Annotated in this window: 110 protein-coding genes, 1 tRNA gene, 1 pseudogene and 1 riboswitch (1 of these 113 cut by a window edge); of the genes and pseudogenes, 64 read left to right on the forward strand and 48 right to left on the reverse strand. The window is 76.9% G+C overall.

Annotation, left to right across the window (positions count from 1 at the left end; all coding sequences use genetic code 11):
* Nucleotides 1-66: 66 nt before the first annotated feature.
* The 7 genes from pknB to ACI8AB_RS09415 form a co-directional block, all read right to left on the reverse strand.
* A complete protein-coding gene (pknB, locus tag ACI8AB_RS09385; RefSeq protein WP_456949914.1) occupies nt 67-2019 on the reverse strand; it encodes a Stk1 family PASTA domain-containing Ser/Thr kinase in 1953 nt (650 codons plus the stop codon).
* Nucleotides 2020-2155: 136 nt separating this feature from the next.
* Nucleotides 2156-3979, reverse strand: coding sequence for a protein kinase domain-containing protein (locus ACI8AB_RS09390; RefSeq protein ID WP_456949915.1), 1824 nt, complete (start codon nt 3977-3979; stop codon nt 2156-2158).
* The gene (locus ACI8AB_RS09395; protein ID WP_456949916.1) at nt 3979-5421 is read right to left on the reverse strand and encodes a peptidoglycan D,D-transpeptidase FtsI family protein; all 1443 of its coding nucleotides are present in this window, start codon (nt 5419-5421) and stop codon (nt 3979-3981) included. Before ACI8AB_RS09395 ends, ACI8AB_RS09390 begins: the two co-directional genes overlap by 1 nt.
* A complete protein-coding gene (locus ACI8AB_RS09400) occupies nt 5418-6830 on the reverse strand; it encodes an FtsW/RodA/SpoVE family cell cycle protein (protein ID WP_387988656.1) in 1413 nt (470 codons plus the stop codon). The genes ACI8AB_RS09395 and ACI8AB_RS09400 overlap by 4 nt, the downstream gene beginning before the upstream one ends.
* A complete protein-coding gene (locus ACI8AB_RS09405) occupies nt 6830-8251 on the reverse strand; it encodes a PP2C family protein-serine/threonine phosphatase (protein ID WP_456902132.1) in 1422 nt (473 codons plus the stop codon). The genes ACI8AB_RS09400 and ACI8AB_RS09405 overlap by 1 nt, the downstream gene beginning before the upstream one ends.
* A gap of 67 nt (nt 8252-8318) precedes the next feature.
* Nucleotides 8319-8780, reverse strand: a complete 462-nt coding sequence (locus tag ACI8AB_RS09410; RefSeq protein WP_387988658.1) for an FHA domain-containing protein FhaB/FipA — start codon at nt 8778-8780, stop codon at nt 8319-8321.
* Between the two features lie 13 nt (nt 8781-8793).
* Complete coding sequence (locus ACI8AB_RS09415; RefSeq protein WP_456949917.1) at nt 8794-9615, reverse strand: FhaA domain-containing protein; 822 nt, start codon at nt 9613-9615, stop codon at nt 8794-8796.
* A gap of 176 nt (nt 9616-9791) precedes the next feature.
* Between ACI8AB_RS09415 and ACI8AB_RS09420 the strand changes: the two genes are divergently transcribed.
* A tRNA-Leu gene (locus ACI8AB_RS09420) sits at nt 9792-9874 on the forward strand.
* Between the two features lie 308 nt (nt 9875-10182).
* Nucleotides 10183-10518: pseudogene (locus ACI8AB_RS09425) on the forward strand (PAS domain-containing protein); the annotation flags it as partial.
* Nucleotides 10519-10709: 191 nt separating this feature from the next.
* On the opposite strand, the gene ACI8AB_RS09430 reads toward ACI8AB_RS09425, so the two are convergent.
* From ACI8AB_RS09430 to ACI8AB_RS09440, 3 genes are all read right to left on the reverse strand, one after another.
* Nucleotides 10710-11105, reverse strand: coding sequence for a nuclear transport factor 2 family protein (locus ACI8AB_RS09430; protein WP_456949918.1), 396 nt, complete (start codon nt 11103-11105; stop codon nt 10710-10712).
* A gap of 73 nt (nt 11106-11178) precedes the next feature.
* Nucleotides 11179-11607, reverse strand: a complete 429-nt coding sequence (locus ACI8AB_RS09435; protein ID WP_456949919.1) for a DUF1707 SHOCT-like domain-containing protein — start codon at nt 11605-11607, stop codon at nt 11179-11181.
* A gap of 96 nt (nt 11608-11703) precedes the next feature.
* On the reverse strand, nt 11704-12867 hold the full coding sequence (locus tag ACI8AB_RS09440; RefSeq protein WP_456949920.1) for an acyl-CoA dehydrogenase family protein: 1164 nt from the start codon (nt 12865-12867) through the stop codon (nt 11704-11706).
* Between the two features lie 96 nt (nt 12868-12963).
* Between ACI8AB_RS09440 and ACI8AB_RS09445 the strand changes: the two genes are divergently transcribed.
* The 4 genes from ACI8AB_RS09445 to ACI8AB_RS09460 all read left to right on the forward strand — a co-directional run bounded on the left by ACI8AB_RS09445 (nt 12964) and on the right by ACI8AB_RS09460 (nt 15990).
* A complete protein-coding gene (locus ACI8AB_RS09445) occupies nt 12964-13551 on the forward strand; it encodes a TetR/AcrR family transcriptional regulator (RefSeq protein ID WP_456949921.1) in 588 nt (195 codons plus the stop codon).
* Nucleotides 13548-14018, forward strand: coding sequence for a GNAT family N-acetyltransferase (locus ACI8AB_RS09450; protein ID WP_456949922.1), 471 nt, complete (start codon nt 13548-13550; stop codon nt 14016-14018). The genes ACI8AB_RS09445 and ACI8AB_RS09450 overlap by 4 nt, the downstream gene beginning before the upstream one ends.
* Nucleotides 14019-14254: 236 nt before the next feature.
* Nucleotides 14255-14896, forward strand: a complete 642-nt coding sequence (locus tag ACI8AB_RS09455) for an RNA polymerase sigma factor (protein WP_456949923.1) — start codon at nt 14255-14257, stop codon at nt 14894-14896.
* Nucleotides 14893-15990 (forward strand): hypothetical protein, encoded by a 1098-nt coding sequence (locus ACI8AB_RS09460; RefSeq protein WP_456949924.1) that lies wholly within the window; start codon nt 14893-14895, stop codon nt 15988-15990. Before ACI8AB_RS09455 ends, ACI8AB_RS09460 begins: the two co-directional genes overlap by 4 nt.
* Before the next feature lie 65 nt (nt 15991-16055).
* On the opposite strand, the gene ACI8AB_RS09465 is transcribed toward ACI8AB_RS09460, so the two are convergent.
* Nucleotides 16056-17231: a DUF222 domain-containing protein gene (locus ACI8AB_RS09465; protein ID WP_456949925.1), complete on the reverse strand. Its 1176-nt coding sequence runs from the start codon at nt 17229-17231 to the stop codon at nt 16056-16058.
* Between the two features lie 249 nt (nt 17232-17480).
* Between ACI8AB_RS09465 and ACI8AB_RS09470 the strand changes: the two genes are divergently transcribed.
* The 6 genes from ACI8AB_RS09470 to ACI8AB_RS09495 are packed head-to-tail and all read left to right on the forward strand — an operon-like array spanning nt 17481 to nt 22827.
* Nucleotides 17481-18389 carry an aldose epimerase family protein gene (locus ACI8AB_RS09470; RefSeq protein ID WP_456949926.1) on the forward strand — a complete coding sequence of 303 codons (909 nt, stop codon included), beginning with the start codon at nt 17481-17483 and terminating at the stop codon, nt 18387-18389.
* Between the two features lie 7 nt (nt 18390-18396).
* Nucleotides 18397-19101 (forward strand): MOSC domain-containing protein, encoded by a 705-nt coding sequence (locus ACI8AB_RS09475; RefSeq protein ID WP_456949927.1) that lies wholly within the window; start codon nt 18397-18399, stop codon nt 19099-19101.
* Nucleotides 19102-19117: 16 nt separating this feature from the next.
* Nucleotides 19118-19333: an RNA-binding S4 domain-containing protein gene (locus ACI8AB_RS09480; protein ID WP_387988671.1), complete on the forward strand. Its 216-nt coding sequence runs from the start codon at nt 19118-19120 to the stop codon at nt 19331-19333.
* Nucleotides 19330-20826 (forward strand): RNB domain-containing ribonuclease, encoded by a 1497-nt coding sequence (locus ACI8AB_RS09485; RefSeq protein WP_456949928.1) that lies wholly within the window; start codon nt 19330-19332, stop codon nt 20824-20826. Before ACI8AB_RS09480 ends, ACI8AB_RS09485 begins: the two co-directional genes overlap by 4 nt.
* Complete coding sequence (locus tag ACI8AB_RS09490; protein WP_387988673.1) at nt 20823-22019, forward strand: pyridoxal phosphate-dependent aminotransferase; 1197 nt, start codon at nt 20823-20825, stop codon at nt 22017-22019. Before ACI8AB_RS09485 ends, ACI8AB_RS09490 begins: the two co-directional genes overlap by 4 nt.
* Nucleotides 22020-22041: 22 nt before the next feature.
* Nucleotides 22042-22827, forward strand: a complete 786-nt coding sequence (locus ACI8AB_RS09495) for a nitrilase-related carbon-nitrogen hydrolase (protein ID WP_456949929.1) — start codon at nt 22042-22044, stop codon at nt 22825-22827.
* On the opposite strand, the gene ACI8AB_RS09500 is transcribed toward ACI8AB_RS09495, so the two are convergent.
* Entirely contained in the window at nt 22824-23816 is a 993-nt protein-coding gene (locus ACI8AB_RS09500) for a PRC and DUF2382 domain-containing protein (protein WP_456949930.1), read from the reverse strand. The two genes, ACI8AB_RS09495 and ACI8AB_RS09500, sit on opposite strands and share 4 nt — an antisense overlap.
* A gap of 126 nt (nt 23817-23942) precedes the next feature.
* Between ACI8AB_RS09500 and ACI8AB_RS09505 the strand changes: the two genes are divergently transcribed.
* The 4 genes from ACI8AB_RS09505 to ACI8AB_RS09520 all read left to right on the forward strand — a co-directional run bounded on the left by ACI8AB_RS09505 (nt 23943) and on the right by ACI8AB_RS09520 (nt 28139).
* A complete protein-coding gene (locus ACI8AB_RS09505) occupies nt 23943-25547 on the forward strand; it encodes a CYTH and CHAD domain-containing protein (RefSeq protein WP_456949931.1) in 1605 nt (534 codons plus the stop codon).
* A 231-nt stretch (nt 25548-25778) separates the two neighbouring features.
* On the forward strand, nt 25779-26921 hold the full coding sequence (locus ACI8AB_RS09510) for a metallophosphoesterase (RefSeq protein ID WP_456949932.1): 1143 nt from the start codon (nt 25779-25781) through the stop codon (nt 26919-26921).
* A 79-nt stretch (nt 26922-27000) separates the two neighbouring features.
* On the forward strand, nt 27001-27741 hold the full coding sequence (locus ACI8AB_RS09515) for a GntR family transcriptional regulator (protein WP_456949933.1): 741 nt from the start codon (nt 27001-27003) through the stop codon (nt 27739-27741).
* A gap of 65 nt (nt 27742-27806) precedes the next feature.
* Nucleotides 27807-28139 (forward strand): hypothetical protein, encoded by a 333-nt coding sequence (locus ACI8AB_RS09520; protein WP_456949934.1) that lies wholly within the window; start codon nt 27807-27809, stop codon nt 28137-28139.
* Nucleotides 28140-28147: 8 nt separating this feature from the next.
* Here the strand turns inward: ACI8AB_RS09520 and ACI8AB_RS09525 are convergent, their stop codons facing one another.
* Entirely contained in the window at nt 28148-29281 is a 1134-nt protein-coding gene (locus ACI8AB_RS09525; RefSeq protein ID WP_456949935.1) for a hypothetical protein, read from the reverse strand.
* Between the two features lie 173 nt (nt 29282-29454).
* Here ACI8AB_RS09525 and ACI8AB_RS09530 point away from each other — a divergent pair, with 173 nt between their 5' ends.
* The 3 genes from ACI8AB_RS09530 (at nt 29455) to ACI8AB_RS09540 (ending at nt 30745) form a co-directional block, all read left to right on the forward strand.
* Entirely contained in the window at nt 29455-29919 is a 465-nt protein-coding gene (locus tag ACI8AB_RS09530; RefSeq protein WP_387988681.1) for a MarR family winged helix-turn-helix transcriptional regulator, read from the forward strand.
* Nucleotides 29916-30380 carry an SRPBCC family protein gene (locus tag ACI8AB_RS09535; RefSeq protein ID WP_456949936.1) on the forward strand — a complete coding sequence of 155 codons (465 nt, stop codon included), beginning with the start codon at nt 29916-29918 and terminating at the stop codon, nt 30378-30380. Before ACI8AB_RS09530 ends, ACI8AB_RS09535 begins: the two co-directional genes overlap by 4 nt.
* Nucleotides 30381-30478: 98 nt before the next feature.
* Nucleotides 30479-30745: a GlsB/YeaQ/YmgE family stress response membrane protein gene (locus tag ACI8AB_RS09540; RefSeq protein ID WP_387988683.1), complete on the forward strand. Its 267-nt coding sequence runs from the start codon at nt 30479-30481 to the stop codon at nt 30743-30745.
* Nucleotides 30746-30794: 49 nt separating this feature from the next.
* Here ACI8AB_RS09540 and ACI8AB_RS09545 read toward each other — a convergent pair whose 3' ends face one another.
* Nucleotides 30795-31433 carry an MBL fold metallo-hydrolase gene (locus ACI8AB_RS09545; RefSeq protein ID WP_456949937.1) on the reverse strand — a complete coding sequence of 213 codons (639 nt, stop codon included), beginning with the start codon at nt 31431-31433 and terminating at the stop codon, nt 30795-30797.
* Between the two features lie 105 nt (nt 31434-31538).
* Between ACI8AB_RS09545 and ACI8AB_RS09550 the strand changes: the two genes are divergently transcribed.
* Nucleotides 31539-31796: a hypothetical protein gene (locus tag ACI8AB_RS09550; protein ID WP_387988685.1), complete on the forward strand. Its 258-nt coding sequence runs from the start codon at nt 31539-31541 to the stop codon at nt 31794-31796.
* Here ACI8AB_RS09550 and ACI8AB_RS09555 read toward each other — a convergent pair.
* Together ACI8AB_RS09555 and ACI8AB_RS09560 are read right to left on the reverse strand one after the other, a co-directional pair.
* Nucleotides 31793-34384, reverse strand: coding sequence for a LuxR C-terminal-related transcriptional regulator (locus tag ACI8AB_RS09555; protein WP_456949938.1), 2592 nt, complete (start codon nt 34382-34384; stop codon nt 31793-31795). The genes ACI8AB_RS09550 and ACI8AB_RS09555 overlap by 4 nt on opposite strands.
* A complete protein-coding gene (locus ACI8AB_RS09560; RefSeq protein ID WP_456949939.1) occupies nt 34381-36408 on the reverse strand; it encodes an Hsp70 family protein in 2028 nt (675 codons plus the stop codon). The genes ACI8AB_RS09555 and ACI8AB_RS09560 overlap by 4 nt, the downstream gene beginning before the upstream one ends.
* Nucleotides 36409-36679: 271 nt before the next feature.
* Between ACI8AB_RS09560 and ACI8AB_RS09565 the strand changes: the two genes are divergently transcribed.
* The 3 genes from ACI8AB_RS09565 to ACI8AB_RS09575 all read left to right on the forward strand — a co-directional run bounded on the left by ACI8AB_RS09565 (nt 36680) and on the right by ACI8AB_RS09575 (nt 41506).
* On the forward strand, nt 36680-37954 hold the full coding sequence (locus ACI8AB_RS09565) for an IniB N-terminal domain-containing protein (protein ID WP_456949940.1): 1275 nt from the start codon (nt 36680-36682) through the stop codon (nt 37952-37954).
* Between the two features lie 103 nt (nt 37955-38057).
* A complete protein-coding gene (locus ACI8AB_RS09570) occupies nt 38058-39875 on the forward strand; it encodes a dynamin family protein (protein WP_387988689.1) in 1818 nt (605 codons plus the stop codon).
* On the forward strand, nt 39872-41506 hold the full coding sequence (locus ACI8AB_RS09575; RefSeq protein ID WP_456949941.1) for a dynamin family protein: 1635 nt from the start codon (nt 39872-39874) through the stop codon (nt 41504-41506). Before ACI8AB_RS09570 ends, ACI8AB_RS09575 begins: the two co-directional genes overlap by 4 nt.
* A gap of 618 nt (nt 41507-42124) precedes the next feature.
* Here ACI8AB_RS09575 and ACI8AB_RS09580 read toward each other — a convergent pair.
* Nucleotides 42125-42916 (reverse strand): enoyl-CoA hydratase-related protein, encoded by a 792-nt coding sequence (locus tag ACI8AB_RS09580; RefSeq protein ID WP_387988691.1) that lies wholly within the window; start codon nt 42914-42916, stop codon nt 42125-42127.
* 370 nt (nt 42917-43286) lie between these two features.
* On the opposite strand from ACI8AB_RS09580, the gene efeB reads away from it, so the two are divergent.
* From efeB to ACI8AB_RS09595, 3 genes are all read left to right on the forward strand, one after another.
* Nucleotides 43287-44621: an iron uptake transporter deferrochelatase/peroxidase subunit gene (gene efeB, locus ACI8AB_RS09585; RefSeq protein ID WP_456949942.1), complete on the forward strand. Its 1335-nt coding sequence runs from the start codon at nt 43287-43289 to the stop codon at nt 44619-44621.
* A 208-nt stretch (nt 44622-44829) separates the two neighbouring features.
* Nucleotides 44830-46608, forward strand: a complete 1779-nt coding sequence (locus ACI8AB_RS09590) for a serine/threonine protein kinase (protein WP_456949943.1) — start codon at nt 44830-44832, stop codon at nt 46606-46608.
* Between the two features lie 20 nt (nt 46609-46628).
* On the forward strand, nt 46629-48236 hold the full coding sequence (locus ACI8AB_RS09595; protein ID WP_456949944.1) for a serine/threonine protein kinase: 1608 nt from the start codon (nt 46629-46631) through the stop codon (nt 48234-48236).
* A 15-nt stretch (nt 48237-48251) separates the two neighbouring features.
* Here ACI8AB_RS09595 and ACI8AB_RS09600 read toward each other — a convergent pair whose 3' ends face one another.
* Nucleotides 48252-49091, reverse strand: a complete 840-nt coding sequence (locus ACI8AB_RS09600; protein ID WP_456949945.1) for a hypothetical protein — start codon at nt 49089-49091, stop codon at nt 48252-48254.
* Between the two features lie 168 nt (nt 49092-49259).
* Between ACI8AB_RS09600 and ACI8AB_RS09605 the strand changes: the two genes are divergently transcribed.
* The 7 genes from ACI8AB_RS09605 to ACI8AB_RS09635 all read left to right on the forward strand — a co-directional run bounded on the left by ACI8AB_RS09605 (nt 49260) and on the right by ACI8AB_RS09635 (nt 57735).
* The gene (locus tag ACI8AB_RS09605; RefSeq protein WP_456949946.1) at nt 49260-50543 is read left to right on the forward strand and encodes a competence/damage-inducible protein A; all 1284 of its coding nucleotides are present in this window, start codon (nt 49260-49262) and stop codon (nt 50541-50543) included.
* A 55-nt stretch (nt 50544-50598) separates the two neighbouring features.
* Nucleotides 50599-51018, forward strand: coding sequence for an SRPBCC family protein (locus tag ACI8AB_RS09610; protein WP_456949947.1), 420 nt, complete (start codon nt 50599-50601; stop codon nt 51016-51018).
* 40 nt (nt 51019-51058) lie between these two features.
* Entirely contained in the window at nt 51059-52594 is a 1536-nt protein-coding gene (locus ACI8AB_RS09615) for a DUF222 domain-containing protein (protein WP_456949948.1), read from the forward strand.
* Between the two features lie 87 nt (nt 52595-52681).
* Nucleotides 52682-54310, forward strand: coding sequence for an acyl-CoA dehydrogenase family protein (locus ACI8AB_RS09620; protein WP_456949949.1), 1629 nt, complete (start codon nt 52682-52684; stop codon nt 54308-54310).
* Between the two features lie 168 nt (nt 54311-54478).
* Nucleotides 54479-56533: a putative bifunctional diguanylate cyclase/phosphodiesterase gene (locus ACI8AB_RS09625; protein WP_456949950.1), complete on the forward strand. Its 2055-nt coding sequence runs from the start codon at nt 54479-54481 to the stop codon at nt 56531-56533.
* Nucleotides 56534-56572: 39 nt separating this feature from the next.
* Entirely contained in the window at nt 56573-57454 is an 882-nt protein-coding gene (locus ACI8AB_RS09630; protein WP_456949951.1) for an NYN domain-containing protein, read from the forward strand.
* 44 nt (nt 57455-57498) lie between these two features.
* Complete coding sequence (locus tag ACI8AB_RS09635) at nt 57499-57735, forward strand: hypothetical protein (protein ID WP_387988703.1); 237 nt, start codon at nt 57499-57501, stop codon at nt 57733-57735.
* Between the two features lie 10 nt (nt 57736-57745).
* Here the strand turns inward: ACI8AB_RS09635 and ACI8AB_RS09640 are convergent, their stop codons facing one another.
* Complete coding sequence (locus ACI8AB_RS09640) at nt 57746-58204, reverse strand: ATP-binding protein (RefSeq protein ID WP_387988704.1); 459 nt, start codon at nt 58202-58204, stop codon at nt 57746-57748.
* Nucleotides 58205-58377: 173 nt separating this feature from the next.
* Between ACI8AB_RS09640 and ACI8AB_RS09645 the strand changes: the two genes are divergently transcribed.
* Nucleotides 58378-59076, forward strand: a complete 699-nt coding sequence (locus ACI8AB_RS09645) for a GAF and ANTAR domain-containing protein (protein ID WP_456949952.1) — start codon at nt 58378-58380, stop codon at nt 59074-59076.
* A gap of 24 nt (nt 59077-59100) precedes the next feature.
* On the opposite strand, the gene ACI8AB_RS09650 is transcribed toward ACI8AB_RS09645, so the two are convergent.
* Together ACI8AB_RS09650 and ACI8AB_RS09655 are read right to left on the reverse strand one after the other, a co-directional pair.
* Nucleotides 59101-60060: a nucleoside hydrolase gene (locus ACI8AB_RS09650; protein WP_456949953.1), complete on the reverse strand. Its 960-nt coding sequence runs from the start codon at nt 60058-60060 to the stop codon at nt 59101-59103.
* A gap of 43 nt (nt 60061-60103) precedes the next feature.
* Nucleotides 60104-61456, reverse strand: coding sequence for an APC family permease (locus tag ACI8AB_RS09655; protein ID WP_456949954.1), 1353 nt, complete (start codon nt 61454-61456; stop codon nt 60104-60106).
* A gap of 348 nt (nt 61457-61804) precedes the next feature.
* Here ACI8AB_RS09655 and ACI8AB_RS09660 point away from each other — a divergent pair, with 348 nt between their 5' ends.
* Together ACI8AB_RS09660 and ACI8AB_RS09665 are read left to right on the forward strand one after the other, a co-directional pair.
* The gene (locus ACI8AB_RS09660; RefSeq protein WP_456949955.1) at nt 61805-62599 is read left to right on the forward strand and encodes a hypothetical protein; all 795 of its coding nucleotides are present in this window, start codon (nt 61805-61807) and stop codon (nt 62597-62599) included.
* An 880-nt stretch (nt 62600-63479) separates the two neighbouring features.
* Entirely contained in the window at nt 63480-65504 is a 2025-nt protein-coding gene (locus tag ACI8AB_RS09665; RefSeq protein ID WP_456949956.1) for a SpoIIE family protein phosphatase, read from the forward strand.
* A 69-nt stretch (nt 65505-65573) separates the two neighbouring features.
* Here ACI8AB_RS09665 and ACI8AB_RS09670 read toward each other — a convergent pair whose 3' ends face one another.
* Nucleotides 65574-65999, reverse strand: a complete 426-nt coding sequence (locus ACI8AB_RS09670; protein ID WP_456949957.1) for an ATP-binding protein — start codon at nt 65997-65999, stop codon at nt 65574-65576.
* Between the two features lie 207 nt (nt 66000-66206).
* Here ACI8AB_RS09670 and ACI8AB_RS09675 point away from each other — a divergent pair, with 207 nt between their 5' ends.
* Nucleotides 66207-66689, forward strand: a complete 483-nt coding sequence (locus ACI8AB_RS09675; RefSeq protein WP_456949958.1) for a solute carrier family 23 protein — start codon at nt 66207-66209, stop codon at nt 66687-66689.
* On the opposite strand, the gene ACI8AB_RS09680 is transcribed toward ACI8AB_RS09675, so the two are convergent.
* Genes ACI8AB_RS09680 through ACI8AB_RS09700 form a run of 5 tightly spaced genes read right to left on the reverse strand, consistent with a single transcriptional unit; the run spans nt 66662 to nt 70686 of the window.
* Nucleotides 66662-67243 carry a thiamine phosphate synthase gene (locus tag ACI8AB_RS09680; RefSeq protein WP_456949959.1) on the reverse strand — a complete coding sequence of 194 codons (582 nt, stop codon included), beginning with the start codon at nt 67241-67243 and terminating at the stop codon, nt 66662-66664. The two genes, ACI8AB_RS09675 and ACI8AB_RS09680, sit on opposite strands and share 28 nt — an antisense overlap.
* On the reverse strand, nt 67240-68034 hold the full coding sequence (locus ACI8AB_RS09685; RefSeq protein WP_456949960.1) for a thiazole synthase: 795 nt from the start codon (nt 68032-68034) through the stop codon (nt 67240-67242). The genes ACI8AB_RS09680 and ACI8AB_RS09685 overlap by 4 nt, the downstream gene beginning before the upstream one ends.
* Nucleotides 68031-68231, reverse strand: coding sequence for a sulfur carrier protein ThiS (gene thiS, locus ACI8AB_RS09690; protein WP_456949961.1), 201 nt, complete (start codon nt 68229-68231; stop codon nt 68031-68033). Before thiS ends, ACI8AB_RS09685 begins: the two co-directional genes overlap by 4 nt.
* Entirely contained in the window at nt 68222-69358 is a 1137-nt protein-coding gene (gene thiO / locus ACI8AB_RS09695; RefSeq protein WP_456949962.1) for a glycine oxidase ThiO, read from the reverse strand. Before thiO ends, thiS begins: the two co-directional genes overlap by 10 nt.
* Nucleotides 69355-70686, reverse strand: a complete 1332-nt coding sequence (locus tag ACI8AB_RS09700; RefSeq protein ID WP_456949963.1) for a purine-cytosine permease family protein — start codon at nt 70684-70686, stop codon at nt 69355-69357. Before ACI8AB_RS09700 ends, thiO begins: the two co-directional genes overlap by 4 nt.
* 134 nt (nt 70687-70820) lie before the next feature.
* Between ACI8AB_RS09700 and ACI8AB_RS09705 the strand changes: the two genes are divergently transcribed.
* From ACI8AB_RS09705 to ACI8AB_RS09740, 8 genes are all read left to right on the forward strand, one after another.
* A complete protein-coding gene (locus tag ACI8AB_RS09705; protein ID WP_387991335.1) occupies nt 70821-71402 on the forward strand; it encodes a thiaminase II/PqqC family protein in 582 nt (193 codons plus the stop codon).
* Nucleotides 71399-72034: a TenA family protein gene (locus ACI8AB_RS09710; RefSeq protein ID WP_456949964.1), complete on the forward strand. Its 636-nt coding sequence runs from the start codon at nt 71399-71401 to the stop codon at nt 72032-72034. Before ACI8AB_RS09705 ends, ACI8AB_RS09710 begins: the two co-directional genes overlap by 4 nt.
* Nucleotides 72027-72123: riboswitch (TPP riboswitch) on the forward strand. It overlaps the preceding gene by 8 nt.
* A complete protein-coding gene (gene thiM, locus ACI8AB_RS09715; RefSeq protein ID WP_456949965.1) occupies nt 72116-72901 on the forward strand; it encodes a hydroxyethylthiazole kinase in 786 nt (261 codons plus the stop codon). It overlaps the preceding riboswitch by 8 nt.
* On the forward strand, nt 72898-73533 hold the full coding sequence (gene thiE / locus ACI8AB_RS09720) for a thiamine phosphate synthase (protein WP_456949966.1): 636 nt from the start codon (nt 72898-72900) through the stop codon (nt 73531-73533). Before thiM ends, thiE begins: the two co-directional genes overlap by 4 nt.
* A gap of 20 nt (nt 73534-73553) precedes the next feature.
* Nucleotides 73554-74360 carry a bifunctional hydroxymethylpyrimidine kinase/phosphomethylpyrimidine kinase gene (gene thiD, locus ACI8AB_RS09725; protein WP_456902094.1) on the forward strand — a complete coding sequence of 269 codons (807 nt, stop codon included), beginning with the start codon at nt 73554-73556 and terminating at the stop codon, nt 74358-74360.
* A 49-nt stretch (nt 74361-74409) separates the two neighbouring features.
* On the forward strand, nt 74410-75411 hold the full coding sequence (locus tag ACI8AB_RS09730) for a GNAT family N-acetyltransferase (protein WP_456949967.1): 1002 nt from the start codon (nt 74410-74412) through the stop codon (nt 75409-75411).
* A gap of 31 nt (nt 75412-75442) precedes the next feature.
* Nucleotides 75443-76078, forward strand: a complete 636-nt coding sequence (locus ACI8AB_RS09735) for a class I SAM-dependent methyltransferase (RefSeq protein ID WP_456949968.1) — start codon at nt 75443-75445, stop codon at nt 76076-76078.
* 157 nt (nt 76079-76235) lie between these two features.
* Nucleotides 76236-76406, forward strand: a complete 171-nt coding sequence (locus tag ACI8AB_RS09740; protein ID WP_456949969.1) for a hypothetical protein — start codon at nt 76236-76238, stop codon at nt 76404-76406.
* Nucleotides 76407-76420: 14 nt separating this feature from the next.
* On the opposite strand, the gene ACI8AB_RS09745 is transcribed toward ACI8AB_RS09740, so the two are convergent.
* From ACI8AB_RS09745 to ACI8AB_RS09755, 3 genes are all read right to left on the reverse strand, one after another.
* On the reverse strand, nt 76421-77713 hold the full coding sequence (locus ACI8AB_RS09745) for an Nramp family divalent metal transporter (RefSeq protein WP_456949970.1): 1293 nt from the start codon (nt 77711-77713) through the stop codon (nt 76421-76423).
* 112 nt (nt 77714-77825) lie between these two features.
* Entirely contained in the window at nt 77826-78551 is a 726-nt protein-coding gene (locus ACI8AB_RS09750; protein WP_456949971.1) for a Mut7-C RNAse domain-containing protein, read from the reverse strand.
* Nucleotides 78552-78624: 73 nt separating this feature from the next.
* The gene (locus tag ACI8AB_RS09755) at nt 78625-80085 is read right to left on the reverse strand and encodes an aminotransferase class I/II-fold pyridoxal phosphate-dependent enzyme (protein ID WP_456949972.1); all 1461 of its coding nucleotides are present in this window, start codon (nt 80083-80085) and stop codon (nt 78625-78627) included.
* A 119-nt stretch (nt 80086-80204) separates the two neighbouring features.
* Here ACI8AB_RS09755 and ACI8AB_RS09760 point away from each other — a divergent pair, with 119 nt between their 5' ends.
* The 3 genes from ACI8AB_RS09760 (at nt 80205) to ACI8AB_RS09770 (ending at nt 82194) form a co-directional block, all read left to right on the forward strand.
* Nucleotides 80205-80717 carry a VOC family protein gene (locus tag ACI8AB_RS09760; protein ID WP_456949973.1) on the forward strand — a complete coding sequence of 171 codons (513 nt, stop codon included), beginning with the start codon at nt 80205-80207 and terminating at the stop codon, nt 80715-80717.
* Between the two features lie 75 nt (nt 80718-80792).
* Nucleotides 80793-81596, forward strand: coding sequence for an SDR family NAD(P)-dependent oxidoreductase (locus ACI8AB_RS09765; protein WP_456949974.1), 804 nt, complete (start codon nt 80793-80795; stop codon nt 81594-81596).
* A 22-nt stretch (nt 81597-81618) separates the two neighbouring features.
* On the forward strand, nt 81619-82194 hold the full coding sequence (locus ACI8AB_RS09770; protein WP_387991301.1) for a GNAT family N-acetyltransferase: 576 nt from the start codon (nt 81619-81621) through the stop codon (nt 82192-82194).
* Here ACI8AB_RS09770 and ACI8AB_RS09775 read toward each other — a convergent pair.
* Nucleotides 82178-82612, reverse strand: a complete 435-nt coding sequence (locus ACI8AB_RS09775) for a rhodanese-like domain-containing protein (RefSeq protein WP_456949975.1) — start codon at nt 82610-82612, stop codon at nt 82178-82180. The genes ACI8AB_RS09770 and ACI8AB_RS09775 overlap by 17 nt on opposite strands.
* Before the next feature lie 135 nt (nt 82613-82747).
* Between ACI8AB_RS09775 and ACI8AB_RS09780 the strand changes: the two genes are divergently transcribed.
* Entirely contained in the window at nt 82748-83413 is a 666-nt protein-coding gene (locus tag ACI8AB_RS09780; RefSeq protein ID WP_456949976.1) for a GntR family transcriptional regulator, read from the forward strand.
* Nucleotides 83397-84419: a 1-aminocyclopropane-1-carboxylate deaminase gene (locus tag ACI8AB_RS09785; protein ID WP_387991292.1), complete on the forward strand. Its 1023-nt coding sequence runs from the start codon at nt 83397-83399 to the stop codon at nt 84417-84419. Before ACI8AB_RS09780 ends, ACI8AB_RS09785 begins: the two co-directional genes overlap by 17 nt.
* Here the strand turns inward: ACI8AB_RS09785 and ACI8AB_RS09790 are convergent.
* From ACI8AB_RS09790 to ACI8AB_RS09815, 6 genes are all read right to left on the reverse strand, one after another.
* Nucleotides 84391-84588, reverse strand: a complete 198-nt coding sequence (locus ACI8AB_RS09790; protein WP_456902086.1) for a hypothetical protein — start codon at nt 84586-84588, stop codon at nt 84391-84393. The two genes, ACI8AB_RS09785 and ACI8AB_RS09790, sit on opposite strands and share 29 nt — an antisense overlap.
* A 72-nt stretch (nt 84589-84660) precedes the next feature.
* Nucleotides 84661-84957 (reverse strand): DUF1622 domain-containing protein, encoded by a 297-nt coding sequence (locus ACI8AB_RS09795; protein ID WP_387991287.1) that lies wholly within the window; start codon nt 84955-84957, stop codon nt 84661-84663.
* Entirely contained in the window at nt 84954-85352 is a 399-nt protein-coding gene (locus ACI8AB_RS09800) for a DUF1622 domain-containing protein (RefSeq protein WP_456949977.1), read from the reverse strand. Before ACI8AB_RS09800 ends, ACI8AB_RS09795 begins: the two co-directional genes overlap by 4 nt.
* 27 nt (nt 85353-85379) lie before the next feature.
* Nucleotides 85380-86078 (reverse strand): serine aminopeptidase domain-containing protein, encoded by a 699-nt coding sequence (locus ACI8AB_RS09805; protein ID WP_456949978.1) that lies wholly within the window; start codon nt 86076-86078, stop codon nt 85380-85382.
* Entirely contained in the window at nt 86075-86281 is a 207-nt protein-coding gene (locus ACI8AB_RS09810; RefSeq protein ID WP_387991279.1) for a hypothetical protein, read from the reverse strand. Before ACI8AB_RS09810 ends, ACI8AB_RS09805 begins: the two co-directional genes overlap by 4 nt.
* A gap of 29 nt (nt 86282-86310) precedes the next feature.
* Nucleotides 86311-87333, reverse strand: coding sequence for an NADP-dependent oxidoreductase (locus ACI8AB_RS09815; protein ID WP_456949979.1), 1023 nt, complete (start codon nt 87331-87333; stop codon nt 86311-86313).
* 99 nt (nt 87334-87432) lie between these two features.
* Here ACI8AB_RS09815 and msrA point away from each other — a divergent pair, with 99 nt between their 5' ends.
* From msrA to ACI8AB_RS09830, 3 genes are read left to right on the forward strand one after another with little or no spacing between them, the layout of a single operon-like run.
* The gene (msrA, locus tag ACI8AB_RS09820) at nt 87433-88086 is read left to right on the forward strand and encodes a peptide-methionine (S)-S-oxide reductase MsrA (protein WP_456949980.1); all 654 of its coding nucleotides are present in this window, start codon (nt 87433-87435) and stop codon (nt 88084-88086) included.
* 14 nt (nt 88087-88100) lie between these two features.
* A complete protein-coding gene (locus ACI8AB_RS09825) occupies nt 88101-89009 on the forward strand; it encodes a haloalkane dehalogenase (protein ID WP_456949981.1) in 909 nt (302 codons plus the stop codon).
* A complete protein-coding gene (locus ACI8AB_RS09830; RefSeq protein WP_456949982.1) occupies nt 89006-90115 on the forward strand; it encodes a class I SAM-dependent methyltransferase in 1110 nt (369 codons plus the stop codon). Before ACI8AB_RS09825 ends, ACI8AB_RS09830 begins: the two co-directional genes overlap by 4 nt.
* An 86-nt stretch (nt 90116-90201) precedes the next feature.
* Here ACI8AB_RS09830 and ACI8AB_RS09835 read toward each other — a convergent pair whose 3' ends face one another.
* The 4 genes from ACI8AB_RS09835 to uraD all read right to left on the reverse strand — a co-directional run bounded on the left by ACI8AB_RS09835 (nt 90202) and on the right by uraD (nt 92511).
* The gene (locus ACI8AB_RS09835; RefSeq protein ID WP_387991264.1) at nt 90202-90696 is read right to left on the reverse strand and encodes a phosphoribosyltransferase; all 495 of its coding nucleotides are present in this window, start codon (nt 90694-90696) and stop codon (nt 90202-90204) included.
* Between the two features lie 10 nt (nt 90697-90706).
* Nucleotides 90707-91627, reverse strand: coding sequence for a factor-independent urate hydroxylase (gene pucL / locus ACI8AB_RS09840; RefSeq protein WP_456949983.1), 921 nt, complete (start codon nt 91625-91627; stop codon nt 90707-90709).
* A gap of 72 nt (nt 91628-91699) precedes the next feature.
* Nucleotides 91700-92017 (reverse strand): hydroxyisourate hydrolase, encoded by a 318-nt coding sequence (uraH, locus tag ACI8AB_RS09845; RefSeq protein ID WP_456949984.1) that lies wholly within the window; start codon nt 92015-92017, stop codon nt 91700-91702.
* The gene (gene uraD, locus ACI8AB_RS09850) at nt 92014-92511 is read right to left on the reverse strand and encodes a 2-oxo-4-hydroxy-4-carboxy-5-ureidoimidazoline decarboxylase (RefSeq protein WP_456949985.1); all 498 of its coding nucleotides are present in this window, start codon (nt 92509-92511) and stop codon (nt 92014-92016) included. Before uraD ends, uraH begins: the two co-directional genes overlap by 4 nt.
* Before the next feature lie 45 nt (nt 92512-92556).
* Between uraD and aceB the strand changes: the two genes are divergently transcribed.
* From aceB to ACI8AB_RS09875, 5 genes are all read left to right on the forward strand, one after another.
* Complete coding sequence (aceB, locus tag ACI8AB_RS09855; RefSeq protein ID WP_456949986.1) at nt 92557-94140, forward strand: malate synthase A; 1584 nt, start codon at nt 92557-92559, stop codon at nt 94138-94140.
* A 77-nt stretch (nt 94141-94217) separates the two neighbouring features.
* Nucleotides 94218-95444: a DUF6986 family protein gene (locus tag ACI8AB_RS09860; RefSeq protein ID WP_456949987.1), complete on the forward strand. Its 1227-nt coding sequence runs from the start codon at nt 94218-94220 to the stop codon at nt 95442-95444.
* Nucleotides 95445-95465: 21 nt separating this feature from the next.
* Complete coding sequence (locus tag ACI8AB_RS09865; RefSeq protein ID WP_456949988.1) at nt 95466-100514, forward strand: SpoIIE family protein phosphatase; 5049 nt, start codon at nt 95466-95468, stop codon at nt 100512-100514.
* An 80-nt stretch (nt 100515-100594) separates the two neighbouring features.
* Nucleotides 100595-101686: an anti-sigma factor RsbA family regulatory protein gene (locus ACI8AB_RS09870; protein WP_456949989.1), complete on the forward strand. Its 1092-nt coding sequence runs from the start codon at nt 100595-100597 to the stop codon at nt 101684-101686.
* 32 nt (nt 101687-101718) lie between these two features.
* Nucleotides 101719-102222, forward strand: coding sequence for a MarR family winged helix-turn-helix transcriptional regulator (locus ACI8AB_RS09875; RefSeq protein WP_387991241.1), 504 nt, complete (start codon nt 101719-101721; stop codon nt 102220-102222).
* On the opposite strand, the gene ACI8AB_RS09880 is transcribed toward ACI8AB_RS09875, so the two are convergent.
* From ACI8AB_RS09880 to ACI8AB_RS09890, 3 genes are read right to left on the reverse strand one after another with little or no spacing between them, the layout of a single operon-like run.
* Nucleotides 102219-103232, reverse strand: a complete 1014-nt coding sequence (locus tag ACI8AB_RS09880) for an ATP-dependent DNA ligase (protein ID WP_456949990.1) — start codon at nt 103230-103232, stop codon at nt 102219-102221. The genes ACI8AB_RS09875 and ACI8AB_RS09880 overlap by 4 nt on opposite strands.
* 60 nt (nt 103233-103292) lie before the next feature.
* On the reverse strand, nt 103293-103757 hold the full coding sequence (locus tag ACI8AB_RS09885; protein WP_456949991.1) for a MerR family transcriptional regulator: 465 nt from the start codon (nt 103755-103757) through the stop codon (nt 103293-103295).
* Complete coding sequence (locus ACI8AB_RS09890; RefSeq protein WP_456949992.1) at nt 103757-105232, reverse strand: SulP family inorganic anion transporter; 1476 nt, start codon at nt 105230-105232, stop codon at nt 103757-103759. The genes ACI8AB_RS09885 and ACI8AB_RS09890 overlap by 1 nt, the downstream gene beginning before the upstream one ends.
* A gap of 205 nt (nt 105233-105437) precedes the next feature.
* On the opposite strand from ACI8AB_RS09890, the gene ACI8AB_RS09895 reads away from it, so the two are divergent.
* Nucleotides 105438-106010: an NADPH-dependent FMN reductase gene (locus ACI8AB_RS09895; protein ID WP_387991229.1), complete on the forward strand. Its 573-nt coding sequence runs from the start codon at nt 105438-105440 to the stop codon at nt 106008-106010.
* Nucleotides 106011-106075: 65 nt separating this feature from the next.
* Here ACI8AB_RS09895 and ACI8AB_RS09900 read toward each other — a convergent pair whose 3' ends face one another.
* Complete coding sequence (locus ACI8AB_RS09900; RefSeq protein ID WP_456949993.1) at nt 106076-106603, reverse strand: NUDIX domain-containing protein; 528 nt, start codon at nt 106601-106603, stop codon at nt 106076-106078.
* Nucleotides 106604-106649: 46 nt separating this feature from the next.
* Here ACI8AB_RS09900 and ACI8AB_RS09905 point away from each other — a divergent pair, with 46 nt between their 5' ends.
* Nucleotides 106650-107135: a DnaJ family domain-containing protein gene (locus ACI8AB_RS09905; protein ID WP_456949994.1), complete on the forward strand. Its 486-nt coding sequence runs from the start codon at nt 106650-106652 to the stop codon at nt 107133-107135.
* Between the two features lie 13 nt (nt 107136-107148).
* Here ACI8AB_RS09905 and ACI8AB_RS09910 read toward each other — a convergent pair whose 3' ends face one another.
* Together ACI8AB_RS09910 and ACI8AB_RS09915 are read right to left on the reverse strand one after the other, a co-directional pair.
* Nucleotides 107149-107508: a nuclear transport factor 2 family protein gene (locus ACI8AB_RS09910; protein ID WP_456949995.1), complete on the reverse strand. Its 360-nt coding sequence runs from the start codon at nt 107506-107508 to the stop codon at nt 107149-107151.
* 19 nt (nt 107509-107527) lie between these two features.
* Entirely contained in the window at nt 107528-107926 is a 399-nt protein-coding gene (locus tag ACI8AB_RS09915; RefSeq protein ID WP_456949996.1) for a hypothetical protein, read from the reverse strand.
* 87 nt (nt 107927-108013) lie between these two features.
* On the opposite strand from ACI8AB_RS09915, the gene ACI8AB_RS09920 reads away from it, so the two are divergent.
* From ACI8AB_RS09920 to ACI8AB_RS09935, 4 genes are all read left to right on the forward strand, one after another.
* Entirely contained in the window at nt 108014-108829 is an 816-nt protein-coding gene (locus ACI8AB_RS09920; protein WP_456949997.1) for a helix-turn-helix domain-containing protein, read from the forward strand.
* A 36-nt stretch (nt 108830-108865) separates the two neighbouring features.
* Entirely contained in the window at nt 108866-109033 is a 168-nt protein-coding gene (locus ACI8AB_RS09925; protein ID WP_387991213.1) for a hypothetical protein, read from the forward strand.
* A gap of 182 nt (nt 109034-109215) precedes the next feature.
* Entirely contained in the window at nt 109216-110268 is a 1053-nt protein-coding gene (locus tag ACI8AB_RS09930) for a hypothetical protein (protein ID WP_456949998.1), read from the forward strand.
* Complete coding sequence (locus ACI8AB_RS09935) at nt 110265-111287, forward strand: hypothetical protein (protein WP_456949999.1); 1023 nt, start codon at nt 110265-110267, stop codon at nt 111285-111287. The genes ACI8AB_RS09930 and ACI8AB_RS09935 overlap by 4 nt, the downstream gene beginning before the upstream one ends.
* A gap of 48 nt (nt 111288-111335) precedes the next feature.
* On the opposite strand, the gene ACI8AB_RS09940 is transcribed toward ACI8AB_RS09935, so the two are convergent.
* On the reverse strand, nt 111336-112120 hold the final stretch of the coding sequence (locus tag ACI8AB_RS09940) for a hydantoinase B/oxoprolinase family protein (RefSeq protein ID WP_456950000.1). Its footprint extends 1093 nt past the window's final position; 785 of the gene's 1878 nt are visible here — the last part of the coding sequence; its start codon lies beyond the right edge, outside the window — the gene reads right to left on this strand; it ends in the stop codon at nt 111336-111338.

Below are 112120 nucleotides of genomic sequence, written 5' to 3' on the forward strand. Positions count from 1 at the left end.
AAAAGCCCCCGCCACCACCACGGCCCCCACGCGGCCGGGAGGGGCCCTTCGTCGTGACGGGGTCGCTCACATGGGGGTGTTCGGGTCGCCGTCCTGGCCGCCGGGGCCGGGGCTGCCCGTCGTCGGCGTGGCCGTCTCGCGGGCGACCAGCAGGGTGATGGTCCCGTCCGGCGCCACCGTCTGGCCGGGCTGCGGGTTGCTGCCCACCACGGTGCCATCGGTCTGGCCGGGGTCGGCCTCGGTGTCCTGGACCGACACCGTCCCGGTGAAGCCGGCCGCGGCCAGCGTCTGGCGGGCCTGCGCCTCGGTCTGCCCGACGATCGCCGTCGGGACGGTGACCTCCGCGGCGCCGCCGGACACCTGCAGGGTGATCGGCTGGCCGGCGGATGCCTGCTGGCCGGCAGCCGGGTTCGTCCCGACGACGGTGCCGGCGGGCTGGTCGGAGTCGACCTCGGTCACGGTCAGGTTGGTGAAGCCCGCCGTCCGCAGCGCCTCCTGGGCGGCGTCCTGGGGCCGGCCGGCCACGTCCGGGACCTCGTCGGTGCCGTCGGACACCGACAGCGTCACGGTGGTCGCCGGGGCGACCGCGGCGCCCTCCTCCGGGTCCACCGCGACGACGGTGCCCTCCTCGGCGAGCGAGTCGGCCTGCTCGGTGTTCACGCTGCCGGTGAAGCCCGCGTTCTCCAGCGCCGTGCGGGCCCGGTCCTCGTCGAGGTCGACCACCTGCGGCACGGTCACCGTGTCCGGGGCGGTCGCGACGGTCAGGTCGACCTCCGTGCCCTCGTCGACGCGGGCGCCGCTGGCGGGCGTCGTGGCGAGCACGGTGCCGACCGCGTCCTCGTCGTCGGTCACCTGCGGCGTGACGTCACCGACCTCGAGTCCCGCGGCCTCGACGGCGGCCTCGGCGTCCTCCCGCTGCTGACCGACCAGCCCCGCCGGCACGGTGACCTGCGCGGCGGCCTGGGGCCGCGGCTCCTCGTCGCCGGAGCCGACCAGCAGGGCCACCCCGACGACGGCGCCGATGAGCACCAGCGCGCCGACGACGAGCGCGACGACCCGGTTGCGCTTGCGCCGGCGCGCGGCCGCGTCGTCGTCCCAGCCGCCGTCGCCGTACGCGGGCGTGGCGCCGAGGATGGTGGTCTTCTCCTCGTCGCCCATGACCGGCGTGGCCTCCACCCGCTGCCCGGCCAGGGCCCGGAGCAGGTCGTTGCGCATCTCGGCGGCCGACTGGTACCGGTTCGCCGGGTTCTTGCTCATCGCCTTCATGAGGATGGCGTCGAGCTCCGGCGGCACGGCCGGGTTGATCGAGGACGGCAGCCGCGGGTCCTCGCGCACGTGCTGGTAGGCGACCGAGACCGGCGAGTCGCCGGTGAACGGCGGTGCGCCGCAGACCAGCTCGTAGAGCAGGCAGCCCAGCGAGTAGACGTCGGAGCGGGCGTCGACGGCCTCGCCGCGGGCCTGCTCGGGGGAGAGGTACTGCGCGGTGCCGATGACCGCGGCGGTCGAGGTCATCGTGGCGGCGGAGTCCGACACCGCGCGGGCGATGCCGAAGTCCATCACCTTGACGGTGCCCTGGGGCGTGATCATCACGTTCCCGGGCTTCACGTCGCGGTGCACGATGCCGTTGCGGTGGCTGAAGTCCAGGGCGGCGCAGATGTCGGCGGCCAGGCTCATCGCCCGCTCCGGCTGCAGCACGCCCTCGCGGCGCAGCACGTCGCGCAGCGTCTCGCCCTCGACGTACTCCATGACGATGTACGGCGTCGCGCCGCTGGTCGTCCGGTCCTCGCCGGTGTCGTACACCGCGACGATCGACGGGTGGTTCAGCGAGGCGGCCGCCTGCGCCTCCCGCCGGAAGCGCACCTGGAACGACGGGTCGCGGGCCAGGTCGCTGCGCAGCACCTTGACCGCGACCTCGCGGCCCAGCCGCAGGTCGCGCCCCCGGTGCACCTCCGCCATCCCGCCACGGCCGAGCACCCCGCCGATCTCGTAGCGCTCACCGAGCACCTGGGGGGTGGTCATGCGTGGTCCTCTCGGGCGGTGCTCTGGTGGGTCGCGGGCGTCCCCGGGCAGCAGGGAACGCCGGGAGCGCGCCCGGTTCCGGCGGTCACCCTAACGGGCGACGCCGCCCGGTCCCGGGCGGCGCGAGGGAGCGGCGTCACGCCGGCGGTTCCTGCGCGGCCACGTTGGCGGCGTCGGGCGGCCGCTGGCCCTGCCCGTTGGTCGAGGCCCCGGCCCCCTCGCTCACCGTCGGCTCCGTGGTCTGCACGGGCGGAGGCGGCGCGGTGGTGCCCTGCTGAGGGGGCGACTCGGTGTCCGCCGGCGGGGTGGTCGTGGTGGTGGTCGGCGCCTGCGTGGTCGGGGCCGGCGTGGTCGTCGTGGGCGCGGGCTGCTGGGTGGTGGTCGGCGCGGGGGTGTCCTCGTCGCCGGAGCCGCCGTCGTCCTGACCGCCGGAGTCGCCGCCGGTGTCCTCGGACTCCTCCTCCGGGGTGTAGTCCTCCTGGGCCACGTACAGGGTGACGGTGGAGCCGCGGGGGACCGGGATGCCGTTGGGGTCGACGGCGGCGACGTCGCCGGCGCTGAGCTCGATGCCCGCGGCCGCCAGCTGGCCGGCGTCGGCGTCGGCCCGGGTCACCTCGAGGCCGGCCTCCTCCAGCTCGGCCTGCACGTCGTCGGCGTCCTCGCCGATGTACTGCGACGCGGCGGGGATGTTGACCAGCTGCTGCGTCGCGCCCGCCGAGCCGCTGGCCGACGAGGTGCTCGCCGAGGGGCCGGCGGTCGTGCCGCCGCGGTCGTCCCCACCGCCGAGGAGCAGCCAGGCGCCGGTGACCAGCCCGGCGACCACCAGCAGGGAGACCAGCGCCCACACCCACCGGCGGTCGCCCCGGCGCGGCGCGGCGCCGTCGTCCCACCGCCGCTCGTCGCCGTCGACGGGCGGGCCCTGCAGCGGGGGCATGGTGCGCGCACCGGCGGCGTGCCGGCCCCCGGTGCGCGGGCCGGCGGCCGCGGCGCCGAGCGCGGCGCCGGCGGCCGCCCCGGTGAGCGGGCCGCCGAGGACGCGGGTGCCCTCGCCGTCGACCTCGGGGATCACCTCGGTCGGCGCGGCGGCCATCGCCCCGGTGGCCGACGTCGTGGGCGCGGGGCCGCCGCCGGCGGCCACCGAGCGGATCGCCGCGGCGAAGGCGGCACCGTCGGTGAACCGGTCGGCCGGGTCCTTGGCCAGCGCGCGCTCGACGAGCAGCCGCACCGCCGGCGGGATGTCGCCCGGCAGGGGCGGCGGCGGGCGGTTGATGTGCGCCAGCGCGATGGCCACCTGGGAGGTGCCGTCGAAGGGCCGCACGCCGGTGAGGCACTCGTAGCCGACGACGCCGAGGGAGTAGACGTCGGAGGCGGCGGTGACCTCCATGCCCTGCGCCTGCTCCGGCGACAGGTACTGCGCGGTCCCGACCACCATGCCGGTGCGGGTCAGCGGCGTGGTGTCGCGGGCGCGGGCGATGCCGAAGTCGGTCAGCTTCACCACGCCGTCGGGCCGGACGATGAGGTTGCCCGGCTTGATGTCGCGGTGCACCACCCCGGCGGCGTGCGCGGCCGACAGGCCGTCGGCGGCCTGGCCGAGGACGTGCAGCGTCCAGTCGACCGGCAGCCGCCCCTCCTCGTGGAGGATCGTGACCAGCGGCTTGCCCTCGACCAGCTCCATGACGAGGAAGGCCAGCTGGCCGTTGCCGCCGTCGGCGCTGGTCTCGCCGTAGTCGTAGACCGAGGCGATGTTCGGGTGCGACAGGGCCGCGGTGTGCCGCGCCTCGTTGCGGAACCGGGCGACGAAGCTCGGGTCGCCCATGTACTCGCTGCGCAGCACCTTGGCGGCGACGACGCGGTCGAGGACGCGGTCGCGCGCCCGCCAGACCTCGCCCATGCCGCCCGTGGCGATCGGCTCGGTGATCTCGTAGCGGCCGGCCAGGATGGTGCCGGTGGACAGGGCCATCAGCCCCCCTGACCCTCGAGGTAGGCCTCGATCACGTCGCGCGCGATCGGGGCGGAGACGTCGCCGCCGGTACCCCCGCCGTTCGCCACGAACACCGCGACGGCGATCTGCGGGTCGTCGGCCGGGGCGAAGCCGATGAACCAGTTGTGGTCGGGGCCGGCGTTCTGCGCCGTGCCGGTCTTGCCGGCGACCTCGACGCCGGGCACCTGCGCGCGCCGGCCGCTGCCGTTCTCCACGACGCTGACCATCATCTCGGTGAGCTGGTCGGCGACCTCGGGCGTGACCGGCCGGGAGAGCTCCTCGGGGTCGGACCGGTCGATGACGGTGAGGTCGGGGGCGCGCACCTGGTCGACGAGGTAGGGGGTCATCAGGGTCCCGTCGTTGGCCACGGCCGCGGCGATCATCGCCGCCTGCAGCGGGGTGGTCCGGACGTCGCGCTGGCCGATCGAGCTCTGGCCCAGCGCCGCTTCGCTCTCGATGTCGCCGACGCTGCTGCCGGCGACCTCCAGCGGGATCTCCATGCCGTCCCCGGTCATCCCGAACGCCTCGGCCATCTCCCGCACGCGGTCCTCGCCGAGGTCGATGCCCAGCTGCGCGAAGGCGGTGTTGCAGGAGATGGTCAGCGCGTCGATCAGCGACTGCTCCTGGCTGCTGCTGCAGGAGGACCCGTTGAAGTTCTCCAGCGTCGTCGACGTGTCCGGCAGGGTGAGCAGGTCGGGGGCGGGGACGACGGTGTCCGGGGTGTACTCGCCGGTCGCCAGCGCGGCCGCCGAGACGATCACCTTGAAGATCGAGCCGGGCGGGTAGTTGTCCTGGGTCGCCCGGTTGAGCCGCGGGTCGGTCTCCATCGCGTCCAGCTGGTCGGCGTAGGCGCGGATGGCGGCGGGGTCGTGGCTGGACAGCTGCCCGGGGTCGTAGGTGGGCGTGCTGGCCATCCCGAGCACCGCGCCGGTGGACGGGTCGAGCGCGACGACCGCGCCGGTGACGCCGTCGAGCCCGGCCATCGCGGCCTCCTGGACGGCGGCGTCCATCGTGAGGACGACGTCGCCGCCGGCCGGGTCGCGGCCGGTGAACAGGTCGGCCAGCCGCCGGGTGAACAGCCGGGCGTCGGAGCCGGTGAGCACGTCGTTTGCCGCGCGCTCCATCTGGGCGCTGTTGTAGAGCAGCGAGTAGTAGCCGGTGACCGCGGCGTACGTGGGCCCCTGCGGGTACTGCCGCAGGTACTCGAGCGTGTCCTGGGTGGGGACCGACAGGGCCACCTCGGTCCCGTCGACGACGATCGAGCCGCGCTCGCGCGAGTACTCCTCGGTGAGCACGCGGGTGTTGCCCGGGTCCTCGCGCAGCTCGTCGGAGCGCACGACCTGGATGTAGTTGACGTTGACGATGAGCAGCGTGAACAGCACGAGCACGCTGATCGCCACCCGGCGCAGCGGCGCGTTCACGTGGACACCACCTCGGTCGGGGCGTCGCCGAAGGCGGCCTTCGGGGGAGCGGGCGGGGTGGCCGGCCGGCGGGCGGCGTCGCTGATCCGCACCAGGATCGCGACCAGCCCGAAGTTGGCCACCAGCGAGGACCCGCCGTAGGCGACGAACGGCGTCGTCAGGCCGGTCAGCGGCAGCAGGCCGGTGACCCCGCCGAGGACGACGAACAGCTGCCAGGCGACGGCGAACGCCAGGCCGCCGGCCAGGAGCTTGCCGAAGGCGTCGCGCACGATCAGCGAGGTGCGCAGGCCGCGCTCGACGAGCACCAGGTAGATGACGATGACGGCGACCAGGCCGAACAGGCCCAGCTCCTCGCCGATCGCCGAGGCGATGAAGTCGCTCTTGGCCACCGGCACCTGGTCGGGGCGGCCGCCGCCGAGCCCGGCGCCGAACAGCCCGCCGGTGCCCAGCCCGAACAGCGACTGGACCAGCTGGTAGCCGCCCTCGTCGCGGTAGGCGAAGGGGTCCAGCCAGGTGTCCACGCGCACGCGCACGTGGCCGAAGAGCTGGTAGGCGAGGAACGCGCCGCCGGCGAACAGCCCCAGGCCGATGAGCAGCCAGCTGGCCCGCTCGGTGGCGACGTAGAGCATCACCACGAAGATGCCGAACAGCAGCAGGGAGCTGCCCAGGTCGCGCTCGAAGACGAGCACGAGGATCGACACGACCCAGACCACCAGCACCGGGCCGAGGTCGCGGCCGCGCGGCAGCTCCAGGCCCATGACCCGGCGGCTGGCCAGCGCCAGCACGTCGCGCTTGTCGACCAGGTAGGCGGCGAAGAAGACGATCAGGCAGATCTTGGCGAACTCGCCGGGCTGGATGCTGAAGCCCGCGACCCGGATCCAGATCTTGGCGCCGTAGACCTCGGAGACCGACGCGGGCAGCACCGCGGGCAGCGCGAGCAGCACCAGGCCGACCAGGCCCAGGGTGTAGGCGAAGCGGGACAGCAGCCGGTGGTCGCGCAGCACGACGACGACGGCGACGAACAGCGCCACGCCCAGGGTCGCCCACAGCAGCTGGACCGGGGCGTCCTCGCGGGTGGCCTCGCCGTCCTGCAGCCCGGCGAGGTCGAGCCGGTGGATCATCGTCAGCCCGAGGCCGGTCAGCACCGCCACCGCGGGCAGCAGCAGCGGGTCGGCGTAGGGGGCGAACCGGCGGACGACGAGGTGCACGACCAGCCAGAGGGCGGTGAACCAGCCGCCGAAGGTCAGCAGGTCCGCGCGCAGCGAGCCGGTGACCGTGACGTCGACGATGCACTGCGCCGCGAGGGTGATGAGGACGGCGAACCCGAGCAGCGCGAGCTCGGTGTTGCGCCGCCGGGGCGGGACCGTCCCCGGCGCGGGGGCGCGCGGGTCGGTCGAGGGGCCGCCCATCACTCCGCCTCCCGGCAGTCCACCCCCGGCTCGGGCGACGACGACGGGGAGCCCGACGTCGGCGCGGCCTCGGTGCTGCCGCCCGCGCCCGACCCGGAGGGCAGGGCCCCGGCGTCCGGGGAGGGCAGCGCGCCGTCAGGGAGCGGCGACAGCGAGGCCTCGGCCGACGGGGGAGCGTCGTCCGAGGTGGTGGAGGGTTCGGGGTCGCACGGCGGGAGGGTCGCGTCGTGCAGGTCGCGCACGATGCGCTGCGCGTCGTCGGCGTCGCTGGCCTCGATGCCCTGCCGCACGCTGTTCTGGTCGTAGGAGGACAGGTCGTCGAGCGCGATGTCGGTGACGTCGTCGACCCGGTAGAGGTCCAGGCCGAGCAGGGCGGTGTCGAAGCCGCGGTAGACCGCGACCCGGTCGCCGCCGTCGGCGGCCGCGACGCCGACGAACCAGTGGGTGAGCACCCACAGCCAGGTGGCGATCGCGCCGACCGCCAGGACCAGCACCGCCCCCACAGCGACGAACAGCCGCCGCCGAGGGCGGCGGCGGTCGGGGGGAGCGGCGGCCGTGGAGCTGTTCGTCGGTGGTGGGGGCGGCGGGGGCGGGGGGTCGGCGAGCGCCGCCCGGCCGGCCGCGGAGCGGGGGTCGACCTCGCGCTGGCCGCGGTTGTCCCCGGCCGCGCCGTCGACCACCGGCTCCATGGAGGTGCCCGTGCCGGAGTCCTCCACGACGTCGGCGACGATCACGGTGATGTTGTCCGGGCCGCCGCTGCGCAGCGCCAGCTCGACGAGCCGGTCGGCGGTCGACTGCGGGTCGGGGTCCTTGAGCGCCTCGGCCAGCGTCTCCTCGCTGACCACGCCGGACAGGCCGTCGGAGCACAGCAGGTAGCGGTCGCCGGCGCGGGCCTCGCGCATGGACAGGTCGGGGTCGACGTCCTGGCCGTTGAGCGCCCGCAGCAGCAGCGAGCGCTGCGGGTGGTGGTTGGCCTCCTCGGGCGTGATCCGCCCGTCGTCGATGAGGGTCTGCACGAACGTGTCGTCGTGCGTGATCTGGGTGAGGACGCCGTCGCGCAGCAGGTAGGCGCGGGAGTCGCCGACGTGGCACAGCGCCAGCCGGCCGCCGGCGAACAGGACGGCGGTGAGCGTGGTGCCCATGCCCTCCAGCTGCGGCGACTCCCGGATGACCTCGCGCAGGTGCTCGCTGCCGTCGAAGACCGCCTCGCGCAGCGCCTGCAGCATGTCGCCGCTGGGCGCGTCGTCGTCGAGGTGCTCGAGCGCGGCGATGACCACCTTGCTGGCGACGTCGCCCGCGGCGTGCCCGCCCATGCCGTCGGCCACGGCCAGCAGCCGGGGCCCGGCGTAGACCGAGTCCTGGTTGTTGCCGCGGACCAGACCGCGGTCGGAGCGGGCGGCGTAGCGCAGCGCGAGGCTCATCGGGACCTGCTCACGTCTGGTCTGCCGCTCCCCGTGGTCGTCTGCGTGCTCGTCCGGAAGGTGCCCATCAGCGCAGCTCCAGGGCGGTCTGACCGATGCGGATCGGCTGGCCGGGAGCCACGAGCAGCGGCCCCTGCACCCGCTGCTGGTCGAGGTAGGTGCCGTTGGTCGAGCCGAGGTCCTCGACGTACCACTGCCCGCTGCGGTTGGTCAGCCGGGCGTGCCGCGAGCTGGCGAAGTCGTCGGTGAGGACGAGCGTCGAGTCGTCGGCGCGGCCGATGAGGATGGGCTGCTCCCCGAGCGTGATCTTCGTCCCGGTCAGCGGACCGGCGGTCACCACGAGTGTGCGGGGGCCGCGTCCGCGCTTGCGGGCGGGGGTCGCCGCGGCGCGGGGCGGGACCGAGGCGACCCGCCCCGTGCGGCCGCCGAACAGGTCGGCGCGGACGACGCGGAACGCGGCGAAGATGAACAGCCAGAGCAGCAGCAGGAACCCGAAGCGGAAGACCTGCAGCACGATCTCGGCGGTCACGGCCGGCTCCCGTTCACGCGCCGTCCTGCCGGTACACCAGCACCGAGTGGCCGATGCGGATGACGTCGCCGTCGGACAGCGCCTGCCGGCTCACCCGGCGGCCGTTGACCAGCGTGCCGTTGGTCGACCCGAGGTCCTCGACGACGGCGGTCCCGTTCTCCAGGACGCAGTCGGCGTGCTTGCGGCTGACGCCGGTGTCGGGCAGCCGGATGTCGGCGTCGGTGCCGCGGCCGATGACGTTGCGGCCGGTGGTGAGCTCGTGCCGGGTGCCGGGCCCGTCGACGACGAGCACGTGGGTGACGCCGGGGCGGGAACCCGCGCGGCCGACCACCGAGGGGTGCTGCCGCCCGGTGTCGGTGGCCACGCGGCCGTGCAGCGGCGGGAGCGGGGGGACCGCGCCGGAGCCGTGCAGCGGCGATGCCGGCGGGACGGCGGGGGAGTCGGCGCGCGAGCCGGGGCGGGCGGGGTCGGCGACGTGCGAGCTGACCTCGAACACGCCGGTCGGCAGGTCGTCGTCGCGCTCGAGGCGGACCTGGACCTCGCCGAAGACCTGCCAGCCCTCGTCCTCGATGTGCTCGGACACCATGTCGGCGAGCTCGAAGGCGAGCTGCCCGGACCACTCGGCGAGGTTGTCGTAGTCGGTGGGGCCCAGCCGGACGTCGTAGACGTTGGGCGCGAGCACCCGGCCCTCGCCCATGACCGACTTCTGCTCGTCGGCCTCCCGCTGCAGCGCCTTGGCGATCTCGGCGGGGTGGACCTTGCCCTTGAAGATCCGGGCGAAGGCGAAGCCGACCATCCCCTCGAGCCGTCGCTCGAAGCGCTGCAGCACGCCCACAGTCGCTCCCCCACGCTCGCCCGTACAGGTGATCCTCGACTGATCGTAGCCGGGTGGTTGCGTCGTGACCGGCCAGGAGCGCGTGACACCCCCGGGCCCGGCCGGCGCCGCCGGGCCCGGGAGCGGGACCCCTCCGCCGGGTCCTGCCGGCGGGCTGCTACTGTCGTTCCTCGCCAGGGCAAGTGGCGGAATGGCAGACGCGCACGGTTCAGGTCCGTGTGTCCGGAAGGACGTGGGGGTTCAACTCCCCCCTTGCCCACCCAGGCGGACGGCCCCCGGGGATCCCCCGGGGGCCGTCCGCGTGTCCGGGGCGGCCGCACCGGGCAGCGGCAGACGGGCGCCACGGGGCCCGGCCGTGTGGTGGTCCGTGCGGGCCGTGGCGCCGCAGCGGCGGGTCGTCGGTGATCGCGCGTCACCTCTGTGGGGTGGCGAGGTCGAGGACGTGCACGGTGCGGCGGACGGTCGCGGGACGAGGGCGCCGGCCTCCCCCCCGGGGACGCGGTGAGGGGGTTCTGCCCGGGGCGGCGGGAGGCGGATGCCGACGCGGACCAGCTGCGGCGGTTGCTGGTGGAGTCCGCCCGGCTGGAACGCCTCCAGGCCACCCACCTGGACGACATCGTCGAGGGCGTGCTGCTCCAGGACCCCAGCGGACGGGTGATGGCGAGCAACCCGGCGGCCCGTCGCATCCTCGGGCTCAGCGCCGAGCGGCTGCACGACCAGCGACTGAACCGGCTCCGCTCGGCGCTGCACTCCGACGGCGGCAGCTGGTCGACCGACGAGCGACCCACCCGCTCGACGGTGCGCACCGCCACCGGCGTCCGTGGTCAGGTCGTCGGGATCCACCTCGACGACGGCGAGCTGCGGTGGCTGTCGGTGAACACCGACCCGGTGACGCACCCCTCCGGAGAGGTGGAGACGTCGTCTCCCCATCCGCGACGTCACCGAGCAGCACGCGGCCGCCCTGGAGGGGGTGGGCGTCCGCTACGGCCAGGGCTTCCACCGGGGCCCTCCCGCCCCCGGCGCGGCGTTCGAGGAGCGGGCCGGCGCCGCCGTCCGCACGCGGGAGGCCGGGCGGTCCGGCCGCTGACGGCGGACTACGCGGTGCCGGCGGTCTCCTGCAGGAAGGCGGCGGAGTCGTAGTAGGTGCGGACGCCGGTCAGCAGGCCGTCGTCGGACCCGTCGCCCTCGATCACGGTGACGCCGCGGTAGGTGAACGGCTTCCCGTTGCGCAGGGTGCCGCGCGACTCCCACTCCAGCGCGGCCGTGGTCTCCCCGACGGACCGCGAGGTGAACGTCGTCTCCAGGTCGCCGAAGACGTTGCGGTAGTCCTCCCAGAAGCGCCGGGCGCCGTCGCGGCCGCGCGCCTCGTGGTCCTGGTTGAGCTTCATCAGCTCGGCGTCGTCGCCGGTGAGGTCGACCAGCGGCTGCGGGTCGCGCTCGGCGTCGAGGTGGTGCAGGGCGTCGGCGAAGCGCTCGGTGAGCGTGTGCACGGTGGTCCTCCGGGGCTCTCGGCTGCGGTCCCCAGGGGGCTACCCGGCGGATGCGGGACGGACCCGCACCGGTTCAGGCGGCCGGCCGCCGTCCACCGCGCCGCTCGCCGAGGGTGCGGGCGAGCAGGACGACGCCCCACGGGCCGACGACCCACACCGGCCACGGGTAGACGAGGTCACCGCTGCCGAGCATCGACACCAGCCAGATGCCGACGACGATCACGCCGGTCACCAGCCAGCTCGTCCAGGCCGCACGCAGGTCGTTCCCCCACGCGCCGTGCCAGGCGCCGCCGTACGCGGCCGCGGCGGCAGGGCGGGGCGCCGGGCGGGGCAGGTCCGCGGTGAGCTCGGCCAGCTCGCCGTAGGTCCGGGCGGTGTGCGCGCGGGCCGACCGGTCCTCGTACTCGGCCAGGGTCAGCCGGCCGTCGGCCAGCGACTCGTCGAGGCGGGTGACGACGGCGGCGCGGTCGGCGTCGGCGGCGCGCAGGTGCGGCTCGGGCATCTCGGGGCTCCTCGTCGGCGGGTGACCCGAGTCTTTCCCGCCGCGACGGCGGTCACCATTGACAGACGTCACGAGTCGGCCGTGCGTCCTGCACGGTCAGCCGTTCGCGGGCACGGCCTCCCTGGCCAGGTGCTTGCCGATGACCATCCGCTGGATCTGGTTGGTGCCCTCGAAGATCTGCATGACCTTCGCCTCGCGCATGTACCGCTCGGCGGGGTGGTCGCGGGTGTAGCCGGCCCCGCCGAGCACCTGCACGGCGTCGGTGGTGACCTTCATGGCGGCGTCGGTGGCGACCAGCTTGGCGATGCTGGCCTGCCGGGCGTAGGGCTTGCCGGCGTCCTTGCGGCGGGCGGCGACCAGGTAGGTGGCGCGGGCGGACTCGACGGCGGCGGCCATGTCGGCCAGCAGGAACGCCACGCCCTGGTGGTCGACGATGCGCCGGCCGAACGCCTCCCGCTCGAGCGCGTAGGCGACCGCGACGTCGAGCGCGGACTGCGCCAGCCCGACGGCGACGGCGCTGACCCCGAGCCGGCCGGAGTCCAGCGCGCCCAGGGCGATGGCCAGGCCGCGGCCGGGCTCGCCGACCATCCGGTCGGCGGGCACCGCGACGTCGTCGAGCCGGATGGCGGCGGTGGTGGAGCCGGTGAGGCCCATCTTCTGCTCGGGCGGCGCGGCGGAGAGGCCGGGCAGGTCGGGGGTGAGGTGGAAGCAGGAGATGGCCCGCTCGCCGTCGTCGGGGGTGCGCAGGAAGGTCGTGTAGAAGTCGGCCTGCCCGCCGTGGGTGACCCAGGCCTTCTCGCCGGTGGCCACCCAGCCGTCCTCGGTGGTCTTGGCGGCGGCGCGCATGGCCGCGGGGTCGGAGCCGGCGTGCGCCTCGGACAGGCAGTAGGCGCCGAGCAGCCGGCCGCCGACCATCTCCGGCAGCCACCGCTCGCGCTGCTCGGGGGTGCCGAACCGGTCGACCGGGCCGCAGGCGAGGGTGTGCACGCTCACCCCCAGCGCGACGCTGGCCCAGCGCATGGCCAGCTCCTCGACCACCTGCAGGTAGACCGCGTAGGGCTGCCCGCCGCCGCCGACGTCCTCGCCGAAGGGCAGGCCCAGCAGGCCCGCCTCGCCGAGCAGGGTGAACACCTCCCGCGGGAAGCGCTCCTCGCGCTCGTACCCCGCGGCCCGCGGCGCCAGTTCGGCGTCGGCGATCTCGCGGGTGAGCGCGATGAGGTCGGCGGCCTCCTGGGTGGGCAGCTCACGGTCGACGGCCACGGGGTCCCCCTCGTCGCGGATCAGCGGCAGTACCGGCAACGGTACGGCAGTACTGTCCGTCGTCCAGGGGCATGCTGTCCGGCCGGAGGAGGTGCCGTGACGACGACCGACACCGGCGAGCGGCGGCTGACCGCGCGCCAGGCGCAGCTGCTCGACCAGCTCACCGAGGTGTTCCTCGCCGAGGGCTTCGCCGGGTTCACCCTCGAGGACCTCGCCGTCCGGCTGCGCTGCTCCAAGACGACGCTGTACGCGCTCGCCGACAGCAAGGAACAGCTCGCCGTCCGGGTGGTGCGGCACTTCTTCCGCCGGGCGACGGCCGCCGTCGAGGCGCGGACCGCCGGGGAGACCGACCCGGCGCGGCGGGTCACGGCATACCTGGAGGCCGTGGCGGGGGCGCTGACCCCGGCGTCGCGGGCGTTCTACCGCGACCTGGAGGCGTTCCCGCCGGGACGGGCGGTGTACGAGCACAACACCGCCGCCGCCGCCGAGCGGGTGACCGCGATGATCGCCGACGGCGTCGCGGCCGGCCGGTTCCGCGAGGTGCACCCGGCCCTGGTGGCCGACACCGTCACCACGCTGATGTCGCGCATCGGCCGGGGCGACACCGCCCGCGCCACCGGCCTGGACGACGCCGCCGCCTACCGCGAGCTCGCCGCGCTGCTGCTGCACGGGATCAGCCGGTGACGGTCCTGCTCGAGCCCGCCGCCTGGGACGACGACGAGGTGCGCCGGCTGACCACCGCCCAGCAGGCCGAGCTGCGGGCCCGCTACGACGGCGACGGCGAGCCGGGGACGCCGCCGTCGGCCGCGGACGTCAGCGTCGTCCTGGTCGCACGGGACCCGGACGGGACGGCGGTCGGCTGCGGTGCGCTGCGCGCCCTGGGCGACGGCGTGGCCGAGGTCAAGCGCATGTACGTGGCGCCGGTGGCCCGCGGCCGGGGCGTGTCCAAGCTGGTGCTCGCGGGGCTGGAGGCCGCGGCCCGCGAGCGCGGCTGGACGACGCTGCGGCTGGAGACCGGCCCGCGCCAGCCCGAGGCGATCGCGCTGTACGAGGGGGCGGGCTACCGTCCGATCCCCGCGTTCGGCGCCTACGTCGACGCCCCGGACGCCGGGTGCTCGCTGTACTACGAGCGGGACCTCGGTCCGGCCTGACCGGGATCGGGGGCCAGGCCGGCAGGGGGTCGTCGGCCTCGTCGGGCAGCGTCCACGCCAGGTGCCGGTGAAGCAGCAGGCCGGAGGCCGGCCACGGCAGGAAGCCGAGGCGGAGGGCCAGGGCGGTGTGCCGGGTGCCGGCGGCGAGGGCGATGCCGCCCCGCGAACCGGATCCGGGCGACCGGACATGAAGAGGTGTGACGACCTCACCTCCCGCGGCCGGATCATCACCAGCCGTGACAGCGCTCCCTGAGAACCGGGCGGCGGACCCGCCGCCGGGCGCCGTCCCGCTGCGCGCGCTGCCGTCGTCGCTGCCGACCGACGCCGAGGTGCTCGCCGGGTCGCTCGCCGAACCGGAGCTGTTCGCGACGCTGTTCGACCGGCACGCCGCCGCGGTGCACCGCTACCTGGGCCGGCGGGTCGGTGAGCTGGCCGACGACCTGCTCAGCGAGACGTTCCTCGTCGCCTTCCGCCGACGGGCCGACTACCGTCCGGAGCGCCTGGACGTGCGGCCCTGGCTGATCGGCATCGCGACCAACCTGGTGCACGGCGCCGCGCGGGCCGAGCGGCGCCGCTACCGGGCGCTGGCCCGGGCGGCGGCCGAGCCGGACGCCCGCCCCGACGACGACCCGCACGACCGGCTCGACGCCGAGGCGCTGCGCGGCCCGCTGGCGGCTGCGCTCGCCGGGCTCAAGGCCCCCGACCGCGACGTCCTGCTGCTCGTGGCCTGGGGCGACCTGTCCTACGAGGAGGTCGCCACGGTGCTCGGCGTCCCGGTGGGCACCGTCCGTTCCCGCCTGCACCGCGCCCGCCGCCGGACCCGTGCCGTGCTCGAGGCGCCCACCCTGTCCGACCTGCTGTCGGAGGAGACCCGATGAACGAGACGACCCTGCTCCGCGAGGCCGGGCCCGAGGCGCCGGCGCTGACGCCCGCCGCGCGCGCGGCCGCCCGCGCCGCCCTGCTGGAGGAGATCGCGGCAGCCGGGACCCGCCGGTGGCGGTCGCGGCTGCCCGGGCGGCGGGTGTCGCTGCGCATCGGCACCGCGCTGGTCGCCGTCGCCGCCGCCTGGACGACGGCGGTCGTGGTCGCGTCCGAGGACGCCGTCCCGCGGCCCCCCGCCCCGTCGGCCGCCGCGCCGGCGCCGGGCGGGATCACGCTGGTCGCGGCCGAGGCCGTCACCTTCCCGGTCGCCCTCGACCCGGTGCCCGAGGGGCTGGCGCCGCTCCGCAGCCGGCGCGGTGGCATGCCCCGGTACGGGAGCACGCCGCCCTACTTCGTCGCCGCCTACGAGCCCGCGTACCTGGTCACCGGCGGCCCCGGTGCCACCGGACCGGCGTCGGGGGACCCGGGCCGGGTCCTGCTCGGCCTCTATCCGGAGGACCCCCGGTCCTCGGAGGGGTACGGGTTCTGGCCGGAGGGCGAGCCGACCGGGACGGCGACCGTCGACGGCGCCGAGGCCTCCGTCTGGACGGAGGACGGCACGGTCAGCCTGCTGTGGGAGCGCCCGGACGGGCAGTGGGTGTGGCTGGCGGGCGAGGGCGCCCAGGCCCGCGCCGAGGCGCTGGTCGCGGTGGGGGAGTCGATCGTCGACCGGCCGCAGCCGGTGGGGCTCCAGTTCGGGTTGGCGCCGGCCGGCTGGTCGGTGGGCGGCTACGAGGAGAGCCGGAGCCTCGACCTGGTCAGCGACGCCGATCCGCTGCAGTCGCTGCGGCTCAGCGCGACGGGTGCCCAGGACACCGGGAGCATCGACGGGCTCCTCGACGGGATGCCGACGGCCGCCCCGGCGGAGACGGTGACGGTCCAGGGCCGGCCGGGGCGCCTGGCGCTCCTGACCGGTGACGTCGGGACCCCGCCCTCCTGGACGCTCCTCGGCCAGCTCCCCGACGGGCGGTTCTTCCGGCTCCTGGCACCACAGGAGCTGACCCGCGAGCAGGTGCTGCAGATCGGTGAGCAGGTGACCGCTGCATCCTGACCGCGAGCACGCCTGCACGGCCGTCCGCTGGGGGAGCGGGCGGCCGTGCGCGCGTGTGGGCGCGGTCAGGCGGCGGGGGCGAGCAGCGGCGCCGGGGTGGTGATCGCAGTGCCGTCGGGCCGGTGGGTGCGCCATCGGCCGTCCGGTTGTCGTTCCACCCGGAAGCCGTGGTGGACCTTGGTGTGGTGGCGCTCGCACAGCAGCGCCGAGTTGTCGAGGCTGGTGTCGCCGCCGTCGATCCAGTGGACCAGGTGGTGGACGTCGCACCACCACGTCGGCGCGCCGCAGCCGGCGAACACGCACCCCCCGTCGCGCAGCTCGGCGGCGCGGCGGATGTGGCGGCTGGCCAGCCGCTGCTCCCGGCCGAGGTCCAGTGGTGCGCCGTCGGGGCCGAACACCACCCGGGACACCGCGCCGTCGCAGGCCAGCCAGCGGGCGCGGGCGGCGGAGATGGTGGCGCCGAAGCCCATCCGCCCGGCGTTCGGCCCGCCGGCCGGATCGACCAGGTCCTCCACGTCGATGACGACGGCGATCTGCGGCTTGTGCCCGCGCAGCGTCGGCAGATTGCCGGCGGCCAGGGCGTTGTCGGCGAGCTGCACCAGCGCGTCGCCGAGGCGTTGGGCGCGGCTGCGCCCGTCGCCGGCGGGGCGGTCGGCCTGCACGTGCGCCTCCAGCGCGGTCTGCAGCCTCTCGCCGCCCACGGCGTCCAGGTGCCCGCGGATGGTGAGGGAGCCGTCGGCGTGCCGGGACAGCATCAGCGACCGGCCCTCGGTGGGGTCGGGCTCCGGCCCGTCCGGGTCGAGGGCGTCGAGGTAGCGCTGCACCACCTGGACGAGGTCGGCGTGCGGCTGCTCGACCGCCACCCCGGTGAGCACCGTGTCGATCACCGCCAGGTCCACCCCGGCGGCTGCGGCGGCGGTGAGGCGTTCGGGTGTCACCGCCCGTGTCGCGACGGCGACCTGCTCGGCGGACACGAGACCGGCGTCGTGCGCCTCGGCGAGGGCGGGCAGGTGCTCCAGCGCCCGCCCGGTGCGCACCAGCCGGGAGGCCTCGGCGGCCGACAGCCGGCAGTGCCCGCGCAGCCAGGAGGCCATCGACCTCAGCCCGTCCCGCTCGGGTGCCTGCTCGAGTTCGGCGGCCCGGACCCGACGGGCGAGGCGGGCGTCGATCCGGTTGCGCTCGGCGACCAGCGCGGCGACGTCGTCGAGGACGTCACCGCTCCCTGGCTCACCCGAACGCATGATCGAAGAATAGTCGATCAGAGACCCCGGCGCGACGTGAATCCGCAGGTCAGAGCCGTGTCCACAGATCCCGGGAGGACCTCGACAGGCGGGGGAAGCGGGGACATGAGCAGCCTCGGCCGGCGACCTGGCCGGGCCGCGGCACCGTCGAGCTGGCCCACGAGGCGGACGGCGTCGTCCTCCCGCTCGATCACGGGCTGGGCCCGCGCGGCGCCGGTGTGGTGGGGTGAGCCGGTGAGCGTGCCGCCGATGACCGCCTGGCCGCAGACCGAGCCGGCGGAGGTGGAGCTCGTCCGCGGGGACGCCCGCCTCGCCGTCGACCTGCGCGGTGGCGGGCTGCGCGCCCTGACCGCCGGCGGCTGGGACGTCCTCGACGGCTATCCCGCGGGCACGGTGCCCGCCGGGCGGCGCGGCGGCGTCCTGCTGCCGTGGCCGAACCGGCTGCGCGACGGGCGGTGGACGTGGGAGGGGCAGCGGCTCCAGCTCGACGTCGCGGCGCCCGGCAAGCCCGCCGCGCACGGCCTGGTCACCTGGCAGCGGTGGGAGGTGCTGGCCCGCCACTCCGACGCGGTCACCGTCGGCACCGTCGTCGAGGCCCGCCCCGGGTACCCGTTCCGCCTCGCGGCCGCCGTCGACCACCTCCTCGGCGAGGACCGGCTCACCGTCACCGTCCGGGTCCGCAACGCCGGGGACCGGCCCGCGCCGTTCGGCGCCGGCATGCACCCCTACCTGTCGGTCGGGGCGGACGCCGACGGCGGCATCGGTGACGCCGAGCTCACCGTCCCCGCGCGAACCGCCCTCGACCTCGACGGCGGCCTGCCCACCGGCACCCGCCGGCCCTTCGACGGCGCCGTCGGCCGGATCGGCGACCGCGCCCTCGACGACGCCGTCACCGACCTCGACCGCGACGACGACGGGTGGGCGCGGGTCCGGCTGCGCGGCGCCGCCGGCGCGCTCGAGCTCGCCGTCGACCGGTCCTGGCCGTGGCTGCAGGTCTACAGCGGCGACACGCTGCCCGAGGGCCAGCGGCGGCGCAGCCTCGCCGTCGAGCCGATGACGTGCCCGCCGAACGCGCTGGCCGACGACGCCGACCTCGTCGTCCTCGACCCGGGGGAGACCTGGTCGGGCACGTGGACCCTCACCTGGACAGCGGCCTGACGTGCGGGTGCAGGAGCTCTGGCGCTATCCGGTGAAGTCGCTGCAGGGCGAGCGGCTCGACGCCGTCGACGTCGGCCCCGAGGGGCTGGCCGGGGACCGCCGGTGGGCGCTGTTCGACCGGTCCACCGGCTTCGGCCTCACCGCCCGCCGCATCCCCGACCTGCTGTTCGCCTCGGGCCGGCTGCGGGCCGACGGCGGCGTCGAGGTGGTCCTGCCCGACGGCACGGTCACCGGCGACGACGCCGTCCTCTCCGCCTGGCTCGGGAAGCCGGTGGCGCTGCGCGCGGCGGAGGCCGTCCGCGGTCCGCGGCAGTACGAGGACCCGGTCGACGACGAGGACGGCGGGCCGTGGGACGCCTGGGAGGGCGCGTCCGGCGCCTTCCACGACAGCTCGCGGATCCGCGTCTCCCTGGTCTCCACCGGCACGCTCGGCACCTGGGACCGGCGGCGGTTCCGCGCCAACGTGCTGCTCGACGGCGCGGGCGAGGACGACCTGGTCGGGTCGACGGTGCGGCTGGGCACCGCGGTGCTCGACGTGCTCAAGCCGGTCAGCCGCTGCGTCATGGTGACCCGGCCGCAGCCGGGCGGCATCGGCCGCGACACCGGCGTCCTCAAGACCGTGCACCGCGAGCGCGGCGGCACGCTGGCGGTCGGCGCGCTGGTGCCGGTGGCGGGCCGGGTGGCCGTCGGTGACGCGCTCGTCCCCGCCTGAGGGCACGATCGACGTCGTGCGCACCGTCGAACTGCGTCCCGGTGAGGACTCCATCCGCCTCGGTCAGCTGCTCAAGCTCGTCGACGCCGTGCCGACCGGCGCGCAGGTCAAGGACGTGCTGGTCACCGGTGCGGTGCGGGTGAACGGCGAGCCCGAGGAGCGCCGCGGCCGGCAGGTGCGCCGGGGCGACGTCGTCTCGATCGAGGGCGCCGAGGACGTGCGCGTCGCGTGAACCCCGACGCGGGTTCCACGTGGAACGACGACGCACCTCCGGCTGCCGGGTTCCCCGCGACCAGGGACCGGTTCCCCCTCGCCCTGCCCCGGTGGCCGGAGGCCGCGCCCGCCGGGCCGGACTTCGCCGCGATCCGCGCGGAGCACGACGTCCCCGAGTCCTTCCCGGCCGACGTGCTCGCCGAGGCCGAGCGGGTCGCGGCGGCCCTCCCGCTGCCGGACGAGGACGCCACCGCCCTCCCGCTGGTGACCGTAGACCCGCCGGGCAGCCGCGACCTCGACCAGGCGGTGCACCTGGCGCGGGAGGACGGCGGCTACGTCGTGCGCTACGCGATCGCCGACGTCGGCTCGGTGGTGCCCCCCGGCAGCGCGCTCGACGCCGAGGCGCGGCGCCGCGGCCAGACCCTCTACAGCCCCGACCGGCGCACCCCGCTGCACCCGCCGGTGCTCAGCGAGGGCGCGGCCAGCCTCCTGCCGGGGCAGGACCGCCCCGCCGCACTGTGGACGGTCCGGCTCGACGCCGACGGCGAGGTGCGTGGCGTCGACCTGCGGCGGGCCCGCGTCCGCAGCCGCGCGCAGCTGGCCTACCCCGGCGTCCAGGCGCAGGCCGACGCCGGCACCCTCCCCGACCCGATCGCGCTGCTGCCCGAGGTCGGCCGGCTGCTCGAGCGGCGCGCGGCCGACCGCGGGGCCGTCGAGCTCGGCACCCCGGAGCAGCAGGTGGTGCGCGGTCCCGACGGCGGCTGGACGCTGGTCGCCCGCGCGGACCTGCCGGTCGAGGGCTGGAACGCGCAGGTCTCGCTGCTCACCGGCCGGGTCGCGGCCCGGCTCATGCTCGACGGCGGCGTGGGCGTGCTGCGCACCCTGCCGCCCGCCCGGCCGGAGGACGTCGAGCGCCTGCGCCGGCTGGCCCCCGCGCTCGGCGTGCGGTGGCCGGACGGCGCCGGGCCGGGGGAGGTCCTCGCCGGGCTCCACGTCGCCGACCCCCGGCACGCGGCCTTCCTCGAGGAGGCGGCCGCCCTGCTGCGCGGCGCGGCCTACACGCCCTTCGACGGCGCCCCGCCCGGGCAGACCGGCCACGCCGGCGTCGGCGCCCCGTACGCGCACGTCACCGCCCCGCTGCGCCGGCTGGTCGACCGGTTCGCCACCGAGGTCTGCCTCGCGCTGGCCGCCGGCCGCGAGCCCGACCCCGCGGTGCGCGCCGCCCTGCCGGAGCTGCCCGGCCTCATGGCCGCCTCCGACCGGCGCACCCGGGCGGTCGAGCGGGCCGCCGTCGACGCCACCGAGGCCTGGCTGCTCGCCGGCCGCGAGGGCGCGCTGTTCGACGCCGTCGTGGTCGACGCCGACGGCGACCGCGGCACCGTGGTCCTCGCCGAGCCCGCGATCCGGGCCCGCTGCACCGGCACCGGCCCCGCCGCCGGCTCCCGGGTGCGGGTGCGGCTCACCGAGGCCGACGTCGCCCGCCGCTCGGTCCGCTTCGAGGTGGCCGCATGAGCCGCGAGCCGTACCTCGCCGACCGGCTGCAGGGCTTCGGGACGACGGTGTTCGCCGAGATGAGCGCGCTCGCCGTCGCCACCGGGTCGATCAACCTCGGCCAGGGCTTCCCCGACACCCCCGGCCCCGCGGAGGTCCTCGACGTCGCCCGCGCCGCCATCGGCACCATGGCCGACCAGTACCCGCCCGGCCCCGGCACCCCGGAGCTGCGGACGGCGATCGCCGCGCACGTGCGGCGCTTCCGCGGGCTCGCCTTCGACCCCGACACCGAGGTGCTGGTCACCGCCGGCGCCACGGAGGCCCTCACCGCCGCCATGCTGGCGCTGGTCGAGCCCGGCGACGAGGTGGTCCTGTTCGAGCCGGTCTACGACAGCTACGCCGCGGCGGTGGCCATGGCCGGCGGCGTGCTGCGCCCGGTGCCGCTGAGCCCGCCGCCGGCCGACACCGAGGGCGGCGTCTGGACGTTCGACCCCGCCGACCTGCGCGCCGCCGTCACCCCGCGGGCGAGGCTGCTGCTGCTCAACACCCCGCACAACCCCACCGGCAAGGTGTTCAGCCGGGCGGAGCTGGACCTGGTCGCCGAGGTGGTCCTCGAGGCGGGCCTGCTGCTGGTCACCGACGAGGTCTACGAGCACCTGGTGTTCGACGGCGCCGAGCACGTCCCCGCGGCGACCCTCCCGGGGCTGCGCGAGCGGACGCTGGTGGTCGGCAGCGGCGGCAAGACGTTCAGCACGACCGGCTGGAAGGTGGGCTGGGCCTGCGGGCCGGCGCCGCTGGTGGCCGCCGTCCGCACCGCCAAGCAGTTCCTGACCTACGTCAACGCCGGGCCCTTCCAGCCCGCGGTCGCCGCCGGGCTCGCGCTGCCCGACGCCTACTTCACCGGCATCGCCCGCGACCTGCAGCGCCGCCGCGACGTCCTGGTCGCCGGGTTGCGCGCCGCGGGCCTGCCCACGATCAGCCCGCAGGCCACCTACTTCGCGATGGTCGACGTCCGCGGCGTGCAGCCCGACGGCGACGGCCTGGCCTTCTGCCGCGCCCTGCCGGAGCGGGCGGGGGTGGTGGCGGTGCCCGCCGGCGTCTTCTGGACGGCGGGCCACGCCGACCTCGGCCGCCACCTCGTGCGGTTCGCCTTCTGCAAGCGCGACGAGGTCCTCGACGAGGCGGTTGCGCGCCTGACGAGGATGTCCGCATGAGGTCCGGCCGGGGAGGCGCAGCGTGAGGTTCGGGATCGTCCAGCACGACATCGTGTGGGAGGACCGGGAGGCCAACTACGCCCGGCTGGCGCCGCAGGTCGCCCGCGCGGCGGCCGCCGGGGCGGAGTTCGTGCTGCTCGGCGAGACGTTCTCCACCGGCTTCTCGATGACGCCGGGCATCGGCGAGCCCGAGGACGGGCCGTCGGCGTCCTTCCTGCGCGCGCAGGCCGCCGAGCACGGCGTCTGGGTGGCCGGCACCTGCCCGGAGGTCGCCCCGGGCGCGGACCTCCCCTACAACTCGTTCGTCCTGGCCGGTCCCGACGGCACGGTGCACCGCTACCGCAAGCTGCACCCGTTCACCCATGGCGGCGAGGCCGAGCGCTACCGCGCCGGCGACGGCCCGGTGACGGTGACCGTCGGCGACCTGCGGATCACGCCGTTCGTCTGCTACGACCTGCGCTTCGCGGACGTGTTCTGGGCCGCCGCCGAGACCACCGACGTCTACCTCGTGACGGCGAACTGGCCCTCGGCCCGCCGGCACCACTGGACGACGCTGCTGCAGGCGCGCGCCATCGAGAACCAGGCCTACGTGGTCGCCTGCAACCGGGTGGGCACCGGCGGCGACGGCCTGCACCACGCCGGGGACAGCCGGGTCGTGGACCCGATGGGCGAGGTGCTGGCCGCCGCCGCGGGTGGCGAGACCCTCGTGCTGGCCGACGTCGACCCCGCCGAGGTCACCGCCACCCGCAAGCGGTTCGCCTTCCTCGCCGACCGTGGGAGGACCCCGCTGCCCCCGGCCGCCGGCTAGCTCGCGGCGGGCCCCTGCAGCGGGGCCGTCCCGGCACGTCCCGGCTGCGGCGAGCGCGTCTGGTCGACGACGATCTGCTCCCGCCGCACCTGCTCGCTGACCCGCTCCTGGCCCTGCACCACCTCGGTGGTCAGCCGGACCCGCTCGACCGGCACGACCTCGACCGACACCACCGGCCGCTCGGCGTGCAGCACGATCTCCCCGGGCAGGCCCCCGGTGCCGGCCGACGGCGCGCCGGCGACGGGCGCCGTCCCGTCGGCGGGCTGCAGCGACTCGCCGGGGAGGTCGGGGGCGTCGAGGGGCACGTGCTCGACGCGGATCTCCTCGCGCCGGATCGGCACGGTCACCTGCACCTCCTCGGTGACCACGTACTTGACCAGCCGCACCCGCGTGGCCGCCACCTGCTCGGTGCCCACGCGCAGCTGCTCCTCGCTGCGGGTCATCGCGCCGTCGGTGGGCGGCGCGGCGTGCCGGGCGGCGGGCTCCGCCGGCGCGGGCGGGGCGGCCTGCTCGGTGGTGGTCCGCGTCGCGGTGGCCGGCGGGGGGACCGGCCGGGTGGGGGTGTCCGCGACCGTCCCGCCGGGAGCCGGCACGTCGGTCGCGGGCCCGGCCCCCACGGGGGCCGGGCCGGTCCCCGACGGCGCCCCGGGCTGCCCGGCCGCGACGCCGGGCGCCGCGCCCGCCGTCAGCCCGTAGTGCTGCCGCAGCGCGGCCTCCTCCTCCGGGCCGAGGTGGTCGCCGCCCAGGTGCGGGGCGGACCGGACGGCGTCCTTGTGCACGGGCACGCTCAGCACGCCGTCGTCGAAGGTCGCCTGGGTGGCCGGGACGATCGAGTGCCGGGTGCCGAACAGGCCGGTGCTCACGGCCACCCAGGTGGGCGCGCCGGTGCGGTCGTCGACGAAGAAGCTCTCGACGGTGCCGATCTTCTCGCCGTCGGGGCCCTGCACCGTGCTCCCGATCGCCGCGGACAGGTCTCGCTCGCTCAACACGGTGCTCGCCTCCTCCGTCGACACCCCGGCTGGCGTCGTTTCCGCGGGGGAGTGCCCGCACGGGTGTGTTCCGACACCCGCCTGCGCCTACGGTCGGGTGCGACGGGAATCCAGGAGGAGGACGACGTGGGCAGCGGACAGCTCGAGGTCGAGCGCAAGTTCGAGACGGGGCCGGACGTCGTCCTGCCCGACCTGACGACCGTGGACGGCGTCGCGGCGATGGGCGACCCGGTCACCCACGACCTGGACGCCACCTACTTCGACACCCCGGACCTGCGGCTGGCCCGCGCGCGGGTCACGCTGCGCCGGCGGACCGGCGGCACCGACGCCGGCTGGCACCTCAAGCTGCCCACCGCCGTCGCGGGCTCCCGCCGGGAGGTGCACGCCCCGCTGGGCACCCGCCGCACGGTCGTGCCGCGGGCGGTGACCGAGCCGGTGACCGCCGTCCTCCGCGGCGCCAGGCCCGGACCGGTCGCCACCCTGCAGACGACGCGGCAGGTCACGCACCTGCTCGCCGACGACGGCCGCGTGCTCGCCGAGGTCGCCGCCGACACCGTCACCGGCACGGCGCTCGCCCCCGACCCCGAGAGCCCGGCGACCGTCACGACCTGGCGCGAGCTGGAGGTGGAGCTGGTCGAGGGCGACCAGGCGCTGCTCGACGGCGTCACCGCGGCGCTCGGCGCGGCGGGCATCGAGCCCTCCGACCTGCCGTCCAAGCTCTCCCGCGTGCTGGCCGACCGGCTCGCGGCGCTCGCCCCGCCGCGTCCGCCGGCCGCCGCGGAGGACGGGAACGGCGGCAGGAAGGGGAAGAAGAAGCGGCAGCAGGGCGGGCCGACGGCGGCCGAGGTGGTGCTCGGCGCGCTGCGGACCCAGGTCGAGGCGCTGCAGACCGCCGACATCGGCGTCCGCACCGGCGACCCCGAGGGCGTGCACGACCTGCGCGTGGCCTGCCGCCGGCTGCGCAGCATCCTGGCCGCGTTCCGGCCGGTGCTCGACCGCACCGCCACCGACCCGGTCCGCGACGAGCTGCAGTGGATCGGCGCCGCGCTCTCCGGCGCCCGCGACGGCGAGGTGGCCCTCGAGCACCTCAGGTCCGTGGTCGCGGCGCAGCCGGTCGAGCTGGTCCGCGGCCCGGTGGCCGCCCGGCTGCGGTCCACCGAGGTGGCCGACGTCGAGCGGGGCCGCAAGGCGGCGGTCCGGGCGCTGTCGGACCGGCGGCACCTGGCGCTGCTCGACGCGCTCGACGCGCTGCTCGCCGACCCGCCGCTCCTCGAGGCGGCCGGTGAGTCCGCGCACGCCGTCCTCGCCGACGCGGTCAAGCGCACCGGCAAGCGGATGCAGGCCCGCACCGCCGAGGCGCGCGAACGCGAGGCGGAGGACCCGGGCGCGCACGAGGACGAGACCGAGCACGCCCTCCACGAGGTGCGCAAGGCGGCCAAGCGGGTCCGCTACACCGCCGAGGTCGCCGCGCCGGTGCTCGGGGCGCCGGCCGAGGCCCTGGTCGCCTGCATGAAGGAGGTGCAGGACGTGCTCGGCGAGGCCCAGGACACCGTCGTCGCCCGGCAGTGGTGCCTGCGGCTGGCAGCGGCCGCCGTCGGGGCGGGGGAGGACACCTTCACCTACGGCCGGCTGCACGCGCTGGAGGAGCTGCGCGCCGAGCACGCCGACCAGCGGTTCTGGGCACTCGAGCCCACCCTGCGCGCCGCGGTGAAGGCGGCCGCGAGGGCCTGACCGCGCGTACCGGCGGCCCGGGACGGGAACGTCCCGGGCCGCCCGCACGTCTCCTGCCGTGGTGTCTCCCGCACAGCCGAAGCGAGGTCCGTCCTGTCCCTGATCGGTCTGCTCGGCTTCGGGACGGTCGTCCTCGTCGCCCTGCTCCTCCTGCACGGCTACCTCTGGTGGCGCCTGGTCAGGAGCACCACCCGGCCCGGCCGGGCGAGGCGGCGGCTCACCGCCCTGACCGTGGTGCTCGCCCTGCTGCCCGCCACCGCGGTGCTGCTGCGCCGCACGCTCCCCCTGGACGCCGCCGCCCCGCTGGACTGGGTCGCCTACACCTGGCTCGGCGTCGCCTTCTACGCGTTCCTCGCGCTGCTCGTCCTCGAGCCGGTCCGCCTGGTGCTGCGCCACTGGACCCGCCGGCCCGCCACCGCCACCGCCCCCGCCGCCGTCCCGGCCACGCCGGCACCGGTGCCCGCCGTCGGCCCCGACCCGGAGCGGGGCCCGGAGCCGGAGTCGCGGCCGGAGGACCGCGCGGTCGTCGCGGATCCCTCCCGCCGGCTGTTCCTCGCGCGCTCGCTCGCCGTCACCGCCGGTGCGGTGGCGCTGGGCACCGCCGGCACGGGCGTGTACCTCGCCAACTCCGCGCCCGTCGTCCGCCGGGTGCCGGTCACCCTGCCGCGGCTGGACCCGGCGCTCGACGGCCTGCGGATCGTCACCTTCTCCGACGGCCACCTGTCGGCCACCTACGGCGGACGGCGCTTCGAGCGGCTGGTCGAGATCGTCAACTCCCAGCGGCCCGACGTCGTGGCGATCGTCGGCGACCTGGTCGACAGCGAGGTCGACGAGCTGCGCGAGGAGGTCGCGCCGCTGGCCGACCTGGTCAGCGAGCAGGGCGTGTACTTCGTCACCGGCAACCACGAGTACTTCGTCGACACCGCGGCCTGGCTGCGGCACCTCCCCACCCTCGGCGTCGAGGTGCTGCGCAACGAGCGGGTGCCGATCACCCGCGGCGGCGCGTCGTTCGACCTGGCCGGCATCGACGACCGCACCGCGGCCCGCTCCGGCGTCCCCGGGCACGGCGCGGACCTCGACGCCGCCCTCGACGGCCGGGACGACGCGACGCCGGTCGTGCTGCTCGCCCACCAGCCGTACATGGTCGACCAGGCGCGGGCCGCCGGCGTGGACCTGCAGCTGTCCGGGCACACGCACGGCGGGCAGCTGTGGCCCTTCGACTACGCCATCCGCCTCGACCAGCCCGCGGTCGAGGGCTGGTCCCGGCACGGCGACACGCAGCTGTACGTCACCACCGGCGCCGGCTACTGGGGACCGCCCATGCGGATCGGTGCGCGGCCCGAGGTGACCGTGGTCGAACTCCGGGCACCGTAGAGGTGGACGTCACCCGAGCGAGAGACGTCTCATACGACATGACGTCCTCAGACGTCTTCTCCCGCATAGTCTGGCGTCCGTGACAGCGGCGACGGCGGGACCGAAGTACCTCTCGGTCCGTGAGCACCTGCGGCGCCGGGTCGCCGCGATGCCCGAGGGGGCCCTGCTGCCCCCGGAGCCCACGCTGTGCTCGGAGTACGGCGTCAGCCGGATCACCCTGCGCCGCGCCGTCGACGGGCTGGTCGCCGACGGGCACCTCGTGCGCGAGCAGGGCCGGGGCACCTACGTCACCCGCCCGGCGATCCGGCACGAGTACCGCGAGAGCTTCGTCCACCGCATCGCCGGCTGGAGCTCGGTGATGGCCGAGCAGGGCGCCCAGGTGGGGACGACGGTGCTCACCCAGCGGGTCGTGCCCGCGCCGTCGCCGGTGGCCGCCGAGCTCGCCCTCGACGTCGCCGAGGACGTCGTCGAGCTGGAGCGGCTGCGCAGCGTCGACGGCGCGCCCAACCACGTGGCGCACAGCTTCCTGCCCGCCGCGCTCTACCCGCGGGCCGCGGAGGAGGACTTCAGCGAGGGATCGCTGTACGACTTCCTGCGCCGCGAGTACGGCGCCGACCTCGCGCACGCCCGCATCGTCGTCGACGTCGGCACCGCCGCCCCGGACGAGGCCGACCTGCTGCGGATCGCCGCCGGCTCGCCGCTGCTGGTCGTCCGCACCACGGTGCGCGACAGCGCCGGGCACCCGCTGGTGCACAGCTTCTCCCGGCTGCGGCCGGACGTGAGCCAGGTCGAGTTCGAGGTGTCGGTCACCGGCCGCTGACCGGGCGGACGGCGGGCCGCCGAACCCGCTCGACCCGGGAACGGGCCCGCTGGGATGCTCCCGGCGTGCCGCTCGACGTCGCAGGTGCGCTGCGCGACCGGTTCCTGGCGACCGCGGAGGCGGTCGCGCGGGAACGGCCCGAGGTGGACGCCGGGACGGCCCGCGAGGTGTTCCTCGAGGCGGCGACCCTCCTCCACGACGGCCTCGTCCTCGACGACCTGGACGAGCACGACGCCCTCGCCGTCGTCGCCGGGCTGTCGCTCGCCCTCGTCGCCGACGATCCCGGCGCCGCGGTGCGCGCGCGTTCCCGGGCCGCGGCGGAGGACCCGGGGGACCTGCACGACCCGGGGGCGGTGTCCGCGGCCTACCTGCTGGCCGCGGCGACCCTGCAGCTCTGAGGGCGCCGTCAGCGGCCGCTGAGCGCGGCCGGCCGGTGCTGCAGGTCGAGCACCATCCGCACGAACCCGGCGCGCTCGACGGCGTGCGCGAGCAGGTCGTCGCCGACCGGTGCGCCCAGGTGGTCCAGCGGCAGGCTGGTGCACGGGTACCGGATGAGGGCCGCGGCGACCGCGGCCCGGTACAGCCGGTCGGCCGGCACCTCGAGCCCCTCGGCGGCCAGCCCCGCGGCGTAGGCGGCCACGGCGACGTCGAGCAGCGCGGGCACCTCACCGGCGGGCGCGGTGCCGGCCTCGGCCCGGCCGAAGACGAGCGGGACGACGTCGAACCCGGCCGGCGCCGGTGTGGCCGTCCCCCAGTCCAGCAGCACGAACGTGCCCGGCTCGTCCGGGGGGCGCAGCAGGTTCGCGGGCGTGGCGTCCCCGTGGGCGGGCAGCTCCGGCACACAGCCGAGCTCGTCCCAGAGCGCGGGCACCCGGCCGGCCAGCTCGCCGAGGTCCGGGCGGAGCGCGGCGACCTCGGGCGCCCGCATCGCCGGGTGGGCCCAGGTGTCGTCGGCGGCCAGCAGCGGCAGCGCGTAGCGGCCCAGCCGGTTGGCGACGTAGTTGCCGAGGAAGGTGTCGCAGGGCACCGGGACCCGTGGCTCCTCCCGCCGGCGCGCCGCCATGCGGCCGAGCGCGGTGGCCGCCGCCCGGATGTCGCCGGCGGTCCAGGGCCGCTCGGTCGTGGCCACGTCCTCCAGCCACAGCGTGACCCGGTCACCGGGACCCTCCGCCGCCAGCACCAGCCCGGGCACCCGCAGCCCCGGCGGCAGCCGGTCCCGGACGCCGGAGGTGTAGACGTCCGCCTCCGTGCGCCACGGGATCTGCGAGTCGATGTACTCGCGGACCGGCGGGGGGATCTCCGGGGGCAGGCCCTCGCGCGCCCGCTGCAGCTCCTTGACGACCAGCGGGAGCCGTACCGGACCGGTGGCGTCCCGTGCGGTGACCGCCACCCGGGTGAGCGCGCGGGTGGTCGGCGCGGAGATGCGGTGCGGGACCGGCGTGGTGGTGACGGCGTCGACGGTCAGCCCGGGACGGCCGGTCCAGCGGCGCAGGGCGGGGAGCAGCTCGGCGACGGTCGTCCCGCCGGGCAGTGCGCTCACCGGGGGGCCGCCGTCCCGGGGGACGGGGGATCGGGCTGCACCGGGGCGGGCCGGAGGGGGAGGTGCGGGCGCAGGGGGCGGAAGAGCGCCAGGCACGGAGGGGTCGTCATCACGGGCTCCCGTGGGAGGATGGTCAAGCCGCTTGTCTGACGGTGCATGGATGGTGAAGCCGCTTGTCCGATCCCGTCAACAGAGAACGCCCCGTCCTGGTCACCGCGTTGCTCGAGCAGGCGATGACCCTGATCCGGGACGACCTCTACGCGCTCAGCGACGCGCGCTACCCGGGCCTGCGCATGCGGCACTACCGGCTGCTGGCGATGCTGCCGGCCCAGGGGGAGCGGCTGAGCCGGCTGGCCGCCGACAGCGGGCACACCAAGCAGGCCCTGGCCCAGGCGCTCGCGCCGCTGCAGGCCGGCGGGTACGTCGAGGTGCTCCCCGACCCCTCCGACGGGCGGGCGCGGCTGGTCCGGCTCACCGACCGGGGCCGGGAGGTCGACGAGGCGGTGCGCCGGCGCCTGGCTGCCGTCGAGCGGGACTGGGCGCGCCGGGTGGGGGAGGAGCGCTGGGCCGTCGCCCGGGCCGTGCTCGCCGACCTCGCCCCGGGACCCGGCGGGCCCCCGTCTACCGTCGGGACGTGACCACGGCCAGCGGGACCCGGGAGGTGGCCGCCCCGCGCAGCCGGGTGTGGCGGGCGCTGGCCGTGCTGGAGCCCTACTGCGCCGTCTGCGACGTCTCCTACGTCGTCGAGGGGGGCCGGTCCGGGAAGGGCGCCCGGTTCGTCTGCGTCCCCGGCCGCCTCGCCGCCGACCGGACCCCGCGCGAGGGTGCCCCGCGCGGGGAGATCGTCGAGTGGGAGCCCGGGCGGGTGGTCACCACCCGGCTCGAGCTCACCCCCGAGACGTGGACGACGCGCATCGAGCTCGACGACGCCGCCGACGGCGCCACCCGGGTGACCGTCACGCTCACCCACGAGCCGCGCCGTGCCCGGCTGGCCGACCGGCTGGCCCGCCGCGCCGTGCAGCAGTTCGTGCAGCGCACCGTCGACGACGAGCTGGACAAGCTCCCGGCGCACGTGGAGCAGGTCCCCGCGGACCAGTGACGAACGGCCCGGGTGTGCGCGGTGATCATGCGGGTAGATGAACCCCAGGCGCGCCCGGCGACCGGCCGGGCGCCACGCACCCACCCGGAGGACTCGTCGTGATCGGTTTCCTCGTGGCCGGTTTGATCATCGGGGCCCTGGCCCGCCTGATCGTCCCGGGCAAGCAGCACCTGGGCATCCTCGCCACCCTGGCCCTCGGTCTGGTCGGCTCCCTCATCGGCGGGCTCATCGCCCAGTTCTTCGGCACCGGCAGCATCTGGGAGCTCAACGTCCTGGGCTTCGTCCTCGCCGTCGTCGCCGCCGTCCTGCTGATCGGCGTCGCCGAGAGCGTCGCGGGACGCAACCGCCGCACCGTCCGCCGCTGACCTCCGCGCCCGGGGGAGCGGCCTCCGCGCCCGGGGGAGCGGGCGGGCCTCAGAGCTCGACCGCCTCCCCCGGGGTCAGCCGGCCGTAGGGGGTGGGTGTGCCCGGGCCGCGCTCGCCCAGCAGGCCGGCCATCAGGCCCAGCCCGGTGTCGTTGAGCAGGCCGTCGTGCACGGCGAAGGCCTGGTCGGCGTCCACCGCCCGCACGTAGTCGATCACCTCGGCCGCCTTCGACCACGGCGCGTGCAGCGGCACCAGCAGCGTGGCCACCGGGGTCCCCGGCACGGTGAACGCGTCGCCGGGGTGGAACACCTGGCCCCCGACCAGGAAGCCGACGTTGCGCACCCGGGGCAGCTCCGGGTGGACCACCGCGTGCCACTCGCCGTGGACCTGCACGTCGAAGCCCGCGACGGTCAGCGCGTCGCCGTCGCCCACCGCGTGCACCCGGCTCCCCGACCCGTCCAGCTGCTCCGCGACGGACGGGTTCGTCCACACCTCCAGCGCCGGGTCGGCCTCCAGCGCCGCGCGCAGCCGGTCGCCGACGAAGTGGTCGGGGTGCTCGTGCGTGACCAGGACCGCGCTCGCACCCTCGAGCGCCGCGGGGTCGGTCCAGGCACCGGGGTCGACGACCAGCCGCCGGTCGCCGTCACTGATCACGACGCAGGCGTGCCCGTGCTTGGTCAGCTCCACGGGGACATCCTGCCGCCGCCCCCGCCGGCCCGCCGTCTCACCCGGGTGGGTGACACCGCGGCGGCCCGCCTCCCGGAGGCCGGGCAGCCTGTCGACCCTCCCTGCATGGCCCCCACCGCCGCCTCGACCGCCCCCACCGCGTTCGCCGCGACCGCCTACGTCGCCGCCCGCAGCCGCGCCCACGGCCCGACCGCCGCCCTGTGGCACGCCGTCGAGCTGCACCGCCCGGCCTCCGAGGTCGACGGCGCCTGCGAGCTCACCCTCTGCGGCACGCTCGCCCGCGTCACCCTCGACGAGGACTGGCCGACGTCGGCCCGTGACGTCTGCGTCCCCTGCGCCGCCCTGGCCGGCTCCGGCCGCTAGGCGCCCTCCGCGAGCTCCGCGCGCAGCCGCGCCAGCAGGTCCGACCGCGTGCCGGCGCCCAGCCGCTGGCGCATGCGCGAGACGTGGTGCTCCACCGTCTTCGCCGAGATGTACAGCCGCCCGCCGATCTCCCGGTAGGTCCGCCCCTCCACCACCAGCCGCGCCACCTGCCGCTCCCGCTCGCTGAGCGTGCCCGTCGCCGCCGGGGCGGCCGGCGCGGCGTCCTCCCCGGACTCGCCGGGCGCGTCCCCGTCGGCGGGGTCGACCAGCGTGCGCGCGCAGGCCAGCAGGATCGAGCGGGCCCGTGCGTCGGTGACCCGGGCCGCGGCCTGCCCCGCCAGCCGGGAGCCGTCCCAGCCGAGCCCGGCCGCCCCGAGCGCCTCCGCCGCGGCCACCACCACCGGTGGGTCGATCTCGTCGGTGAGGACGTGCAGCCAGGTCCGCCCGGCCTCGGCCAGCGTCGCGGCGTGCGGGCTGGTCCGTGCCGCGGCCACCAGCGCTGCCGCGTGCGGCCGCAGCGCCGCGGGGTCGTCGGTGATGATCGCCGCCTGCGCGCCGCTCCAGTGCAGCGGCGTCGCCCACAGCTGCGGGTCCCCCAGCCGGGCGAGCAGCGCCTGCGCCTCGGTGAGGTGGGAGCGCAGCCGGTCACCGTCGCGCAGCCGCGCCGCGGCGACGACCAGCTCCCCGAGCGGCAGCAGGGTGAACAGGTCCACGGGGTGCCGGACGACGGCCTCGCGCGCCCGCACCCACGCGCGCACCAGCGCCGGGACGTCGCTGCTGCGGCGGGCCAGGCCCACCTCCAGCGCCTGCAGGAAGAGCTCGTCGCGCGGCTCGAGGGCGCCGCCCTCGACGGCCTGCGCCTCCATCATCAGCTCCCGGGCCCGGGCCATCCGGCCGGCCAGCATGGCGATCCACGCCAGCAGCAGCAGGTGCCGGGGACGCGCCGGTCGGCCGCCCAGGTCGGTGTCGACCGCCCGCTGCAGCACCGACTCGGCGACGGTCAGCTCGCCGCACTGCAGCGCCACCAGCGCCGACAGCGCCGCGGGGGTGTCCACGAGCAGCGCGGTCCGGCCGACCGGCTCCAGCAGCGCGGCGGCGCGGGTGAGCGTGGACAGCGCCGCGGGCACCGGGTCGGCGGCGTCCGTCCCCGACCGCAGCGAGCACGTGATGCCCTCCGCCATCAGGTCCTCGCTGACCGACAGCATCGTCGGCGCCCCGGAGGTCCCGGCCCGCGCCGCCGCCACCAGCCGGGCGGCCTCGTCCGGGTGTCCGGTGGCCAGCAGGGCCAGCGCCGCCGAGCCCGCGTGCTCCGGGCCGGCCAACCGGTAGAGCTCCGCGGCGCGGCCGAGCAGCCCGCGCCGGGCCAGCACCGCCGCGAGCACCCCGGCGGCCCGGGCCCGGTCGGGGGCGAGGGGGTCGGCGAGGGCGGCGTCGGCCCAGCGCACCGCGCCGTCGAGGTCCCCGGTCAGGGCGGCGGCCTGGGCCCGCCGGGCGGACAGGCAGGCGACCGGCGCCCCGGTGTCGACGGCCGCGCTCAGCAGCTCCCCGGCCAGCGCCGGGTCCGCACCGAGAGCGGCGTCGGCGTGCCGCTCCAGCAGCGCGGCGGCCCGCGGGTCGCGCACCCGGTCCGCGGCCAGGCCGCGGGCCAGCGCCACCGGCTCCTCGCCGCGCTCGACCAGCAGGCCGAGCAGCCGGCGCCGGGTGCGCCGGGTGACGTCGGCGGGGGTCGTCGCGAGCAGCACCTCCTGCGCCACCGGGACCACCCGCCCGTCGGCCAGCACCAGGCCGGTCGCCCGTGCCGCGGCGATGAGGTCGGCCACCTGCTCCAGGGGGACGTCGAGCAGCCCGCCGAGGACGTCGTCGTCCAGCGGGGCGCCGGCCGCGACGGCGTGCACCAGCGCCCGGGTCCGCTCGTCGAGGGCGTCGAGGTCGGCGCTCAGCTGCGCCCGCATCTTCTCGGGGACGACGCGGAGGTCCACCCGGCCCGGCCGCCGCGCGAGGGCGGACAGCAGGCCGTGCACCAGCGCGGGGAGGCCGCCGGTCCGGGCGTGGACGGCGTCCGCGAGCGCGGGCGTGGCGGCCGGTCCCAGGCAGGCCCGCGCCCACTCCTCGACCCGGGCCCGGTCGACGTGGCCGAGCACCACGGAGTGCCGGTCGTCGGGGACCTCGGCGGCCACGTCGGCGAGCAGGGCGGTGAGGGCGGCCGGGCGCGGCCAGGGCCGGGAGGCCAGGACGACCCGGGCGCGGGGGGACCGCAGCGCGCGGCGCACCCGGTCGGCGACCTCCGCGGTGGCGCGGTGCGCGTCGTCGACGACGAGGACGAACGGCGCGGTCACCGCGTCGGGGTCCTCGGTGCGCGCGTCGAGCACCGTCAGTCCCGCGCGCCGGTGCAGCGCGGCGACCTCGTCGAGCAGGTGGGTCTTGCCGGTCCCCGCCGGACCGCAGACCACGACGGCACGTGCCGCCGCCGCCCGCGCCACCGGGCCGTCCGCCACGTTGCCGGCCAGCCGGGCGGGGCGGGGTCCGGGGACGCGGGCCGCGGGGGAGGCGGCGGTGTGCACGACGGGGGGACGGGCGACGGCGGTCACGGCGTACCCGGGGACGGAGCGGCCGGGCCGGTGGTGTCAGCGGCGGGCGTCTCGGGATCGTCGGTCGTCGTCGTCCCCTCGGCGGGTGGCGTCGTGGTGTCCGGAGCCGGTCCCCCGGTCCCCGGGTCCTCGGTGGGGGTCTCACCCGGCGTCTCGGTCGGGGTCTCGGTGGGCGTCTCGGTGGGCGTCTCGTCCGGGGTCTCCGACGGGGTCCCCGAGGGGGTCTCGTCCGGTGTCCCCGACGGAGGTGGTCCGGACGGGGGACCGGCGGTCCCCGACGGGGTGGCGGCCGGTGGCGCGGTGGTCCCCGGGGTCGGGTCGCCGCCCGACGCCGTGCCCCCGGTGGGGGCCCCGCCCGTGGTGCCGCCGGACGGGGTGCCCGCGACCGGCGTCCCGGCCGGAGAGCGAGGGGCGGTCGAGCTCCCCGCCGCGCCGGTCGACCCCGGCGTCCGGGGGCCGACCGCCGGGACCGCGGTGACGGCGCCGGCCGACGCGGCCGGGTCGTCGGTCGCCCGCACGCCTCCCGCGGACCGGGCCGTGCCTGCGGGGGCAGCGACGCCGGCCGGTCGGGCGGCACCCGGTGCGGGGACGCCGGGCGACCCGCCGGTGGGCACGGCGCCGTCCTCGGCCTGCGCCACCGGGACCTCGCCCCCGGGCGCGGCGGTGCCGCTGGTGCCGAGGAGGCCCGCCACGGCGGGCGGCAGCACGAGCAGGCACAGCAGCAGGACGCCGACGAGCACACCGCGCTGTGCCCGACGGGCCCGGGCGCGGGCCCGCTCCGGACCGGCTGCGGGGTGCCGGCTCCCGCCCGGCCCCCGCGGCGGGGCGCCGGGCACGGGACGCCGGGCCCCGGCCGGGACGGCCGCGGGCGGCGCCGCGCCGAGGACGACGGGGGCGGGCGTGGGGATGGGGACACCACCGGCGGCCGTCCCCCCTGCGGCCGGGTCCTCCGTGGCCAGGGCCTGCGTGACCAGCGCCTCCGTGACCAGCGCCTCCGCGGCCAGGTCCGCCGCGCCCAGGGCCGCGGTGAGCTCCGGTGCGGGCCCCAGGGCCAGCGGCCGGCCGAGCTCCCCGGAGAGCACCTCCGCGACCAGCGGCATCCGCGCCCCGCCGCCGGTGAGCACGACCGCGTCCAGGGCGGCCGGGTCCACGCCGGCGGCCTCGACGGCGGCCCGCAGCCGCGCGGCCGACTCCCGGACCGGGCCGTCGATCAGCTCGTCGAGCTCCTCGCGGGTGAGCCGGACCGCCTCGGGACCCACCTCCACCCGGGTGGCGGTCTCCTCCGAGAGCGCCTCCTTGGCCGTGACGCACGCGCGCCGCAGCGCCGCGGCCGCCTCCGGGTCCGGGGCGCCGGCCGAGGACCCGCGGACGTGGCCGACCAGCAGGTCGTCGACGTCCCGACCGCCCCACCCGAGCGGCGCGGGCGGCGGCGCGAGGTGCCGCGGCAGGCCGGCGTCGGGATCCCCCGCGTCGGGGCCCACGACGGCGAGGTCCAGGGTGGCGGCGCCGAGGTCGTACACGGCGACGGTCGGCCGCCCCGGCAGCTCACCGGTGCCGGTGTGGCGGGCGACGGCGGCGACCGCGGCGGAGACCAGCGTGAAGCGGGGGACGCCCGCCTCCCGCAGGGCCGCGGCGAGCGCTGCCCGGCGGTGGCCGGCCCACGACGGCGGCACGGTGACGACCGTCCAGGCGTCCGGCCGGCCCAGCCGCTCCGCGGCCGCGGCCCGGACCAGCTGCACCGCCCCGGCCACCACGGCGGCGGCGGGGACCGGGCCGGAGCCCAGGTGCAGCGGCGTCGCGGCGCCCACCCGCGCCAGGACGCCCGCCGCCCGCCCGGGGACGGGGTCACCGAGCCGGACGCCGTCGTCGTCGACCGCGAGTGCGACCGGGGGGTCCCCCGGTCCCCCCAGGGGCAGGGGCTCGGCGGCTCCCGCGCCCTCGGCGCAGACCGCCGCGGCGACCGTGCCGTCGCCGATGTCGATGCCCAGCCCGTACTCGCCGTCGCGCACAGGTCCCCCCGTCACCCTGCCCGCCGGCCCGCTCCCTGAGCCGGTACGCCGCAGGACCGTATGTCGCCTGCGTCACGCCTGTCCCTGCTTCCTCCCGTGTGTGGTGCCGGCGGGCGGCAAGTAGGGGGCGACACCCCGAGTCCCCTAACGGGGAGTCAGCGCGCACCCCCCAACGCGGAGTCGGAAGTGGGGGGACGCCACCCGCTGCCCGGGCGCGGAGGGGGCGGCTGGACTGCCGTCGCCAGCCGGCCGACGACGGGCGGCTCACGGACCCGGAGGACCTGCCATGACGAACGTCGCCAGTTCGCTGCTCGACTTCATCCTCGACCTCTTCCGCGACCCCGAGGCCGCCGAGGCCTACGCGGCCGACCCGACGGGCGCGCTCGCCGCCGCGGGCGTCGACGCCACCCCGGCCGAGGTCGACGACCTCATGCCGATGGTGGCCGGCTACGCGCCGGTCAGCTGGGGAGGTCACGGCGGCCGCGGGCACGACGACGACGGCTACGGCCACTCCCACGACGCACACCACGGCCGGTCCGGCGGGTGCGACGACGACAAGCCGGGCCCCGCCCCGGCGCACGGCGGCGACGACGACCGGCCGAGCCCCGCCCCGGCCCGCGACCACGACCACGACGAGGCCGCCTGCGACACGGACGAGGACCACGGCGGCTGGCAGGGCGGCGGCGGGCACGCCCCGGCGCCGGCCCCGGCCGCCGGCAGCGAGACGGTCGTCATCACGCACCTGCAGAACATCTCGGTCACCTACACCGACGTGGACGTCGAGATCGACGCCTCGCACAGCATCTGGGTCAGCGGCGACGCGCAGGCGATCTTCGGTGACGACAACGTGGTGGTCGGTGGCGACGGCGTGGCGGCCGGCGACGACGTCGAGGACGTCGAGGTCGACAACAGCGAGACCACCGTCGACGTCTCCGACTCCGGCAACAGCTACGACGTCTCCGGTGACGGCAACTCCGTCGGCCACGGCAACACGACCGACAACTCCGACGAGTCGGTGCACGTGGACGACTCGGTGAACGGGTCGTTCAACGGCAACGACGTCACCGTCGGGGACGACAGCCCGATCGTCGAGGACTCGGCCGGGGTCGAGACCGGGGACGGCAGCGTCGTCGGCGGTGACCAGGTCGGCAGCGAGAACTCCGGCGGCACGAACACCACCGCGAACGACGGTGGCCAGGTCGGGGACGACGTCTCGGTGGACCTGGAGAACGTCGGCAACGACTACTCCGAGACCGACAACTCGGTGGACCTGGACGACGTCGGCAACGACTACTCGGAGACCGACAACTCGGTGGACCTGGAGAACGTCGGCAACGACTACTCCGAGGAGACCTCGGTCGACCTGGACGACGTGGGCAACGACTACTCCGAGGACAACTCGGTCGACCTGGACGACGTCGGCAACGACTACTCCGAGGACAACGACGTCTTCTCCGAGGACAACGACGGGAACGGGTCGTTCAACGGCTCGCTGAACGACACCGTCGAGGACAACGACGACGTCGTGGTCGTCGCCGAGGTCGACGCCGGCGGTCACTGACCCGGACGCGCCCGGCCCCGGCGTCCAGCGCGCCGGGGCCGGGCTGCCTTCCGTCCGCAGTCGGGCCCGCAGTGGTATCACCGGGGCTCCGGAGGAGGTGGCAGTGGTCACACCAGAGCAGCTCGTCGACCGGGTGCTGGCGCTCGCCGAGGAGTGCGGGCGGCCCGACCTGCAGCGGCGGCTCACCCAGGCGCGGGGGAGGCACGCCTCGCCGGGCGTGCGCGTCCTGGTCCTGGGGGAGCCCAAGCAGGGCAAGAGCTCGCTGGTGAACGCGCTGACCGGGGTGCCGGTCTGTCCCGTCGCCGACGACGTCGCCACCGTCGTCCCCACGGTCGTGCGCAACGGGGCCGCCCCGCGGGCCACGCTGGTGCGGGCGGTGGGGCCGGCTCCCGCCCCGGGCGCCGAGGTCGTCACCGAGCGGGTGCCCGTCCCGGTCGAGACCGTCGCCGCGCGGGTCACCGGGCCCGGTGCCGAGCGGATCCTCCAGGCCGAGGTCGAGCTGCCCCGGCGACTGCTCGCCGGCGGTCTCGAGCTGGTCGACACCGCCGGCGTCGGCGGCCTCGGGGTGGTGGCGCACGCGCTGACCACCCTCGACCTGCTGCCCACCGCCGACGCCGTCCTGTTCGTCTCCGACGCCAGCCAGGAGTTCACCGCGCCGGAGATGGCCCTGCTCGAGCAGGCCTCCGCGCTGTGCCCGACGGTCGTCTGCGTCCTGACCAAGACCGACGCCTGCCCCGACTGGCGGCGGATCGCCGAGATCGACCGCGGGCACCTCGCCGCCCGGGGGTGCGACGCGCCGCTGTTCGCCGTCTCCTCGTCGCTGGCCCAGCTCGCGGTGCAGCACCGGGACCGCGAGCTGCACGAGGAGTCCGGCATCGCCGCCCTGGTCGGCCACCTGCAGGACGAGGTGGCCGGTCGGGCCGCGACGCTGGCCCGCCGCTCCCTCGTGCACGACCTCACCGCGGTGACCGGCCACCTGTCCCTGGCCCTGCGGAGCGAGCTGCGCAGCCTGGAGGACCCGGCGTCGCGGGAGGCGCTGCTGGCCGAGCTGGAGGAGGCCCGCACCGCGGTCGACGAGCAGCGGCGCCGCTCGTCGCGCTGGCAGCAGGTGCTCAACGACGGCGTCACCGACCTCATGGCGGACATCGACCACGACCTGCGGGACCGCTCCCGGGTCGTCGTCCGCGAGGCGGAGGAGGTCATCGCCGCCCGCGACCCGGGTCCGGCCTGGCCGGAGATCACCGCGTGGCTCGACGAGCGGATCGCCGCGGCGGTGGCCGACAGCTACGTCTGGGCCGAGCAGCGCTCCCGGTGGCTCGCCGAGCAGGTGGTGGACCAGGTGACCCGTGACGGCGGCGGTGCCGTCCCGGCCCTGGAGGTCGGCGCCGCGGGCGACGCGCTGGACGCCCTCGTCGCCGTCCCGGGCATCGACGACGGCTCCATGACCCTGCGCGAGCGGACGCTGATCGGGCTGCGCGGCTCCTACACCGGGGTGCTCATGACCGGCCTGGTCACCAGCCTGGCCGGGCTCGCCATCATCAACCCGATCTCCCTGGCCGCCGGCGTCGTGCTGGGCCGCAAGGCGTACAACGACGACGCCAGGCAGCGGCGGCAGCGGCGCGAGACCGAGGCGCGGACCGTGGTGCGGCGGCACCTCGACGAGGTGGTCTTCCAGGTCGGCAAGCACCTCAAGGACCGGCTGCGCACCGTGCAGCGGACGCTGCGGGACCTGGTCACCGACACCACCGACGAGACCGCCCGGACCCTCGCCGACGCGGTCAGGGCCGCCCAGCGGTCGGCCAAGGAGGCCACCGCGGACCACGACACCCGCGTCCGCCTCCTGCGCGCCCGCCTCGACCGGCTGGACCGGCTGGCCGGCGAGGTCGCCCGGCTGGACCGCACCCCGGTGCCCACCCCGTGACGGGGCCCGCCGCCCTCGACGACGTCCGGGCGCTCCTGGACGACGCGCTGACCCGCTGGGGCGGCGTGCCCGACGCCGCCGGCCGCCTGGCCGCCGCCCGCCGGCGCCTCGACGAGCCCCTGCGGGTGGCGATCGTCGGCCGGGTCAAGGCCGGCAAGTCGACCCTGCTCAACGCCCTCGTGGGTGCCCGGGTGGCCCCGACCGACGCCGGCGAGTGCACCCGGGTGGTCACCGAGTACCGGCACGGCGCCACGCCCCGCGTCGTGCTGCGCGGCCGGGACGGCGCGGCCCGCGACCTGCCGGTGCGCCGGGACGGTGGGGGGCTGCGGCTGGACCTGGCCGGTACCGCGCCCGAGGACGTCGCGACGCTCGTCGTCGACTGGCCGTCGCCGGACCTGCTGGCCGCCACGCTCGTCGACACCCCCGGCACCGGGTCGCTGTCGACGGGCACCAGCGACCGCACGCACGCCTTCCTCGGCACCGACGCCGGCCTCGCCGGCGCCGACGCGATCGTCCACCTGACCCGCCGGCCGCAGCCCGACGACCTGGCCGTCCTCAGCGCCTTCCAGGCCGCCACGGGCGCCACCGGGACCCTGACGACGACGATCACCGTGCTGTCCCGGGCCGACGAGCTCGGGGCGGGGCGCATCGACGCGCTGCACGCGGCCGAGGCGGCGGCCCGCCGGATGTCCGCGGACCCGGCGCTGCGGGCGGTCAGCTCGGCGGTCGTGCCGGTCGCCGGCCGGCTCGCGCTGGCCGGGCGGACCCTGCGGCACGGTGACCTGGTCGCCCTGCGGTCGCTGGCCACCGCCGACCCGGCCGCGGTCACCGGCATGCTGCTCACCGCCGACCGGTTCTCGCGGCCGGAGACGCCCGTGCCGCTGTCGGCGGAGGTCCGGGCCGGCCTGCTCGACCGGCTGGGGCTGTTCGGGGTCCGCCTGTCGGTCGCCCTGGTCCGCGCCGGGATCGGCGACGCCGACGCGCTGGCCGCCGAGCTGCTGCGCCGCAGCGGCCTGGTCGAGCTGCAGCGGCTGCTGCACGTGCACTTCACCGCCCGCGGTGGCCCGGTGCGGGCCGCCGCCGCGCTGCGGCTGGTCGAGTCGCTGCTCGAGGAGCACCCGGTGGACGGGGCGGAGGCCGTGCGCGCGGAGGTCGAGCGGATCCGCCTGGCCGGGGACGACCTCGCGGAGCTGGCGTTGCTGGCCCGCACCCGCGCACCCAGCGGTCCCCTGCCGGCCGCGCTGGCCGCCGAGGGCGAGCGGCTGCTCGGCGCCACGGACACCACACCGGCCGCGCGGCTCGGGCTGCCCGCGGACACGCCCCCGGCGGCGCTGCGCACCGAGGCCCTGCAGGCGCTGCGGCGCTGGCGGGAGGCGGCGGCCGACCCGCTTGCCGACCGGGCGGCCGCGGACGCCGCCGACGTCGTCGTCCGGTCCGTCGAGGGGGTGCTGGCCGCCCTCGACGCGGCGCCCGGCTCAGCGGGCGCGGGACCAGGCCCGGGCGGAGCGGGTGAACAGCGGGACCGGGACCAGCAGGAACAGCCCGGCCGCCGCGATCAGCGCGACCCGGTCGAGGTCGGCGTCCCCCGCCGCGGTGCTCTGCGCCACGTCGAGGACCAGCAGGGTCGGTAGCAGGGCCGCCAACAGCAGCCAGCGGGCCCACGCCCGGCGCCGCAGCGCGAGCGCCGTCCCGGCCGCCATGACGGCGGTGACCAGCCCGGTGGCGCCGACCACCGTCGCGATCGTCGCCGCGACGGCGTCGGCGACCTCCCCGGCCGACGCGGCCGGGTCACCGGCGGCCGCGGTCCCGGTCAGCCGCGCGTCGAGCGCCGCGCGGTCGAGGAGCATCGCCAGCACGCCGGCGACGGCGGCCAGCGCCGCGGCCCAGCACAGCAGGCCGGAGACCCGGACGGCGCGCGGGCGCGGCGGCACGGTCGGGGTCAGCGGGAGCGCGACCGAGCTCGTGAGCGGAGGGCGTGGGGGGAGCGGACGTCCCTGCGGGACCCCGGCGTGCCTGCGGGGGAGCGGTCGTTCCCCCGGAGCCGCCTCCGTCGTCCCCGCCGTCCGTGCCCCGTCCACGAGCTGCCCCTCCCCGTCGCGTGGGGGGAGGGTGTCACCGCACAGCGGTACCGCCGGGTCCCGCAACGGCCGGGCGGGACGGGACCCACCGTGTCTGTACCCGCAGCGATCCCACCGCAGCCCTCCGTGAACGGGGACGGGCCCGCGATGCCGTCGGCCCGCCCGCGGGGCTCAGCGCCCGGTGAACCGCGGCGGGCGCTTGGCCAGGAATGCCTCGACCGCCTCGGCGTGGTCGGCGGTGCCGCCGAGCTCGGTCTGCAGCCGCGCCTCCAGCGCCAGCGTCTCCTCCAGCGAGTCGGTGGGCGCGCTCGCCAGCACCGTCTTGACCGCCCGGTAGGCCGCCGTCGGCCCCGTGGCCAGCCGCTCGGCCAGCGCCCTGGCCTCGTCCGCCACCCGGTCGGCCTCGACGACCCGGTGCACCAGACCCCACTGCAGCGCCGTCTCGGCGGGGAAGGCGTCGGGGAGCAGCAGCAGCTCGGTGGCGCGGGCGACGCCCACGCTGTGCACCAGCCGCGCGGCCAGGGCCGAGTCGCTGGACAGCCCGATGCCGGTGAACGCGGTCGTGAACTTCGCGCCCGCGGCGGCCACCCGCAGGTCGCCGGCCATCGCGAGCCCCAGCCCCGCGCCGGCGCAGGCGCCGTTGATCCCGACGACGACCGGCACCCGCAGCCCGGCCAGCGCCAGGACCAGCGGGTTGTACTCGTCCTCGACGACCGACAGCGAGCTCCCGGCGTCCCCGCGCAGCGACTCGACGTGCTCGGCGAGGTCCTGGCCCACGCAGAACGCCCGGCCGGTGCCGGTGACCAGCACCGCCCGCACCGACCCGTCGCCGGCGATCCCCTGCACCACCTCGAGCAGCTCCCGCCGCATCGCCCGGGAGATCCCCGGCCGCTGCAGCGTGACGGTCGCGACGCCGCCGGCGTCCTCGCGGGTCACGGTCGTGGTGGCGGTGGTCTCCGACATGCCGGTCACCCTGCCACGCCCGCACCCGGCCGAGGGGACCTCCCGCGGACGGGGACCGGTCGTCGGAGACCACCCAGCACGTCCGTGCGTGACCGCCGCCGCCCCTGCTCACCGCCGGCCTGCTGGCCGCGCTGGCCACCGCCGCCTGCTCGTCGGCCGACACCGTCGCCGTCGCCAGCAGCGAGCTACCGGCCGGGACGCACGGCTTCGCGGTGACCGACTCCGGCGACCAGGTGACCGAGTCCTACGTCCTTCAGCAAGGTCGGGGCGGTCGTCGCGGACCAGTGACCCGCGGCACACCGGCGCCGGGGACGCGCCGGTGTGCGCGGGACGTTGCGCCCTGCGAGACCGTCCCCGTCCCGAGGAAGCCATGACGGAGCCCACCGCCGACCAGCCGGCCGCGCCGCAGCGGCCGGGTCTGTCCCGCCGCCGCCTGCTGGGCACCCTTGGGGTCGGCACCGCCGGTGTCCTCGCCGCGGGCGCGGCCGGCGGCGTCGTCGGCCGGGCGACCGCCGAGGGCCCGGCGGGCGGAGCCCAGGCGGCCGGACCGGCCCCGACCGACGCGGTGCCCTTCCACGGCGAGCACCAGGCGGGGATCGTCACGCCCGCCCAGGACCGGCTGCACTTCGTCGCCCTCGACGTCACCACCGACAGCCGCGACGACCTCGTCGCGCTGCTGCGGGACTGGACCGAGGCCGCGCGGCGCATGACCGCGGGCCGGGACGCCGGACCGGTCGGCGCCGTCGACGGCGAGCGGCACGCCCCGCCGGACGACACCGGCGAGGCGATCGGCCTGCCGCCGTCCGGGCTGACGATCACCGTCGGCTTCGGGCCCACGCTGTTCACCACCGCCGACGGCCGCGACCGCTTCGGCCTCGCCGCCCGCCGGCCCGCGCCGCTGGTCGAGCTGCCGTCGTTCCCCGGCGACCAGGTCGACCCCGCGATCAGCGGCGGTGACCTGTGCCTCCAGGCCTGCGCCAACGACCCGCAGGTCGCCGTCCACGCCGTCCGCAACCTGGTGCGCATCGGCGCCGGGGTGGTCAGCGTGCGCTGGTCGCAGCTGGGCTTCGGCCGGACGTCGTCGACCAGCACCGGCCAGGCCACCCCGCGCAACCTGTTCGGGTTCAAGGACGGCACCGCCAACCTCAAGGCCGAGAACGGCAGCGCGCTGGACCGGTTCGTGTGGGTCGGCGACGACGACGGCGAGGGGGGCCGGGCGGACTGGCTGCGCGGCGGCTCCTACCTGGTCACGCGGCGGATCCGGATGCTGGTCGAGCCGTGGGACAGCTCCTCGCTGGACGAGCAGCAGCGCACCATCGGCCGCACCAAGGGCAGCGGGGCACCGCTCGGCCAGCGCGCGGAGTTCGACCCGGTCGACTTCACGGAGCAGGTCGACGGCGAGTTCGCGATCCCCGAGACCAGCCACGTCTTCCTCGCCCACCCGACCAACTCCGGGACGGCGATCCTGCGGCGCGGCTACAGCTTCGTCGACGGCTCCGACGGCCTGGGCCGGCTCGACGCCGGGCTGTTCTTCATCGCCTTCCAGCGGAACCCGGAGACCGGCTTCGTGCAGGTGCAGCGCAACCTGCGGACGGACGCGATGAACGAGTACGTCCGGCACACGTCGTCGGCGGTGTTCGCCTGCCCGCCCGGCGTCCGCGACGACGCCGACTGGTGGGGCCGCGCCCTCTTCGAGTCCGCCTGAGCCGGCCGGCCACCGGCGTGTCACCGGGGCGTCGTCGGCGCGTCGCCGTGTCGATGCCGAGCCGTGACGCACGGGACTCCCCGGACGGGTGGGACTGCTGGGAGGATGTGTGGTCTCGGAAGGACCGGGCACCTCCGCGGACGAGGACCGGTACGCCGGGACGGACGGCGTCGGCAGCAGGGCCGGCAGGGATGGGAGAGGTCCCGTGGTGGAACCGGGTCGCCGGATGCTCGGTGACCGCTACGAACTCTCCCGGCTCATCGCCGCCGGTGGCATGGGCCAGGTCTGGCGCGGCACCGACGTGCTGCTGCACCGCCCGGTCGCGGTCAAGGTCCTGCGCAGCGAGTACACCGGCGACCCGACGTTCCTCGCCCGCTTCCGCGCCGAGGCCCAGCACGCCGCGGCGCTGAACCACCCGAACATCGCGGCGGTCTACGACTACGGCGAGACCACGGCACGGGACACGGCCGGGGACACCGGCGAGACGCTCGCCTACCTGGTCATGGAGCTGGTCGAGGGCCAGCCGCTGTCGGCGCTGCTGCGCCGCGAGGGCCGGCTGGACACCTCCACCACCCTGTCGGTGCTCGGCCAGACCGCCGCCGCGCTGTCCGAGGCGCACCGCGCCGGGCTGGTGCACCGCGACGTCAAGCCCGGCAACATCCTCGTCCGCGCCGACGGCAGCGTGAAGATCACAGACTTCGGCATCGCCTGGTCGGCCGGCAGCGTCCCGCTCACCCAGACCGGCCAGGTCATCGGCACGCCGCAGTACCTCTCGCCGGAGCAGGCCGAGGGGCACCTGGCCACCCCGGCCAGCGACGTCTACGCCCTCGGCCTGGTCGGCTACGAGTGCCTCACCGGGCACCCCGCCTTCGACGGCGACAACGCGGTCACCATCGCGCTCAAGCAGCTGCGCTCGGACCCCGAGCCGCTGCCGGACACGCTGCCCCGCGACGTCCGCACCCTCATCCGCCGCGCGCTGGCCAAGGACCCGGCCGCCCGCATGCCCGACGGCGCCGCGTTCGTCGCCGCGGTCGAGGACGCCCGCGCCGGGCGGCTGCCGGACCTCGAGCCACCGGCACCGGCACCGGCACCGGCACCGGCGCCCGCGCCCGTCCCGGCCGCCGCGCCGGCCGGGGTGGCGGTCGCCGCCGTCCCGGTCGCCGCCGTCCCGGTCGCCGCCGTCCCGGTCGCCGTCGACGCCGGCCCGCCCACCCAGGCCGCCCCCGGCCCGTCCGGCGTGCTCCCCGGCCCGGGCGGGCCGCGGCGCAGCAGCCCCCCGCCACCGCCCCGCCACCGGGTCGCGGCGGTCCTGGTCCCGCTGCTGGCGCTGCTGCTGGGCGCCGGGCTGGCCGGCGTCGTCTTCACCGCCCTGGGCGACGACCCCGGCTCCCCGACCGTCGTCGCCGCGCAGACCCGCGACAGCGAGGACGGCGTGGTGCTCGAGGCCGGTGACTACGTCGGCCGGCCGATCGACGACGTCGCCACCCAGCTGTCCGCGCTGGGCCTGGGCGTGGAGCGGCGCGAGCAGGTGACCGGGTCCGCGGTCCCGGGCCGGGTGCTCGGCGTCTCGCCCGAGGGCGTGCGCCTCGAGCCCGGCGACGACGTCGTCGTCACCTTCGCCGTCGCGCCGGCCGGTGGCCGCGGCTCCCGGCCGGCGCCCACGGGGCAGGGTGGCGACGGCGGCGTCTCGGCCGTGACCGGCGACAGCACGCCCGGCACGGTGGTCGAGCCGGTCCCGCCCGCGACGGACCCGGCTCCGGGGACGGCGGTCCCGGAGCCGACCGAGGCCGCCACCCCGACCACGACCACCGCGCCCGGCTCGTCCGCGACCGGCTCCCCGTCGGACACGACGACCACCACGCCGGCGACGCCCACCGGCACCACCGCCACGAGCTCGAGCACCCCCACGTCGTCGTCGCCGGTGACCGGCACCGCCGGGACGACGAGCGGGACCACCTCCGCCGCGGGAGACTCCACCAGCCGCTGATCCGGAACCGAGGAGGTGCGATGCACGGCAGGCCTGCACGTCGCGTCGTCGCCGGCCGCTACGAGCTGCTGGGCCTCCTCGCCACCGGCGGCATGGGCCAGGTCTGGCGCGCCCGGGACGCCCTGCTGGACCGGCCGGTCGCGGTCAAGCTGCTGCGCAGCGAGTACGTCGAGGACGAGACCGTCCGCACCCGGTTCCGCACCGAGGCGCGCCTGGCCGGCCGGCTGCTGCACCGCAACATCGCCGCGCTGCACGACTACGGCGAGGTGGTGACCGAGGACGGCGAGGTCTGCGCCCACCTGGTGATGGAGCTCGTCGACGGCGAGCCGCTGTCGGCGCTGCTCGCCCGCGAGGGGCGGCTGCCGGCGGAACGGGTGCTGGACCTGGTGGGGCAGACCGCCGCCGCCCTGGCCGCCGCGCACGCCGCCGGCGTGGTGCACCGCGACGTCAAGCCGGGCAACGTGCTGGTCGGCTACGACGGCGTGGTCCGGATCACCGACTTCGGCATCGCCTGGTCGGCGGGCAGCGCCCCGCTGACGCGCACCGGCCAGGTGGTCGGCACCGCCCACTACCTCTCGCCCGAGCAGGCGGCCGGCGGCAAGGCGGGGCCCACCAGCGACGTCTACGCGCTCGGGATGGTCGCCTACGAGTGCCTGGCCGGGCGGCGGGCCTTCGACGGCGAGCACCCGGTGCAGATCGCGCTGCGGCAGATCCGCGACGAGCCGGACCCGCTGCCCCGTGACGTGCCGGAGCCGGTGCGGGAGCTGGTGGCGCGGATGCTGGCCAAGGACCCCGCCGGCCGGCTCGCCGACGGCGCGGCGGTGTGCCGGGCGGTGGAGACCGTCCGCGCCGGCCGCCCGCTGCCGCCGGCGCCGCCACCGGTCACCGCGCCGCTGCCGCCCGTGGTGTCCCCGCCGGCCGTGTCCCCGCCGGCCGTGTCCCCGCCGGCCGTGGCCGCCGCTCCCGCACCGCGCCGCAGGGCCGGGCGGGTCCTCACCGGCATGGCGACCCTCGCGGTCGGCGCCGCCCTCGGGGTCGGCGTGCTGGAGGTGACCGCGCCGGGGTCCTCGCCGGTGCCGGCGGCCGAGGCGGGGTCCCCGGCGGACGCGGGCACCGACGTGCGGCGGGTGGACCTGGTCGGCCGGTCCGCCGACGAGGTGGAGGAGCAGCTGGTCGCGGCCGGGCTGAGGGTGCGCCGGGTGGTGGTGGAGACCGCCGACGCGGCCCCGGGCGTCGTCACCGGGGCGACCCCGGTCGGGCGGCTGACGCCGGGGGAGACGGTCACGCTGACGGTGGCCGCGGCGGTGTCCCGGCCCGAGTCCGGGCCGTGGTCCCCGCCACCGTCGTCGTCGTCGTCGCCGCCGTCGTCGCCGCCGTCACAGCCGCCCTCGTCGCCGTGGCCCTCCGCGCCGTCCTGGGCGGTGGACTCCGCCCCGGTCACGGAGGTGGCCGAGCCGGTGACGCCCGCCGCGCCGGAGCCGGACCCCGTCCCGCCGCCGGCGGCCGGGGACGAGGCGGACGCCCAGGACCCCGGCGAGGGGAACGGCGGCGAGGTGGGCGGCGACGGCGGGGGGAACGGGAACGCCGGCGGCAACGGACGGGGCAACGGACGGGGCCGCGTCCGCTGAGCCGCCGGCGTCCGGTCAGCGACGGCGGCCGGGCACCAGCCAGGCGGCGAGGGCCACGGCCCCCAGTGCGGCGGTGAGCAGGAAGCCGCGGTCGGTGTCGGCGTGGGGGAGGACGACGAGCACCCAGAAGACCGCCAGGCCGGCGGCCCCGCCGAGCGCCAGCCGCTCCGCGGTGAGGGGGCCCAGCCGCAGCGCCGGCACCAGCCGCGACAGCGCGGCCGCGCCGCCGAGCAGCGCGCAGACGGTGGCGAACGCCGCCCACGCCGGGACCTGACCCCACAGCGGCGGGCCGTCCAGGCGCAGCGCGAGCCCGAGCTCGAGCAGCACCAGGCCGAGCCCCGCCAGGCCGGCGCCGACCAGCGCGGCGCGGTCGCGGGACCGGCGCGGCGCCCGGGGGCGCGCCGGCTTCCCGGGCCGGGCGGCCGGGGCCTCCTGCGGGCCGGCGGCCGCCGGCGGGGGCACCGGCGGGGCGCCGAGCAGCGAGTCCAGGGGGCCCGTGGGCTGCGGCCCGGTCGGCTGGTAGCCGGCGGGCGCGTGGTGGACGGGCTCGTGGTGGACGGGCTCGTGGTGGGCCGGTGTGTGGTGGACGGGCTCGTGGTGGACGGGCTCGTGGTGGGCCGGTGTGTGGTGCACCGGCTCGTGGTGGAGCGGCGCGTGGTGGGACGGCTGGTGGTGGGCGGGCTCCGGCGTCGCTGCCGGCTGGGGCGTGGTCACCGGGTACGCGGGCGCCGGCAGGACCGACGGCGGCACGGCGGGCGCGCCCGGGTGTCCGGCGAGACCCGCGGCCGTCGCACCCTCCCCGGTGGTGGGGATCTGCTGCGTGCGCGGGCCGGCCGGCGGGGGCGAGGTGGTCACGGGTGCTCTCTCCTCCTGGGACGCGGGCGACCGGTCCCGCACGGGGTGGGACCGGTCCTCCCCGCACGCTAGCGGCGGTCCGCGCCCGGCCCGGGGAGGTGCGACGGCGGGTCCGGCGGTCCGCCTCGCACCCGGCGGGGAGGACGTCGTCCTCCTAGGGTCGGGCGGGTGGGCACGCGCGCGGGCATCGTCGTCACCGGCACCGAGGTCCTGACCGGCCGGGTCGCCGACCGCAACGGGCCGTGGCTCGCCGAGCAGCTGCGGCAGGCCGGCGTCGACGTGGGCTCGGTCCTCGTCGTGGGCGACCGGCCCGACGACGTGCGCGGCGCGCTGGCCTGGTTCGCCTCCTCCGGCGTCGAGCTGGTGATCACGACGGGCGGCCTCGGGCCCACCGCCGACGACCTCACCGCCGCGGTCGTGGGCGAGGCGCAGGGCAGGCCGCTGGACGTCGACCCGGAGCTGGAGCAGCGCGTCGCCGCCGTCGTCGAGCGGCTGATGGCCCGCCGCGGCTGGCGGTCGGACCCCGAGGCGACCGCGGCCGGCGTCCGCAAGCAGGCGATGGTGCCCGCCGGCGCCACCGTGCTGGAGCCGGTGGGGACGGCGCCGGGCCTCGTCGTCCCGCCCGCCGACGGCCGCACCGGGCCGGTCGTCGTCGTCCTGCCCGGGCCGCCGTCGGAGCTGCAGGGGATGTGGCCGGCGGCGCTGGCGGCCGGGCCGGTGCAGGAGGTGCTGGCCGGGGCGAGGGAGCTCCGCCAGGAGACGATCCGGCTCTGGGGGACGCTGGAGGCGCAGCTGGCCGCCACCCTCCGGGAGCACGAGTACGAGCTCGGCGGGCTGGAGGTCACCACCTGCCTGCGCGAGGGCGAGCTGGAGATCGTCACGCGCTTCGCGCCCGAGGCGCAGCCCGCGTACGACCGGCTGGCCGCCGTGCTGACCGAGACGTTCGCCGCGACGCTGTTCTCGACCGGGCCCACCCTCGACGAGCTGGTGGCCGGTGCGCTCGCCGACCAGGGCCTGACGATCGCCACCGCCGAGTCCTGCACCGGCGGGCTGCTGGTCGCCCGGCTCATCGAGCGGGCCGGGTCCTCGGCCTACGTGCTCGGCGGGATCACCTCGTACGCGAACTCGGCGAAGGAGCAGCTGGTCGGGGTGCCGGGGGAGGTGCTCGCCGAGTTCGGCGCGGTGAGCCCGCAGGTGGCGCTGGCGCTGGCCGAGGGGGCGCGGGCGCGGTTCGGGGCCGACGTCGGCGTCGGGGTCACCGGCATCGCCGGGCCCGGCGGCGGGACGCCGGACAAGCCCGTGGGCACCGTGCACCTGTGCGCCGTCGGCCCGGTGGGCCAGCAGGCGCGGTCGGTGCGGCTGCGCGGCTCGCGGACGGCGGTGCGCGAGCGCTCCGTCGTCCTCGCGATGCACATGCTGCGCCAGCTGCTGCTCGGCGGCCCGCCGGCCTGACCGTGCCGCCGTCCGCGGTGCGTGCGGCGGGTCCGTCGCGGGCAGAGAGGGCGGCATGACGACCGTGACCCTGCACGCCACCGGCCCGGTGTCACCCGCGGAGGCGTGGGAGCGCTACGCCCGGCCCGCCCGGTGGCCGCAGTGGGCGCCGCAGATCACCGGCGTCGAGGTGCCGGGGCCCCGGCTCGCCGCCGGGGTGAGCGGGCGGGTGCGCGGGCCGGTGGGGGTGACGCTCCCGTTCGTCGTCGAGTCGGTGGACGAGGCGGCACGGCAGTGGGCGTGGACGGTGAGCGCCGGCCCGGTCCGGCTGCACTTGCTGCACTGGGTCGCCGACGGTCCCGACGGCGGCAGCACCACCGGCCTGCGCATCTCCGGCCCGGCGCCGGTCATGGTCGGCTACGCCCCGCTGGCGCAGCTGGCGATCGGCCGGTTGGTCCGTCCGCTCGACCAGCGGAGTGCCGGACAACCGGTCTGACCTGCGGGAACTGTCGTACCCCGACCGTAGCGTGCGGGGTGTGCAGGAGGTCGCCGGCCACGTGTCGCCGCTGGAGCGCGCGCTCGCCGGCTGGCTGCTGGAGCGGCCGGTGTCGATCCCCCGGCTGCCGGTGGCGCTGCTGTCGGACGAGCAGGCGGCCGCCGAGTTGCAGCGGGTGCAGGCGCGCAAGGCGATGGAGGCCGCCTACGAGGCCGAGCTGGTGCTCCGCCTGGCCGAGGCCCGCCCGGCCGATCTCGATCCCGCGCCGGGCACCCCGGGCGCCCGCCGGGGGTCGTGGGCGCCGGATGCCGAGCTGCCCGGGGTGTCGGAGTTCTTCACCGCCGAGCTGGCACTCGTGCTCAACGTCGGCCGGGGCACCGCCTCCCACCTGGCCCACCGGGCGTGGACGTACCGCTCGCACCTGCCCGGCACCTGGGCGGCGCTGGCCGCAGGCGCGCTGGACGAGGCCCGTGCCAGGGCGCTGGTCGACGTGCTGGAGCACACGAGCGCGGCGACCGCCCGGACGCTCGAGGCCCGGCTGCTGCCGGAGGCCATGTCCCTGACGGTGCGCAAGCTCAAGGACCGGGCGCTGGCGCTGCTGCTCACAGCCGACGCCGAGGCCATCGACGGCCGCCGGAAGCAGGCCGAGCGGCACGCCGACGTGCGGCTGTACGACTGCCCCTTCGACGGCATGGCCACCCTCGCCGCCGACCTCCCCGCCGATGTCGCCGCCGCCAGTCATGCGCTGGTGGATGAGCTGGCGCGGATGCTGAAGGCCGACGGGGACCAGCGGCCGATCGGGCAGCTGCGCACGCTGGTCCTGGCCGATCTGCTGCAGCGCCCCTGGGAGACCGACCGCCCGCCGGTGAGCGCCCATCTGCAGGTCATCGCTACCCTCGCCGCGCTGACCGGCCGCAGCAGCGAGGCCGGGGCGGTGAACGGGTTGCCGATCACCGCCGCCCACCTCCGGGAACTCCTGCAGCAACTGGAGGCGCTCGGCGTCCGGGCACCGGAGGGCGGCTCGGTCACCCTGGCGCTGGTCGACGACGACGGCACGCTGCGGGCGACGACCACGCTCGACCGGTTGCGTCGGCTGGCCCGCACCGGCTGCGCCGACCACCCGGCCGACGCTGGAGTCGAGCAATCGGCCGAAGCCAGCGGCGACTGCGACTGTGCGGTGCTCGACCGCCCGGCCGCGACCGACGCCTACGCACCCTCCGCGCCGCTGCAGCGATTCGTGCACACCCGCGACCGCACCTGCCGCTTCCCCACCTGCGGCCAGCGCGTCGGCTGGGCCGACACCGACCACGTCGTCCCCCACGCGGACGGCGGGGTGACCGACTGCGCCAACCTGTGCTGCCTGTGCCGCAGCCACCACCGCCTCAAGACCTTCGCCCGCGGCTGGCGCTTCCACATGAGCGCCGACGGGACCCTCACCGTCACCACCCCGTCCGGGGTCACCCGCACCACCCGGCCACCGGGCCTGCGACCACCACCGACCGAACCCGGTCCACCACCGGCCGATCCCGGACCACCGTCACCGGCCGACCCGGCCGACGACCCGCCGCCCTTCTGAGTGCCGCCGTCCCGTCGTTCCACGTGGAACCCGGCCGGCGGACCAGGGGTGTGACCGCGGTGACAGCGAGGTCGTACGGTGCGCGGCGTGGCTGCGACGCACGAGGTCCTGAACCAGGCCCCGCCGCTGGTCGGGTACGACCCGATCGCCGGGGACGCGGCGCTGCGGGAGGCCTGTCTCCGGCACGCCGACGAGGCGACGCTCGCCTCGCTGGCCGAGCTCGGCGCGCTGGCCGGCAGCGAGCAGGCCCGCGAGTGGGGCCGGCTGGCCGACGAGAACCGCCCGGTGCTGCGCACCCACGACCGGTACGGCCACCGCGTCGACGAGGTGGAGTTCCACCCGGCCTGGCACGAGCTCATGCGGACGGCGTTCGAGCACGGTCTGGCCGGCGCGCCGTGGGCCGCGGCCGACGCCGGTTACCGGCACGCCCACGTGCGCCGCGCCGTCGGCTACCTCGGCTGGACGCAGGTCGAGGCCGGCCACGGCTGCCCCGTCACCATGACCTACGCGGCCGTGCCGGCGCTGCGGGCGGCGCCCGACCTCGCCGCCCGCTACGAGCCCGGCCTGACCGCGACCGGCTACCGGTTCGGCCTGACCGACCCCGTCGCCAAGCCGGGCCTGGTCGCGGGCATGGGCATGACCGAGAAGCAGGGCGGCTCCGACGTCCGGGCCAACACCACGCGCGCGGTCGCGAACGCCGACGGCAGCTACGCGCTCACCGGGCACAAGTGGTTCACGAGCGCTCCGATGAGTGACCTGTTCCTCGTGCTGGCCCAGCTCGACGAGGGCGTGTCCTGCTTCCTCGTCCCGCGGGTGCTCCCGGACGGCAGCCGCAACGTCTTCCGCCTGCAGCGCCTCAAGGACAAGCTCGGCGACCGCGCCAACGCCTCCAGCGAGGTCGAGTTCGACGGCACCACCGGCTGGCTGGTCGGCGCCCCCGGCCGCGGCGTCCCGACGATCATCGAGATGGTCAACACGACCCGGCTGGACTGCGTCATCGGGTCGGCCGCGACGGTGCGGGCGGCGCTCACCCAGGCGGTCCACCACGCCCGGCACCGCTCCGCCTTCGGCGCGCTCCTGGTCGACCAGCCGCTCATGCAGAACGTGCTGGCCGACCTCGCCGTCGAGAGCGAGGCAGCCACCGCGCTGGCGATCCGGCTGGCCGCCGCGGTCGACGCCGGCGAGAAGGCGTTCCTGCGGCTGGCCGGTGCCGTCGCCAAGTTCCTCGTCTGCAAGCGGACGCCGGGCGTCGTCGGCGAGGCGCTCGAGGTGCTCGGCGGCAACGGCTACGTCGAGGAGTCGGGCATGCCCCGGCTCTACCGGCAGGCGCCGCTCAACAGCATCTGGGAGGGCTCCGGCAACGTCATCGCGCTCGACGTTCTGCGGGCCCTGGGCCGCAGCAGCGAGTCGCTGGCCGCCGTCACCGACGAGATCGAGCTCGCCCGCGGCGCCGACGCCCGCTTCGACGACGCCGTGAAGCGGCTGGCCGCCGAGCTCGGCGACGCGGACGCGCTGCCGCTGCGGGCCCGCCGGATCGCCGGCCTGCTCGCCCAGTGCCTGCAGGGCTCGCTGCTGCTGCGGTACGCCCCGCCCGAGGTCGCCGACGCGTTCTGCGCCACCCGCCTCGGCGGGGACTGGGGGTCGGTGCTGGGCACGCTGCCGTCCGCCGTGCCCGCCGCGCGCATCGTGGAGCGGTCGACCGTTGCCCCTGCCTGAGAGCCCGCGGCTCCACTACCCTCGGGTACGCGTCGCGCACGGACCGACTTCCCATCCTGTCCCGGTCCGGTACCGGTGACCCGCTCGACGGGGTCCGGCGTGCGGCAGGGGGAGAGAGAACGCGTGCACCCATCCGACCGTGCGGGCGCGGCGGCACCGCCGAACCTGTTGGCCAGCGTCCCCGACGCGGTCTGCCACATCGACCGGGAGTGGCGCTTCACCTGGCTCAACGCCGCCCTGGAGGACCTGCTCGGGCGGCCGGCCGACACCCTGCTGGGCCAGAAGGTCCTCGACTGCATCCCGGACCTGCGCGACACCGAGTTCGTGGCGGAGCTCAGGGGCGCCCTCGACGACGGCCACCCCCGCGTGTTCGAGTACCTGCACAGGCCGCGGGACCGCTGGTTCGAGGTCCGCGCCTCCGCCGACAGCACCGGCCTGGTCGTGTTCATCCGCGACGTCGACTCGCGGCACCGCGCGCACGCCGCCCAGGCGCACGCCCTCCGGCAGACCACCGCCGTCCTCGACGCGTACCCCACCCCGACCGTGCTGGTCGACCGCGGCGGCCGGGTCCGCAGCGTCAACCGCAGCTGGGCCGACACCGCGGAGGTCGTGCGCGCAGGGGGCTGGGAGCCCGCCGAGGTGGGCGACGACTACCTCGCGCGGATAGGTCAGGGCCTGACCCCGGACGACCTGGCCCGCATCGCCGGCGGGCTCGCCGAGCTGCGGGCGGCGCCGCCCGGGGGACCGACGCGCACCTTCTCCTGCGAGTACTCCATCGAGTCCTCCAGCGGTCGCACCTGGTGGCGCATGCAGGCGGCGCGGGTGGAGGAGGACGGCCAGCTCGTCGCCACCCACATCGACATCACCGAGCGGGTCCGCGACCAGGAGCGGCTGGCCTGGCAGGCCCACCACGACGACCTCACCGGCCTGGCCAACCGCGCCCGGCTGCTCGAGCTCGTGGGCGAGGCGCTGGCCGACGAGCGCTCCCGCACCGCCCTGCTGTTCCTCGACATCGACGGCTTCAAGACCATCAACGACTCGCTCGGCTCCGAGGTCGGCGACGAGCTGCTGCGCCAGGTGGGCGCCCGGCTGACCGCGCAGATCCGTCCCGGCGACGCCGTCGGCCGCCTGGGTGGGGACCAGTTCGTCGTCCTGGCCCGCTCCTGCGACACCCCGGAGGCGGCGTCGCTGGCCTTCCGGCTGCAGCGCTCCTTCGCCCGCCCGTTCATCGCGCTGGGGGTCTCGGTGCCGGTGTCGGCCAGCATCGGGGTCGCCGTCGCCCAGCCCGGGCTGCGGCACGCCCACCAGCTGCTCAGCGACGCCGACGCCGCGAGCTACGCCGCGAAGGCGGCCGGCCGCGACCGCGTCCACCTGTTCTCCCCGGGGCTGCGCGACGCCGCCCGCTGGCGCATGGACGTCGCCACCCGGCTGCGCGACGGCGCGCTCGACCAGTTCGTCGTCCACTACCAACCGGTGGTGCGCCTGGACACCGGCGAGGTCGAGGGCGTCGAGGCGCTGCTGCGCTGGCAGCACCCCGAGCGCGGCCTGCTCTCGCCCGACGCCTTCCTCTCCGTGGCCGAGGAGACCGGGCAGCTGATCCCGATCACCCGGTGGCTGCTGCACGAGACCACCCGCCAGGCCGCCGAGTGGGCCGCGCAGGGCCTGTCGCTGCGGATGGCGGTCAACATCAGCGCCCGCCACTTCTCCGCCGAGACGCTGGTCCGCGACGTCCGGACGGCGCTGCACGAGTCGGGCCTGGCGCCCGAGCAGCTGATGCTCGAGCTGACCGAGACCAGCGTCGCCGAGGACCCCACCCGCGCCGAGGACCAGCTCGCCGTCCTGCGCGGCTTCGGCGTGCGGGTGGCCATCGACGACTTCGGCACCGGCTGGTCCTCGCTGGCCCAGCTCATGGCGCTGCCCATCGGGACGCTCAAGATCGACCGGTCGCTGATCACCGCCGCCGAGCGGCTGGCCTCCGGCGGCACCGGCGCGGTCCTCGGGGCGATCGTCGAGCTCGCGCACACCCTGGGCATCCGGTCGGTGGCCGAGGGCGTGGAGACCGCCGAGCACCTGCGGATGGTCCGCGAGGCCGGCTGCGACTCCGCCCAGGGCTACCTGCTCGCCCACCCCATGAGCGCCGAGGACGTCGAGCGCTGGGCGGACCGGGTGCGGGCCGGCGGCGGCGACTCCTGCGCGCTGGCCCTCGCCGGCCGGCTGCGCTGAGGGGGCTGCCCTGAGCGGACAGGGGGGAGGGGACCGGCGGTGACCGGTCCCCTCCGCCGGCGCGCCGTCCGCCGGGCGACCGCCCCGGCCGGCCCGCCGCCGGTCGTCGCACCGCCCGCCGTCCCGCCCGTCGTCGTCCCGCCGGTGCCGGACACCCCGGACACCCCGGACACCCCGGACACCCCGGACGGCACCGGCACGGACGCGGCGGCGACCGGGCAGACTGCCCCCGTGACCGCGACCAGCGAAGAGACGCCCCTCGCCGAGCCCCGGGCCGACGGCGGCCGGGGGCGGCCCGCGCTGGACCTGCTGATCTGGGACGCGCCGAACATCGACATGACCCTGTCGACGGTCATCGGCGCCCGCCCCACCGCCGCCTCCCGGCCGCGCTTCGACGCGATCGCCGCCTGGTTCGTCGACGGCGCCGGCGACCCCGCCGCGCCGGACGCGCCCGAGGTCGAGGCCTGCGTCTTCGCCAACATCCCGCCGGTCGTCGGCTCGCTGCAGCGCTGGGTGGAGGCGCTGCGCGGCTTCGGCTACGCCGTCTTCGCCCGGCCCAAGAGCCAGCCCGACGACGACATCGACCAGGCGATGCTCGACCACATCGAGGTCCGCGCGCACAGCCACCGGCTGCGGCGGCTGGTCGTGTTCTCCGGCGACGGACGCAACTTCGCCGAGCCGCTCGAGGAGCTCGCGCGGACCGGCACCCAGGTCGTCGTCGTGGCCTTCAGCGAGGTCGCGGGCTACGCCATCGGTTCGGACCTGCTGGAGTTCATCGACATCGAGGACGTCCCCGGCGCCTTCGCCGCGCCGCTGGACCGCGTCCGGCTCGACGCCCTGCCGCCGGACGGCGCGTGGCTGCGGCCCACCCGCAGCCTGCGGGACTTCGTCTCGAACTGGACCGCCCGCCGCAGCAGCTGAGCCACCCCCGTGTCCCCCGGCCCCGTCCGGGGAAGGGAGGGGCCATGGCGGTCTGCGAGGTCTGCGGCAACGACTACGACATGAGCTTCGAGGTGGTGGCCCAGGGGGCCCGGCACACCTTCGACAGCTTCGAGTGCGCCATCCACCGCATGGCGCCCATCTGCGAGCACTGCGGCGTCAAGGTGGTGGGCCACGGCGTCGTCGTGGAGGGGCAGTTCTACTGCTGCGCGCACTGCGCCCGCGCCGAGCACGACGGCGCGGCGGTGGCCGACTCGGCCTGAACCCCCCGGCTCAGTCCCGCGGGATCTCCGGCGCGCGCGGCTCGGGCACCTGGCTGCCGAACCCCTCGACCGGCTCCAGCCCGGAGGGCAGCCGCGCCCACACGTGCTTGCGGCCGGGGCGCCTCTCCCAGCCGTAGTCGACCGACAGCTGCGCCACCAGGTGCAGGCCCATCCCGCCCAACGACGGGTCGCGGTCGACGGCGGGCACCGGGGGGCGCTCGGGCGCCTCGTCGCTGAGGTCGAGCAGCCAGCCGGCGGGGCTGGCCACCACCAGCGCGCGGACGTCGCCGCCGCCGTGCCGCAGGGCGTTGGAGGCCAGCTCCTCGAACACCAGCAGCAGCCCGTCGCGGGCGTCCTCGGTCGACGACGTGCTCACCGACGGGTGGGCGATCCGGGCCCGCAGGTCCGCGCGCACCCGGGAGACGACGTGCATGGCCTCCAGCTGCCAGTGCCAGACGTCGCCGGCCACGGAGGGCACCGGAGTGCACGGCCACGCCTCCTGGCCCATGTCCCACCCCTCGCGTCTGCTCCGCCGACCGGCGTCCATCCTGACCGAAAGCGCCCTGGCCCGCAGCGGCGGGCCCGTACGGTCCCCGCCCGCGGTGATCGGCCGGGTCCCCGGCAGCGGCCGTTGCGGGCAGGATGGGCCCCGTGGAGGACCTCTGGCGCGCGTTGAGCCGACTGCGGCTGGCCGACCGGGCCCTGGACGACGCGCTCGACGAGGTCACCCGGATCGCCGCCGAGAACGTCCCCGGCGCCGAGTCGACGTCGATCACGCTGATCCGGGGGGACGTGGCCACCACCGCCGCCCACCACGGCCACATGGCGCTGGCGGCCGACGAGCTGCAGTACCAGCGGGGCTACGGCCCGTGCCTGGACGCCGGGCGCGCCGGGGTCGTCCTGCGGATCGACGACACGCGCACCGAGACGCGCTGGCCGGAGTACGTGGCCCGGGTGGTGGAGGTCGGGGTCCGCAGCTCGCTGTCGATGCCGCTGCCCTACCAGGCCACCACAATCGGGGCGCTGAACATCTACTCGACGCGGCCCGCCGCGTTCGGCTCCGACGGGTCCGTCGAGGCGGCCCGGCAGGTCGCGGAGGCGGTCGCCGTCGCCGTCGCCAACGCCGACGCGCACGCCCAGCTCGGCGAGCACGCCCGCAACATGGAGCTGGCGATGCAGTCCCGCGCGGTCATCGAGCAGGCCAAGGGTGTGCTCATGGCGCAGCGGCACGTCGACGCCGACGCCGCCTTCGAACTGCTGCGCGAGGCGTCCCAGCGCTACAACCGCAAGCTGCGCGACATCGCCACCGGGATCGTGGCCTCCACGCAGGACCGGCGCTGAGCCGGACCGGCCCGCCGGCGCGGTTCAGCCCACCCGCGTCGCCAGGTCGGCCAGCCGGCTGACCAGGAACTCCACGGCGGCCGGGCTGTCCACGGTCTCGGCGACGTCGACCGCGGTGGGGGAGTCCGACACCGTCCTGCGGTCGACCAGCGTCTGCCCGCGGGCCGGCCCCAGGGTGGTGTCGACGACGACGTCGCGGCGGACGGTGCCCAGCGTGCCCGGTACGATCGCCTCGGTGAGCGCCAGCGCGTCGTGCACCACCACGCCGGTCGTGCCGTAGGAGGTGCGGGCGTGGTCCAGGTACTGCTGCAGGATCGCCGCCGCCGTCTTCCCGACCGGCCCGGCCGAAGCGAACCGGGCGACGCCGTCCTCGTCGAGGACCGTGGGCAGCGTGACGTCGAGGCCGACGAGCACGGTGGGGACCGTCGAGCCGAGCACCCGCGCCGCGGCCTCCGGGTCGGACCACACGTTGAACTCCGCGGCGGCGGTGACGTTGCCGCCGCGGGCGGCCGAGCCGCCCATGAGCACCAGCCGGCCGATCCGCTCCGCCGCCTCGGGGTAGGTGGCCAGCAGCAGCGCGACGTTGGTCCACGGCCCGATCGCGGCCACCGTCACCGGTTCCTCCGACGCCAGGAGCAGCTCGGCGAGCGCGACGACGGCCGGGCGGGGGTCGACGGCGGCCGGGGAGGGCGGGAGGCCGACGCCGCCGAGGCCCGTGGCGCCGTGGACGTGCCCCGCGCGCTCGGGCTGGGGGAACACCAGCGAGTCGGCGGCGCCCGCGGCCACGGGGACGTCGGAGCGGCCGGCCAGGTGCAGCACCCGCAGCGCGTTCTCGGTGGTCTGCGCGAGGGACACGTTGCCGTGCGTGGTGGTGACCAGGCGGAGGTCGACCTCGGGGCTGGCCAGCGCCAGCAGGATCGCCAGCGCGTCGTCGATGCCGGGGTCGGTGTCGATCACCAGGGGCCGCGGTGCGGGAGGAGCCACCCGGCCATCCTCGCAACCGGGCCCGGCTGCGCCTGCGCCGCGGTCAGCTCCCGGCCCGGCGCCGCGGCAGCGCGGTCACCAGGTAGAGCACCACCCCGACGGCGAGCAGGACGCCGGCGAACGCCCAGGTCCGGGCCTCCTGACGCCACAGCAGCACCAGGCACGAGGCGATGCCGAGCACCGGCACCACCAGCGGCACCCGGAAGTGCGGGGCGTCGACCCGGTCGCGGCGCAGCACGAGCACCGCGGCGTTGGTGCTCACGAAGACGAACAGCAGCAGGAGCACCACCGTGTTGGCCAGCGTGGCCAGGTCCCCGGCCAGGCTCAGGCCCATGGCCACCAGCGTGGTGACGGCGATGGCCACCCACGGCGTCCGGCGGCGCGGCAGCACCCGGCCGAGGACCGCCGGCAGCAGGCGCTGCTCGGCCAGCCCGTAGGCCATCCGGCTGGCCATGATCATCGTGAGCAGGGCGCCGTTGGCGACGGCGACCAGGGCGACGACGCTGAACAGCTCGTCGGGGATGCCGGCGTCGGCGGCGCGGACCACCTCGAGCAGCGGCCCGGTGGAGCCGGCGAGCTCCGCGGGCGGGAGGACGACCGCGGCGCCCAGCCCGACCAGCACGTAGACGACGCCCGCGGTGAGCAGCGCCCCGAACAGCGCCCGCGGGTAGACCCGCCGCACGTCGCGGACCTCCTCGGCGACGTTGGCCGACGTCTCGAACCCGACGAACGAGTAGTAGGCGAGCAGTGCCGCCGACAGCACCGCCGTCGCCGCCGACACCCCGGGCGGGAACTCCACGACCCGGCCCGGGTCGCCGTCGCCGCGCCCGAGGACCACCGCCCCGAGGACGACGACGAGGACCAGGCCCGAGGTCTCCACCAGCGTCATGACCAGGTTGGCGCGCAGGGACTCCCGGATGCCGCGGGCGTTGAGCAGCGCCACCACCAGCAGGAACACCAGGGCGACCGGGGCGGCGGGCACGTCGAGGAAGACGGTCAGGTAGTCACCGGCGAAGGCCAGCGCCAGGCCCGCGGCGCTGGTGACGCCGGCGGCGAGCATGCAGAAGCCGACGAGGAAGGCGACCACCGGGGAGCGGAACGCCCGCTCCGCGAACACCGCCGAGCCGCCGGCCCGCGGGTACTTCGTGACCAGCTCGGCGTAGGACCCCGCGGTGAGCAGTGCCAGCAGCAGGGCGACCAGCAGCGGCACCCAGATCGCGCCGCCGGCCTCCGCGGACACCTCGCCGACCAGCGCGTAGACACCGGCGCCCAGGACGTCCCCGAGGATGAACAGGTAGAGCAGCGGCCCGGTGACGGCGCGGCGCAGCCTGGTGTCCGGCTCGTCCGTGCTGCCCGGCATCCGGTCGGGTGCCGCCGTCGCGGCCTGCTCGCTCACCGGTCGAGTCTCGGCAGGGCCGCACCCCACCGGCAACCGGACCACACCGTCCGGGGCCGCGGGGGACGGGCCGGGGACACGCCCCGACACGCCGGGCGCGCCGGGGCGTGTCCCGGCGTGACCGGAGGCCCCGCAGAGGCTCTCCACGCTCGCGGGCCGTCGACGGGTCGACAAGTGATCGTCGGCAGCGCCGGGTGACCAACGCGCTGGTCAGGGCGGCACAACGGTTGCGTCACGGGGTCTCCAGGACGTGTCCCGACGAGCCGTCCGCGAGGCCCGCCGTCCCTACGGTTCTCCCTGTCCGCAGCACCTTCCCCGGCTGCGGACCAAGACCCTCAGGAGGACGGCATGGCGATCGACCGGGCACCCGCCCCGTCGTCGGCGACCCTGCCGGACGACCTGTCCCTGGCCGGCCTGTTCGGCCTGCTCGACCGGGCGCACGAGCTGCCGCGGCGGTCCCGGCCGCGCCGCGCGGTGACGACCCGCTCGCCGGGCGCCCCCCGCGCGCTGCGCCCGCTGCCGGTGGCCCGCCCGGTGCCCGTGCCCCGGCCGCGCCCCGTCCCGCCGGCCGCGGCCCCGGCGGCCCCGGTGACCCCGGCCCCGGCGGCCGGCCCCCGCTGGCGCGCGCGGCTGCGGGCCTCGGTCCGGCGGCTGGCCATGTGGGGTGCCGGCCCGGACGGCGCCCACGCCGCCTGGCCGACCGCGCCCGTCGTCGTCCCGCCGGCCGGTCCCGGCCTGGTCCGGCGGCTGGCGCTCTGGGGCGCCGGCCCCGACGGCGCGCACCTGGCCTGGGGCCGGCCCCGCCCGGCCGCCCCGGCCGTCCTGCGGCCTCGCGTCCCGGACGGCCCCGTGGTGCTCACCGAGCTGCCGAGCACCCCCACGATCCGGCCCGCGGCGTCTTCCCCCGCCGCGGCGTCGCTCCCGGCCGGCGCCGGCCGGCCGGTGCCGCCCCGTCCCGCCGCCCCCCGCTCCGCGGGTCCGGCGCTGGCCCCGGCCGGCTGGCCGGCGCGGCCCGCCACCGGGCGGCCGACGGCGCGGGCGCCCGACCCGCCGCGCACCGCCGGTGCGGTGCGCACCCGGGGCGACCCGGGCGGGCACCCGGCGCGGGGTTCGCCCCGGCCACCGCCACCGGCTCCCGGCTGATCCGCAGCGCGCCCCCTCCCCGGGGACGCGCGTCCGCCCCTCGTCGACGTGCTCGACGGGCCCGGCCGCCCTCTTCCCCCCGCGGGTGGCCGGACCGCCGGCCCGCTCCCCGAGCAGATCCACCCCCGGCCGACCACGGCCGCCCCTGGCCCTCCACCGCGGCACCCCGCCGCCGGGCAGACCCCTCCGCACGACGATCCGGCCTCGACCCCCCGCCGACTCACCCACCGGGTGCAGCGCGCGGACCCTCCCGGGAGGCCCGGACCGCACCGCGGAGCGGCGCCCGGCAGCGGGAGCCCACCCGCCGCCCGACAGACGCTCCCGCACGACGATCCGGCCTCGACCCCCCGCCGACTCACCCACCGGGTGCAGCGCGCGGACCCTCCCGGGAGGCACGGACGAGCGCGGCGCGGCCTGTCCGGCGACGGTCGCCGCGGCGGGAGGACCGGGTCCCGCCGGTGCCCGGCGGGGGACGACCCGCCCCGTCGTCCCCCCGGGTCTCTGACCGAGCGCGACCCGGCCAGGCAGGCGCCCGGCCCGCCGGAGGAGGTGGACGCCCGCGGGACCCGGTCACGGTCACGGCCCGGCGCCGCGAGGAGGACGGTGGACGCGGCCCCGCTCGGGGCGCGCCGCGACGAGACGACACGACGGGCGCTCCCGGGCGGCCCGGACCGGCACCGCCGCCGGCCCGCGCCGCCGGGAGCGCCCGTCCCGCGCGTCGGCACGCGGTGTCGACTCGGGCACACCGGTTGTCCTCCCCGCCCCGGCATGGGAGAAAGGACGGCGGACCACCGCTCCCCCACCGAATGGACTCCCGCTTCCCGTGACCGTCCCCGAGCAGCGTCCGGGGCCATCGGGAGCGACAGACCGCCCGCTGTCCGTGCTGCCCGACGACCCCGACTTCGCCCGGCTGCGCTTCGAGCTGGCCATCGACGCCGCCGGCATCGGCAGCTTCGACTGGGACCTCGAGACCGGCCGGCTCGCCTGGGACGACCAGCTGGTGGCGATCTTCGGCCTCGAGGCCGACGGCTTCGGCGGGACGATCGAGTCCTTCGCCGAGCGCCTGCACCCCGACGACCGGGACCGCACCCTCGCCGCGCTGCAGGAGGCGATCGACACCGTCGGCGCCTACGACGCCGAGTTCCGCGTCGTGCTGCCCTCCGGGGAGACCCGGTGGGTGCAGGGCCGCGGCCGCGCGCTGGCCGACGACCGCGGGCGGGCGGTGCGGCTGCTCGGCGCCGGCATCGACACCACCGACCGGCACGAGGGCGACGCCCGGGTGTCCCGGGTCCTCGAGACGATGCGGTCGGCGTTCTTCGCCCTCGACCGCGAGTGGCGCTTCACCTACGTCAACGCCGAGGCCGAGCGGGTGCTGCACCGCGGCCGCGACGAGCTCCTCGGCGGGGACATCTGGGAGCTGTTCCCCGCCGCCGTCGGCAGCGACTTCGAGGTCAGCTACCGGGCGGCCATGGAGGGTGGCGAGGAGCGGGTCTTCGAGGCCTACTACCCGCCGCCGCTGGACGCCTGGTACGAGGTCCGCGCCTGGCCCGGTCCCGACGGGCTGTCGGTCTACTTCCTCGACGTCACCGAGCGCCGCGCCGCCGAGCAGCGGGCCCGGGACAGCGCCGCCCGGCTGTCGCTGGTCGCCGAGGTCAGCGCGCTCATGTCGGCGTGGCTGGGCTCCGGCGGCGCCCAGGAGCCGGCGCTGCAGCGGGTCGCCGAGGCCGTCGTCCCCGTGCTCGGCGACTGGGCGATCCTCACGCTGTCCGCCGGCGAGGACGGCCGGATGCGCGACGTGGCGAGCTGGCACCGCGACCCGGCGCTGCGGGCGGCCGCGTCGGCCTACGCCGACCTGCGGCTGGCGTCGATCCCCCCCGACGCGCCCGTGCTGCGGGCGCTGCACTCCGGCCGGCTGCTCACCGTCGACGACGTCCCGGCGGCCATCCGCCCCACGCTGCCCGAGGGCGAGGTGCGCGAGGTCTTCGACGCGCTCGCCCCGCGGACGGCGGTCACCCTGCCGCTGCTGGCCCGGGGGCGCACGCTCGGCGCGCTGAGCGTCTACCGCGGCGCCGACCGGCCGGCCGCGACCGCCGAGGAGGTCGCCGCCGCCCGCGAGGTCGCCGACCGCGTCGCCCTGGCGCTGGACAACGCCCGGCTGTTCGACCAGCAGCGGCGGCTGGCCGAGGCCCTGCAGCGCAGCATGCTCACCGCGCCGCCGCAGCCCGACCACGCCGAGATCGTCGTCCGCTACCAGCCGGCGGTGGAGGCCGCCCAGGTCGGCGGCGACTGGTACGACGCGTTCCTCCAGCCCGACGGGGCGACCGTGCTGGTCATCGGCGACGTCGTCGGGCACGACACCGAGGCCGCGGCGACGATGGGCCAGCTGCGCGGCATGCTGCGCGGCATCGCCTACCGCGGCGACGTCCCACCCGACGCCGTCCTGGCCGAGCTCGACGCCGCCGTCGACGCGCTGGGCATGCGCACGATGGCCACCGCGGTGGTCGCCCGCGTCGAGCAGTCGCCGGAGCAGCGCGCCGCCGGGACGACGACGCTGCGCTGGTCCAACGCCGGGCACCCGCCGCCGCTGCTGCTCACCCCCGACGGCGAGGTGCACACCCTGGGCACCGAGCGCGGCCAGCTCATGCTCGGCGTCGACCCGGGCGCCCGGCGCAGCTCGGCCGCGGTGGAGGTCCCCCGCGGTTCGACGCTGCTGCTCTACACCGACGGGCTGGTCGAGGGCCGCGACCTGCTGCTCGACGACGGGATCGGCCTGCTGGGGACCGCGCTGGCCCGCCTCGCCGACCTCCCGCTCGAGCGGCTCGGCGACGCGCTGGTCGCCCGGCTGCGCCCGGAGGGCCTCCAGGACGACGTCGCCCTGGTCGCCATGCGCCTGCACCCCCAGTAGGAGGACCCTCCTGCCCCCCACCGCTCGCAGGCTCGCGGCGGGCCCCTGCAGGAGGGCCGTTCCGTCACCTCACCTGGGAGGGAGCACCGCCCAGACGGTCTTGGTGCCGTCGTCCGCGTACCAGCCGTGCGCCGTCGACAGCTCGGCGATGAGGTAGAGCCCCAGGCCGCCCTCGGAGGGGTCGCGGTCGACCGCCGGGGTGGGCGGGGTGCTCGCGGCGCCGTCGGACACCGCGACCAGGAAGGCGTCCCCGGTGTGGCGCACCACCGCCTCGACCGCGCCGCCGCCGTGGCGCAGCGCGTTGGAGGCCATCTCGTCGAGCACGAGGACCAGCCGGTCGCGCACGTCCGGGGAGCCGGGCGCGACGTGCGACCGCCGCAGCTCGTCGCGCACCCGGGGCAGCTCGGCGACGTCGGACAGCTCCCAGGACAGGCCGTCCCCGGCGGGCGGGGGTGACGCCGACGGCCAGGCAGGACCGGCCGTTCCGCGTGTCACCCCGTGCGCTCCTCGTGTCGGCGCCCGGTCGTGGACGCGAAGTCGAACACCTGCGTATGGCTCGCGGGACGGTCCCGTAAACCCGGCTGCGACCAGCGTCACAGGCGCGGAGTGCGGAACGGGACCGCCACGTCGCCGACACGGCTCCGGACCACGGGGCCGGGAGTCTCCCCGGCGTACCGACGAACCCGGCCGAGGAGCACCCGGATGGCCCTCCCCTCCCTGCGGGCGCGCACCGCCGCGCCCGCCGCGCAGGACCCCACCGACCCCGACGGCCGGCCGCCGTGGAACGTCGCCGTCCCGCTGGAACTGCAGCACGTCCTGGCCATGTCCACCTCGAACCTGGCGCTGGTGCTGGTCGGCCGCTCGCTGCTGCCGCAGGTCGCCGCCGTCCCGCCCGCGGTGCTCGGCGGCGGGGTGCTCGTCCTGTTCGGCATGGTCTGCGCGATCGGCGTCCAGATGCTGGCCAGGGACGGCCTGGACACCCGCTCGCTGCTCGTGGTCGCGCTGTCGCTCGCGCTCGGCCGCGGCATCGCCTCGGTGCCCGGCGCGCTGGACCGGGTCACCGGGCAGTGGGGCGCGCTGTTCGACTCGGGCATCGTCGTCGCGGCCGTCGTCGCGGTGGTGCTCGACCTGGTGCTCCCCGGCCTGCCGGGGGCACGTCAGGCGGCGGCGAGCGCGGCGCAGTAGGCGGCGACGACGGCGGGGTCGCGCATCACCGGCCCCATCACCGCCACGCCGGACGCCCCGGCGGCGAGGCAGCCCGCCACGTCGCCGGGGCGCACGCCGCCCAGCGCCAGCACCGGCGGGGCGCCGGGGGCCAGCGCCGCGAGACCGGCGGTGCCCAGCGCCGGCCCGTGGCCGGGCTTGGAGGCGGTGGGCGCGACGGGGGACAGGGTCACCCAGTCGCAGCCCTCGGCCGCCGCCCGCCCGAGCTCCGCCGCCGAGTGGCAGGAGCGGCCCAGCAGCGGCGGGCGGGCGGCGGGGACCGGGTCGGCGGCGGACAGGTGCACCGCCACCCCCGCCGGCGCCCCGGCCGCGCCGCCCCACACGAGCAGCCCGCCCACCGGGTCGAGCACCGCCCGCAGCTCGCGGGCCAGCTCCGCCCGCTCGGGCAGTGGCAGGTCCTTGTCCCGCAGCAGCACCGCCCGGGCACCGGCCGCCACGGCGTCCGCGACCACCTCGGGGAGCGGGCCGCGCGCCTGCGTCCGGTCGGTGACGACGAGCAGGCGGGGGACGGTCACAGCGCGGGCAGCCCCTCGAACGGCGTCGACGCCTCGGCGTGCCAGCGGCGCGGGATGCGCCCGGCCAGCTTCGCCAGCCGGCCGGCCTCCACCGCCTGCCGCATCGCCAGCGCCATCCGCTCGGGGTCGCGGGCGCGGGTGACCGCGGTGGCCAGCAGCACCGCGTCGCAGCCCAGCTCCATGGCCAGCGCGGCGTCCGAGGCGGTGCCGATGCCGGCGTCGAGGACCAGCGGCACGTCGACGGCCTCCCGCAGCAGCGCGATGGCGTGCGGGTTGCGGATGCCCAGGCCGCTGCCGATCGGCGAGCCCAGCGGCATGACCGCGGCGCAGCCGGCGTCGGCCAGGCGGCGGCCCAGCACCGGGTCGTCGGTCGTGTAGGCGAGCACGGTGAAGCCCTCGGCGACCAGCTGCTCGGCGGCGTCCAGCAGCTCGACGGCGTCGGGGAGCAGGGTGACGTCGTCGCCGATGACCTCGAGCTTCACCCAGTCGGTGCCGAACGCCTCGCGGCCCAGCCGGGCGGTGCGCACCGCCTCGCGGGCGGTCCTGCAGCCGGCGGTGTTGGGCAGCAGCCGGACGCCGGCCCGGTCGAGCACCTGCACCATCGAGCCGGCCGCCCCTCCTGCCCCGGCGACCGCCTCGACCCGCCGCAGCGCCACGGTCACGACCTGGGTGCCCGAGGCGCGCACCGCGGCCTCGAGCGCCTCCAGGCTGGGCACCCCGCCGGTGCCGAGCAGCAGCCGGGAGCCGAACGTCTCACCGCCCAGCACGAACAGGTCCTCCACCACGGTCATCCTCCTGCGGTCGGGGCGAGCACCTCGACGGCGTCGCCGGGGGCCAGCCGGGTCGCCGCCCAGCTGCTGCGGGGGACGACGTCGCCGTTGCGGGCGACGGCCACGCGGTCGTGACCCGCGGCACGCAGGGCCACGAGGTCGGCCACGGTGGCGTCGTCGGCCAGGTCGGCCGGGGCGCCGTTGACGGTCAGCTGCACTGCGTCCTCCTCGGAGGTCCGATCCCGAACCGGTCGGCGGTGAACGGGGCGGCCACCGCGGGCAGGGCGCCGGTGACCAGCAGCTCGGCGGTGGCCTCGGCGGTCACCGGGGTGAGCAGGACGCCGTTGCGGTGGTGCCCGGTGGCCAGCACCAGGCCGGGCAGCGACGACGGGCCGAGCAGCGGCGCGTTGTCCGGCGTCCCCGGCCGCCAGCGGGCCAGCGTCTCGGTGAGCTCCAGCTCCGAGACCTCCGGGACGACGTCGATCGCGTCGTGCAGCAGGTCGTGCACGCCGCCGGCGGTGACCCGGGCGTCGAACCCGCGGTCCTCGCTGGTGGCGCCCACGACCAGCCGGTCGCCGGCGTGGGGGACGAGGTAGACGGGCCGGCCGCGGACCAGGGCGCGCACGGTGCCCTCGAGCAGCCCGGCCGCGCCGGCCAGCCGCAGGACCTGGCCCTTGACCGGGCGGACCGGCAGCGGCGGGACGCCCGGGACCTGCCCGCTGCGCGCGCCCAGCGCGAGCACCGTGGCGCCGGCGGCCAGCAGGTCCCCCGACGCCAGCCGCAGGCCGGCCGCCCGTCCGCCGCCGACGACGACCGCCGCCACCCGGTCGCGCAGCAGGGTCACCCCGGCCGACGCCGCCGCGGCCAGCAGCGCGGCGTGCACCGCCCGCCCGTCCACCGAGTGGTCGCCCTCGACCAGCAGCCCGCCGCGCACGCGGGTCGCCAGCGCCGGCTCGCGGCGGCGGGCCTCGCGCGGGGTCAGCCGCCGCGCGGCCAGGCCGAGCTCGTCCTGGAAGGCGTGCAGCGCGTCGAGCTCGCGGACGTCGTCCTCGTCGAACCCGACCACCAGCGTGCCGGCGGTGCGCAGCCCGACCGGCGTCCCGGCGGCGGCCTCGAGCTCCGCGGCGAACGCCGGCCAGCGGGCGAGGGAGTCCAGGCCCAGCCGCAGCAGCCGTTCCTCGCGGTAGCCGGCCTCGGTGACCGGCGCGAGCATCCCGGCCGCCGCGGCGGAGGCGCCGGTGCCCGGGGCGTCGTCGACGACGGTCACCGACAGCCCGCGGCGGGCGGCCCGCCAGGCCACCGCGAGCCCGACCAGGCCGCCTCCCGCGACGGCGACGTCGGTCACCGCCGGCGGCCCGCCAGGACGAGCGGCGCGGTGAGCACGACGGCCACGGCGAGCCCGACCAGCGACGCCGACCAGCCGTTGGCCGGGTCGATGCCGAGGTCGGCCTGCCGCGCGCTCCACCACGCCGTCCAGCCCGCCCCCGGGCCGGGGAAGTACGTGGGCAGGGTCAGCTGGTAGGCGACGAACCCCGCGGCCCACGGCAGCAGGAACAGCGGCCGGGCGGGCGCGGTGTCGGAGGTGTCCCAGCGCCCGCGCGGGGTGAGCCAGTAGGCCACGATCAGCACCCCGGCCAGCGGCACGAACACCGCGCCGATGAGGAAGAGGAACGGCTCGTAGGCGGCGACGTCGAAGGTCAGCGCGAGCAGCGTCGCGACCGCACCCACGGCGACGGCGAGCACCCGCCGGTCCAGCCGCGCGACGACGTTCTGCGCCGACACCGCCGTCGAGTAGAGGTTGGCGAACGCCTCGTCGAGCTCGACCGCGACCAGCACGAGCACCGCGACGGCGCCCAGCGGGACGGCCAGCAGCGCGCCGATGACGTCGATGCCCGCGCTGCCGTAGGCGGCCAGCGCCAGCACGCCGAGGGTGAACATGACGACGGTGGCGGCGCCGTAGCCCACCGCCGACCCGACGCCGGCGGCGCGGGCGCTGCGGGCGTGGCGGGTGTAGTCGGCGGCCAGCGGCAGCCAGGACACCGGCAGCGCGATGACGATGTCCGCGGCGGTCCAGAACGACGTCGCCCCGCCGCCCTCCAGCGGCGGCAGCGGCTCGGCCAGCACCTGGACGAACAGGTAGGCGACGGCGGCCAGCGCGGCCCAGACGGCGTACCGGGCGAGCACCCGCACGACACCGAGGGGCCGCAGCGCCATCGCGGTGGCCAGCACCCCGGCGGCGACGACGAACGGCCAGCGCGGCGCGTCCAGCACCCGGGCGGCGGCCTCGGCGATGACCACGATCTCGAACGTCGCCCAGCCGACGCACTGCACGAGGTTGAACGCCGTCGGCAGCCAGGAGGTGCGCCGGCCGAGCAGCCCGCGCAGCAGCACCATCCCGGGCACGCCCTCCCGCGCGCCGGCGGCGGCCACCAGCCCGAGCAGCGCCGACCCGAGCACCGCGCCGACGACGACCGCGGCGAGCGTGACCGCCAGCGACCGCCCCGGCAGGACGACGAACACCGCCGCCACCGGCAGCAGCAGGCTGACGCCGAGGTTCGCCCACAGGCCGAGGTTGGCGGCCGGGCCCAGCGTGCGCGGCGGCGCCTGGTCGAGGGTCAGGGGTGCGTCCGAGGTACGGACAGCGTCGGTACGGACAGGGTCCGACGTGCTCACGGCCGCTCCCTACGCCGGCATTACCCGGTCAGGTTCCAGCGGTCGGCGGCGCGCTCAGCCGCCCTCTCAGCCCGGTTGCCCCGAGCTCCCGCACATGGCGGCGCCACCATAGCCACCCCGTAGGGTCGGGCGCCGTGCCGGTCGCCGACCTGCTCGTCCGCCACGCCGACGCCTGGGGCCGAGCCACCCGCCACCCGTTCCTCGACGCCGTCCGCGACGGCACGCTGCCACCCGCCGCCTTCGACACCTGGCTGGTGCAGGACGCGTACTTCGTCGCCGACCTGCTGCGCTTCCAGGCGCGGCTGCTCGCCCGGGCGCCCCGCGCGGCGCAGGGGGTGCTCGCCGCCGGCTGCGTCGCGCTGGTCGCGGAGCTGGACTGGTTCGGCGAGCAGGCCACCGCCCGCGGGCTGGACCTCGACGCCCCGCAGCTGCCGGCCACCATCGCCTACGGGGACCTGCTGTACCGGCTCGACGCCGCCGACCTGCCCACCGCGCTCACCGCGCTGTGGACCGTCGAGCGGACCTACCTCGACGCGTGGTCGGCCGCCCGGCCCGGCGCGGAGCCGTACCGGGAGTTCGTCGAGCACTGGACGGCGCCGGGCTTCGCCGAGTACGTCGCCGGGCTGGAGGCGGTGGCCGGCGGGGCGCCCGACTCCGTCTTCCTCGAGGTGGTCGCGGCGGAGACCGCGTTCTGGCAGATGGCGCTGGACGCGTGACCCTCGCGGCGGACCTCTGGGCAGGCAGCGCCGACCTCGCCGCCGTCGCGCGGGAGCACCCGTTCGTCACCGGGATCGCCGACGGCACGCTGCCGCGCGAGCGGTTCGCCGGGTACGTCGCCCAGGACGCGTTCTTCCTCGAGGCCTTCGCCCGCGCGTACGCGCTCGGGGTGGCGCACAGCCGCGACCGGGCGACGCTGGAGTCCTTCGCCGACCTGCTGGCCGGCGTCCGCGAGGAGCTGCGGCTGCACGACGGCTACGCCGCCCGCTGGGGCATCGACCTGGCCGCCGTGCGGCCCGCCCCGGCGACGCTCGCCTACACCGAGTTCCTGCTGGCCACGGCGGCGCTCGGCGACGTCGGCGAGGTGGCTGCGGCGATGACGCCGTGCATGCGGCTCTACGCGCACCTCGGCCAGGCGCTGGTTCCACGTGCAACAGGGCCGTACCGGGAGTGGGTCGACATCTACGCCGACCCCGGCTTCGAGGAGCTCGCCGCCACCCTCGAGGCGCTGCTGGACCGGCTGGCCGCCGGCACCCCGGCCGTGCGCCGGGCCTACCGGCGGGCGATGGAGCTCGAGGTGGCCTTCTTCGACAGCGCCTGGCGGACCGGGGGTAGCGTCGGCGGGCAGTGACTCGGGGTGTCCGCCGTCCGGCGGGCTGAGAACACACCCGTCGAACCTGTCCAGGTCATGCTGGCGAAGGGATGTCACGGCGTGGATGCCGCTGCTCTGACCGCTGCCCGTCAGGCCCTGACGGGCGCCGCACCGCTGGTGCACTGCCTGACCAACACCGTCGTGCAGACGCTGACGGCGAACGCGCTGCTCGCCGTCGGCGCGGCCCCGGCGATGGTCGACGAGCCGCTGGAGGCCGAGGGCTTCGCCGCCGTGGCCTCGGCGGTGCTGGTGAACGTCGGCACCGTCAACCAGCGCACCGCGCAGGCGATGCGGCTGGCCGCCCGCTCGGCCGCGGCCGCCGGCACGCCGTGGGTGCTCGACCCGGTCGCCGTCGGCGCGCTGCCCTACCGCACCGAGCTCGCCGCCGAGCTGCTGGAGGCACGCCCGGCCGTCGTCCGCGGCAACGCCTCCGAGGTCATGGCGCTGGCCGGCGCCGGGACCGGCGGCCGCGGCGTCGACTCCACGAACGAGGCCGACGAGGCGCTCGACGCCGCCGTCGCGCTGGCCGGGCGCACCGGGGGAGTGGTCGCCGTCAGCGGCGAGGTCGACGTCGTCACCGACGGGACCCGCACCGTCCGGGTGGGCGGCGGCTCGGTGCTGCTCACCCGCACCACCGGCGCCGGCTGCGCGCTGGGCGCGGTGGTCGCCGCCTACGTCGCGGCGACCGGCGACCCGCTGACCGGCGCGGTCGCCGGGCACGCGCACGTCGCGCTCGCCGCCGAGGCCGCGGCCGCCGTCGCCGGCGGGCCGGGGACCTTCGCGCCGCTGTGGCTCGACGCGCTCGACGCGGTTCCCGACCTGTCCGCCGCGCGGGTGGGCCCGTGAGGCCGGCGTTCGACCCCACGCTCTACCTGGTCACCGACACGGCGCTGGCCGGGCCCCGGGGCGTGCCCGGCGTCGTCCGGGCGGCGGTGGCCGGCGGGGTGACCGCGGTGCAGGTCCGGGACAAGACGGCGTCGTGCCGGCAGCTGTACGCGCTGACGCTGTCGGTCAAGGAGGTCCTGGCCGGCACGGGCGTGGCGCTGTTCGTCAACGACGACGTCGAGGTCGCGCTGATGGCCGGCGCCGACGGCGTGCACGTCGGGCAGGACGACACGCCGGCCGCCGAGGTCCGCGCGCGGATCGGTCCCGACCGGCTGCTCGGGCTCTCGGCCGGGTCCGACGAGGAGCTCGCCGTCGCGCTGGCGCTGCCGCCGGGCACCGTCGACGTCGTCGGCATCGGGCCGGTCTGGTCCACCCCCACCAAGCCGGACGCGGGCACCGGCCTGGGGCCGGAGCGGGTGGCGGCGCTGGCGGCGGAGGCGGCGGCCGGCGGGCTGCGGTCGGTGGCGATCGGCGGCATCGACGTCGAGCGGGCGCCGCTGGTCACCGGCGTCGACGGGATCTGCGTCGTCTCGGCGGTGTGCGCCGCGCCCGACCCGGCCGCCGCGGCGCGGGCCCTGCGGGCGGCCCGGTGACCGGCCGGGCGGGGGTGCCCGTGGCGCTGACCGTCGCCGGCAGCGACCCCAGCGGCGGCGCCGGCATCCAGGCCGACCTCAAGACGTTCAGCGCGCTCGGCGTCTACGGCACCGCCGTCCTCACCGCGCTGACCGCGCAGAACACCCGCGGCGTCACCGGCGTGCACCCCGTGCCCGGCGCGTTCGTGGGCGAGCAGGTCCGCACCCTGCTCGACGACGTGACCGTGCACGCGGCCAAGACCGGCATGCTCGGCACCGCCGACGTCGTCCGGGCGGTCGCCGCGGCCCTGGCCGGCCGCGCCGCCGGGCCGCTCGTCGTCGACCCGGTCATGGTCGCCACCAGCGGCGACCGGCTGGTCGACGACGACGCGATCGCCGCCGTCCGCACGGAGCTGCTGCCGGTGGCCGAGCTGGTCACCCCGAACGTGCCCGAGGCGGCCGCGCTGCTGGACACCGCGCCCGCGACCTCGGTCGACGAGCTCGCCGCCCAGGCGGAGGCGCTGCTGGAGCTCGGGCCGGGCGCCGTGCTGGCCAAGGGCGGGCACCTCGGCGGGGCGGAGAGCGTCGACGTCCTGGCCACCGCCGACGGCGTCGTCGTCACCCGGCGGCCGCGGGTCGACACCACCGCCACCCACGGCACCGGCTGCACGCTGTCCTCGGCGATCGCGGCGCTGGTGGCCCGCGGCGTCGGCGGGCCGGGGCGGTGGGAGCCGGTGGTCGAGCAGGCCCGCGACTTCCTGCAGCGGGCGCTGCAGGCGGGGGAGTCGCTGGGCATCGGCTCCGGCCACGGCCCGGTGCACCACTTCGCCGGCACCTGGCCCGCCTGAGCCCCGCCGCCCGCGGGAATCCCGTTGCGCCCCCCGATAGGACGGACGGGTGGAGATCGTGCGGACCGGCCCCGACGACGCCCGGTTCGCCGCCTGGTGCGGGGTCTGGGCGGCGGCGCAGCGCGCCGACCGTCCCGGCGAGGCCCCGCGGCCGGCGAGCGACCACGTCGCGCTGGGCCGGCGGCTGACCACCCCGGGCGGCGCGCTGCGGGGCACCCACCGGGCCGCGGTCGCCGACGGCGCCGTCGTCGGCGCCCTGCGCCTGCTGCTGCCGGTGCGCGACAACACCTCGGTGGCGTACGTCGACGTCGCCGTGCACCCCGCCGCCCGCCGGCGCGGCGTCGGCACCGCGCTGCTGGCGGAGGCGGCGCGGCTGGCCGCGGCGGCCGGGCGCTCGTCGCTGGTGGCCGAGGTCGACGAGCCCGGGCCGGGCACGGCCGGCCGCGCCTTCGCGCAGGGGCACGGGTGGACCTGCGGCCTGCAGGAGACCCGCCGCGACCTGCTGCTGCCCGTGGACGAGGACCGGCTGGCGGCCCTGGAGGCCGGGGCGGCCGCCGCGAGCGCCGGCTACGAGGTGCTCACCTGGCGGGACCGGACGCCGGACGGGCTGCTCGAGGACCGGGCGCTGCTCGGCCGCCGGATGTCGACGGACGCGCCGAGCGGGGACGTGCCGGTCGGCGAGGAGGACTGGGATGCCGCCCGGGTCCGGGAGCAGGAGACCGTCGTCCTGGACCGCGGCCGCACCGTCCTGTCCGCCGGCGCGGTCCGGGACGGCCGGCTGGTCGCCTTCACCGAGCTGCACGTGCCGCTCGCGCAGCCCGAGCGCGCCCACCAGGGCGCCACCCTGGTCCTGCGCGAGCACCGCGGCCACCGCCTCGGCGCCCGCGTGAAGACCGCGGTCCTGCGCGAGCTCGCCGCGACGCTGCCCGAGGTCCGGCGGATCAGCACGTACAACTCCGACTCCAACCGGCCGATGGTCGCGGTCAACGAGGCGCTCGGCTTCGTGCGCGCCGGCGGGCTGTCCACCTGGTCGACGCGCCTGCCCGCTTGACGCGGTCCCGGCGTCGCCGGGACCGTGCCGCATGGCGACCGATCGCCCCCGCCCCGTCTTCAGCCGCTGCTACGACCGGGTGAGCCGGCGCCTCGAGGAGGCCGGCATGGCCGACCTGCGCCGCGAGCTGCTCGCCGGGCTGACCGGCGTGGTGGTCGAGGTCGGGTGCGGCAACGGGCTGAACTTCCGCCACTACCCGCCGGCGGTCACCCGCGTCGTCGCGGTGGAGCCCGAGCCGCGGCTGCGGGCCGCGGCCGAGCGGGCGGCGGGGACGGCTGGCGTCGCCGTCGAGGTGCACGCCGGCACGGCCGACGCGCTGCCGCTGCCCGACGGCGCGGCCGACGCCGCGGTGCTGTGCCTGGTGTTGTGCAGCATCCGGGAGCGGGCGGGGGCGCTCGGCGAGCTGCGCCGGGTGCTGGGTGCCGGCGGGGAGCTGCGGTTCCTCGAGCACACCGTCGCCGAGGACCGGCGGCTGCGGCGGGTGCAGCGCCTGGTCGACGCCACCGTCTGGCCGCTGTTCGCGGGGGGCTGCCACACCGCCACCGACCAGGTCGCCGACATCGAGCGTGCGGGCTTCACGGTGCGGCGGGTGCGGCGCTTCGACTTCCCGCCCGCGCGCGTCCGCGTGCCGGCCAGCCCGCACGTGCTGGGGACGGCGGTCGCCTGATCAGTCCCCGGCGCGCGGGCCGGACAGCCGGTCCAGCCGGTGGCCGACGACGGCCAGGGCGTCCCCGACCGCCGACGACGTCCGGGCCACCGCCGACCTCGCCGCCGCCCGCTCCTGACCCGTCGCGCCTGACCGGACCCGCTGGTTGACTCGGCGGATGGTCTCGCCGATCCCCGAACCGGACCCGGTCATCGACCCGACGGAGCCGGTCCCCGACGACCCGGGCGAGCTGCTCCCCGACGCGCCGGAGCCCCTGCCGCCGGCGCCGGTCGAGCCGACGCCGGACGATCCCGGCGGTGACCCCGGCGGGGTCCCGGAACCCGCCTGAGGCCCGCGGCCGGCTCAGAGGACCAGGCCCACCAGCAGGTGGGCGTTGAGGCCGATGATCAGCAGAGCGACCACCGAACCCGCCACCGTGGTCACGCGCCGGTTCACCCAGCCGCCCATGAGGTCGCGGCGGCTGGTCAGCCACAGCAGCGGCACCAGCGCGAACGGGATCCCGAAGCTGAGCACGACCTGCGACCAGACCAGCGCGGTGGTGGGGTCGCCGCCGAGGACGAGCACGGCCAGCGCCGGGGCGAGGGTGACCAGCCGGCGGACGAGCACCGGGACGTGCCGCTTGAGGAACCCGGCCATCACGACCTGCCCGGCGTGCGTGCCGACCGAGGAGGAGGCGAACCCGCTGGCCAGCAGCGCGACGGCGAAGGCCAGCGCCGCGCCGGCGCCGAGCTGGTCGCCCAGGCCCGCGTGCACGCTCTCCAGCGACGCGATGCCGTCGTCGGCGGTGAACAGCTGCGCGGCGATGACCAGCATCGCCGCGTTGACCAGCCCGGCCAACCCCATGGCCACCAGGACGTCGATCCGCTGGGCCCGCAGCAGCCGGCGCCGTCCCTGCTCGGTCCGGCCCGCGGTGACGACGTCGCCGTAGCGGCCCGGGGTCAGCGCGGAGTGCACGTAGATGACGTGCGGCATGACCGTGGCGCCGAGGATGCCCGCGGCCAGCACCAGGCTCTCCGGGCCGTCGAAGGAGGGCACCATGCCGCCGGCCAGCCCGCCGACGTCGATCCCCGACCCGACCAGCGTGTAGGCGAACCCGGCGCCGATGACCAGCAGCAGCCCGGTGATGACCCGCTCGAACGGCCGGTGCCCCCGCGACTGGGCGCCGAGCAGGACGAAGGCGACGACGGCGGTGATGACCCCGCCGATCGGCAGCGGCACCCCGAACAGCAGGTTCAGCGCCACCGCGCCGCCGACGATCTCGGCGAGGTCGGTGGCGATGGCGACCGCCTCGGCCTGCAGCCACAGCCCCCGGGTGACCGGCCGCGGCAGCCGCTCCCGGCAGTTGGTGGCGAGGTCGCGGCCGGTGGCCAGGCCCAGCTTGGCGGTGAGGCTCTGGATGAGCATCGCCATGAGGTTGGCCGCGACGATCACCCACAGCAGCGTGTAGCCGAACGAGGCGCCGCCGGAGAAGTTGGTGGCGAAGTTGCCCGGGTCGACGTAGGCGACGGCGGCGACGAAGGCCGGGCCGAGCAGCGGCCAGACGCGCCGGCGCCCGGTGGCGGCCGGCGGGGGCGTCCTGGGGGTGCCGACGAGCGTCGTCGGCAGGACGGCGGCCTCGGTCTTCGACAGGTACACGGGGGCCTCGCAGGGGACGGGACGGGGGTTCCTGCCACCCGCTCTGCCCGCCCCGGGTGTCACGGTGGGGCCAGGACGTGGCCCCCGGGGGCCGAGGTGAGGCTGTCCTGGGTCAGCCGGCGGTGAGCCGCCGCGCGCGCTCGACGAGGGCGTCGATCCGGCGGGCGTGCGCTCCGCGCCAGTAGACGCGGCCGCAGCCCGGGCAGCGGGAGAAGTCGGTCGCGGTGCGCCGGGTGCCCGGCTCCAGCTCGCCGGCCACCGCGGCGGCGTCGACGGCGACCGGCAGGCCGTTGCAGGCCGGGCAGCGGGTGAGCGGCGCGAGCGGCGGGCGGAAGCGGTCGAGGACGTCGGCGAGCTGCTCGTCGGGCGCCGCGCCGCGCACCCAGGCGCCCGCCGGCAGTGCGCGGCGCATGAGCAGCCCGCGGTCCTGGGTGAGCAGCACCCGGTCCTCGGCGACGGCGGCCGCGACCAGCTCGGCGTCGTCGGCGTCCGGGGCGCGGGCCTCCGGCGACCACGCGGCGTCCAGGCCCAGCAGCCGCATCCGCCGGGCCAGGGCGCCCAGCCCGACGTCGAGCAGGAAGCCCCCGGGCGGCACCGGCTGGGGCCGGGGGACGGGACGGACGACGACGGTCGCGCCCGGCGGCGGCCGCGCGTCCCGGGACAGGGGGACGCCGTCGACGAGCAGCTCGCCCACCTCGGTCAGCGGGACGCCGGCGGCCTGCACCAGGTGGCCCGCGGTCGCGTCGGGGTCGGCGGCGAGCACCCGCCGGCCCGACGCCCGGTCCCGGGCCGGCAGCAGCGGGCGCAGGGCGTCGTCGACCGCGACCGTGACCGTCACTCGGTGCTCATCCCGCCGCTTCGCGGCCCGTTCGCTCCGCCCCTCGCTCGCCGGCGCCCGCTGCGGTGCCCACTCACTCGATGACGACCCGCAGGCTCTTCATCGTCGGGTCGGCCGCGTCGGGGACGAGCATCCCGGCCTCGACCCCGCTGGTCAGGTAGTCCAGCGCCTCCTGGCTGACCCGCTCGCCCGGTGCGAGCACCGGCACGCCCGGCGGGTAGGGGCTGACCATCTCCGCGACGACGCGGCCGGCCGCCTCCGCGATCGGCACCTGTTCGACGCGGCCGAAGAACGCGTCCCGCGGGGTCATGGCGTTCTCCAGCTCCAGGGCGCGCGGCTCGGGCAGGTCGACCCGCGGGGGGCGCTCCATCGAGCCCGCGCCGTCGACGAGCGCGCGCAGCGCCTCGACCAGCGTCGCCTCCGTCGCGTCGTCGTCGGCGTGGGTGAGGCGGGCGCTGATCCGGCAGGCGTCGGCCGAGCCGACGTCGACGTGCCGCTCGGCGCGCAGCCAGTCCCCGGCCTGGTAGCCGGTGATCCCCAGCTCCCGGACGTCGATCGTGAGCACCAGCGGGTCGAGGTCGAAGGCCATCCCGGGGCCGACCACCTCGCGGCCCATGAGGCGGAGGCCCGCCGTGCCCCGGACCGCCTCCGCGACCCGGCCGGCCCGCTCGATCGCCGCGCCCAGCAGCTCGCGGCCGTGCTCGACCATCTGCCGCCGCCAGCCGTCGAGGGTCAGGTAGACCAGCGCCGAGGAGCTCGTCGTCCCCAGCAGGTCCTCGCGCTGCTTGAGCACGTCGGGGTCCACCCGGTCGCCGCGGAGGTGGAAGACCGACGACTGCTCGACCGCCCCGCCCATCTTGTGCACGCTCGTGACCACGACGTCGGCGCCGGCGTCCATGCCCCAGGCCGGCAGGTCGGGGTGGAAGGGCAGGTGGGCGCCCCAGGCCTCGTCCACGATCAGCGGCAGGTCCCGCCCGTGCAGCACCTCGGCGACGCCGGCGACGTCGGCGCAGGTGCCCCAGTCGGTCGGGGTGATCAGCAGCATGCCCTTGGCCTCGGGGTGGGCGTCGAGCGCGCGCCGGACGTCCTCGGGCTCCGGCGGGTGGGCCAGCTGCCGCTCGGCGTCGAAGTGCGGGTGCACCCATACCGGCCGGATGCCGCTGATGATCAGCCCCGCGACCACCGACTTGTGCGCGTTGCGGCTGACCAGCATGGTCTCGCCCGGCCCGGCCACGGAGATCATCGCGCTCTTGACCGACAGCGAGCTGCCGCAGGTGGAGAAGAACGCCCGGTCGGCGTCGACGGCGTCGGCCATGAGGTCCTCGGCCTGGGTGACCACGCCCTGCGACTCCCGCCGGTCGTCGAGCCCGTTGAGCGACAGGACGTCGCTGCGGAAGACGTCGGCACCGACGACCTCCAGCACCCGCGGGTCGACGCCGCGGCCCTGCTTGTGTCCCGGCGGGCCGTAGACGACGTCGCCGCGGCGGCGGAACTCCTGCAGGGCCTCGAGGACGGGTGCGCGTGAGTGGTCCATGCCGGGCCTCTACCCCGTCGTCCCGCCGCGCAACTGCTTGAACGTTCATCGATCCCCGCGCACACTGGGGGTGCACCTCCGCGGAGGTGCACCCGTCCTCCCCGCACCAGGAGCCCGCGATGCCGGTCCAGCGCCTCAACCACGCCGTCCTCCACGTCCGCGACGTCGAGCGCAGCACCGCCTTCTACCGCGACGTGCTCGGCTTCCGGGTCAAGGCGGAGATCCCCGGCCGGGCGGTGTTCCTGCAGGCCGAGGCGTCGACCAACGACCACGACCTCGGTCTCTTCGCCGCCGGGGCCGACGCCGGGCCGTCGCAGGCCGGCCGCTCGACCGTCGGGCTGTACCACCTGGCCTGGGAGGTGGACACGCTCGCCGAGCTGGCCCGGGTCCGCGACGCCCTGGCCGCCGCCGGGGCCCTGGTCGGCGCCTCCGACCACGCCACCACCAAGGCCCTCTACGCCCAGGACCCCGACGGCCTGGAGTTCGAGGTCTCCTGGCTGCTCCCCGCCGACCGGGTCACCGACGACGTCCGCGCGCAGGCCATGACGACCCGCCCGCTGGACCTCGACACCGAGATCGCCCGCCACGGCGCCGACACCCGCGGCGGGATCGGGGTCTCCGTCGCGGTCTGAGCGGATGGGTCGGTCCCCGCCGGACCGGGCATGACCGGGGCGACCGCAGCCCGCGACCGACCCCCGGGAGTCCCCGTGACCCTGCCCAGCGACCGCCCCCTCGCCCTCGTCACCGGAGCCTCCAGCGGCATCGGCCTGGAGCTGGCCAGACAGTTCGCCGAGAACGGCTTCGACCTGATCGTCGCGGCCGAGGACGACGAGCTGGACGCCGCCGCCGAGACGCTGCGCGGCCTGGGGGCGCACGTCTCGCCGGTCCGCGCCGACCTGTCGCGGTACGAGGGCTGCGAGCTGCTGGTGGCGGCCGTCCGCGGCGCCGGTCGCCCGCTGGCCGCCGCCGCGCTGAACGCCGGGGTCGGCGTCGGCGGGGCGTTCACCGACACCGACCTGTCGCGGGAGCTGGAGATCGTCGCGCTCAACTGCGGGTCGACGGTGCACGTCGGCAAGGCCGTCGCGCAGGACATGGCCGCCCGTGGTGAGGGCCGGATCCTCATCACCTCGTCGGTGGCCTCGCAGGCGCCCCAGCCCTTCCAGGCCGTCTACGGAGCCAGCAAGGCGTTCACCCAGCACCTGGCGCTGTCGCTGCGCGAGGAGCTGTCCGACCGCGGCGTCAGCGTGACCGCCCTGCTGCCCGGGCCCACCGACACCGAGTTCTTCGACCGCGGCGACCTCACCGACACCCGGCTGGGCGCCACCGACGCCAAGGACGACCCGGCGCAGGTCGCCCGGCAGGGCTTCGAGGGCCTGATGAAGGGCGAGGCGTCGGTGTTCGCCGGGTCGCTGGCCAGCAAGGCGATGGGCCGGCTGTCGGCGATCACGCCGGGCAACGTGGCGGCCAAGCTCAACCGGAAGATGGCCGAGCCGGGCTCCGGGGAGGACTGAGCCCTCCGGCACGATCGGGGGCGTGACCGACGTCGTCCCCGCCCCCGTCGAGGTGCCCGCCGGCCCGCTGCGCCTGCGCCCGTGGCGGGCCGGCGACGCCGGGACCGTCCACGCCGCCCTCACCGACCCGGCCACGACCGTGTGGAGCAACCCGGGCCGGGTGGCCACGCTCGAGGACGCGCGGATCTGGGTGGCCCGCCGCGCCGACTGGAGCAGCGGGCGGATCGCCGCCTGGGCCGTCGTCGACGCCGCCGGCGGCGAGCTGCTCGGCTCGGTCAACCTGCACTCGATCGACCTCGACCAGGGCGACGCCGAGGTGGGCTACTGGACGGTGCCCGCCGCGCGCGGCCGCGGGGTGGCCCCCCGCGCCGTCGACGCCGCGCTGCGCTGGGGCTTCGCCGCGCTGCCGGTCGACCGGGTCGAGCTGGTGCACGCGGTGGAGAACCCGGCGTCGGGCCGGGTGGCGGAGAAGGCCGGGTTCACCTTCGAGGGCCGGCTGCGCCGCTCGTTCCGCTACGGCGACGGCGTCAAGCACGACGAGCTGCTGTGGGCCCGCCTGGCCGACGACGACGTCCCCGACCTCAGCACCCGCAGCTGACCGGCGCGGTCAGCGGGTCGACGTCCGGGCGGGTGAGGCCGTCCGCGGTCTCGACCGGCAGCCCCTCCCGCGCCCAGTACTCGAAGCCGCCGATCATCTCCCGCACCCGGTAGCCGAGCAGCGCCAGCACCAGCGCCGCGCGGGTGGCCCCGTTGCAGCCCGGGCCCCAGCAGTAGGTGACCACCGGGACGGACCGGTCCAGCTCGGCCTCCGCGCGGGCGGCGACCTCGCGGCCGGGCAGGTGGACGGCGCCGGGCACGTGCCCCTGGTCCCACGCCTCCCCGCTGCGGCTGTCGAGCAGCACGAAGCCCGGCTCACCCGAGCGCAGCGCGGCGTACACGTCGGACACGTCGGTCTCCACGGCCAGCCGGCGGGCGAAGTGCGCAGCCGCGTCGGCGGGTTCGGTGCTCCAGTCCATGCTCGTGATCATGTGGCCCGGTCCCCGCCCCGACGAGGCCCGCGCCTGCCACCGGGCGCCGGTTTCCCGCCTTCCGCGCGCGCGGACGGCGCCCGGGGGTTGACGCCACCGTCTCTGACATCTGAGATGTCAGTTGTGACCGCTCCGCTCGTGCCCGTCGGACGGGTGCTGCTGCGCGACCAGGCGCTGGCCCGCATCCGGTCCGCGATCGTCAGCGGCGACCTCGCGCCCGGCGCCGTCGTCAAGGACACCGAGCTGGCCACCCGCCTCGGCCTGTCGGTGGCGCCGGTGCGTGCCGCGCTGGCCAAGCTCGTCGACGAGGGGCTGGTCGAGGCCAAGCCGCAGAGCCACACGCGGGTCACCCCGCTGCGGCCGCGGCAGGTGCACGACGCCGCCGTCGTGGTCCGGGCGATGCACGAGCTGGCCGCCCGGGAGGCGGCCGGCCGGGTGACCGGCGACGACGTCGCCGCGATGCGCGCGGCCAACGAGCGCTTCGCCGCGGCCGTGGACGCCGGGGACCTCGACGCGGCGCTGGCCGCCGACGACGAGCTGCACGGCGTGCTGCTCGACCGGGCCGGCAACACCGCACTGACCGCGACCGTCGAGCGGCTCACCCCCGCCGTCCGCCGCCTGGAGCGGGCCCGGTTCGCCGCGGCGCACGGCCGCGGGTCCGTCGCCCTGCACGAGCGCCTGATCACCGCCTGCGAGGCCGCCGACGTCGACGCCGCCGTCGCCACCACCACCGAGATCTGGACGGCCCTGCTGTCCGAACTGGAGGACCCCCGTGACGACCCTCGCTGACTTCCCCCGCACCCCGCTGCTGTTCGGCCCCTCGCCGGTGCACCGGCTGGACCGGCTCACCGCGCACCTCGGCGGCGCCGGGGTCTGGGCCAAGCGGGAGGACTGCAACTCCGGCATCGCCTACGGCGGCAACAAGACCCGCAAGCTCGAGTACCTCGTCGCCGACGCGCTCGCCCGGGGCTGCGACACCCTCGTCTCGATCGGCGGCGTGCAGAGCAACCACACCCGGCAGGTGGCCGCCGTCGCCGCGCACGTCGGGCTGTCGTGCGTGCTGGTGCAGGAGAGCTGGGTCGACTGGCCCGACGCCGTGTACGACAAGGTCGGCAACATCCTGGTCAGCCGGCTCGCCGGGGCGGACGTGCGGCTGGTCAGGGCCGGGTTCGGCATCGGGTTCAAGGAGAGCTGGGAGGCCGCGCTCGCCGAGATCGAGGCGCGCGGCGGCAGGCCCTACGCCATCCCGGCCGGCGCCAGCGACCACCCGCTCGGCGGGCACGGGTTCGCCAACTGGGCGCTGGAGGTGGCGCAGCAGGAGGCCGAGCTCGGCGTCTTCTTCGACACCGTCGTCGTCTGCTCGGTCACCGGGTCCACGCAGGCCGGGATGGTCGCCGGGTTCGCGCTGCTCGAGGAGCAGGGTGGCCGGCCGCGGCGGGTCCTCGGCGTCGACGCCTCCGCCAAGCCCGCCGAGACCCGCGACCAGGTGCTGCGCATCGCCCAGCGGACGGCACGGGCGATCGGCGTGCAACGCGAGCTGACCCTCGACGACGTCGAGCTCGACGAGCGCTACCACGGCGGCGTCTACGGCATCCCCGACGCGGCGACGATCCGCGCCATGGAGACCGCCGCCCGCACCGAGGGCATGGTCACCGACCCCGTGTACGAGGGGAAGTCGATGGCCGCGCTGCTCGACCTGGTCGGCCGCCGCGAGATCGACCCGTCGTCGACCGTGCTCTACGCCCACCTCGGCGGCCAGCCCGCGCTCAACGGCTACAGCGCGCTGTTCTCCTGAGGAGACGGCGGCCGGTCCCCCAGGAGGCCGGCCGCCGATCCGGGGAGCCGGTCGCGGCCAGCTCGCCGGCCAGCTCCTCGACGCGGGCGAGGACGCCGGAGATCCCCACGTGGTCCTCGGCCATCTCGTCGAGCACCGGCTGCAGCTCCGGGAACCGCCGGGCCAGCACCGGGACGGCGCCGGCGTCCTCGCCGGTGTGGTGGGCGGTGCACGCGGCGCAGCCCGGCGCCGAGGGGATGGGTCATCGGGTCCTGTCCGGGGTCGTGCGGGACGGGGGCGGGGACAGGGCCCGGCCGCCCGCCCGCAGGCCCGCGCCGATCACCCGGCGCAGCGCGACGACGGCGGCCGCGGTGCCCACCGACGACCACGTCGGCTCGGTGGCCAGGCGCAGCAGCCCCGCCGCGAGCAGGAGGTCCAGGAACACCGCGAGGGCGAGGCGCGGGCGCCGGGTGCTCGCGAGCGCCACCACCCCGGCGACCAGGGCGAGCCCGCTGACGCCGAGGGCCAGCAACCCGGGAACGGGGCCGAGCGAGGTCACACCCCGCGTCCGCGGTGCTCCGCCGACGCCGGGTCGGGCGCCGGCGCACCGGTCTCCTCGGCCACCTGCCGCCGCTCCTCGGCGATCTCCTTGGACAGGAACCAGTTCAGCGCCGTGCGGATCGCCGCGACCGCCGCCAGCTGCCCGAGCTCGCGGAAGCTCGGCGCGACCGCCGTCCGCAGCACGTCGCTGGCCAGCTGGAACTCCAGGCCCAGGGCGAGGAACCGGCCCAGGGTGAGGCGGACCGGCACGAAGGCCGACGACCCGCCGCGGCGCAGCCCCACCCACAGGAAGCGGGCGAAGGCCCACAGCGCGCCGGCGAAGATGACCACGGCCCCGCACGCCTCGACGACGGTGACCATGACGCCGACGACGTCGGCGAGCACTTCCTCCACGCGCACTCCCAGTCCTGAAGCGCCGCCTCACAGCGGGACGGCGAGCCCCTCCCCGTCCGGGGCGCCCAGAGCGTCCCCCAGGTCGGCACGCCACGGGGCCAGCCCGGCCCCGGCCAGGACGACGTCGCGGACCAGCGCGTGCCATCGGCCGACCCGGCGCACCATGCCGTGCCCGCCGGGCAGGGTGAACCGCGCGACCCGCGCGCCGGCCCGGTGCGCGCGCACGGCGAAGTCCGCCGACAGCCGCGCCGGCACCCAGCGGTCGCCGCGGCCGTGGGCGAGGACGACGGTGCGGCCGCGCAGGTGGCCGACCGGCTCGCCGGGCGGCGTCCACGGCGCGAGCCCGCAGACCGCGGTCACCGACGGGTCGTCGCCGGCGCGCAGCACCGCCCGGCCGCCCATCGAGTGCCCCACCAGCACCACCGGGACGTCGCCGTGCCGCTCGCGCACGCGGTCCAGCGCCCAGCGGACGTCGGCGTGCGCGTCCGCGGCGACCCCGTTCCAGCCCGCCACGCGGTAGCGGACCAGGTAGGTCTCCACCCCCCGACCCGCCGCGGCGCGGGACACCGCCTCCTGGATCGCCCGCATCCGCACCAGGGACAGCGCGCGCTCACGCGGCGGCTCGACGCTGGCCACCGTGCCCCCGTGCGCGAAGACGGCGACCGCGCGGGTGGGCGCGGTCGCCGGTAGGTGGTCGAGGGCCGGGACCCGCTCCGCGGTGGTCACCGGCGCCGTCGGCCACCGCCGCGCAGCCGGGCCCGCGCCCGGTCGCCGAGGTCGCCGGCCCGCAGCAGCCCGCGGCTGAGCTGGGTCGGCCCGGTCCGCCGCTCGAGGGCGAGCCCGGCACGCCGGAGCAGCCCGGTGCCCAGCGGGACGAGGACGGTCACGATGAACCAGACCCGCAGCCGGCGGGTGAGGAGCAGCCACATGTCCGGCCCCTTCCCGGTGCCGTCCCGCCTCAATCCGGGTCGGGCGCCAGCCGGACGACCATCTTCCCGGTGTTGGCCCCCTTGAGCAGGTCGAGGAAGGCCGCCACGGCGTTCTCCAGGCCCTCGTAGACGGTCTCGCGGACGGCGAGCTGCCCCGACCGGATCCAGCCGGACACCGTCTCGGTGAACTCGCCGTGCAGGTCGGTGTGGTCGCCGACGAGCAGCCCGGTGACCGCGAGCCGCTTGGCGATCATCAGCGAGCTGAAGTTCTTCGGCCCGGGCACCGACTCCGTGGCGTTGTAGCCCGAGATGGCGCCGCAGATCGCCACCCGGCCGTGCACGTGCAGCGCACCCAGCGCGGCGTCGAGGTGCTCGCCGCCGACGTTGTCGAAGTAGACGTCGACGCCGTCGGGCGCGGCCTGCGCGAGCAGGTCCTTCACCCGCCCGTCGTGGTAGTCGAAGGCGGCGGTGAAGCCGATCTCGCGCAGCCAGGCCACCTTGTCCGGGCTGCCCGCGCTGCCGACCACCGCCGAGGCGCCGCGCAGCCTCGCGAACTGCCCGACCGCGCTGCCCACCGCCCCGGCCGCGCCGGAGACGAACACGGCGTCGCCCTCCCGGAAGGCGGCCACCCGGAACAGTCCGGCCCAGGCGGTCAGCCCCGGCATCCCGAGGACGCCGAGGGAGTAGGTCAGGGGCAGGTCCTCGGTGGCCGGCAGCTGCCGGACCGCGCGGGCGTCGAGGACGGCGACGTCGCGCCAGGCGGCGTCGGTGAGCACCAGCGCGCCCTCGGGCACGTCGGGGGAGCGGGACTCGACGACGCGGCCGACGGCGCCGCCCCTCATCACCTCGCCGACCTCCCACGGCGCCGCGTACGAGGGGCCCAGCCGCATCCGCCCGCGCATGTACGGGTCCACCGACATGGCGACCATCCGCACCACCACCTGGCCCTCGGCCGGGTCCGGGTGCTCGACCTCGACCAGCCGGAAGTCGTCGGGGGTGGGCTCGCCGTGGGGACGGGCGGCCAGGTGCCACTCGCGGGCGGTGATCGGCACGGTCGCTCCCTGCGTCGTCGATCCGGGTCCGCGGGTGATCCTGCCGCCGTCCCGACGCGGCCGCGCCGCCGGGTGGTGCGGTCGTCCTAGGCTCGGATCATGTTGTTCTCCCGGTCCAGGACCCAGCCGGTGTCGCCGGAGGACGCGCTGCCGGGTCGTCCCGACCCGCTGCCGCACGTCCCGGAGACCCACGCGGTGAACGGCAACCGCATCCGGCCGCCGTTCCCCGAGGGGATGCAGACCGCCGTGTTCGGCGCGGGCTGCTTCTGGGGCGTCGAGAAGGTGTTCTGGCAGGTGCCCGGCGTGTACTCCACGGCCGCCGGCTACGCGGGCGGGTACACGCCGAACCCGACCTACGAGGAGGTGTGCTCGGCGCGCACCGGGCACACCGAGGTCGTGCTCGTCGTCTTCGACCCCGCCGCCGTCACCTACGGCGAACTGCTCAAGGTCTTCTGGGAGGACCACGACCCCACCCAGGGCATGCGGCAGGGCAACGACGTCGGCACGCAGTACCGCTCGGCGGTCTACTTCGGGACGCCGGAGCAGGAGGCCGCCGCCCGCGCCAGCCGCGACCAGTACCAGGAGCGGCTGAGAGCGGCCGGCTACGGCGACGTCACCACCGAGATCGCCCCGCTCGGTGACTTCTTCCACGCCGAGGACCACCACCAGCAGTACCTGCACAAGGTGCCGAACGGCTACTGCCCGGTGCACTCGACCGGCGTGAGCTGCCCGGTCGGCCTCCCCGGCGTGTGACCTCAGGGAGACCCGTGGACGTCGTCCGCACGCCGGAGGAGCGGTTCGCCGCGCTGCCGGACTTCCCGTACCCGCCCACGTACGTCACCGTCGACGGCGGGGACGGCACGCCGCTGCGGGTCGCGGTGGTCGACGTCGGCCCGGCCTCCGGCGAGGTCGTCGTCCTGCTGCACGGCGAGCCGTCCTGGTCCTTCCTCTGGCGGCGCGTGATCCCGGAGCTCACCGCCGCCGGCCTGCGCGTCGTCGCCCCCGACCTGGTCGGCTTCGGCCGCTCGGACAAGCCCACCGACCCGGCCGCCTACAGCTACGCGGCGCACGTCGAGTGGATGCGCCGGACGCTGTTCGAGGGCCTCGGCCTGGTGGGGGTCACGCTGGTCGGCCAGGACTGGGGCGGGCTGGTCGGCCTGCGTCTGGCGGCCGAGCACCCCGACCGGTTCGCCCGGCTCGTCGTCGCCAACACCGGCCTGCCCACCGGCGACGCCCCGATGAGCGAGGCCTTCCTCGCCTGGCAGCGGTTCGCCGCCACCGCGCGGGCGTTCGACGTCGGCCGGGTCGTCGCCAACGGCACGGTCACCGAGCTGCCGCCCGAGGTGGTCGCCGCCTACGACGCGCCGTTCCCCGACGAGGCGTCCAAGGCCGGCGCCCGCGTCTTCCCGAGCCTCGTGCCGACGGCGCCCGACGACCCCGCCGCGGCCGCCAACCGGGCGGCGTGGGAGGTCCTCACCCGCTGGGAGAAACCGCTGCTCACCGCCTTCTCCGACTCCGACCCGATCACCGGCGGCGGCGACCGCGTCTTCCAGCGGCTGGTGCCCGGCGCCCGGGGCGTGCCGCACACGACCCTGCGCGGCGGCGGGCACTTCCTCCAGGAGGACGTCGGCCCGGAGCTGGGCCGCGTCGTCGCCTCCTTCGTCGCCGCCACGTGACCCCCGACGCGGTGCTCGCGCAGTTGCGGCGGGAGCCCGACGTCGAGGCCCCGGACCTGGTCGCCGTCGACGCCACCGACCGGCTGCTGCTCGACACCGCCGGGGACCTGACCGGGCAGCGGGTGGTCGTCGTCGACGACGCGTACGGCGCGCTCACCCTCGGCGCGGTCGCGGCCGGAGCGCGCGACGTCCGGGTGGCCCAGGACCTGCTGGTCGGCGAGCGGGCCCTGGCCCTCAACGCCGAGCGCACCGGCCTGACCGGCACCCACCGCCCGGGGAGCCTGGACGCCGCCCTGTTCGACGGCGCGACGCTCGTGCTGGCCCGCGCGCCCAAGGCCCTCGACGCGCTCCGGGAGCTGACCGAGCTGGCCGCGGCGGCGGCCGCCCGGGACGTCACCGTGCTGGTCGGCGGGCGGGTCAAGCACATGACGCTCGGCATGAACGACGTGCTGCGCACCGGGTTCGCCGAGGTCTCGGCCACCCTCGCCCGGCAGAAGTCGCGGGTGCTGGTCGCCCGCGGGCCGCGACCCGGCGTCGCGCCGTCCTTCCCCCGCTGCCGGCACGACGACGTCCTGGACCTCGACGTCTGCGCGCACGGCGCCGCGTTCGCCGGGGCCCGGGTCGACGAGGGCACCCGGCTGCTCGTCGCCGCGCTCGACGCCGCCGCCCCGGAGGCGCGCACCGCCCTGGACCTCGGCTGCGGCACCGGCGTGCTGGCCGCCGTCCTCGCCCGCTCCCGGCCGGACCTGGAGGTGGCCGCCACCGACCAGTCGGCCGCCGCGGTCGCCTCCGCGCGGGCCACGCTCGCCCGCGCCGGGCTGGATCGGGTGCGGGTCCTGCGCGACGACGCCGCCGCGACCGTGCCCGACGCGAGCGTGGACCTGGTCGTCTGCAACCCGCCGTTCCACCTCGGCGCCGCCGTCGTCACCGCCGCCGCCGACCGCCTGTTCGCCGCCGCGGCGCGGGTGCTGCGGCCGGGCGGGGAGCTGTGGACGGTCTACAACAACCGGCTGCCGCACCGGGCGGCGCTGCGGCGGCTGGTCGGCTCGACCCGCCCGGCCGCGCACGACCGCCGGTTCACCGTCACCGTCTCCACCCGGCGCTGACCGCCGGGCCCGTCAGAGCGCCGGGACCAGGAGCTCGCACACCGCCCGCACGTTCTCCGGCGTCACCGGTTCGGGCTCGACGGCCGTCAGTGCGGCGGGCGGGTGCTGCGGGTGCGCACCGGCGGCAGCGACGACCACGGGAAGTCGATCCACCGGTCGGTGCGCTTCCACACGTAGTCGCAGCTGACCACCGAGCGCGGCTTCTCGTAGACGACCGCCGTCCGCACGTCGGAGACGTAGCCCGCGCAGAAGTCGCGGACCAGCTCCAGCGTCTTGCCCGTGTCCGCGACGTCGTCGGCGACCAGCACGTTCGCGCCGGTCAGGTCGACGGCGTCCAGCGTCGGCGGGAGCACCACCGGCAGGTCCAGCCGCTCGTCGACGCCGGTGTAGAACTCCACGTTCATCACGAACAGGTTCTTGACGTCGAGCGCGTAGCCCAGCGCCCCGCCGAGGAACAGCCCGCCGCGGGCGATCGACAGGACCAGGTCGGGCTCGAAGCCGTCGTCGGCGACCTGCTGCGCCAGCTCCCGCGCCGCGGTGCCGAACAGCTCGTAGGTCAGGACCTCGCGCTCGTCGCTCACGGCCCCCACCTCAGCAGAAGCCCGGCGTGCCCAGCCACGCGACCTCGGCCGGCGGGACGTCGTCGCGGAGCACGCTGCCCTCGATGAGCCCGTAGGGGCGGTCGTCGGCGTGGTAGACGACGGGGTGGTCCGAGCCGGGGGTGTTGTCCAGGCCGTACGCCGAGAGGTCCTGCAGGAAGTGGTGCCTGTTGGGCATCGACAACCGCACCTCGGCGACGTCGGGGAAGGCCTCGAGCACCGCCTGGCCCATCCGGTACAGCGTCTGCTGCAGCGCGAGGGAGTGCGTGGCGGCGAACGCCTCGAGCAGCACCGTCCGGACGCCGGCGTGCAGGCCCGACCAGTCCCTGCCGTCGAGTGCGCCGTCGGCCGGGGTGTACCGCCAGCGCGCGGTGACCGCGGTGGCGAGGACGCGGTCGCGGGTCTCGGCCAGCGTCGTGTACCGGTCGCGGGGGAAGCCCCAGAACTCCGAGCCGGTGGTCTTGAGGACGACGAGGTCGGACAGGCCGGCCAGCACGTGCACGTCGTCGCCGTCCACGGTGGCCACCGCCGTCCGGACCTCCCCGCCCGGCCGGCGGAAGGCGTGGTCGTGCGGCTGCCCGCCGACGGCGATCCGCTCCCAGCCGTAGGACTCCACGGCCACGCGGGCGCCGGTGATCCAGTCGTAGGACCCGGCCAGGTGGCGGGCCAGCCGCAGCCCGAACGCCTCCGGGGAGCCGACGCCGTCGCGGGCGAAGGCGAAGACGGTGTTCTTCTGCGCGTCGGTGGTCAGCACGTGCGCGTTGTCGCCCCGCGTGTGCGCGGCGGTGAAGTCCCCGCGCAGGCTGGTGCTCACGTTGAGGTCGACGAGCTCGTGCCGGGGGGAGCTGCGGTCGACCGCGACGACGCGGACCTCCGCCTTCCCGTACTGGTTGGGTCCGAGCACGATCGCCATGCGCGCAGCCTGCCGCACACCCGTTGCGCCGGTGTTGCACTGCGCCGGTGTTGCACGTGGAACCGGCGCGCCTCAGCTGCCCCGGTAGGTGGAGTAGGCGAACGGCGAGAGCAGCAGCGGCACGTGGTGGTGCTCGGCGGGCGCGGTGACGGCGAAGGTCAGCGTCACCTCCGGCCAGAAGGCGTCCACCCCGCGCCCGGCGAACCAGGGGCCGGTGGCGAACACCAGCCGGTGCGGCCCGGCGGTGGTGGCGCCCTCCGTCAGCCGGCAGCGGCCGTCGGCGTCCGTGGTGCCCTCGGCGAGCAGGTCGTCGCCCGCGAGCAGCCGGACGGCGATGCCGGCGGCCGGCCGCCCGGCGACGGCGTCGAGGACGTGGGTGGAGACGCTCACGCCACGAGCTCCCGCACCCGCAGCTCGGTGATCTGGGCGAGCTGCTCGACCACCTCGGCGCGCTCGGCGTCGGCGTCGTCGCCCAGCCGGCGGCGCAGCTCGGCGAGCATCTCCTCCGGCGACCGCCCGGCCGCGCGGATCAGGTAGACGTGCCCGAACCGCTCCTCGTAGGCGCGGTTGCCCTCGACGATCGCGGCGCGGGTGTCGTCGTCGGCCCCGCCCATCGACCCCTGCTCCCGGCGGGAGGCCGCCGCCTCGGCCGAGGAGCCCTCCACCCGGTCGCCGATGCGCGGGTGCGCGGCCAGCGCCAGCTGCACCTCGTCCCACGGCAGCGACCGGGCCACCTCCCCGGCCCGGCGGACGAGGGTGTCGGCGTCGGGGAACGGGCGGCCGGCGACCAGCTCGGCGGCGAAGCGCGGCGCGGCGTTGCAGCCGCGCAGCTGCTCGACGGCGGCGTCGGCGGGCTCGCTGTTGAACTCGTCGAGGCGGGACACGGTGACAGGATGGCAGCCCATCCCGGCCGGCAGAGGGGACCAGCGGTGAGCCTCGACACCAGCGGAGTGCGCGTGGAGGGCCCCGACGTCGAGCGGTCCGGGGAGGTGCTGACACCCGAGGCGCTGGAGTTCGTCGCGGACCTGCAGCGCCGGTTCGGCCCGCAGCGCGACGCGCTGCTCGCCGCCCGCGCCACCCGCCGCGCCGAGATCGCCGCCGCCCGCTGGCTGGACTTCCGCCCGGAGACGGCGGAGATCCGCGACGGCGACTGGCGGGTGCCCCCGCCGCCGCCCGGCCTGGTCGACCGCCGCGTGGAGATCACCGGCCCGACCGAGCCGAAGATGGCGGTCAACGCGCTCAATTGCGGCGCGAACGTGTGGCTGGCCGACTTGGAGGACGCCAACACCCCGCACTGGCGCAACGTCGTCGGCGGCCAGCTGGTGCTCCGCGACGCCGTCCGCCGGCAGCTGGCGTTCACCACGCCCGAGGGCCGGGAGTACCGGCTGCGCGAGGGTGGCGACCTGCCCACGATCGTGCCCCGCCCGCGCGGCTGGCACCTGCCCGAGCGGCACCTGCTCGTCGACGGGCAGCCCGCCGTCGGCGCGCTGGTCGACGCCGGGCTGTACCTGTTCCACAACGCCGCCGAGCAGCTGTCCCGCGGCAGCGGGCCGTACTTCTACCTCCCGAAGATGGAGGGCCGGCTCGAGGCCGGGCTGTGGAAGCTGGTGTTCGACCACGCCGAGCAGGTGCTCGGGATCCCCGAGGGCTCGATCCGCGCCACGATGCTGATCGAGACCATCCCGGCGGCCTTCGAGATGGAGGAGATGCTGTACGCGCTGGGCAGCCACGCCACCGGCCTCAACGCCGGGCGCTGGGACTACCTGTTCAGCGTCATCAAGGTCTTCCGGGAGGCCGGTCCGGACTTCGTGCTGCCCGACCGGGGCGCCGTCACCATGACCGCGCCGATGATGCGCGCCTACACCGACCAGCTCGTCGCCGTCTGCCACCGCCGCGGCGCCGTGGCCATCGGCGGCATGGCCGCGGCGATCCCCTCGCGGCGCGACGCCGAGGCCAACGAGCGGGCGCTGGCGAAGGTCCGCGAGGACAAGACCCGCGAGGCCGGCGACGGCTTCGACGGGTCCTGGGTGGCCCACCCCGACCTGGTGCCGGTCTGCCGCGAGGCCTTCGACGCCGTCCTCGGCGACCGCCCCAACCAGCTCGACCGGCAGCGCCCCGAGGTGGCGGTGACCGCGGCACAGCTGCTCGACGTCGCCGGTGTCCCGGGCGGGCGCACGATGGCCGGCCTGCGTGCCGACGTCGAGGTGGCGATCCGCTACCTGGCGGCGTGGTTGGGCGGCAGCGGCGCGGTCGGCATCCACGGCCTCATGGAGGACGCCGCCACCGCCGAGATCAGCCGCTCCCAGGTGTGGCAGTGGGTGCACGCCGGGGTGCAGCTCGACACCGGCGAGACGGTGACCGGGGAGCTGGTGCGCCGCGTCGTCGCCGAGGAGGTCGAGGGGATCGGCGAGCTGCCGCGCCTCGACGACGCCCGGCGGCTGTTCGAGCAGGTCGCGCTGGCCGACGAGTTCCCCGACTTCCTCACCCTCCCCGCCTACGAGCTCATCGATTGAAGGACCCCCGTGCCCCCCGCCACTCACGAGCTCGCCGCGGGCCCCTGCACGGGGGCCGAACCGATCCGAGCTGCGCCGTGACCCTGGGCGAGGACGTCTACGCCGAGCTGGACCGCCGCCTGGCACCCGTCGACGCCGCCCGCACGGCCGCGTACCCCGGCGAGCGGCCGGGGCGGCAGCCGGTGCACACCTGCTACGTGCCCGCCGACGCCGTCGTCCCGGGCCTGGCCGCCGCGTGGGGCGCCGCGGCGCTGACCGCGCTCGACGAGCACGGCCTGCCCGACCTCGGCTACGACGCCGCGCTGCTCGAGCAGGTGCTGCCCCGGGTGCGCGCCAAGCTCGCCGCCGAGCCGGTCGAGGACCTGCGGGTCGACGCCGAGGACGGTTACCGCGGCCGGCCCGACGCCGAGGACGGCGACGTCCTGCGCGCGGCCGAGGCCCTGGCCGGCGACCTCGACGCCGGGACGGCGCCGCCGTCGGTGGGCATCCGGGCCAAGTCGCTGGAGGGACCCACCCGCCGCCGCGGCGTCCGCTCCCTCGACCTGTTCCTCTCCGCCGTCAGCGCTCCGCGGGCCACCGTCACCCTCCCGAAGGTGACCGACGTCGAGCAGGTGCGGGCCTTCCTGCCCGTCCTCGACGCGCTGGAGGCCGCGCACGGCGTCGCTCTCGACCTCGAGCTGCAGGTGGAGACCCCGCAGGCGGTGCTCGGCGCCGACGGCGCGGTGACCCTCGCGCGGATGGTGCACGCCGCCGGCCCGCGGCTGACCGGCCTGCACCACGGCACCTACGACTACAGCGCGGCGCTGGGCATCGCGGCGGCGCACCAGTCCTCCGACCACCCGGCGCTCGACCTCGCCAAGCAGCTCATGCAGGTCGCCGTCGCCGGGACCGGCGCCCGGGCGGTCGACGGCTCCACCAACGTCCTCCCCGTCGGCTCCCGCGAGCAGGTCCACGCCGGCTGGCGGGTGCACGCCGGGCTGGTCCGCCGGGCGCTGGAGCGCGGCCTCCACCAGGGCTGGGACCTGCACCCCGCGCAACTGGTCACCCGGTACGCGGCCACCTACGCCTTCTTCCGCGGCGCCCTGCCGGCCGCGGCCGCGCGGCTGACGGCCTACGTCGAGCGGGTCGACGGCGGGGTCCTCGACGAGCCGGCCACCGCCCGCGCGCTGGCCGGCGTGGTGCTGCGCGGCCTGGACTGCGGCGCCGTCGACCCGGCCGAGGCCGCCGCCGCGACGGGGCTGGACCGCGCCGCCCTCGACACCCTGGCCGGGCGGGGCGCGGCGGGTCCCGGGAGCAGCGCCTAGGCTGCCCTCCGTGGTGGCGCGGTGACCGAGGACGCGCTCGCCTCGCTCTTCTCCGGCGGTGGCGAGGTGGGCCGGGAGATGGCCGCTCGCGACTGGTCCGGCACGCCGTTCGGACCGCCCGAGCGGTGGCCGTCGGCGCTGCGCAACCTCGTCCGGATCGTCCTCACGTCGCGGTTCTCCATGTGGGCCGCCTGGGGTCCCGAGCTCTCGTTCCTCTACAACGACGCCTACCAGCGGGACACCCTGCAGGGGAAGCACCCGTGGGCGCTGGGCCGCCCGGCGTCCGAGGTGTGGGCGGAGATCTGGGACGACATCGGCCCCCGGATCGAGTCGGTCCTCGAGACCGGGATCGCCACCTGGGACGAGGACCTGCTGCTGTTCCTCGAGCGCAGCGGCTACCGGGAGGAGACCTACCACACCTTCTCCTACAGCCCGGTCGCCGACGACGACGGCCGCACGGCCGGGATGCTCTGCGTCGTCACCGAGAACACCGACCGGGTGCTGGCCGAGCGGCGGATGGCCAGCCTGCGCGACCTCGCGACGGCGGTGGCCGCCACGCGCACCGAGGCCGACGTGCTGGCCGCCGTCGGGGAGCAGCTCGCCCGCAACGACGCCGACCTGCCCTTCTCCGCCACCTACCTGGTCGACGAGGACGGCACCGCCCGCCTGGGCACCGCCACCGGGCTGACGCCGGGCTCGGCCGCGGCGCCGGGGACGCTCGCCGACGACGCGGTGTGGCCGCTGTCCCGGCTGCGCGCCGGAGAGCAGGTCGTCGTCGACGGCCTGGACCGCCTCCCCGGCCTGCCGACCGGCGCCTGGGACCGCCCGCCGGTGCAGGCGCTGGCCGTGCCGGTCTCCTCCCCGCTGCCCGACGCCGCCGGTGTCGCCGGCTTCCTGGTCGTCGGCCTCAACCCGCACCGCGTCCTCGACGGGGCCTACACCGGCTTCCTCGAGCTGGTCGCCGGCCAGATCGCCTCGGGCCTGGCCAACGCGGGCAGCCACGCGGCCGAGCGGCGGCGCGCGGAGGCCCTCGCCGAGCTGGACCGCGCCAAGACCGACTTCTTCAGCAACGTCAGCCACGAGTTCCGCACGCCGCTGACGCTGATCATGGGCCCGGTCGCCGAGCTGCGCTCCTCCCCGGTGCTCACGGCCGACCCGCGGGTCGCCGAGGAGCTCGAGGTTGTGGAGCGCAACGCGCTGCGCCTGCAGAAGCTGGTCAACACCCTGCTCGACTTCTCCCGCATCCAGGCCGGCCGCATCGACGCCCGGTTCGAGCCGGTCGACCTCGCCGCGACCACCGCGGAGCTGGCCAGCGTCTTCCGCTCCGCCGTCGACCGGGCCGGCCTGCGGCTCACCGTCGACACCCCGCCGCTGTCCCAGCCGGTGCACGTGGACCGGGACATGTGGGAGAAGGTCGTCCTCAACCTGCTCTCCAACGCGCTGAAGTTCACCTTCGCGGGCGGCATCACGGTGCGGCTGCGGGAGGACGACGACACCGTCGTCCTCACCGTCGCCGACACCGGCACCGGCATCCCCGCCGCGGAGCTGCCGCGGCTGTTCGAGCGGTTCTCCCGCGTCTCCGGCGCGCGCAGCCGGTCCGGGGAGGGCAGCGGCATCGGGCTGGCGATGGTCCGCGAGCTGGTCGGCCTGCACGGCGGGTCGATCGAGGTGGAGAGCGCGCCCGACGTCGGCACCGTCTTCACCGTCCGCGTGCCGCTGGGCACCGCGCACCTGCCCGCCGACCGCCTCGTCCCCGCGGCGGCCGAGGCACCGGCGATCTCGCCCGGCGCCACCCCGTTCGTCGCCGAGGCGCTGCGCTGGCTGCCGGGGGAGTCCGACGACGCCCCCGCGGCGGCACCCGGCGCGCAGGGCGGCCGCGCCGGCCGGGTCCTCGTCGCCGACGACAACGCCGACATGCGCGACTACGTCGTGCGGCTGCTCGCGCCGCTGCACGAGGTCCGCGCGGTCGGCGACGGGCAGGCGGCGCTGGAGGCGGCCCTGGCCGACCCGCCGGACCTCGTCGTCAGCGACGTGATGATGCCGCGGCTGGACGGCATGCAGCTGCTGGCCGCGCTGCGCGCCGACGCCCGCACCTCCCGCGTGCCGGTGGTCCTGCTCTCCGCCCGCGCCGGCCAGGAGGCCGCCGTCGAGGGCCTGGCCGCCGGCGCCGACGACTACCTGGTCAAGCCGTTCTCCGCGCAGGAGCTGCTCGCCCGCGTCGACGCCCACCTGCAGCTGGGCCGCGCCCGCCGGGAGGCGGAGGAGCGGTTCACCACGATGGCCGACCTCGCGCCGGCGCTGATCTGGGTCGCCGGCGACGACGGCCGGCGGCAGTTCCTCAACGCCGGGTGGACGGCGTTCACCGGCCGGGCGGTCGAGGAGGACCTCGGCGAGGGCTGGCGGTCCGGGCTGCACCCGCAGGACGCGCAGCGGTACGCCGGCACCGTGGCCGCCGCGGTCGCCGCCGGGGAGGGCTGGGAGGTCGAGTTCCGGCTCCGCCGCGCCGACGGCGCCTACCACTGGCTGCTCGAGCGCGCCGTGCCGATCGGCGGCACGGCCGGCGGCTGGGTGGGCAGCTGCACCGACATCAACGCCCGGTACCGGGAGACCGAGCGGCAGACCCTGCTCGCCGAGGTCGGCACCACGCTGGACCGCGAGACCGAGGCCGAGCGGCAGCTGGCGGGCCTCGCGCGGCTGCTGGTCGACCGGCGGCTGGCCGACGTCTGCACCGTCCGCGTGGTCGGCGAGGACGGGCGGCTGCGCTACGCCGGGCGCGCCGGCGTCGACGGCGACGTCCGCATGGAGCTCGCCGGGCTGGAGCCGCACGGCGGCCTGGGCCGCGAGGTGCTCGAGACCGGGGAACCGGTGCTGCGGCCGCGCCTGTCCGGGGTGGGGGACGGCGGCGTCCGGCTGGACCTCCGCTCGGCGCTGGTCGTGCCGCTCACCGTCCGCGGCCGGGTGCGCGCGGTGCTGGCGATGGGCCGCCGCGACGACGCCCCGCCGTTCCACGACGACGACCGCGCGCTGGCCGAGGAGATCGCCACCCGGTCCGCGCTGGCCCTGGACAACGCGCTGCTGCTGGCCGACGAGCGGGCCACCGCCCGCCGGCTGGGGCTGCTGCAGCGCGTCACCGCCGAGCTGTCGGCCGCCACCACGCCGGTGGAGGTCGCCGAGGCGGCGGCCCGGCACGTCGAGGTCCTGACCGGCCGGGGCAGCTCCGTGGGCGTCTACGAGATCGACGACGCCCGCCGGGCGCTGCGCCTGCTGTGGAGCAACGCCGCGGACCAGGACGCGCAGCAGTGGTCGGAGATCCCGCTCAGCGCGTCGCTGGCGGTCACCCGGGCGGCCGCGGAGCGGCGTGCGGTGTGGATCGAGGACACCGCCGCCTCGCCGGACACCGCGCCCCCGCCCGGCGGTCCCGGAGCGGTGGTCGGGCTGCCGCTGCTGGTCGCCGGCCGCGTCGTCGGCGTCGTCGGCGTGGGCGCGCCGGCCGCCCAGCGGTTCCGGGCCGTCGAGCGCGGCATGCTCCTGGCCGTCGCCGAGCAGTGCGCCTCGGCGCTGGAGCGGGCCCGGCTCTACCGCGCCCAGCAGGACATCTCCTCCACGATCCAGCTCAGCCTGCTGCCCGCCGCGGTGCCCCGGCTGGAGCGGCTGGCGCTCGCCGCGGAGTACCTGCCCGGCGCCGCGGGCACCTCGGCCGGCGGCGACTGGTACGACGTCGTCGAGCTGGGCCGGGGCCGGGTGGCCATCGCCGTCGGCGACGTCGTGGGGCAGGGCCCGGCGGCGGCCGCCGTCATGGGGCAGCTGCGCAGCGCGCTGTCCACGGCGCTGCTGCAGGGCAGCTCCCCGGCCGAGGCGCTGGAGCTGCTGGACCGGTTCGCCGCGCGGCTGCCCGGCGCCCTGGCCTCGACGGCGGCCTGCCTGGTGCTCGACTGGGCCGCCGGCACCGTGCGGTGGGCCCGCGCCGGCCACCCGCCGCCGCTGCTGGTGGCCGACGGCGCGGCGACCTTCCTCGAGGAGGGCGCGGGCGCGGTCCTCGGCGCCCCGGGCCGGCGGCCCTACACCGAGGGCAGCGCCCCGGTCACCCCCGGGACGACGCTGCTGCTCTACACCGACGGCCTGGTGGAGCGCCGCCGGGAGCCGCTGGACACCGGCCTGCGCCGGGTCGCCGACGCCGCGGCCCGGCTGTCCGACGTCGAGCCCTGCCGGCTGACCCGCGCGCTGCTGGCCGAGGTGCTCGACGCCGACGCCCTCCCCGACGACGTCGCGGTCATCGCGGCCCGGCTGGTCCCCCCGCCGCTGCACGAGGTGCTGCCGGCCGACCCGTCCCGGCTGCGCGGGGTGCGGCGCACCGTCACCGCCTGGGCCCGGGCGGCCGGGGTGGGCGGGGACTCCCTCGACGACCTGCAGCTGGCCCTCGGTGAGGCGCTGGCCAACGCCGTCGAGCACGCCTACGCCACCACCGCCGGCGAGGGCCGCTGCGAGTACCGGCTCGAGCGGACCGCCGACGGCAGCGTCGACGTCTGCGTGCGGGACGAGGGCGTGTGGCGCCCGGCGCCGGCCGACCGGGGGTACCGCGGCCGGGGGCTGGAGCTGATCTCGGCGCTCGCCGACGACGTCGAGGTGGGCCGCTCGGTCGACGCGAGCGGCACGGAGGGCGCGGGCACCACGGTGCGCTTCCGCTTCGTCCCGGCCGGCCCCGGGCGGGACGAGCCGGTGTCCCGGCGCGCCGCCGCCCGCACCGACGCGGGCCCGGCCCGCCTGACCGTGGACCGGGGGCCCGGCGGCGTGCGGCTGGAGTTCGCCGGCGACGTCGACCTGGCCGCCACCCCGGCCCTGCGCGCCGAGGCGCTGCGGGCGCTCGGCGACGTCGCGGGCGGGACACGGGTGGTGCTGGACCTGCGGCAGGTGCCCTACCTGGCCAGCGCCGGCGTCGGGCTGGTGCTCGAGCTGCTCCGGCTGGCCGAGCAGCGCCGCGCGGTCCCCGAGGTGCGCACCGCGGAGGGCTCCGCGCCGGCCCGCGTGCTCGTCCTCGCCGGGGTGCCCGCCGTCCCGGTGCCCGCGCCGTAGTGGCGCCGGCCCACCCGTACGGGGGCGTACCGGGCACCCCGCGAGCGGACCCCCCGCACCGTGTCCCACAATCAGGGGGGATGGGCCGGAGCAGTTCCGGACCGGAGGCGGTCGAGGGGCCAGTGGAACCTGGGACGGGAGCCTCCGCCACGCAGGCGGAGCCGACGAGCGGCGCGGCGGCGCGGGGCTCGTCCACGACCCCGTCCCGGTCGGCCTTCGACCACAGTGCCGCGCTCGTCCGCGGGTCCGGCGAGGCGGTGGCCGTGGCCGCCGCCTATGTGGACGAGGGCCTGAGCGCCGGGGACCTGGCGGTCCTCGCCTGCCCGCCGGAGACCGCCGCGGCGGTCCGCCGGGCGCTCGGCCTGCGGTCCGGCGACCTCGAGGACGACCCCCGGATCTGCCTGGTCGGTGCTCGCGTGCCCGACGCCTTCGCCGTCATCCGGCAGCGCGTGGAACACGCCGCGACCCGGGGGTCGGGCCGGCTGCGCATCCTCGCCGAGCCGCTGTACGGGTCGGTCCCGCGGCGCTGGCGGGAGATCCTCCGGTACGAGGCGGCGTCCAACGCGCTGGTGCAGGGGACGCCGGTGTCCTGCATGTGCGTCTACGACCGGGAGCGGGCGCCGGCCGAGGTCGTCCTCAACGCGCGGCGCACGCACCCGGAGCTGTGGATGGGCGGCATGCGGGTCAGCAGCTCCGAGTACCGCGACCCCGTCGCCTGCCTGCACGACCTCGCGGCCGCCCGGGAGCCGGTGGAGGCCGGGGAGCCCGTGTACGCCGTCGACGGCGCGCCGGCACTGGCCGGCCTGCGCGGAGAGCTGCGGCGGGTGTTCGGCGAGGTCGTCCCCGACGAGGACCAGCGCGCCGACCTGCACCTGGGCGTGAGCGAGGTGGCGGCCAACGCCTTCCGGCACGGCCGGCGGCCGATCTCGGCCCGCGTGTGGGCCGACCGCGACACGCTGGTGGTCACGATCACCGACTCCGGCACCGGCTTCGCCGACCCGCTCGCGGGCTTCGTGCCCGCGCACGGCGACGACCTCGCCGCCGGCGGCATGGGCCTGTGGCTGGCCCGCAAGCTGTGGGACGCGGTGGACCTGGTGCCCGACCCCGCGGGGCTCACCGTCCGGCTGGCCGCCGGCCTGGCCGACCCCGTGTCGCGGCGGGGCGCGGCTTGACGCTGCCGTTCTCTCACTGCTGAGGTACCTGCGTGGAGGACGCGGTCGACCTCATCCTCGAGCAGTGGGCCCGGGAGCGTCCCGACCTCGACTGCTCGCCGATGGGGGTCATCGGCCGGATCACCCAGCTGCAGCGGGAGGTCCACCTCGCCCAGCGCGCGACCTTCGCCCGGCACGGCCTCGACGCGCCGTCCTTCGACGTCCTCGCCGCGCTCCGGCGGGCCGGGGAGCCCTACCAGCTGACGCCGACGGCGCTGATGCGCACCGCGCTGGTCACCTCCGGGGCGATCACCCAGCGGCTGGACCGGCTGGAGGAGAAGGGGCTGATCACCCGCACCCGCAGCGAGGCCGACGGGCGGGCCGTCGTCGTCACGCTCACCGACGCCGGGCGGGCGGCGCTGGACGCGGCCCTGCCCGACCACCTGGAGACCGAGCGCGGCCTGCTGGCCGGGCTGTCCGAGGACGAGCTCGCGCAGCTGGCCTGCCTGCTGCGCCGGTTCCTCGTCACGCTGGGCCGGGTGCCGCAGCGGCCCTAGCCCGCGGGCGGCACGTCCGCGGGGCGCAGGTCGGGGCGGACCCGGACGTAGCGCAGCGGGTGCCGGAACACCCCGGCGGTGAGCGCGGCGTCCGCGCTGACCTCGACGACGGCCGTCGGCTGCACGCGGGTGAGTGCCACCGACAGCCGCCCGCCGCCGAAGCGGCCGGTGCCGATCCGCTCGGGCCAGGGGTGGTCGTCGCCGGCGGGGGTGAGGACGGCGGCCAGCTCCGCCGACTGCGCGGGGGAGAGGGGACCGGTGCGGCCGACGACGACCAGCTCCCCGTCCCGCCAGCGGCCGGCGACCAGCTGGCTCGGGCGGTCGACCGGCCCGATGACGCCGCCGGCGAGCACCTCCGTCGTCTCCCAGGACTTGACCTTCAGCCACTCGCGGCGCCCGCCCGCGTACCGGGTGGCCGCACCCTTGGCGACCAGGCCCTCCACGCCGAGCGGGCGCAGGTCCGCGGCCCAGCCGCGGGCCTCCTCCGGGTCGGCGGTGACCGGCGAGAGCTGCATCGGCGGCGCCCACCGCCGCGCGAGCTCCTCGAGGGCGGCGCGGCGGCTGCGGAACGGCCGGCGGCGCTGGTCGGCGCTGCCGGCGGCGAGCAGGTCGAAGGCGACGTAGGAGGCGGGGTGCGCGGCGGCCAGGGCGGTCATCCGGGAGGGGGCGGTCACCATCCGGCGCTGCAGCAGCCCGAAGTCCAGCCGCTCGCCGTTCCAGACGACGGCCTCGCCGTCGAGGACCGTCCCGGCCGGGACCTGGGCGAGCGCGGCCGCGGCGAGGTCGGGGAAGCGGTCGGTGAGGTCACGGCCCTGCTTGGACCACAGCCGGGTGCCGGCGCGGCCGCGGACGACCACCAGCCGGTAGCCGTCCCACTTGGGCTCGTAGCGGCAGCCGCCGGGCAGCGCGGACGCGACCGGGAGGTCCCGCACCGGCCTGGCCAGCTCCACGGCGACCGGCCCGGCGAGGTCCGGCGGCAGGTCCGGCAGGCCGGGAGCGGAGAGCGGCACCGGGACAGCGTCGAGGGTGCGCGCCCCCGGCGCAGGCCCCTGAGCTGCGAACTCACCCGTTCAGGGTGGGTCGCCACCCTGCGCGACGGCTCCGGGCGGCGGCACGGCCGGGGTCCCGCCGTCCAGGCACGATCGGGTAACGCCCCACCGGGTGGCCTCCAGCCGGGCGGCCAGCGTGCCGGCGAGGTCCTCGGCGACGGCGAGCTCGGCCCGCAGCGCCTCCACCCGCGCGAGGGCGGCCTCGTGGAACACCCGCAGCCGGCCGGTGAGCACCGTGTCCCCGGGCCGGGCGGCGAGGTCGTCGAGCAGGGTGAGCAGCTCGCGCACCTCGTCGAGGGTGAGACCCAGCGGCTCCATCCGCTCGACCACCTCCAGCCGGGCCACGGCGTCCTCGCCGTAGAGCCGGAAGCCGCCCTCGGTGCGGCCGGAGGGCAGCACCAGGCCGCTCTCCTCGTAGAAGCGGATGGTGCGCAGGCTCAGCCCGGTCCGCTCGGCCACCTGACCGATCTGCAGCAGCCGTCCCATCAGTGCGCCCCGGCCAGTTGCCCCGAGTGCCGCTCGTAGCGGGCCGCCGAGTGGGGGTCCAGCCCGGTGATCTCCACGGTCTTGCCGTGCCCGGCGTACCGCTGGGTGAGCGCGTCGAGGGTGGCCACGGTGGAGGCGTCCCAGACCGAGGCGGCGGAGAGGTCGACGACGACGCGGTCCGGGTCGCCGGCGACGTCGAACTGGTCGAGCAGGTCGTTGCTGGAGGCGAAGAACAGCGCGCCGGAGACGCGGTACACCCGGGTGCCGTCGGGCGCGGTGTCCGGGGTGACCCGCACCAGGTGGGCCACCCGGCGGGCGAACAGCACGCACGCCACGAGCACCCCGACGCCCACGCCGATCGCCAGGTTGGACGTGGCGAGGACGACGGCCACGGTCGCGAGCACGACCGCCGTCTCGCTGCGCGGCATCCGCGGCAGCGTGCGGAGGCTGTGCCAGTCGAAGGTGGCCGCGGAGACGAAGACCATGACGGCGACCAGCGCGGCCATGGGGATCACCGCGACGACGTCGCCGAGGACGACGACCAGCACGAGCAGCAGGGCCCCGGCCAGGAAGGTCGACAGGCGGGTGCGGGCGCCGGAGCGCACGTTGATCATCGTCTGGCCGATCATCGCGCAGCCCCCCATCCCGCCGAACAGGCCGGTGACGACGTTGGCCACGCCCTGGCCCCACGACTCGCGGGTCTTGTCCGAGCGGGTGTCGGTGAGGTCGTCGACCAGGCGCGCCGTCATGAGCGACTCCATGAGCCCGACGAAGGCGACGCCCAGCGCGTAGGGCGCGACGATCCGCAGCGTCTCCCAGGTCAGCGGCACGTCGGGCAGCGCGAACCCGGGCAGGCTGTCGGGCAGGGCGCCCTCGTCGCCGACGTCGGGCAGGTCCCAGCCGGCCAGCACGGTGACGGCGGTGAGCAGCACGATCGCCACCAGCGGCGCCGGGACGGCCGTGGTCAGCCGCGGCAGCAGCACGATGACCGCCAGGCCGGCGGCGACCAGCGGGTACACCAGCCACGGCACGCCGACCAGGTGCGGCACCTGCGCGGCGAAGATGAGGATCGCCAGCGCGTTGACGAAGCCGACCATCACGCTGCGCGGCACGAAGCGCATGAGCCGGGCCACGCCCGCCACCGCCAGCAGCACCTGGAACACCCCGCCCAGGACGACGGCGGCGAGCAGGTACGGAAGCCCGTGGTCGTGCACGAGCGGGGCGACGACGAGGGCGACCGCCCCGGTGGCCGCGCTGATCATCGCGGGCCGGCCGCCGATGAACGCGATGACGACGGCCATGGTGAACGAGGCGAACAGGCCCACCTGCGGGTCGACGCCGGCGAGCACCGAGAAGCTGATCGCCTCGGGGATGAGCGCGAGGGCGACGACGAGACCGGCCAGCACCTCGGTGCGCGCGACGCGGGCGGAGGTCAGCCAGGCGGGACGGGACGGGCGCAGGGCAGGGGAGGACATCGGGTCCGTTCGGGTCGGCGGGCGCTGGGGCGGGCACGCGCGCGTCGTCGGGCCGGTGCACTCTGCAACGATCCTGTCAGCACCCTCCCCTCACGTGAGGGTCGAGTCGGTGCGGTGCTCGTCACCCCCCGAGGGCGGAAGCGGTTGACCACCACAACGGTTGAGTCCTCAATGAGTCGGTCCCGTCGTCGTCCCGGAGGTCCCGGTGTCCCGTCCCGTCCTGCAGGTCATCGCCGCCAGCACCCGTCCCGGGCGCCGGGGCATCGCCGTCGCCCGCTGGGTGCAGCGCCTCGCGCAGGAGCACGGCGGCTTCGACGTCGAGCTGGTCGACCTCGCCGAGGTGGGCCTGCCGGTGTTCGACGAGCCCGACCACCCGCGGCTGCAGCGGTACACCCACCAGCACACGAAGGACTGGAGCGCGACGGTGTCCCGCGCGGACGCGTTCGTCTTCGTGACCCCGGAGTACAACCACTCCTTCCCGGCGTCGCTCAAGAACGCGCTGGACTACCTGTCGGTCGAGTGGGCCGACAAGGCGGCCGCGCTGGTCACCTACGGCGGCGTCTCGGCGGGCCTGCGGGCGTCGTCGGCGGTCAAGCCGGTGCTCGGCGCGCTGCGGCTGCACACCGTCCCCGAGGCGATCTCCGTACCGTTCTTCGCGCAGTTCCTCGACGACCAGGACGAGTTCGTGCCCAACGCCGAGCTCGAGGCCGGCGGCAAGGCGATGCTCGACGAGCTCGCCCGCGTCACCCCCGCACTGCGCTCCCTCCGCGCCGCCTGACGGAGGGACCCCGCCGCCCCCACCGCTCGCACGCCCGCGGCGGGCCCCTGCGGCGGGGCCGGGGGTCAGCCGCGGTGGAGCAGGAGCAGGGCCCAGGCGGCGAGCGAGGGGCCGTCGGTGAACCGGCCGTCGCGGACCATCGCCCGCAGCTCCGCCTCCGGTGTGAACGCCGCCACCATGTCGGCCTCGGTCACCTCGCGGGCGGTCGGGCCGGGCGTGAGGTCGGTGGCGAGCCAGACGTCGAACTCCTGGGTGGACAGCCCCGGCGCGAGGTCCGCGTGGCCCAGGTGCTCGAGCCGGCCGGCCCGCAGCCCGGTCTCCTCGGCCAGTTCGGCGCGGGCCAGCTCCTCGGCCGTCCCGCTGCTGCCGGCCGTCCAGGTGCCCTGGGGGAACTCCCAGGCCCGGCGGCCCACCGGGTGGCGGAACTGCTCGACCAGCCAGAAGCCGTCGCGCTCGGCCGCGATGACGACGGCGAAGTCGGGTTTCTCGACGACGGAGTAGACGCCGGTGGAGCCGTCCCCCCGCTCCACGGTGTCCTCGCGCACCCGGATCCACGGGTTGCGGTAGACCTCCCGGCTGCCCGTCGTCCGCATGCACGGCAGCCTCCCAGAGGCGGAGCATGGAGGCGGAGGTGGTGGGGTGACCCAGCGGAAGCCGCCCGGGGTGTCGTTCGAGACCTGGGTCGAGCGGCAGATCGGCCAGGCCCAGGACCGCGGCGAGTTCACCGGGCTGCGCGGCGCCGGCAGGCCGCTGCCGGCCTTCGACCCGAACGAGACCGCCTACGACTGGGCGGTGGCCAAGGCCCGCCGCGAGGGCGTGGCGCCGGCGGACATGCTGCCGCCGGGCCTGGCGCTGCGCCGGGAGCGCGACGAGCTGCCCGCGCGGGTGGCCGCGCTGCCCTCGGAGGACGCCGTGCGCGCCGTCGCCGAGGACTACAACGCGCGGGTCGAGGCCTTCTGGCGGCGGCCGGCGGAGAGCCGCTGGTCGCCGGTGCCGGGCCTGGCCGACGTCGACGCGCTGGTCGAGGGCTGGCGCCGCGACCGCCCGCCGCCGGCGCCCGAGCCGCCGGCCGCCCAGGTGCCGCCCACGCCGCAGCGCCGCCGCTGGTGGCAGCGGCGGCGCTGAGTCCCTCGCGAGATCAGGGCACGCGGTCGAGGAAGCCGAGCACGGTGCGGATGCGGCCGTCCCCGTCGGTCACGGCGACGTCGAACCCGGTGACCGGCGGCTCGGCGCCCTCCGGACCGAGGTGCCACGTGAAACGCACCTGGCCGTGGTGGGCGTCGGCGGGGCCGGCGAGCCGGAAGACGAAGCCCGGGAACTGCGCCTGGACGGCGGCGATCGTCGCGTCCAGCCCGTCGCGGCCGGCGACGTCGGCCATCGGGTCGGTGTAGGTGACGTCCTCGGTGAACAGCGCCTCGACCAGCGCCCGCCGCGCGGCGGGGTCGGTCGCGTTCCAGGCGGCGAGGTAGCGGTCGGCGAGGTCGGGCGTGGCGGTCACGGTGGTCTCCTTCGTGGGGTCAGCGGGTGCGGAGGGCGGTGAGCTGCAGGGCGGCGAACCCGGCGACGACGGCGGCCTGGAGGAGCACCCAGACCGTCCCCGCGGCGGTGAGGTCGAAGCGGCCGGCGACGACGGTGGCGACACTGCCGGCGGCCCACAGCGCGTTGGCGCCGACGACGACCTCCGTGGCGCCCCGAGGGACGCGCGGGCGGGCGGCGACGAGCGCGACCCCGGCGGCGAAGACGGCGAGGAAGGCGCCCAGCCCGCGCAGCGCCCCGGCGGGGACGCCGAGCAGGTCGGACAGCAGCGGCGCGGCGGCCAGGTAGGCCAGGCCGTTGGCGCCGGTGACGACGGCGTCCAGGCGCAGCGCCACGCGGAGGAGGTCGAGGGGACGGCGGGTGGGAACGGTCGTTGTCATGGCGACGACCGTGGCGCTGCCGGGGAAGGGCGTCGATTACCTCGCGGGTAGGCGACGCGGGGCGCGGTCGTCGCTAGCGTCCGCGCCGTGACCACCGCGGTGCGCCCGGACGTCGGGGAGCTGCTGCGCGGCTGGCGGCAGCGCCGCCGGCTGTCCCAGCTGGTCCTGGCCAACGACGCCGGGGTCTCCGCCCGGCACCTGAGCTTCCTGGAGACCGGCCGGTCGCGGCCGAGCCGGGAGATGGTGCTGCGGCTGGCCGAGCGGCTGGAGGTGCCGCTGCGCGAGCGCAACGACCTGCTGCTGGCCGCCGGCTTCGCCCCCGCCTACGGCCGCCGGGGCTTGGACTCCCCGGACATGGCCGCCGTCACCCGGGCGCTGGACCTCGTGCTCGCCGCCCACGAGCCCTTCCCGGCGCTGGTGGTCGACCGGTCGTGGGAGCTGGTGACCGCGAACGCGAGCGTGGCGCCGCTGCTCGACGGCGCCGCCGCGCACCTGCTCGAGCCGCCGGTCAACGTGCTGCGGCTGAGCCTGCACCCCGAGGGGCTGGCGCCGCGGATCGCCAACCTGCCGCAGTGGCGGGCGCACGTCCTGCACCGGCTGGGCCGCGAGGCGCACCTGACCGGCGATCCGCAGCTCGCCGCGCTGCACCGCGAGCTGGCCGCGCTCCCCGGCGGCACCGACCGCTCGACGCCCGACGGCATCGCCGTCCCGCTGCGGATCCGCGCCGGCGACACGGTGCTGTCCTTCCTCAGCACGGTGACCACCTTCGGCACCGCCGTCGACCTCACCGCGGCCGAGCTGTCGGTCGAGGCGTTCCTCCCCGCCGACGAGGCCACCGCCGCGGTCCTGCGCGCCCCGTTCACCGGCGGCGAACCCGCGCCTGCCCGGGCGGTGGCGGGGTAGGGGACCGGCACGCGACGACGACCAGGGAGGTCGACCATGACCGAGGTGCCGGGCACCGACCGCGAGCAGGCCGAGGAGCAGGTGCTGGAGGAGACGCCGATCCGGCCGGAGGGCGTCGAGGAGGACACCTCCACGCAGGGCGACGAGGGCCAGACCGGCGACAGCGCCAAGCCGGGCGCCGGCAGCACCGACCCCGTCACCTGAGCGAGGCCCTGCTGCGGGGACGCACCGTTCGCACGCTCGCGGCGGGTCCCCGCAGCAGGGTGACCGGGCGTGCCGAGGACTGCGGACGGTGGTCGCGCGCGAGCAGTAGGTCCCTTGACCGCCCACTGGGGGGCGGCAACGGTGGTCACCGTCAGTCCCGGCTTCGGCCGCAGGAGGTCACCATGACCTGCGCCGCTCGAATCCGCTTCCTCCTCGGCGTCCTCCTGGCGGTCCTGCTCGTCGCCTGTGGCGGCGGGTCGACGACCGCGTCCGAGGAGACGCCCCGGACTCAGCCGTCGCCCACCCAGGGGAGCGGGCGGACTGAACAGTCGACCCCGGGCACCTCTACCACAGCTCCCGCACCCGGCACCGGATCGGACGCGTATCCGGGATCCCCGTCCGATCCGGGCACCGACTCCGATCCGGGCACCGATCCCGATCCGGGCACCGATCCCGATCCGGGCACCGATCCCGATCCGGGCACCGATCCCGATCCGGGCACCGATCCCGATCCGGGCACCGATCCCGATCCGGGCACCGATCCCGATCCGGGCACCGATCCCGATCCGGCACCCGCTCCGGCTCCGGCGCCTGCCCCGGCTCCGGCTCCGGCGCCTGCACCCGCTCCTGCTCCGGCTCCTGCGCCTGCTCCGGCTCCTGCGCCTGCGCCGGCCCCCGCTCCGTCACCCGAGGAGCCCTCACGCGCTGGCGCGCCCTATGAGATAGACCCGTTCGACCAGGTCGAGGGCGACGTGTTGACCTTCTTGGACGACCAGGTCGCGAGCCGCTGCGATGGCTCGCCGACCGGGGGGCCGGACTGCCTCGTCATCGACGAGAAGCCCGAGCGGCTGGCGCAGGGGCTCAGAGACGTCTGTTGGGTCGCGAGTTTCACCCTCACGCATCCCGACCCGGGGCAACCGGCGGTGGGGCCGAACGGGCAGGTCGCTCGAGGCACCACGGTGACCGTGCAGACGAAGTGCATCGAGGTCTTCGGCGCGATGAGGGGCAAGACCCTGACCGAGTTTGACGCGGAACTGACAAGGCGCTGCGGCGACTCAGCGAACACCGCCGGTTGTCTCCTCGTGACCGAGTCCCCACCGGTGGACCCAGCGGAACGGTCCACCTGCACGGTGGACACGTTGGCCTACACGCCCGAGGAGACGGCCGTGCCCGGACAGATCGCGGTGTTGGAGCGAGGGACCGTGGTGACCGTGGTGACCCTCTGCGGCGGATGAGGGCGTCACCCCCCAAGCCTGGTGGGTCGCGCCCCTCGGGGAACCGACGCCAGCGACGCGGGGGCGGCACGCCATCGACGCCGCGTCCGGGCCAGTCGTCGCCCACCGGCAGCGGGGCGAGCCCCGAGTCGGCGGAGGTCCTCCCGCGTCTGCTGAAGCTCGCCGGCGCCATCGTCGCACCGACGACTCTGCTCACCGGGCTGCTGTTCTACTTCGGCCGGCTGCACATCACCGGGTTCTTCCGCTACCTGCGCGTCAACTTCACCACGCTCGACCTGACGGTGAACGACTACCTGATCCGCAGCGCAGACGGACTCTTCCGCCCCCTCGCCGCTGTCACGGTGTTCGGGTTGCTCGCGCTCGCCGTCAATCGGGTACTGGTGGAACGACTCGGCCCCAAGGTGCGCCGCAGGGTGCTCGGGGTGGCCGTTCCGATCGCCGCCCTGTTCGGCGTCCTGTGTCTCATGGTGGCCGTCGCGGACGCTGCCCAGACCGGTCCGCTGCTCGCGGCCTACCCGGAAGCCGGAGGCCTGGGACTGAGCGCAGGTGTGCTCCTGCTGGCGTATGTCGTCCACTTGTCACGCTCGTCGAGGCGGCCGAGGGCCCTCGGCGGCGCCCGCGTAGCAGAGACGACCGTGCTGGCGGAGTGGGGACTGGCATTCCTGCTGTTCAGCATCGGGCTCTTCTGGGCGGTCGGCAGCTATGCGATCGCCGTGGGCACGGGGAGGGCTCAGCAGTTGGTCGCAGACCTGCCCGCGGCGGCCGACGCCGTCCTCTACAGCGAGCAGTCACTGCGGCTGGCCGTCGCCGGGGTGACGGAGGTGCGGTGCCTCGACCCGGAGGCGGCCTATCGGTTCCGTTACGACGGACTTAAGCTGGTGCTGCAGTCGGGGGACCAGTACCTGCTTCTGCCGGCCGGGTGGACACGGGAGAACGGGACCGCCGTCCTCGTCCCCCGGAGCGAGTCAGTGCGGGGGGTGTTCGCGCCCCCGGGGCAGCACCGGCACCCCGTCTGCTGAACGCCGCTGCTCGTGCTCTCCCCCCGATCGGGGGCAGAGCACGAGCGCTCAGAGGAGGTCGAACTCGTTGGACGTCGCGCCGCCGGAGAGCAGCGCGTAGCCGGGGCCGCGGTCGAAGAACGGCTCGTCCCCGGTGCGGGCCGCGCGTATCTCGTCCCGCAGCACGGCGGTGGCAGCCTCGTCGGCCGACCCGTCCTCGAGCACGATGACGCCGTAGTCCTCGCGGGCGCCGGAGACGCTCACCTTGCGCCAGGCGACGTCGCGGAGGACCTCCTCCACCGGCCGGTCCAGCGGGTCGCCCCAGCCGCCGCCGCCGGTGGTGCGGATCCGCACCACCGTGCCGGCCGGCAGCGGCTCGGCGTCGGCCAGCGCGTCGACGTCGTGCTCGTCGGGGCCGCCGGGGTCGACGGTCACCTGGAACGGCCGTCCCGCGCGACCGCCGTTGACACCCCAGCAGGACAGGATCGAGCGGTCGGCGATCGACATGAAGTGCGCGTCGCGCAGCACCCGGATGTGCTTCTCGTAGCCGCAGCCGCCGCGGTACCGGCCCGGGCCGCCGGAGTCCAGCGCCAGGCCCAGCCGCTCGACCCGCAGCGGGAAGCGGGACTCGGTGAACTCCGTCGGCAGGTTCCGCGAGTCCGGGACGACGTGGATGGTGTCCTCGCCGTCGGCGTAGTACCGCCCGCCCGAGCCGCCGCCGAGCACCTCGCGCATGAGGTAGGGGTTGCCGTCGAGGTCGGTGCCGTAGACGCCGGTGTAGCGGATCGTCTCCTGGTCGGCGGGCATCCGGCCGCCGGTGGCCTTGGCCAGCACGCCGGCCAGCACGCCGAGCA

The organism is Geodermatophilus sp. SYSU D00698 (genome assembly GCF_054050335.1).

Excerpts from the sequence above, each read along its gene's own strand:
- ACI8AB_RS09610 (WP_456949947.1), top strand. The coding sequence starts at position 50,599 with ATGACGACCGTGACCCTGCACGCCACCGGCCCGGTGTCACCCGCGGAG.
- ACI8AB_RS09810 (WP_387991279.1), bottom strand. The coding sequence starts at position 86,281 with ATGTGGCTGCTCCTCACCCGCCGGCTGCGGGTCTGGTTCATCGTGACC.
- ACI8AB_RS09885 (WP_456949991.1), bottom strand. The coding sequence starts at position 103,757 with ATGGGACGGCTGCTGCAGATCGGTCAGGTGGCCGAGCGGACCGGGCTG.
- ACI8AB_RS09900 (WP_456949993.1), bottom strand. The coding sequence starts at position 106,603 with ATGCGGACGACGGGCAGCCGGGAGGTCTACCGCAACCCGTGGATCCGG.
- ACI8AB_RS09935 (WP_456949999.1), top strand. The coding sequence starts at position 110,265 with ATGAGGGCGTCACCCCCCAAGCCTGGTGGGTCGCGCCCCTCGGGGAAC.
- ACI8AB_RS09490 (WP_387988673.1), top strand. The coding sequence starts at position 20,823 with ATGAGCCGCGAGCCGTACCTCGCCGACCGGCTGCAGGGCTTCGGGACG.
- ACI8AB_RS09685 (WP_456949960.1), bottom strand. The coding sequence starts at position 68,034 with ATGACCGTGGTGGAGGACCTGTTCGTGCTGGGCGGTGAGACGTTCGGC.
- ACI8AB_RS09775 (WP_456949975.1), bottom strand. The coding sequence starts at position 82,612 with ATGGACTGGAGCACCGAACCCGCCGACGCGGCTGCGCACTTCGCCCGC.
- ACI8AB_RS09870 (WP_456949989.1), top strand. The coding sequence starts at position 100,595 with ATGGGCCGGAGCAGTTCCGGACCGGAGGCGGTCGAGGGGCCAGTGGAA.
- msrA (WP_456949980.1), top strand. The coding sequence starts at position 87,433 with ATGTTGTTCTCCCGGTCCAGGACCCAGCCGGTGTCGCCGGAGGACGCG.
- ACI8AB_RS09890 (WP_456949992.1), bottom strand. The coding sequence starts at position 105,232 with ATGTCCTCCCCTGCCCTGCGCCCGTCCCGTCCCGCCTGGCTGACCTCC.
- ACI8AB_RS09930 (WP_456949998.1), top strand. The coding sequence starts at position 109,216 with ATGACCTGCGCCGCTCGAATCCGCTTCCTCCTCGGCGTCCTCCTGGCG.
- efeB (WP_456949942.1), top strand. The coding sequence starts at position 43,287 with ATGACGGAGCCCACCGCCGACCAGCCGGCCGCGCCGCAGCGGCCGGGT.
- pknB (WP_456949914.1), bottom strand. The coding sequence starts at position 2,019 with ATGACCACCCCCCAGGTGCTCGGTGAGCGCTACGAGATCGGCGGGGTG.
- ACI8AB_RS09435 (WP_456949919.1), bottom strand. The coding sequence starts at position 11,607 with ATGCCCGAGCCGCACCTGCGCGCCGCCGACGCCGACCGCGCCGCCGTC.
- ACI8AB_RS09740 (WP_456949969.1), top strand. The coding sequence starts at position 76,236 with ATGGTCTCGCCGATCCCCGAACCGGACCCGGTCATCGACCCGACGGAG.
- ACI8AB_RS09470 (WP_456949926.1), top strand. The coding sequence starts at position 17,481 with ATGACCGCCTGGCCGCAGACCGAGCCGGCGGAGGTGGAGCTCGTCCGC.
- ACI8AB_RS09580 (WP_387988691.1), bottom strand. The coding sequence starts at position 42,916 with ATGTCGGAGACCACCGCCACCACGACCGTGACCCGCGAGGACGCCGGC.
- ACI8AB_RS09565 (WP_456949940.1), top strand. The coding sequence starts at position 36,680 with ATGACGAACGTCGCCAGTTCGCTGCTCGACTTCATCCTCGACCTCTTC.
- pucL (WP_456949983.1), bottom strand. The coding sequence starts at position 91,627 with ATGGCGATCGTGCTCGGACCCAACCAGTACGGGAAGGCGGAGGTCCGC.
- ACI8AB_RS09390 (WP_456949915.1), bottom strand. The coding sequence starts at position 3,979 with ATGGCCCTGTCCACCGGCACCATCCTGGCCGGCCGCTACGAGATCACC.
- ACI8AB_RS09635 (WP_387988703.1), top strand. The coding sequence starts at position 57,499 with ATGGCGGTCTGCGAGGTCTGCGGCAACGACTACGACATGAGCTTCGAG.
- ACI8AB_RS09755 (WP_456949972.1), bottom strand. The coding sequence starts at position 80,085 with ATGGACCACTCACGCGCACCCGTCCTCGAGGCCCTGCAGGAGTTCCGC.
- ACI8AB_RS09660 (WP_456949955.1), top strand. The coding sequence starts at position 61,805 with ATGGCGATCGACCGGGCACCCGCCCCGTCGTCGGCGACCCTGCCGGAC.
- ACI8AB_RS09460 (WP_456949924.1), top strand. The coding sequence starts at position 14,893 with ATGAACGAGACGACCCTGCTCCGCGAGGCCGGGCCCGAGGCGCCGGCG.
- ACI8AB_RS09405 (WP_456902132.1), bottom strand. The coding sequence starts at position 8,251 with ATGAGCCTCGCGCTGCGCTACGCCGCCCGCTCCGACCGCGGTCTGGTC.
- ACI8AB_RS09465 (WP_456949925.1), bottom strand. The coding sequence starts at position 17,231 with ATGCGTTCGGGTGAGCCAGGGAGCGGTGACGTCCTCGACGACGTCGCC.
- ACI8AB_RS09675 (WP_456949958.1), top strand. The coding sequence starts at position 66,207 with ATGGCCCTCCCCTCCCTGCGGGCGCGCACCGCCGCGCCCGCCGCGCAG.
- ACI8AB_RS09735 (WP_456949968.1), top strand. The coding sequence starts at position 75,443 with ATGGCGACCGATCGCCCCCGCCCCGTCTTCAGCCGCTGCTACGACCGG.
- ACI8AB_RS09645 (WP_456949952.1), top strand. The coding sequence starts at position 58,378 with ATGGGCCCCGTGGAGGACCTCTGGCGCGCGTTGAGCCGACTGCGGCTG.
- ACI8AB_RS09550 (WP_387988685.1), top strand. The coding sequence starts at position 31,539 with ATGGCCCCCACCGCCGCCTCGACCGCCCCCACCGCGTTCGCCGCGACC.
- ACI8AB_RS09760 (WP_456949973.1), top strand. The coding sequence starts at position 80,205 with ATGCCGGTCCAGCGCCTCAACCACGCCGTCCTCCACGTCCGCGACGTC.
- ACI8AB_RS09925 (WP_387991213.1), top strand. The coding sequence starts at position 108,866 with ATGACCGAGGTGCCGGGCACCGACCGCGAGCAGGCCGAGGAGCAGGTG.
- ACI8AB_RS09915 (WP_456949996.1), bottom strand. The coding sequence starts at position 107,926 with ATGACAACGACCGTTCCCACCCGCCGTCCCCTCGACCTCCTCCGCGTG.
- ACI8AB_RS09595 (WP_456949944.1), top strand. The coding sequence starts at position 46,629 with ATGCACGGCAGGCCTGCACGTCGCGTCGTCGCCGGCCGCTACGAGCTG.
- ACI8AB_RS09400 (WP_387988656.1), bottom strand. The coding sequence starts at position 6,830 with ATGGGCGGCCCCTCGACCGACCCGCGCGCCCCCGCGCCGGGGACGGTC.